Below are 91,550 nucleotides of genomic sequence, written 5' to 3'. Positions count from 1 at the left end.
CTAACTACTCCCAAGCCAAGCTCAATGCAGTGGCAAGGAAACTAAATGAACGCCCTAGAAAAACACTAAACTATCAAACACCGGCAGAACGTTTTGCTCAATCTGTTGCGTTGACCGGTTGAATCCAAGGTCCAAATGGGAAGGCTTGAGTAAGTTGATGGCGATTCCATTTCAGCCAGATGAGCCCACCTATAACTCCCAGCAATGAAGAAATAAGCAGGATTTTTGCTAACGCCCCGAAGCCGAACCACGCTCCTAGGGCTGCCAATAATTTAGCATCCCCCATTCCAATCCCATTGCGGTGTGAGAATAATCGATAACCGCTGTTTAAGCTCCATAAAATTGCATAGCCCAAAAAGGCCCCAATGATTGCGTCAACGGGATATGCAAGGCGAAGTTCGGATACGCAGTTTAATAGGATGCCTGAAAACATTAGGGGAATCGTGATTGAATTGGGAAGTAGAAAACTCCGCCAATCAATGTAGGCCAGATAAATCAAGGTCAGAACAAGTGCGGTTTTAAGTGCGACATTGAATATGTTGGGATCTATCAAACAATCTGTCCTAAATTGAAGATGGGTAAATACAAGATGATGACTAAGCTGCCAATAATCGCACCAACCATTAAAATCAACAAGGGCTCCAGGCTCTGGCTAAGAGTATTTAGCCGACTGCTAAGTTGAAAGCCGAGCGTATTGGCGCGGTGACTCAGCATTTGCGCTAGGGATCCACTTTCGGCGCTAATTTGTAGAAGCGTCATTGTCTCGATGTCTAGAAGTACGGAGTGTGGGTCTGCGCGTTTGAGCGCTTCGCCTAGTGGCCATCCACGCGTGAGGTGCTTGAAAATTTCAGCACTAAAGTCATGGCTTACCCAGTGATTCGAAGACTGAGCTGTCACTCTGAGAGCATCTGGCAGCGGCAATCCTGCTTGTAATAGGTGCCCTAAAGTTCGACACCAGTGACTTAAGGTTGCTAATCTATATAGGTTTCCAAAAAATGGAATACCAAGAATGATGCGATCACAGTAACGCTGAAGGAGTATTGACTTTAGCCATGTGCATATAAAACAGAATGCGCAAAGTGTGAGTGTCAGCACTAACTGTAGAAAATATTGTTGCAATAAAGTAGAGAGTGATATGAGTATTCTGGTGGGGGCTGGTAATTCTGCTTGGAAGTTCTCAAATACTTCTTTGAATACGGGAACTACCCATACCATCATAACCAGTACCAAAAGAAAAGAAGTGACTAGTGTCATTGCAGGGTAAATGAGAGCTTGCTGAATTTTTCTACGTAATTCAATTTGAGCCTCTAGCTGGGTCGAGATCGTAAGCAATGCCAGTTTCAGATCGCCCGATCGTTCGCTGACTCGAATCAGGTTGGAGAACTCAGAAGAAAATTTTCCGTTTTGGGCATTTAAGCAATGAGAGAAGCTATTCCCTTTTTGTAAAAGTTTTCGAATGTCCTCTAGCCACCCCTGCCAGGATCTAGGAGTAGATTGAATCAGAAGTTGAATAGCATTCAGAAGTGGTAGCCCAGCATTGAGTAGTGCCAGCATTTGTTGAGCAAAATGCAGCTGCTCCGATTTGCTAAGGCTTGGATTGAGAAAGCGAGTTTTCAAATCCAAGAGCCCACCTCAGAATCTAATGAGGCTTGATCGATAATCCCAGCCTCTACTGCCCGCATGCCCGCAGAGTAAATATTTAAGTAGGGGGTCGATGATCCAAGTTGCTTGCTGTCTAATACTTCATGGACTCCATACCTGCCAAAGTATCCAGAGCCTCTGCAGCAACTACATTCCGGGTTCTTGGAATAAGCGCCACATTTCCTACAAATTTTACGTACTAATCTTTGCGAGCTTACGCAATGAAGGCAGGATTGAATGAGCTCTTGATCTACTCCCAGAGTTTTCAGTCTGTTTAATGCGCCAAGTGCGTTTCGGGTATGCAGGGTGCTAAGGACTAGATGGCCTGTTTGAGCTGCTTGAATAGCCAATTGAGCGCTGGATGAATCTCGTATCTCACCAATCATGATGACATCTGGGTCTTGTCGGAGTAATGCTCGAATGATGGTGGGGAAATCAAGCCCCGCACGCGGATGATATGCAACTTGATTAGTACCCGGTAGCTGGATTTCAATCGGGTCCTCCACTGTGCAAATATTTCTCTGCACCTGATTGAGTGCGCTTAAGCAGCTATAGAGGGTGCGCGTCTTTCCGCTTCCGGTCGGACCTGTCACCAGAATTAATCCACTCGTTTGTTTGATTGAGTGTTGAAAGATATTGAGTTGCTCTGGCAGTAGGCCAATCTGTTCAAGAGAAAGTTGGTCAAGCTGACTTGGTAATATACGAACCACTGCCTTTTCACCATGAAGTGTTGGCAAAATGGATACTCGGCAATCGGTATTTGGCTTACTAAAATCGAGCCCAATAGATAGTCGACCATCTTGCGGAAGTCTTTTTTCAGCAATATCTAAGCGCGCTAATATTTTGATACGGGTCAATAAGCGCTCATGTAATTCAATCGGGTATTGATTTTGTAGAGTCAGATGCCCATCTACCCGAACACGCACTACAGTTTCTTGAGGTCTTGCCTCAATATGAATATCCGTTGCCCTGGAATTTAATGCATGAACAGAAATTTCATGCCAGGTTCGAATAATATGAGAATCATGGAGCGTCTCGATCAATCTTGATTCAGTTGTGTTTGAGGCTTGTAAAGTTTGACCGTTTTAACGCCATGCTCATCAAATTGCACAATCTCCATAATGACGCCAGCAATACGAACGCTAACGTCATGATCTGGAATTGCCTCTAATTTTTCAAGGATGAGTCCATTCAGAGTGCGCGGCCCATCAAGCGGCAGATCTAAATTGAGGAGGCGATTCAGGTCTCGCAATGAGGCTGCGCCATTCGCGAGATAAGTGCCATCTGGAAGCCAGCGAGGATCATTTGAAAGATTAGAAAATGAAGTAGTGAATTCCCCGATTAATTCTTCAACAATATCTTCAAAAGTCACTAGGCCTAAAACCTCTCCATATTCATTTACTACCAAGCTTAAGCGCTGTTGGTTGTCTTGAAAGAATTGCATTTGCTGCAATACAGGAGTGCCGCTTGGAATGAAGTAAGGCTCATTTAATAGGGATCTAAAGTCGTGATGATGAAGTTCAGTATTTCCTAAGAGGGATAAGGCTTTTTTCACAGAAAGAATTCCAGTAATACGATCAGAGTCACCATCACAAACAGGTAATTTATTGTGATAACAAGTTTCCAGTTGCTGAACAACTTCATCGATTGGCCTAGATAGATCTAAAACTTCAATTTTTGAACGCGGTGTCATGACATCGTCAACCAAGATATTTTCTAAATTAAATAGGTTGAGCAAAATATTGCGATGATGTGCAGAGACAAATCGATTGGATTCCAGAACAAGACTGCGCAACTCCTCTTTGCTCATCACTCGGTTTTCGGTGGATGTTTGTAATCCAGAAAATTTCATTAATCCGGATACTAGATTATTGATAAACCAAAGTAATGGTTTGAGAAGATAGGTAAGCGGCAGGATGATCCAACCAACATTGCTCGCAATTTTTTCAGGAAAGGCTGCGCCAATAACTTTTGGAGTAATTTCGCTAAAGATGATAATCAGCAAGGCAACAACTAATGTGGCAATCGATAGCACTAGTCCGCTATCTCCAAAGAGATGCAAGGCAATGCCTGTGACTAAGATGGGCAGAATGGTATTAATGAGATTGTTAGAGATGAGTAAGACTGAGAGTAGCGAGTCAATTCGCTTTAGTAGCCTTTCGGCAAGTGCGGCCCCAGCGTTGCCACCATTTGCCATGGCGCGCAAACGATGGCGATTTGAGGACAGCATACTTGTCTCGGCCATCGAAAAGAAGCCGGAGAGTGCCAGTAAAAATAGGACTAAAGCGACCTGCCCAAGAAAGGGCCAATCATCAAAAAAAGTGTCCATTCATTCAGTCCGCAAAAAAATTAGGAGGAATCAATATAGCAAAGTGTCATTTCACTAGCTATAGCTAAAGTGGAGGTACCCACGCATATATTCAGATATTTATGTCAGAATCTTCAGCATGACATCCTCAAAATCCAAAGAGACGGCAATTTCTAGAGAGTATTGCGTGATATCTGCCCCTTTTGGGTGCCTGGGTATACAAACCGAGTTGGTAGAGGGTAGTTTGATGATCTCAAAAATTGATTATTTATCCCCCAATACTCCTTTGCAGCCACCGAGTAACCAGCTGGCAAAAATATTTACAAAGCAGTGTGAGCAATACTTTAAAGACCCTACGGCGCGTTTTGATGTTCCTTTAAAGCCGGCGGGTACAGTGCATCAGCAGCGGGTATGGGGTGTGACGGAGAAGATTGAGGTGGGGAATACAAAAACTTACGGGGATCTAGCAAAAGCAATTAAGAGTGGGGCGCGTGCCGTAGGTAGCGCATGTGGCGCAAATCCCTATCCTTTGATTACACCATGCCATAGGGTGGTTTCTGCTCAAGGAGTCGGTGGATTTATGAAAGAAAATAATCCCGGTCTATATCGTCAGATCAAAATCTGGCTACTAAAGCATGAGGGTGCGCTCTAGTAATTTTGTGCTGAAAGTTTTCTCAGTTGTGTTGAGGCGAGATGAAAGAATGATTTCATCAGCAGATCATTACTTGCGGCAATCTTTGTAAAGCCATAGAAAATCCAGACTGTATTTCTAGATAGCTTGACTTCAGTGGTGTGGTTAAATTCTTTTCGAGTGGCAATCTTCTCGAGCGTCATTACTGCAAGCCCAAATGCTAAGAAACAAAAGCGTCTTATACCATTTTCAGCCTTTGGAATAAGGGCGATGTAAGCAAGTGCATCTAGGAGCTTTTGATAGGCAATTGCTAAAAGATTTTCTTGAGTCAGGTTACTTGGTTTCCAAGACACGCCGCGCGCATGGTCTTCAGGCGAGTCTTTAAGAATGTTCGTCATCTGCAAGGCTTGGCCAAAAGCTACCGCTAATTTTTCATGACCCTGTATCTGTTTCGCAAACTCAGCCGAGTAATTACAAAAAATAGTAGTGAGCAGTTCCCCAACCACCCCAGCCACCACATAGCAATACTCTTCGAATTCAACCAAGTCTTTGAGACCATTTTTTGTTTGTTTGCCGTGGAAACGGGTCATGCCTTCCGACATGATGCAAATGCAGCGACTAATAGCGGCTTGGTCTTCACTGGGAAATGTATGGAGAATACGAAGGACGGTCGGGGTATTTGTGATGAGATCAAGCTCGTCAATATTGGGATAATTTTTTAGCGCATCAAGGCATGGCACCACAAATAGTTCTACGGGAATTGAGCCAAGAACGGCATCTAAAAATAACCTGGACAGAGACTGTTTTTTGGATGGAGAGAGTTCTGCTGCATCTTCAATCGTATCTACGATTCGGCAGAGCAAGTAAGTGTTACCTACAACTGCCTCGATTTGAGGGGGCAGGAGGGGGATTGTGAGCGCGAACGTACGCGAAACAGAACTCAAAATAGCCTTTTGGTAGGCTAGATCTGCGCTGAGGTCTGGTAATGGGGAATTCACCCATGAATTATGTCAGACCATTCCACTCAAATTACGCCCCTCACTTAATGACATAAGTGACAAGGCCATATAATTTGTGCAAATTCCTTCTGGAGATATTGGGCGATGTTGATTTGGTTTGTCATCATCTATTGGGTGGTATCTGTAGGTATCGGCCTTTGGGCTGCGCTACGGGTTAAAAATACGGCTGATTTTGCTGCGGCTGGTCATAGCCTGCCCCTGCCCATTGTGACTGCTACGGTATTTGCTACCTGGTTTGGTTCTGAAACGGTTTTGGGTATCCCAGCGACCTTCTTAAAAGAAGGGCTTGGCGGGATTGTGTCAGATCCTTTTGGATCCTCCATGTGTCTTATATTGGTAGGCCTGTTTTTTGCGCGCCATCTCTACAACCGCCGGATGCTGACCATCGGTGATTTCTTTAGAGAAAAATATGGTCGTACCGTTGAAGTTTTGGTGACGCTATGTATTGTAGTTTCCTATCTGGGTTGGGTAGCAGCGCAGATTAAAGCTCTGGGACTCGTCTTTAATGTCGTATCTGAAGGCAGCATTTCTCAGACTGGTGGCATGTTGATTGGCGCAGGTAGTGTGTTGATTTACACCTTGTTTGGCGGTATGTGGTCTGTTGCTATTACCGACTTTATTCAGATGATCATTATTGTGCTGGGTATGCTCTACATCGGCGGTGAAATGACGTTGCAAACTGGTGGGGTAGGGGTTGTGCTGGAGCATGCCGCTGCCGCTGGACAATTTTCTAATTTTTGGCCAGATATGAATCTAGCCTCTATCCTAGGCTTTATAGCTGCTCTATGCACCATGATGTTGGGATCCATTCCGCAGCAAGATGTTTTTCAGCGCATCACATCATCTAAAAACGTCAACATTGCAGTACAAGCTGCGCTTCTGGGCGGCGTGTTGTATTTCATTTTCGCTTTTGTTCCTCTATACCTTGCTTACTCGGCAACAATCATCAGTCCAGACTTGGTAAAGCAATATTTGAATACCGATCCGCAAATGATTTTGCCGAAGTTGATTTTGAATCATGCCCCTATCATTGCTCAGGTGATGTTTTTTGGAGCCTTGCTTTCTGCAATTAAGAGTTGTGCAAGTGCGACCTTGCTCGCTCCCTCCGTCACTTTTGCCGAGAATATTGTGAGAGGCTTTTTTAAGCATTTAACAGATCGGGCTTTATTAAAGGTCATGAGAATTACCGTGCTGTGTTTTGCAGTAGTGGTAACTTTTTTTGCGATTAACTCCCATCTATCCATTTTTAAGATGGTGGAGAACGCCTACAAGGTCACTTTGGTAGCGGCTTTTGTGCCGCTTGCATTTGGAGTGTATTGGTCTAAAGCCAACTCTTTAGGGGGCCTATTGGCGGTTGTTGGCGGTCTCACGGTTTGGATTAGTTGCGAGGTTTTGGCCCCCAATGCAATCCTTCCGCCGCAGTTGGCAGGTTTAATGGCAAGCATCACAGGCATGCTACTTGGCGGACTTGTCCCAAGGGCTCAATTAAGGGCGCCTTGAGCGAGGATTGAGATAAGATTTGCCTAAATTTTAGGCAAAATATTTTGTTGCACCGCAAAATAATCTCCTCTAATATGACGCTAATTCAGAATTTTTTATCTTTGTGGAGTTTTTATGAAAATCTGTGTGATCGGTGGAGGGGGCGCCATTGGCGGTTATCTTGCTGTCATGTTGGCACGAGCCGGCAATGAGGTAACGGTAGTAGCGCGGGGCGCCACTTTATCAGCTATCAAAGAGCGCGGCCTCGCATTAATTATGGATGACCAGCCTGAGCCTTTAGTCGCGCAGGTAAAAGCGGTTGAAAAAATAAGAGATGCCGAAACTCCGGATGTTGTCATTTTGGCCGTAAAGGCCCATCAGGTTGAGCCGATCATTGATGATCTTGCGGCAATTATGGGTCCTGAGACTATCCTGATTCCAATGCAAAACGGAATTCCTTGGTGGTATTTCCAGAAGTTGGGTGGCCAGTATCAAGATCATGCTGTTGAGACGGTTGATGCTGGTGGTGTCGCAAAACAAAAAATTAACCCCAACAACATTATTGGTTGTGTAGTTTATCCCGCCACCTTTACACAAGCTCCAGGCGTGATTCGTCACGTAGAAGGCAATCGCTTTCCATTGGGCGAGTTGGATGGCAAGCAGAGTGAGCGCGTTCAGAAGATGTCTGAAATGATGGCTGCTGCGGGATTTAAGTCTCCAGTCTTGGATGATATTCGTTCGGAAATCTGGTTGAAGTTATGGGGCAATATGACATTTAACCCGATCAGCTCTCTAACCCACGGTACTTTGGAGGGTATTTGCCAGTATCCATTGACCAAAGAGTTGGCACGCAACATGATGGCTGAAGCACAAACGATTGCTGAAAAGTTGGGTGTGACATTCCGTGTGGATATTGAGCGTCGTATTGCTGGCGCTGAAAAAGTGGGCAAACATAAAACATCGATGCTGCAAGACTTGGAAGCGGGTCGTAGTTTAGAGATTGATGCTTTGCTAGGTTCAGTAATTGAGTTAGGAAAAATTACTGAAACCCCAACGCCGTGCCTCAATACAGTTTTTGCATTGACTAAATATCTTGATGAGAACGTTCAAGCTTCTAAAGGAAGCTTGGCATTGCCATCTGTGTCGGGTTATTAAAAGAAGTATAAAAACTTTTTAGAGCCATCGGCATTAAAAACCCTCGCCACTAATATGGTGAGGGTTTTTTATTTTGAGATGGTCGTTAATTTACTCGAAGCGATTGTCTAAACGTCCAACACCTTCAATGATGATGCTGATACTACTACCTGGCTTCATGGAGCCAACTCCGACGGAGGTTCCGCAGGCGATAATGTCGCCAGGCAGCAATGGCAAGTCCTGAGAGATCAGACTGACTAATTTTGCTGGGGGGAAGATCATATCGGCGACGGGGTAGTTTTGACGCTCCTGATCATTCAATATAGTTTTGATTATGAGTTTGCTTGGATCAACATCGGTGGTGATGTAGGGGCCAAATACACCAAAGGTATTAAAGCTTTTGGAGCGAGTCCATTGCGCATAGCCTGGATCGCGATTGAGTATTTCAATAGCAGTGACATCATTAATGCAGGTGTAACCAAAAATTGCTTTTGCTGCTTCTGCTTCACTTAACTCGTGACAAGGCTTGCCAATCACAATCCCTAGCTCCCCTTCATAGACGACCTTTCCGGAATATGACTTTGGAGTGCGAATGGTTTGATTTGCGGCCAAGAAAGAATTATTTCCTTTGAGAAAGTACAAAGGTTCTGTTGGTACAGCATGTTCTAGCTTAGTAACCAGTGCGTGAAAATTATCGACCATTGCAACCATCTTGGATGGAATGCAGGGAATGTCAATAGTGACATCGGCTAGTTTTAAGGTTTCCCCAGTTGCTTGGGGATTGTTAAAAATATCGCCCGAATAGATGGCAATTTGATCGCCTTGTACTTGACCTAAGCCTGTTTTGCCTTGGTGTTGAAATCTGAGCCATTGAGTCATAATGAATTTTCCTAATAGTAAATTTTTAATAAGCAATATCTTACAGGGAAGCCTGAATGACTCCGAACCCAGAATTAATCTTTGCGCCTGAATACGATCAACCGGTTCGTTACATTGAAAGAACGCGTAATTACTACTTGGGCTTAGGGTATGAGACGCCCTATGTTTGGGCGCACTACATTGACGTCCCCTTTTTGCCCTTACAAAAGCCTTTAGCAAAATCTATTCTGGGTTTAGTGACTACCGCTGTGCCATTTGATTCAAGCAAGGGTCTGCAGGGTGCTGGAGCGCCATACAACGCTGCTGCAAAATTTTATAAGCCTTATGAGAAATCAGTTGAGGGCGATATTGATTTGCGGATTGCTCATGTTGGCATCGATCGACGCAATGCAAATATGGAAGATAGTAATTGTTGGTTTCCAATTAGTGCGGCTAAACGTGCTGTTGCCAATGGACGCATTCAATCCTTGTCGAAAAATTTCTATGGCCTGCCAACAAATCGTAGTCAACGCCATACTCTTGAGGTTGATGCGCCTTTAATTCTAGAAAAGATACGTGCGGACAATGTGGATGTTGCCGTGTTAATTCCAAACTGCCCAATTTGTCATCAAAGTCAAAGCTTGCTGGCACGTTATTTGGAGGAGCATGGTATTTCTACAGTGGTGATGGGGTCTGCGAAAGATATTGTTGAGTACTGTGGGGTACCTCGTTTTCTATTCAGTGATTTTCCCTTAGGAAATGCTGCAGCTTTACCCAATAATTTGGAATCGCAAGATATTAATTTTGAAATGGCTTTGCGCGTTTTGGAAAGTGCACCCACTCCTCGCACAACAGTTCAGTCCCCCCTGTTGTGGTCCAATGACCCAGCTTGGAAACTGGACTATGCGAACTTAGAAAAGTTGTCGGCAGATGAAATTGCGCGTTTGCGAGAGGAGGCGGAAGTTGCTCGCATTACGGCACGTGAACTCAGGATGAAGAGTGTAGGTGCTAAGCCCGTCTAGAGAGTGAGTATTGACAAAGTGCGTGGAGCGCTTCAGTGGCATCATTTTTCGGGAAGTCTTGAATACATTCAATAGCAAGATGTACTTCCCGCTTTGCTGCTGCATGGGTGTAATCTAGCGCCCCGGAGTTTTGTACAGCGCTGAGAATTTGTGCAAAAACATCATCTGGTAAATCTTGATTTTGCTCAATGGCGGCGCGTACTAGTAGACGCTCTTCAGTATTGCCATTCTCAAGGAGATGAATTAGTGGAAGAGTGGGTTTGCCCTCTCTTAAGTCATCCCCAGCATTTTTCCCCATTTGAGCGGCATCGGCTGTGTAATCAAGAAGATCATCCATCAATTGAAATGCGGTTCCAATATGACGGCCAAAAGCTGCGGCTTGTTTTTGCTGCTCACTATTAGCCTTGGCAAGAATTGCACCAAGCTGGGCTGAGGCTTCAAATAAGCGGGCGGTTTTGTAGCGAATGACTTGAAGATAGCTTTCTTCATCCACTTCAGGATCATTCATATTAAGTAGCTGCAAAACCTCGCCCTCAGCAATCGTATTAGTTGCGTCCGAGAGGATTTCCATGACTTGCAAATTACCAGGTCCAACCATCATCTGGAATGCTCTGGAGTACAGGAAGTCCCCAACGAGCACGCTAGCAGCATTTCCAAAAGCAGCATTTGCGGTTTCTCTTCCCCTTCTGAGGGTAGATTCATCAACAACATCATCATGAAGGAGGGTTGCGGTGTGAATGAACTCGACCACAGCAGCCAGCTCGAGTGTATGAGGGATATTTTTGCCATCGGCCAGGGCTTTGCTTATAAGGAGCAAAAGGGCGGGTCTGACCCGTTTTCCACCGGCCTGGATGATGTAGGACGATATTTGGTCAATTAAGGTGACTTTTGAGGCTAGTTTTAGACGAATAACCTCATCTAATGCCTTGAAATCTAAGGAAATTGGGGCCAAAATTTGGCTTAACTCATTGGTTTTGACAGTGCTCGTCATGCAAGATATAATAATGGGCTTAGCTCATCCAGGGTGGATTAGCTTAAATGTAGATATTAATTGAGGTTTCAAACCATGTACGCGGTCATAAAAACCGGTGGCAAACAGTATAAAGTTGCTGCAGGCGAAAAATTGAAAATAGAACAGATACCAGCGGAAATCGGCAGCGAAATCACTCTTGACCAAGTCTTAGCCGTAGGCGAAGGCGCTTCACTGAAGTTGGGTGATCCATTGGTTAATGGTGCAGCTGTGATGGCCACTGTCGTCTCCCAGGGACGTCACGATAAAGTGACAATCTTTAAGATGCGCCGTCGCAAGCATTATCAAAAGCACCAAGGCCATCGTCAGAATTACACAGAAATTCTGATTAACACGATTAAAGCCTAATTTAGGCTAACGGCTAAATAGCAGGAGAAAGATATGGCACAGAAAAAAGGCGGCGGCTCGACACGAAATGGCCGCGACTCAGAATCGAAACGTCTAGGCGTTAAGGTATTTGGCGGCGAGCAAATCAACGCTGGCAGCATCATCATTCGTCAACGTGGCACACGAGTACATCCAGGTGCAAACGTTGGTATTGGTAAAGATCACACTTTGTTCGCCTTAGTTGACGGACAAGTGGAGTTTGGCGTTAAGGGTGCTTTGAAGAAGGCCCAGGTTTCAGTCCTCCCGCGTTCATAAGGCGCCTGACTGAGAAACGTTTGATTCAGATTTATTCCGAATTTAACTCTTAGGAACAGGCCTCGCACTAGCGAGGCCTTTTTTATTCATGAAATTTATAGACGAAGCTCGTATTGAAGTCATAGCTGGCCAAGGCGGTGCCGGGAGTGCCTCTATGCGCCGCGAAAAGTTTATTGAGTTTGGCGGACCTGATGGCGGTGACGGCGGTAAAGGTGGGAGTGTTTGGGCCACTGCGGATCGCAATATCAACACGCTGATTGACTATCGCTATGCCAAAACACATACTGCGAAAAATGGTGAGCCTGGGCGCGGAGCTGATTGTTATGGTCGCGCTGGCGACGATATTGAATTACGTATGCCGGTTGGCACCATTATTTCCGATTATGAAACCGGTGAACCTATTGCTGACTTAACGACCCATGGCGAACGGCTTTGCCTGGCGCAAGGTGGCGTTGGTGGTTGGGGAAATATTCACTTTAAGAGCAGTACTAATAGGGCGCCTCGTCAAAAAACGAATGGCAAGCCCGGCGAGCGTCGCAAACTAAAGTTAGAGCTCAAGGTCCTAGCCGATGTCGGTTTGCTGGGCATGCCTAATGCAGGCAAGTCCACGTTGATTACTGCGGTATCTAATGCGCGCCCCAAGATCGCAGACTATCCATTTACTACTTTGCATCCGAATTTGGGTGTGGTTCGTGTTGGTAGCGAGCGCAGTTTTGTCATTGCAGATATTCCCGGTTTAATCGAGGGCGCCGCTGAGGGTGCTGGGCTGGGTCATCGCTTCTTGCGACATTTACAGCGAACAGGGGTACTGTTGCATTTAGTGGATATTGCGCCATTTGATGAGAATGTTGATCCTGTTGCGGATGCAAATGCCATCGTTAACGAGTTGCGTAAATATGATGAAGCCTTGGTTGAGAAGCCCCGTTGGTTGGTTCTCAATAAAGTAGACATGATCCCAGAAGAGGATCGTAAAAAGGTTGTAGCTGACTTTATTAAAAAGTTTAAGTGGAAGGGTCCTGTATTTGAGATCTCTGCTTTGACGGGCATGGGTTGCGATAAGCTTTGCTATGCCTTGCAAGATTATTTGGATTCCGTTCGTAAAGATCGAGATGATGCTGATGAGCGAGCAGCAGATCCTCGTTATCAAGATCAAGTATTACCAGAAGATAAAGCCCCAGATTAAAAACTGTCATTTGATATGAATACTCAGAAAGCAAAACGCATTGTTGTCAAAGTAGGATCTAGTCTTGTTACCAACAATGGCGCTGGTTTGGATCATGCTGCGATCGCTTTGTGGGCTGAGCAAATGGCTGCTTTATTAGGCGCTGGCCATCAAGTATTAATGGTGAGCTCTGGGGCAATCGCAGAAGGTATGCAACGTCTCGGTTGGACTAAGCGTCCACAAGAAATTCATCAGTTACAAGCTGCTGCTGCAGTAGGACAAATGGGCTTGGTGCAGGTTTATGAAAGCTGTTTTGCGCGCTTTAATTTGCGCAGTGCACAGGTTTTATTAACCAATGCGGATTTGGCAAACGCAGAGCGCAATGCGAATGCGAAAGCAACACTAGATACTTTGTTGAAGTTAGGCGTTGTCCCCATCATCAATGAGAATGACACGGTAGTTACTGATGAAATTAAGTTTGGTGATAACGACAGTCTAGCTGCATTGGTGACGAATTTAATTCATGCGGATTTATTAGTTATTTTGACTGATCAAGGTGGTTTATTTACTGCAGATCCTCGTCAGGACACTTCTGCCACTTTATTAAGTGATGCGCTAGCGGGCGATCCACTTTTGGAGAAAATGGCAGGCGGAGCGGCAAGCGAATTGAGCAAGGGCGGTATGCTCACTAAAGTTTTAGCTGCGAAGGTTGCGGCTAAAACGGGTGCTGCCACCGTGATTGCTTCAGGCCGCGAACCAAATGTACTTATCCGTCTTATGGATGGCGAAAAAATCGGCACTCGTCTCGCTGCTAGTTAGAGAATTTCTCCGAAGGAGTTGCTCGGTTTAGCGCCGCCAGTAAAGCCATTCGGATTTAGAGACTTCAAAATAGCGGTAATATTTTTTTCTTGCGAATTAATGTTACAGAATGCCCCAGAGGCTAATGAATCTTGGTAGCGATTAACAACTTTAGATTGAATTTTATTCCAACTGCCTAATGGATTTTCTTTCCAAGTTCCATTATCAAATGTGCCATATAGGCGCCACTGATTTGAGTCACAACGAATACCTTCATATTGGATTTGCTGGCTACCACTCGGGCTAGTGATGATGACGATATAACGTGTAATTCCATCCGCCCCAATTAAGATCGAATCTGTATCTATTGAAAATTTAAACACAGTTCCCTGTGAGACATAGAAGGGGATAGTGGCAGCTTTATTGGGTGGATTCAAAGGCATTGCGGTCGAACCTTCCTTAAACACCATGGGCGCAAATGGGTCTACCCCACTTTCCAGCGGATCTCCAGCGCAGGCTAGCAATGAAAGACCACATGCAAGGGCGATCGAATACAGCGAAATACGGCGGTTCAAATGCTCAGTCATGGTTTGTCCGTGGGTTTTGCTTCTTGGGGTTGATCTTCGTCGTTGGCATAAAAGGCCTGCATCAGATCAAGGGGGGTTCCCCACGTCAGCTGTTGCATGCGAATGCCGCGGGTGAGATATCTCGCTAGCTCAGAAAGGGCTAGCTGATAGACCTCGCGTTTGAAATCAATCACTGCATCTAATTGAATCCAGAACGGAACCCAGCGCCAAGCATCGAATTCAGGGTGTTCTGAGGCTCGTAAGTGGATATCGCTATCTAGACCTACTAGACGCAATAAAAACCAAATTTGTTTTTGTCCGCGATAACTGGCTCTGTGAGATTTAGTGGCATGCTGACGGCGCAAGAATTCCTCAGGGACGTCATAACGAAGCCAATCCCTAGTTCGCCCAATAATTTGGACATGTTCTGGCAGCAAGCCAACTTCCTCGTGCAATTCGCGGTACATGGCCTGTTCAGGGCTTTCACCATGCTGAATCCCGCCCTGCGGGAACTGCCACGAATGCTGCCCAACGCGTTTTCCCCAGAAAACCTCGTTGTGGCTATTCAGGAGGACTATGCCGACATTGGGTCGATACCCTTCACGGTCAAGCATGATCGTGCCTCAAATCCTTTAAAATCAATGATTTGATTATATCCATACATGAAAGCCTCACAATCATTTCTCGCTACGTTAAAAGAAGCCCCCTCTGATGCTGAGGTGATATCGCACAAACTCATGGTGCGCGCCGGTTTAATACGCAAGCTTAGTGCAGGGGTTTACAACTATCTGCCACTGGGTTTGAAGGTCATTCGCAAAGTAGAAAATATTATTCGCGAGGAGATGAACCGTGCTGGCGCAATTGAGCTGCTTATGCCGATGATTCAGCCTGCGGAGTTGTGGCAGGAGACCGGACGCTGGGAAAAGATGGGGCCAGAATTGTTGCGTATTAAAGATCGCCATGATCGCGATTTTTTAATTCAGCCCACGTCTGAAGAGGTGATTACTGATCTTGCAAGAAATGAAATCAAAAGCTATAAACAGCTGCCAGTAAATTTTTATCAAATTCAAACCAAGTTCCGCGACGAGCGTCGTCCACGTTTTGGCATTATGCGTGGGCGTGAATTCAGCATGAAAGATGCCTATTCATTTGATCGTGATACTGAGGGCCTAAAGAAGTCTTATCAAACAATGTTTGATGCCTACACCCGCATCTTTAAGCGTATGGGTTTGGAGTTCCGTGCGGTAACGGCAGACAACGGTGCTATTGGTGGATCAGGAAGTCAAGAGTTTCATGTCATCGCAGATACTGGTGAGGATGCGATTGTATATTGTCCAAACTCTGATTACGCCGCCAATCTGGAGGCTGCCGAGTCACTTTCTTTAATTGCGGAACGTGCTGCTGCTACGCAGGCAATGGCTAAGGCTCCAACTCCTGATAAAACAAATTGCGCGGATGTGGCTAAGTTCCTGAGCTTGCCCCTTGAGAAAACCGTGAAGTCTTTATTGTTTGCGGCTGATCAAGAAGATGGGCCGGCAAAATTATTTATGCTGTTGGTTCGCGGTGATCATGAGCTCAATGAAATCAAGGCGAGCAAGATCCCTGGAATGGCTGAGTCTCGTTTTGCTACTGAGGCGGAGATTAAGCAAGCTTGTAATGCGCCTGCAGGTTATTTAGGTCCGGTTGGTGTGAATGCCAATGTCACAGTAGTTGCCGATCGAACGGTTGCGAATATGTCGGACTTTGTCTGCGGTGCGAATGAGTCTGGCCATCATTTGACTGGTGTGAATTGGGGTCGAGATTTGCCCGAGCCATTGGTGATGGATTTGCGTAATGCGGTTATAGGTGATGCTTCTCCTGACGGAAAAGGTGTTGTAGACATCTGTCGTGGCATTGAAGTGGGCCACGTATTTCAATTGGGTACGCGTTACTCTGAGGCGATGGGTTGCACATACCTCGATCAACAAGGTAAAGCGCAACCGATGGTGATGGGTTGTTATGGTATCGGTGTGACTCGATTGCTAGGAGCCGCTATTGAGCAGGGTAACGATGAGCGCGGCATTATTTGGCCTATTTCCATGGCTCCATTTGAGGTAGTGATTTGTCCAATGGGTTACGAGAAGTCGGAGGCAGTGAAAGCAGCCTGTGATCAGCTCCATGAAGAGTTATTGTCTGCAGGTATTGATGTTATTTTGGATGACCGTAATGAACGCCCGGGCGCGATGTTTGCTGATTGGGAGTTGATTGGGGTGCCATTCCGCGTAGTGATTGGTGACCGTGGTCTGGCAGATTCTCAAGTTGAATTTAAGGGTCGCACTGACTCCGAGTCACAAAATATTCTACTGTCAGAAATTAAAGCAAAAGTGATTGCTGCAGTAGAGGCTGCTAAGAAATTAATTTCTTAAATTCACTACTCCTAATCAGTCTCTGTAGGTTGAAGTAATTATTTTTTAAAGAGTCCGCCAAGTCCTTTGGCGGCTCCTTTTGCTGCCATGGATGCCATGGTGCGAGCCATCTTGCCGCCTTTAAATTGTTTCATCATTGTTTGCATTTGCTCAAACTGGGCAAGTAGGCGATTCACTTCTTGAACTTCAACGCCAGCGCCAGCGGCAATGCGTCGCTTCCGAGTGGCTTTGAGTATTTCAGGTTTTGCACGCTCTTGCGGTGTCATGCTATCAATAATGCCGCGCATGCGCTTCGTTTGTTTATCTGCGGCACTGAGATTGGTTTTGGAAGCTGCTTGCGCCATATGGCTGGGCAATTTATCCATGAGGCTAGCCATACCACCCATTTGTTGCATCTGAGCCAACTGATCCCTAAAGTCTCCGAGATCAAATCCCCCTTTAGAGATTTTCTGCGCTAATTTTTCTGCTTTTGCGACATCTACGTTTTGCTGGGCTTGCTCTACGAGGGCAAGGATATCGCCCATACCTAAAATTCGATTGGCCATACGCTCTGCATCGAATGCCTCAAGGCCATCCATTTTTTCAGCAATACCAATAAATTTCAGTGGTACTCCGGTGACTTGACGAACAGAGAGTGCGGCACCACCTCGTGAGTCACCATCTAATTTGGTGAGGATCACGCCCGTTAGTGGTAGGGCTTCGTGGAAGGCTTTAGCTGTGTTGACGGCATCTTGTCCTAGCATCGCATCAACGACAAATAGAGTTTCAATCGGTTTGAGGTTCTCGTGCAAGGTTTTAATTTCTTGCATAAGTGCTTCATCAATACCAAGGCGTCCCGCCGTATCAACCAATAAAATATCAAAGTAGTGACGGCGCGCCCAATCAAGTGCCGCTGCAGCGATTTCACTTGGCTTTTGATTGATGTTGCTAGGGAAAAATTCTGCGCCTACTTGCTTGGTGACAGTTTCCAGCTGCTCAATAGCCGCTGGACGGTAAATGTCGCAAGAAACGGTAAGAACCTTTTTTTTCTTTTTTTCCTGAAGAAATTTGGCCAACTTTCCTACAGAGGTAGTTTTACCAGCACCCTGTAGGCCCGCCATCAAAATGACTGCGGGTGGCTGGGTAGCTAAATTGAGCTCACCACTTTGATTAGTATCACCGCGCATCACTTGAGCAAGTTCGCGCTGGACAACTCCAACCAGCGCTTGGCCAGGACTTAAGCTGCCAACCACTTCCTCGCCAAGGGCTTTAAATTTAATTTGCTCGAGCAGGGATTTAACTACTGGTAGGGCAACGTCAGCTTCTAGCAAGGCCAGACGGATCTCCCGCAGCATCTCCGCAGTATTACTTTCAGTGAGGCGAGCTTGCCCTCGCATTGTTTTCACAACACGTGATAGGCGGTCGGTGAGATTCTCAAGCATTTATCGATTAGACTTTCTAGATGGATATTTTAGGTTACTCAGGCTTCGGATGGCTTCCATCCACACTTTATTTGCTTCTTTTGATCTTTTTAAGCTCAAGACCGAAGGAAAAAGTCGAGTCTGCTACATTTTCTGGCCTCATTCAGACGGCAATTTTTCTTATTTTGGTGATTCATGGAGTTCAGCTCCATGATTCTGTCTTTACGCCACAAGGCTTCGTGTTTGGGTTTGCTCAGGACCTTTCATTGATAGCTTGGGTGGGCCTGGCTTTTTATTGGTTTCAATCTTGGTTTTTGCCGATTGCTAGCTTGCGTTGGCTTGTTTTATTCTTCGCGCTGATTTGTTCTGCATTGCCAACTTTGTTTTCTGGTACGCTGATTTCTCCAACGGCAGTCTCCGACCCTTGGTTCAAGGGGCATTTTATTGTTGCGACTATTTCTGTGGGGTTGTTGAGTCTGGCGGCGATGCATGCGATGTTAATGAGCGTCCAAGACCGAGCCTTGCATCGTCAGTTAGCCATTCTTCCTAATAGCCGTATTGCCCATTGGCTTGAGGACCTGCCCCCATTGATGACAATGGAAAGCCTATTGTTTAATTTGCTGTACGTCGGCTTTGCGTTATTAAGTTTGACGGTATTTTCGGGACTACTGTTCTCACAGACCTTGTTTGGTAAACCCTTTGTCTTTGATCATAAGACTATCTTTGCCTTAATCTCCTGGTTTTTATTTGCTGGGCTGATCGTTGCTCGCTGGCGTGTCGGTCTTCGCGGACGCGTAGCTGTGCGCTGGGTGCTAAGTGCCTACACTGCTTTGTTATTGGCTTATGTGGGCAGCCGCTTTGTTTTAGAAGTAATTTTGCAGCGAGTGTGACGTCTTGATTAAGTGGCTCTTATTGTTTGCTGGAGCAGCCTTTTTTTATCTGTGGTTAAAGGGTAAGAAACGGGTAAAGCTCGATGCAGAGCGGGCTCCAAAAGAAAAGCAAACCCAGATTCTCGAACCAGAGGTGATGGTGCAATGCCAACATTGCTCGGTGCATTTGCCACAGTCCGAGGCAATTGCTAAAGAAAACCGGTTTTATTGTTCCGAACAACATCTTCAGACGCTAGACCCAAATGGTTGGTTGGGCTCTGCTGTATGGCGAATTTCGCCCAACCAAGACAGTCGAGCAGAGGGTCAAATGCCTGATCTATTGGTGATTCATCACATCAGCCTACCGCCTGGTGACTTTGTAAATCGTCATTGCACCCAATACATCGTAGATTTTTTCCAAAATAAGCTTGATCCATCTTCCCACCCTTATTTTGAAGAGATTGCCGATCAAAAGGTTTCTAGCCATTTTTTGATTTCTCGCAACGGCGATGTATATCAGTTTGTTTCTACCCAAAATAAAGCCTGGCACGCTGGCTTATCCACTTTTCAGGGAAGGGAAAAGTGCAATGATTTTTCTATTGGCATTGAATTAGAGGGTGATAGTGAGCATCCTTTTGAGGAAATTCAGTATCAGGTGCTAGCGAAATTAAGCACCCAACTACAAGCGGTTTATTCAGATCTTCACTTTGCTGGTCACAGTGACATTGCTCCTGGAAGAAAAACAGATCCAGGGATTCAGTTTGATTGGCAAAAGCTACAGTCCAAAAGCAACATTCCTGCTGAGAAATTCCCCTTCGGCTTGCACTCCCGTTAGGGTGAGAAATTAGTATGTGAGCATACGCTCACTTTCTTCCCCTTTAGTTGAAAAGGGCTAAAAAATCCGCACCAAAATAGCCCCTAAATTACTGGAAAACCTAGGAAAAATACTTATAAATATTCATCAGAAATGTCTTACTAATTTCCGAATATTTCCCTATACTTAGTACCAAATGCACTTCGAGACACTAGATGTAGTGTTTGAATATAGCAATACCCCATTGTTTTTTAACGATTTTTTGTCCAAATAACTATATATAAGCAGGAAAAAATATGACATATGCCAACCCTCAGACAGCAGGACAGACTGCCGGCACAAATAACCCAGGAATGAATCCCTCCGAAGCCATGAATCAAACCCCTTCTGCCGGCTTTGTTGCTGGTGGAGTTGGCGGTAATCAAGCTACCCAATTATCTGATTACAAAATTATTCGTCGCAATGGGTCGGTGGTGGCATTTGAGCCATCCAAAATCGCGATTGCGGTAACAAAAGCATTTTTGGCGGTTAATGGCGGTCAAGGCGCTGCTTCTGCACGTGTGCGTGAGCAAGTTGAGCAATTAACTCACTCAGTTGTTCGCGCATTGTTACGTAGCCGTCCAAATGGCGGTACTTTCCACATTGAAGATATTCAAGACCAGGTTGAGCTGGCCTTAATGCGCAGCGGTGAGCATAACGTTGCTCGTGCTTATGTTCTTTATCGTGAAAAGCGTAACCAAGAGCGCGCCACACAACAGGGGATTGCGCAAGAAACTCAAGAGGCTACTCAAACTGGTGAATCTGGTCTCAAGGTGACTGATAACGGTGTGGAGAAGTGGCTAGATATGGCTGCACTACGCACCATCATTGAAGCTGCTTGCGAGGGTTTGGGTACGCATATCGATGCAACTCCGATCATCACTGAAACCATCAAGAATTTGTACGATGGTGTTCCGATGGCGCAAGTGTATGACTCAGCAATCTTGGCATCACGCACATTGATTGAAAAAGATCCTGCGTATAGCCAAGTTACTGCGCGTATTCTGATGCATGTGATTCGTAAAGAAATTTTGGGTCGCGAAGTATTGCAAGGTGACATGCAGGCGGAGTACAGCACTTATTTCGCCAAGTACATCAATGAGGGTATTTCTGCAGAATTGTTGGATCCACGCATGCGTGAATTCGATCTTCCGCGCTTAGCCGCAGCTTTGAATGCAAGCCGTGATTTGCAGTTTAACTATCTTGGTTTGCAAACTTTGTATGACCGTTATTTCTTGCACATTGAGGATCGTCGCATTGAGATGCCGCAAGCATTCTTCATGCGCGTTGCTATGGGCTTGTCTTTAAATGAGTTGGATCGTGAGCGTCGTGCTATCGAGTTCTATGAAATTCTTTCTACATTTGATTTCATGTCCAGTACACCAACCTTGTTTAACTCCGCGACAACACGTCCTCAGTTATCAAGCTGCTACTTAACAACAGTGGATGATGATCTGGATGGCATCTACGAAGCCTTGAAAGAGAATGCGCTCTTATCTAAGTTTGCTGGCGGCTTGGGTAATGACTGGACAAACGTGCGCGCCTTGGGAAGTCATATCAAAGGTACTAACGGTAAATCACAAGGTGTAGTGCCTTTCTTGAAGGTCGTGAACGATACAGCAGTTGCCGTGAACCAAGGTGGTAAGCGTAAAGGTGCAGTTTGTGCCTATCTTGAAACATGGCACTTAGATATTGAAGAGTTCCTCGAGTTGCGTAAGAACACTGGTGATGATCGCCGCCGCACGCATGACATGAATACCTCTAACTGGATTCCTGATTTGTTTATGAAGCGTGTCATGGAGGGTGGCGAATGGACATTATTCTCCCCATCCAATACGCCTGATTTGCATGACAAATACGGCAAGGCTTTTGAAGAGGCGTATGTTGCCTATGAGAAGAAGGCTGATGCAGGTGAGTTGAAACCATTCCGTCGTATTCCTGCGCAACAACTGTGGCGCAAGATGTTGGGTATGTTGTTTGAAACTGGTCACCCATGGATTACCTTCAAAGATCCTTGCAACATCCGTAGTCCACAGCAACATATTGGCGTTGTTCACTCATCTAACCTGTGTACTGAGATTACCCTCAATACTAATGAGAGCGAGATTGCAGTATGTAACTTAGGTTCCGTCAATTTAACCGCGCATATGACTACCGATGCTTCTGGCAAGATGATTTTGGATCACGAAAAGCTCCAAAGAACCATTCGTACTGCAATGCGTATGTTGGATAACGTGATTGACATTAATTACTATGCTGTTGCTAAAGCGCGTAATTCGAACTTGAAGCATCGTCCAGTAGGTATGGGCATTATGGGCTTCCAGGATTGCTTACACATGCAGCGTATCCCATATGCAAGTGAAGAGGCTGTGAAGTTTGCCGATTCTTCTATGGAAGCAGTTTGCTACTACGCATACCAAGCTTCAAATGAGCTGGCTGAAGAGCGTGGCGTGTACAGCACATACAAAGGCTCATTGTGGGATCGCGGCATTCTCCCGCAGGATTCAGTAGCAATGTTGGCTGCAGAGCGTGGTGGTTATGTGGAGGTTGATAATTCCTCTACTATGGATTGGAGTGGTCTGCGCGCCCGTATCAAGCAGCACGGCATGCGCAATTCCAATTGCGTCGCGATTGCTCCAACTGCAACGATTTCAAACATTATTGGTGTTTCAGCTTGTATCGAGCCTACCTTCCAGAACTTATTCGTGAAATCTAATCTCTCTGGTGAGTTCACAGTAGTGAATGAGTATTTGGTTCGCGATTTGAAGGATCGCGGTCTATGGGATGAGGTCATGATTGCCGATTTGAAATACTTTGATGGCACTTTGTCCAAAATTGATCGCGTTCCACAAGATTTGCGTGATTTGTATGCCACCGCATTTGAAGTTGAGCCAAGTTGGTTGGTGGAAGCCGCTTCACGTCGCCAGAAGTGGATTGACCAAGCGCAGTCCCTCAACATCTACATGGCTGGAGCATCTGGTAAGAAGTTGGATGACACGTATAAGTTGGCATGGTTGCGTGGTTTGAAGACAACCTATTACCTCCGCACCATGGCTGCAACCCACGTAGAGAAATCTACTGTAGCTAGCGGCCAGTTGAATTCAGTTTCAAGTGGTGGCGGTGTTAACGGCACTGATGCAGCTGCCGCTGCAGCGCAAGAAGCAGATGGCCCAGTTTGCACAATGCGTCCTGGTGATGCTGGCTTTGAAGAATGTGAAGCATGTCAGTAAGCCATTTGCTTGCTGACTAATAGAAGAGAAGAATTTAGGAGAGAGTTATGTTGAATTGGGAAGAAGAAGTTGCTCCAGCACTAGCGAAAGCTGGTCTTGCACCCCAACCAGTGGCGGTTGAACCACAGCGCCCGCAACCAGATCAAGTGGCGATTGCGCCGCAAGTTGCTGCACCTGCACAAGAGGCACCCGTTTCATCGACAGGCAGTGAAGCGCGTCGTGTCAATGTGGCCGATAAGCGTGTGATTAATGCAAAAACTGACGTAAATCAGTTAGTACCATTTAAATACAAGTGGGCTTGGGAGAAATATTTAGCAGGTTGCGCAAATCATTGGATGCCACAAGAGATCAATATGAATCGCGATATCGCGCTTTGGAAAGATCCAAATGGCTTAACGGAAGATGAGCGTCGTATTATTAAACGCAATCTGGGCTTCTTCACTACAGCCGATTCTTTGGCGGCAAATAATATCGTTTTGGGTACATATCGCCAAATTACAGCTCCAGAGTGCCGTCAATATCTATTACGTCAGGCTTTTGAAGAAGCGATTCATACCCATGCATACCAATATATTGTCGAATCTTTGGGTTTAGATCAGGGTGAGATCTTCAATGCGTATCACGAGATTGAATCAATTCGCGCCAAAGATGAGTTCCTTATTCCATTTATTGACGTTCTAACTGATCCAACATTTAAGACTGGTACTTTAGAAAACGATCAAAAATTACTTCGTTCACTCATTGTTTTTGCTTGCGTGATGGAAGGTTTGTTCTTTTATGTTGGTTTTACGCAAATACTTGCAATGGGTCGTCAAAACAAAATGACGGGTGCTGCTGAGCAGTATCAATACATCCTTCGTGACGAGTCGATGCACTGTAATTTTGGTATCGATTTAATTAATCAAATCAAGCTGGAGAACCCGCAGTTATGGACTTCTGCGTTCAAAGATGAGATTAAATCTATCTTCGAAAAAGCGGTTGAATTAGAGTACCGTTATGCCGAAGATACGATGCCTCGTGGAGTGCTCGGATTGAACGCGCCCATGTTCAAAGGTTACCTAAGATACATCTGTAATCGCAGATGTTTGCAAATAGGACTTGACGCGATGTTCCCAAATGAAGAGAATCCATTCCCATGGATGTCAGAAATGATTGATCTGAAAAAAGAACGAAACTTTTTTGAGACACGCGTTATTGAGTATCAAACCGGTGGTGCGCTAAGTTGGGAGTAGTTATTAGTTAACAGCGCACAGCCGGCTAAATAGGAGATTAGACGGTTGGACAGTTTTAAAAGTCAGCAAAACCAGACTCAAATCCGAAAACCCTTGTCCAAGGGCGTCTGGGCTATTCTCTCTGTTTTTTCCAGCAAATTTAAGAAGCCGTTGCCCTTTGGGGCCACGGCTTTTTTTCCAGGATTCATTAGCGTGCAGCACTTAGCATCAAGCCGCGCGCCGATGAATGGCTCGCTCGTCGTATCCAAACGGTTGCAAAATCAGGCGGAAATGAATGGTCGGGTCTTCTTAATCGGTAGTTTGTACTAATCCTCACGTGAAGGAGCATTACTATGGCAATCGCCAAGAAAAAAGTTGCTGCAAAGAAACCAGCTGCAAAGAAAAAAGTAGCTGCTAAGAAGCCTGCTGCTAAAAAAGCTGCTGCTAAGAAGCCTGCTGCTAAAAAAGTAGCTAAGAAGCGTCCTGCTGCTAAAAAAGCTGCTGCTAAGAAGCCTGCTGCTAAAAAAGTAGCTAAGAAGCGTCCTGCTGCTAAAAAAGCTGCTGCTAAAAAGCGTCCAGCTGCAAAAAAAAAGTAAGTAAGCCTGCTGCGAAGAAAGCGGGCAAAGCTGTAAAAAAGCCCGTGGCTAAAAAAGCTGCCGCTTCAACTACGTTGAATCCAGCCGCTGCTTGGCCCTTCCCAACTGGCACACGTCCTTAAGCTCTGCTTATAGACGGGTGAAGTTCAAAGGGATCTCTCACGAGATCCCTTTTTTATTGCCTATCTCTCAAATGGATTGTTTTTAGAGCGCAAACCCAAAAGCGGATTTAAATTGGGTGGCAATCTCTTCTTTGCTGATTTGATGATTTTGTGGTCCCTGATGGGTGATTTTGATCGAACCCATCAAGCTGGCGAGACGACCGGTAGTTTCCCAATCCATGCCGTTTTCAAGTCCAAACAGTAATCCACCGCGGAATGCATCACCGCAACCGGTTGGATCAACTACTTTTGCCGCTGGGACGGGCGGAATTGCGATGCATTTACCTTCAAAGTAGATATCTGCGCCCTCAGCTCCCTTGGTGACGATTAAGGCCTTCACTCTTTCAGCTACTTTTGCCAAGCTTAGGCCCGTTCTTTGGGAAAGCATTTCGCCTTCATAGTCATTGACGGCTAAATAACTGGCCATTTCAACGAGCTCCAATAATTCGGAACCATTAAACATGGGTAAGCCTTGGCCTGGATCAAACACAAATGGAATACCTGCTTGCGCTAGTTGATGGCAATGTTCCCACATACCTTGGCGGCCATCTGGCGCAACAATTCCAAACTTTGCGGCGCCTTTTCCATTCTTGCTACGCTCTGCTATTACTGCAGATACTTGGTTGAGGTGAGATTCACCCATTGCTCCAGGGTGAAAGGCAGTAATTTGATTATTTGCTTGATCGGTTGTGATCATGGCTTGAGCTGTGAATGCTTGCTCAATTTGGCGAATATGCGTTGCATCAATCTTGAGTTCTTGAAGTCGGTTGAAGTAAGGTGCTGCATCGCCGCCTACAGTAGCCATGATGATGGGGTCGCCACCAAGCAAGCTAAGGTTATAAGCAATATTCCCGGCGCAGCCACCAAATTCGCGGCGCATCGTTGGAACCAGGAAGGCGACATTCAAAATATGAATTTGCTCGGGCAGAATCTGATCGGCAAATTTGCCCTCAAAGTTCATGATGGTGTCGTAAGCGATAGAGCCGCAGATCAAACTGGCCATAAATTGTGACTTTCTAATAAAAAAATGAAATGAAGTTGCTAATGAAGTGTTTTTTAGGGATAAAAAATTCTGACACGGTAGCCTGCAGCATTTTGCGGGAGTAAAAGCTTGAGTTCCGATTGAAATATTTCACCTGAGGGTGCGCCTTGGCGTAAAAAATCAGGATTGGCCTCTTTCCAGATATTTGGTAACCACTCATCAGGGGCAAGTTGAATGATTTTGATCTCAGATTCGTCGGTATCTGTGAGGGAAATTTCTAAATTTGGGAATAAAACGGGAATTGCTAGGCGATTTTGTATTTCAACTTGCAGCGTTGATTGATTTGAAGCGTTTTTAAGGGCCTCTCGCGCGTTTTCAGGTGCAAGAGTGACCGCAGTTATTTTCCACGCGGAAAAATCGCTTACAGGGCGATTGATGCACCCTAGTGCGTGACAAAGTTTTTCATCTAGTTTCTGCAAAAGTGCAAAAGCAGTTGTTGCCATTGAATGAGAACTGCCATCAACACGTGTGGCAAGCATTGGTAATAGAGAGTTTCTGGATAGATGCTCACCAAAAATAAGGAGCACTAAGAAAAATAGACTCAGGAGAATGAATTTAAGACTTTTTTTTTGAGCCGGCACAGGGGAGTTTGTGCTTTTAGTTGCTTTCTGATCTTGATCTCTATCGATCGTTAAGGTGCCATGCAGACATACCCAGCCTTCACTCTCTTTCCAAACGGAGAGCTTGAGCCATTGGCTATAGGTTTCGATTACCTCTTCAGCTTGTCGTGCGAGCACTCCAGACAGCACAATTTTTCCACCAGGGCGCATCTTATTGACCAGGGCGGGTGCAAGCACTTGCAGTGGGTTGGCCAAAATATTTGCCATCACGATGTCGTATTTAGTTTCTGCTGCAAGTTCTGGCGCATTCTCATTGGGCAATACAAAACGAATCACTGTGTGATTGATTTCGGCATTGCTCCGCGCTGCAACCATCGCTTGGGGATCAATATCAGTTCCAACTACGGGATTGCAGCCTAATTTCGCAGCAGCAATAGCCAAAATTCCAGATCCGCAACCGTAATCAAGTAGGCTTTGATTTTGTAGTTGGGTATTTTGTTCCAGCCAAAGCAAGCAAAGGTGGGTAGTTGGGTGGCTACCGGTACCAAAGGCAAGCCCAGGATCTACTGCCAAACAAATAGCATTGGGATCAGTCGGCGCTTCATGCCATGACGGTACTACCCAAATACGTTCACCAATTTGAATTGGTGCAAATTGACTTTGGGTTAAGCGCACCCAATCTTGCTCTTCAACAATCTTCTCTTGAGGCTTGGGGAGATGAAATCCAAGTTCTTTGAGGCTAGTCAGTAGCTCTGAAACAAAATTCTCGGCATCAGAGTCGTCAACTTCAGGGTTGAAAAGCGCGGTAACAGCGGAGCGATCCCAAGCTTGCACCTCTGGAGAGAGGCCTGGTTCACCATAGAGCGGGTTCTCATCGTAACCACCAGCGGCATCGTCTTCTACTGTGACTGAAAGGGCGCCCACCTCCAACAACGCATCACCTAGGGGCTCTGCGATTTCAGCAGGTACCGTGAAAACGAGTTCACGATAGGACATGCGTGCTCAGTATCTGCATTAATGGATCGGAGTCTTAGGGTTTGCCGCGACTTGCAGCTTGCTCTTCAAGACGATGCTCTAGGTAATGAATGCTGGTGCCGCCTTCAATGAAGTTGGGATCAAGCATGAGTTCGCGATGTAGCGGAACATTGGTAGTAATTCCATCAATCACCATCTCAGAGAGTGCAATTTGCATGCGGCGAATCGCTTGCTCTCGGGTATTGCCATAAGAAATCAACTTGCCAATCATGGAGTCATAGTTAGATGGAACCATGTAGCCGCTATAAGCATGCGAGTCGACTCGAATGCCAGGTCCTCCCGGCATATGGAATGAACCAATACGACCTGGGCTTGGCGTGAACTTAAAAGGGTCTTCCGCATTGAGGCGACACTCAATAGCGTGGCCACGGAAAACGATATCTTTTTGGCGGTAGCTCAACTTCAAGCCAGCTGCGATACGAATTTGTTCTTGCACAATATCGACGCCAGTAATCATTTCTGTCACTGGATGCTCAACTTGAACTCGGGTATTCATCTCAATAAAGAAGAATTCACCATCCTCATAAAGGAATTCAAAGGTACCAGCGCCACGATAGCCAATTTTTCTGCAGGCTTCAGCGCAACGCTCACCAATTTTGGCAATTAAACGACGATCAATGCCTGGTGCTGGAGCTTCTTCAATTACTTTTTGGTGGCGACGCTGCATGGAGCAATCGCGCTCACCGAGCCAAATGGCATTACCATGAGTGTCTGCCAAGATTTGAATTTCTACATGGCGAGGCTTCTCTAAAAACTTCTCCATATAGACTTCTGGGTTACCAAAAGCGCGACCGGCTTCTTCTTTGGTCATGTTGACAGCATTCAGGAGGGCGGCTTCAGTATGTACGACACGCATTCCTCGTCCACCACCACCTCCGGCGGCTTTAATAATGACTGGATAGCCAACCCGTTTTGCAGTAGCAATAATTTCTTTAGGATTATCTGGCAGAGCGCCTTCAGATCCTGGAACGCAGGGTACGCCAGCCTTGATCATGGCGCGCTTGGCCGAAACCTTGTCGCCCATGAGGCGGATAGACGCGGCAGTTGGACCAATAAAAGCAAAGCCAGACTTTTCTACACGTTCTGCAAAGTCAGCATTCTCAGAGAGAAAACCATAGCCTGGGTGAATCGCCTCAGCATCAGTGACTTCAGCCGCAGAAATAATAGCGGGCATATTGAGATAGCTCAATGGCGATGGCGCAGGCCCAATACAGACAGCCTCGTCTGCGAGCTTGACGTACTTCGCTTCCTTATCTGCTGTGGAGTACACCACTACAGTTTTAATTCCCAACTCGCGACATGCGCGTTGGATGCGGAGAGCAATTTCTCCGCGATTGGCAATCAGAATCTTATCGAACATGTCGGCTCTGAGTTAAGTGGTAACGGTGGAGTGGAGTGGTACTAGCAAAATTGATTAAAGATCAATTAAGCGATGATGAAAAGTGGCTGATCAAATTCAACGCCTTGACCGTTTTCACAGAGAATTTGCTTAATGACACCATCTTTTTCAGATTCAATCTCATTGAGAAGCTTCATGGCTTCAATAATGCACAGTGTCTGACCTACTTTTACAGTGTCACCAACATTGACGAAGTTAGGAGACTCTGGGTTTGGTGCGCGATAAAAAGTGCCTACCATTGGTGAGCGCGCCACAAATCCACTTTCGGCCGGCGCTTCCTCGGTTGCTGGAGCGGTTGCTACTGGTGCAGCATTTACCGCAGGGGCTGCTTGCGCTGGTGCTGGGGCGGCGGCATACACTACCTGCCCAGCGGGCGCAGATGAACCTGCATTCACAATGCGAACACGGTCTTCACCTTCATTCACCTCTAATTCAGAGATGCCTGATTCGGAAACTAGGTCGATGAGTGTTTTGAGTTTTCTGAGATCCATGGAAAGTGTCCCTTTCTAGTAATTCTTAATTAATTATTTATTTATGCAAGCGAGCAATTGCCGCTTGTAGAGCTAATTCATAGCCAATTGCACCTAATCCGCAAATCACTCCAGTCGCAATGTCTGATAGGTAGGAATGCTTGCGGAATTCTTCACGTTGATGAATATTGGATAGGTGAATTTCAGTGAATGGAATGGCAACTCCCGCCAGGGCATCACGAAGAGCGACGCTAGTATGAGTAAAAGCACCCGGATTGATGATGATGAAATCCACCCCATCTTGTTTTGCCTTCTGAATGCGGTCAATAAGCTCACCCTCATGATTGCTTTGGAAAGTAGATAGATCAACCGATTGGGCCTTGGCGATTGCGCCAAGTTTTGTATGAATATCTTCTAGGGTAGTTTTGCCGTAAACCTCTGGTTCACGAGTCCCTAGTAGATTGAGGTTTGGGCCTTGAATTACGAGAATTGAAGTATTTTTCGACATAGATCGATATTTTTAGAGGCAGTTAGGTTTAAATAGGTAAATAAAGCTTTTTCTCTAAAACTGCTTACTTCATGAAATAAATTCTTCACCAAGCACGAGAGAAGTATACCTCTAGAAGTTTTTGGAGAGGCCGGAAATAGAGATCAAATTGCCCAAATTTGATGCTTTTAACAGCAAATACGTAAAAATACAGCCTAAAAATGGGTTATTTATGGGGTGCCAGAAAATTTTTATTGCACATAAAATCTCTTATAAAGCTGCTTTAATCGCTTTTCTAAGCTCATCTTCGCTTATCTTCCCTAATTTACTGCTAGTAGACTTTCCTCTTGCATCAATGATGATGGTGTAGGGCAATGCTCCCTGGGTGTTCCCCATTTGCTTTGAGAGACTGCTGCCCTCAAGTCCACCAATGACGATTGGGTAGGAAACGGGGGTATTTTCGAGAAATTGGCGAATATTAGAGGGTGAATCGATGCCAATGCCAACAAATAGCACATTTTGTGCAGAGAATTCTTGTTGTAATTTATCTAAAGTAGGCATTTCTTCAACACAAGGAGGGCACCAGGAGGCCCAAAAGTTCACAACGAGGACTTTTCCACGCCAAGCCTCGGCATTGACTGATTTTCCATCGGGTGTTTTCCAGTCATTTGAAAAAAAAGCTTTAATCGCGGGATCGTTTGCAAGGCCAGTTCTGTAGATCCACTGTGATGTGAGGATGCCTAATATCAGGGCTACTACGCTAATTCCAGAGATATAAATCCACTGTCTTCGATTCATTGCAGCTCCTTAGCTAAAATTCCCCAATGCATATTCATATCTTGGGCATTTGCGGTACTTTCATGGGCGGCATTGCCGCAATCGCTCGGCAGGCCGGACATCGCGTTACTGGCTGTGATGCCAACGTTTATCCACCAATGAGTACTCAACTTGAGGCGCAAGGCATCAAACTCATTGAGGGATTCTCGCCAGATCAATTATTACAGTTTGAGACGATGCCTGATTTATTTGTGATCGGTAATGTGGTTTCAAGAGGCAATCCTTTAATGGAGGCCATTCTTAATCAAGGCTTGTCTTATATTTCTGGTCCGCAATGGTTAGGTGAGCAAGTCTTATACGGTCGACATGTTCTGGCGGTGGCTGGCACTCACGGAAAGACAACCACTTCAGCCATGCTGACTTGGATTCTGGAATTTAATGGATACAAGCCGGGCTATCTGATTGGTGGCGTGCCACTCAATTTCACGGTATCCGCACGTTTGGGTGAGGGGCAGTATTTTGTGATCGAGGCTGATGAATACGACACTGCGTTCTTTGATAAGCGCAGTAAGTTTGTTCACTATCGACCACGTACAGCCTTGCTAAACAATCTAGAGTTTGATCACGCCGATATTTTTGCGGATTTGGCTGCAATCGAAACTCAGTTTCATCATCTCGTGCGTACCGTTCCAGGCGATGGCCTATTGGTTGTAAATGGTGAAGAGAGCGCATTGGAGCGAGTGATTGCGTGCGGTGCATGGGCGCCCGTTGAGACATTTGGTCACGATGCAAAAAATGCTTGGTCTCTCATTTCTCAAGCGGGTGATGGTTTTACTGTTCTGAAGGATGGCCATGAGGTAGCGACAGTCGAGTGGGCATTCGATTCGGGAGTGATGGGTCGACACAATCAACTTAATGCATTGGCGGCGATTGCTTGTGCAAATCACATCGGTATTTCTCCGGTCGATGCGGCACGCGCTTTAGCGGAATTTAAAAATGTGAAGCGGCGCTTAGAAACGATTGGTTTTGCCAATGGCATCACGGTTTATGATGATTTTGCGCATCACCCAACTGCTATTACTACTACGGTAGATGGCTTGCGACGTCGCATTGGAAAAGCGCGTATCTTGGCGGTGCTTGAGCCACGTTCGAATACGATGAAGTTGGGTGTGATGAAAGCGCAACTCCCTGGCAGCTTAGAGGCGGCAGATCAGATCTTTGCCTATGGGGCTAGTGCTGGCAAGGAATCCTTAGGCTGGGATTTAAGCGAGGTTTTGTTACCGCTTAATGCAAAACAAAAAGATCGTGCTATGGCTTTTGATGATTTAAATACGCTGGTAAAGGCGGTTGCTCAGGAAGCAAAACCAGGCGACCATATTTTAGTGATGAGTAATGGCGGGTTTGGTGGCGTTCATCAGAAGATATTGACGGCAATTCAAGACAGGGCAAAGTGATTACATGAGATTAAAAGATAAGGTAGCCATCATTACTGGCGCGGCAAAAGGCATTGGTTTTGCAACAGCGAAACGTTTTGCACAGGAGGGCGCAAAAGTCATGATTGCCGACATCAATCCTGCCGCAGTCAAAGCTGCGGTTGAGCTTATCCCGGGCTCTGAATCCTATGTGATGAATGTCACTGATCGCGCGAGCATTGAAGCGGCAGTTGATCAAATCATACAACGTCATGGGCGAATTGATATCTTGATTAACAATGCGGGGATCACCCAAGATGCGCGCTTAATCAAAATGACAGAAGCGCAGTTTGATAGTGTCATCGACGTCAATCTCAAAGGTGTTTTTAATTGCACTCAGCTAGTTGTCCCTCATATGTTAGAGGCAGGTAAGGGTTCGGTGGTTAATGCCTCAAGTGTTGTTGGGATTTATGGAAACTTTGGCCAAACCAATTATTCCGCTACCAAGTTTGGCGTGATTGGTTTCACAAAAACTTGGGCGCGTGAATTAGGTGCAAAAGGGATTCGTGTGAATGCAGTTTGCCCAGGATTTATCGCTACTGAGATGGTCAAAGCGATGCCTGAAAATATTTTGCAAGATATCGAAAAGCGTAGCTGGCTAGGTCGCTTGGGTACGCCCGAAGAGATGGCTAATGTGTACTTATTCTTAGCTAGCGATGAAGCGAGTTATGTGAATGGCGTTGCACTTGAGGCCAGCGGCGGGATCTCTCTCTAAGAATGCATCTTTTATATGAAGAGGGTGGTGACATCAAGGTTGCCACGGTCCAGTCTGCCTCAGGCTCTGGAGATACTGAGTCATGGCAAGCGACTAGCTTATCCGGCAAGAAGATCAAGTTAAAGGCTAAAGAGGTTTGGTTGCGCTTTGAAAAGCCAGAGCCACAAGCTTTAATGGACGAAGCGAGCGCCTTATCGAAGGAAATCGATCTGCAATTCTTATGGGACTGTGCCCCTGATGAAGAATTTGGTTTGATTGATGTTGCTCATGAGTATTTTGGTGATCAGGTGACGATTGCCCAGCAGACGGCATTGGCCATTGCCTTGCAGGGCGCACCAGTATTTTTTCGTCGCAAAGGGCGTGGACGTTTTCAACGTGCACCACTAGAGCAGTTACAAGCTGGGCTTGCCGCATTAGAGCGCAAGCAAAAAGAACTAGAGCAACAAGCCATCTGGCAACAAGAGTTAGTGGCAGGAAGGTTTCCAGAAGTCTTACAGTCACAAGCAAATCAGTTGTTATTTTCCCCAGATAAAAATACATCGGCTTATAAAGCTTTAATTGCGGCTTGCACGCAGTCAGGGGAATCGTCTGCGCAATTAATGATTCGTTGTGGAGCAATTGATTCGCCATTGGATTACCACCAGGGAATGTTTTTAAAGTCGCATTTCCCCCGCGGATCAGCTCACCAAGATGGTTTGGCGGTAGAGCAGGCGGTGTTAGATGCCGCCATTTCAGAATTACCTTTGGCTAAGGTGCTTGCATTCTCCATTGATGATTCTGGGACAACAGAAATTGATGATGCCTTATCCGTCACGACCCTTGAAGACGGTGGGTATCGCATCGGTATTCATATTGCAGCTCCTGGTTTAGCGATAGAAAAAGATGATGCTTTAGATCGCGTTGCTCGAGAGCGTATGTCAACGGTATATTTTCCTGGCGACAAGATTACGATGTTGCCAGATGCTGTCATTCAGCAATTCTCTTTAGATGAGGGTGCGGCTCGTCCCGCTTTATCTATTTATGTTGACATCGATGACTTGGGAAATATCAATAAGGACTCTCTGCAATTGCGTGCAGAGCTCGTTCCTATGAGTGCCAATCTTCGTTTAGAGCACTTAGAAGATAAAGTTACAGAAGAAAGTCTAGTCAACGAGCTTTCTGACTTCGCCTTTCATCGAGAGTTGGGTATCTTGTGGATGGCTGCTAAGCGATTGCATGCGAGCCGCCAGGAGCAGCGGGTTGCTAATGGACTCCGTGCAGAGCAGCTAGGAGTAATCGACCCTAATGCTTTGGCGAGAGATTTTCATTTTCAAATTCAAGAGCTTGATGGTGTAGAACGTGTTGAGATTACACCTCGTCAACGAGGCTCTATTTTGGATACGATCGTTGCTGAATGGATGATTTACTGCAACAGCGCATCCGGGCGATTGCTAGCGGACCATGGTTTGCCAGGCCTTTTCCGGACCCAAAAAGGTTGGGGGCCGCTACGTACGCGTATGCAAACTACCCCGGGGCCTCATGAAGGCTTAGGTCTAGATTACTACGCTTGGTGTACGTCTCCGCTGCGTCGCTATTCTGATTTGGTAAATCAATGGCAGTTAATTGCCCTAGCTAAGCATGGCATCACCGCAAAGATGGTTGCACCATTTCCGCCACGCGATGCTAGCCTAATGGGAATTGCTGCTGACTTTGAGGCTTGCTACCAAGCGTATGGCGAGTATCAAGATCGACTTGAAAAATATTGGTGTCTACGTTGGATTTCACAAGATACATTACCAAAGCAGGTATTCGTTAGACATCTTAAAGAGGGAAGCTCCAGAGTCGAGCCTATTCCTTTGCATTTACCCGTGCCAGAGTTGGCTACTCATCCGCGCATGACGCGTGCTCAAGTGAGTATCTCGGATGTCGATCTTTTGCAATTAAGTGCCGCGGTAAGAGTGCTTCAGATAGAAACCCCGGAAGTGATTGAGAGTGATGGAACTCCCACCTAAACTGGTTCGGTCTCAAGAATATTTGCGGAAGACTTGGCGACGCTACCCGTTTCGTTTCGCTTTATGCGTTTCGATTATGGTGCACCTGATTTTTTTATCTTTTCGCTGGGGGCTTGGAGAGATTCAGAGTCGACGTTTAAATACACCTCTAAGTGTGGTGTTGGTTAACTCAAGTAATCCGGTGGCGCCTAAACAAGCCAATAAATTAGCGCAAGCTGACTTGCATGGCGGCGGCACCAGTGTTCATCAAGATGCAACAGCAATACATCGAGCAAGATTAGGTGTGGATGCCCGCATTGAATTGCTTGAGAAGCAACAAAAGCAAATGTTAGCGAAGTTGGATGCTGAGCGCGCTCTTGCCGGAGGTCGGAAGAGTGGTGATGATCAAAAGGTGACTCAGCAATTAAATTCTTTGGAGGCCGAGTTAGCTAAACGACTGCAAATTAATGGACGAGAGCCCCGTCGCAAAGTATTGACTGGCGCTAGTACTAAGGCGGTTGCCTTTGCGCAATATTACGATGCTATGCGCCAAAAAATTGAAGCTTATGGAAGCGCTTTCTTCCCTCGCGTCAATGGCAGGCCTTTGTATGGAAGTCTGGTGATTGTAGTGAGTGTTGACGCTCAAGGCCGCATTGCCAATAATGCACAGGGGAAAGATGGCCTGAGTATTGGACGTAGTTCTGGGAACCCAGAGTTGGATAGGCAGGCTTTAGCGATTGTTCGAGCATCCGCTCCCTTTGGTCCATTTCCGGTAGAGATGGCCAAGCAAATTGATATTCTGGACTGGATTTCTACTTTTGAATTCGCAAGAGAGGGTTCAGATCGTCTGGAATTAAGACGTTAATCTGATTTAATAACGACGAGTCAATTTGGCTTATCCTGTACTGAATATGAATACTCCGCAATCCCTCAATCTTCATACTGATCCTGCTGATTTTGCAGGGATCGATGTCTATGCGGTTGCTGGAAACCCGATTAATCACAGTAAATCTCCCTTAATTCATGCGCAGTTTGCGGCGCAGGCTCAACAAAAAATGCACTATGGCCGCTTACAGCCAGAACTCGGTGAGTTTAAGAATGTAGTTAAAAACTTTTTTGCCGCGGGTGGAAAGGGCATGAATGTCACCGTTCCATTTAAGTTGGATGCGCAGGAACTGGCTGATGTCTTAACTCCACGCGCTCAATTGGCGGGTGCAGTAAACACATTGCGCATTGAGGGCGGGAAAATCTTTGGTGACAATACCGATGGAGCAGGCTTGGTGCGTGATTTATTGGCGCAAGGAATCGCCCTCCATGGGGCGCGTATATTGCTTTTGGGTGCAGGTGGCGCAGCCCGCGGTGTGATTGGACCCTTATTGGAGCACGCCCCCAAGTGCTTGGTGATAGCCAATCGATCGAGCGCAAAAGCTGATGAATTAGTGGGACTCTTTGCTGGACTTGCTGCTGCTAATCAGGTTACGCTGGAGTCCCGCGCAATGGCTCAGCTAGAGGATTCTGTAATCACTTCACATGCTTTTGATTTGGTCATCAATGCAACTGCCGCGGGTCTAGGTGATGAATCGCCAATCAGTAATTTAGCAGCGGATAAGATATTTACACCCAAATCGTTTGCTTATGAAATGGTCTACGGTAAACCCACTGCATTTATGCAGCAGGCCCTATATCGAGGTGCTCGTGTAAGCGACGGTTTGGGGATGTTGGTAGAGCAAGCTGCGGATGCGTTTTTAATCTGGCGCGGTACAGAGTTAAGTCAATCAATTGATCCGCGCGCCGTATTGGCGGAACTTCGTAGCGCCTAGTTCAAAAGCGAACTTCGATGCGCTGGCTTCGATATTTTCTGAAATGTTTGTTAGGTGGTTTCATCGCCATGCAAATTTATTTCATTATTCAGGTGGGTATTTGGGCAGTTGTTAATCCAGGAAGCACTTCGTTTCAGCGGGCGGAACGCTGGCGTCTTTGCGGTTTGAATTGGTCTTGCCCAATTCAGTCAACCTGGGTTCCTTATGAAAAAATTTCTGTCAATGTGAAGCGCGCTGTTTTAGTCAGCGAAGACGATATCTTCTTTCAGCACCAGGGGGTGCGCTTAGAAGATATGCGCAAGGCCTGGGAAAAGAATCAGCGCCAACAGTCTGGCTCACCAAAATCGAATACCGCCTTGCGCGGCGGCTCCACAATTACCCAGCAGTTGGCTAAGAATCTATTTTTGTCCTCAGAGCAAAACTACTTTCGTAAGGGGCAGGAACTCATCATTACAGCTTTACTCGAGACAATGCTCTCCAAGGAGCGTCTTTATGAAATCTATTTGAACTCGGTGGAGTGGGGCGAGGGAATCTTTGGTATTGGTGCTGCATCTGAGCACTATTACGGCATTAAGCCAGCACTTCTGAGTCGTGAGCAGGCTGCAGCATTAGCTTCTGCCTTACCTGCGCCAAAGTGTTTTGATAAAGCCCAGTACTGCCGCAAGGCTAATATTCATTTCCCTACTCGCCAAGACTTCATTCTAGAAAATATGGATCGGGTGGCTTTGGTGCCAACTCTGAAACCAAAGGCCCGTTAATTCTGTAAAACACTGTTATTTACTGGCCGCAGTCCTTAACACATCTCTAGTGTTGATAGCCACTTTTCTAGCAGCCTGCGCAAAATCATTGCCTGCGCTTGCATATAAGATGGCTCTGGAGGAGTTGATCATCATTCCGGTACCCGGATGATTGGGAATGTTGCCTGCTTTTACGGTGGCATCAATATCACCCCCTTGAGCTCCGATGCCGGGAATGAGTAAAGGCATACTGCCAACAATCGAGCGTACCTTAGCAATCTCTTCTGGGAAGGTGGCACCTACTACCAGGCTGAGCTGTCCGGATGCATTCCATTGTTGCGCAGCCAACTTTGCGACATGAAGATAGAGCGGTTCACCATTTGGCGATACTTGAAGAAACTGTAGATCGGAGCCACCAGGGTTTGAGGTGCGGCATAAAACAATTACCCCTTTGCCAGCATGCTTAAGGTAAGGCTCGATAGTGTCAAAGCCCATATAGGGGTTGACGGTAACTGCATCCGCTCCATAGCGCTCAAAAGCCTCGAGGGCGTAGTGGTCGGCGGTACTGCCAATATCCCCGCGCTTAGAGTCAAGGATGACGGGGATATGGGGGTATTGATTTTTAAGGTAGCGGGTGAGCTTTTCCAGTTGAGCCTCAGCCCTTTGGGATGCGAAATAGGCAAATTGAGGCTTGAAGGAACAGACTAGATCTGCGGTCGCATCAGCAATTTCTCGGCAAAACTCAAAAATACCGTCCGGCTTGCCTTGAAAGGCTTCGGGTAGGCGCTTAGGGTCTGGGTCAAAGCCCACACACAACATACTGCCTTGGGAAGCCCATGCAGACTGGAGTTGCTGGGTAAAGGTATTTGAGCTGGAGTTCATTGGATTTGGGCTTATTTTCGTGAAACTGTCATGTTCTATAGGATAAACTAGCGCACATTCCTTAGGAGTTCACCATGATCAACTTGTTCGTCCTGCAAAATGGCCGCCTCTCTCAAGAGCAAGTGGAAGATCGCAATGAATTGTTGCAATACTCAAATCCAATCTGGATCGATGTAGTAGATCCAGAGGAGGAAGAGCTCGTCTGGATTAAAGAGGCCTTCGGTGTGCTTCTACCTGAATTAGATGATTTGGGTGACCTTGAGGCGTCTGCGCGTTATTTCGAGGCTGATGATGGCCATCTTCATATCCGTACCGATTTCTTGTTAGATGAAGAAGAGACCTCGCGTAACGTGCGAGTCGCTTTTGTGATGACCAAGCAGGTCTTATTCTCGATTCATGATGAGGATTTACCAGTCTTTCGCTTAGTACGTTTACGTGCGCGTTTGCGTCCAGGTTCAGTAAGCAATGCAAAGGATGTTTTGTTAGATCTTTATTCAACCGATGCTGAGTATTCCGCTGATGCGTTAGAAGAGGTTTATGAGAATCTCGAGCAGGCTGGTAAGCGAGTACTTCAAGACGACATTACTGATAATGATGCGGAAGAAGTGCTTGAGACTATCGCTAAGGAAGAGGATACAAACGGACGTATTCGTCGCAATGTAATGGATACACGCCGTGCATTGTCATTCCTAATGCGCAGCAAATTATTGTCTGATGAGCAGCAAGAAGAGGCTCGTCAGATTTTGCGGGATATTGATTCATTAGAAAACCATACCGCGTTCTTATTCGACAAGATCAACTTCTTAATGGATGCGACAGTGGGTTTTATTAACTTGAACCAAAGTAAGATTATTAAGATCTTCTCGGTGGTATCGGTTGCCTTAATGCCACCGACCTTATTGGCAAGCGTTTGGGGTATGAACTTCCGCTACATGCCTGAACTAGAGGAGACTTGGGGTTATCCAGTTGCCATCCTCTCGATGGTGATTTCAGCGATGATTCCGTTGTGGTACTTCCGTCACAAAGGTTGGTTGAGCTCGCGTTAACAGTTGCGCTTTGAGTGCTAAGCGTTTCTCGGTTTCAGTAGCTCCAAAAATTGAGAGAGTGCGTAATCGCGCGCTTGCTCGCGAACAGTTTGGCGATCCCCTTTAAAGTGCTTCGTTATGGTGAGGATTTCGCTAATATGCTCTTGACCACGTTCTTTAATCACCCAAGCAAAGCAAACGGTACCGACAGGTTTTTCTGCAGAGCCACCGCTGGGTCCTGCAATCCCAGTGATCGAGATTGCGGTATCCACTTTGGCATTGTTGAGAGCTCCTAATGCCATGGCTCTAGCCACTTCCTCACTCACCGCTCCAAATGATTGGATCGTTTCTATAGGGACATCTAAGCATTTCGTTTTAGCTTCATTGCTGTACGTAATGTAGCCACGTTCAAACCAATCACTGGAGCCAGCTAGATCGGTCAGGCTGGCGCATACCAAGCCACCTGTGCAAGACTCAGCCAGTGCGACTTTCCAGCCTCGACCGAGTAAGACATTAGCGATTGCTTTTGCATGCTCGTGTTGCGGATCAATATTATTTTTCATGAGAAATATTGGAGCCCAGTTTGTACGAGTGTCATTGTTAGAAGAGTAAAGAATGCAGCAGCAAAATCATCGGCAATGATCCCAAATCCTCGCCACAGAATTTCTGCAAGACTTGAGCGGGACGAGTGATGATTGCCTTCCGTATTTTTGAAGTAGCGATCAATCATCCCGATAGGCCCTGGTTTAGCAGCATCAAAGAAGCGGAAAAGTGCAAATGCAATTATTTGCATCCAGATATTGGTCGGCATGATCAGGCTCATCACTAGCCAGAAGGCCATGATTTCATCCCAAACAATTCCGCCAAAATCTTTTTTACCCAATTCTTCGCTGACCTGTCCACAGATCCAGCAGCCCAGCAACACTCCGCCTCCAATGACCCAAAGCAGTTCTTGGTTGCTTAAAAAATATTCGGCTATGAGATATGCCGCCCATGCCCAGAGCGTGCCTACTGTGCCAGGAGCGATTGGGGCAAGACCGCTACCAAAGCCAAATGCAATTACCCGACTTGGAGAGCTAAATACCCATTTGAAATTGGGCTTTACTGTGGACGCTTGTTGTTTGGGATTGTTCATGCGAAATGGTCAAAAGATTGGAGAAGCGCATCCGTTTCTGACTTTCCCAGTTGCAAGCCGTTGCTACCCATGAGTTTGATGTTTGGCAGGGTATTTTGCATTTGCAGTACTTTTCCAATACGGGTGAGGGAGATGTTTAGTTCAGTGGCAATGTTTTCAATCATCTCTCGCTTACCTATTGGTGCTGTAAAGCACAATTCATAATCATCTCCACCGCAGGCAGCATATTGATTTTGCAGTAGAGCACTTTGTTTTAAAAGTGTTGGCGATTTGGGAATATCGTTGAGGAAGACTTCGGCATCTCTGTTGGATTGTTTGAGGATATGCTTTAAGTCACCCAATAGCCCATCGGATATATCTAGTGCTGAGCTGGCAATCTCTCTCAAGGCGATGCCTAATTCAATTCTAGGTGTGGGTTGGTGCAGGCGCGCCTCAATCATTTGAAGATCACCCGAAGGTAATTTAATTTCATGACGCAGTGCAGCAAGCGCAAGTCTGGCATCACCGACATTTCCTGAAATCCAAATATCGTCATTCTCCAATGCCCCTGATCTTCGAATGGCTTTTCCATTGGGTACGCTACCAAACGCTGTAATACAAATATTTAAGGGGCCCGCGGTAGTGTCTCCACCGATGAGGGGGCAGTTGTAGTGATTTGCAATCGCAAATAAGCCATTACTGAACGCCTCAAGCCATGCCGCATTTGCTTGGGGTAGCGAGAGGGCCAGAGTAAAGCCGAGGGGCTTGGCGCCCATTGCTGCAAGGTCTGAGAGGTTAACGGCCAAGGCTTTCCAGCCGAGCCACAAGGGATTTGCGCCGACAAAAAAATGTCTTCCCTCAACCAGCATATCGCTCGTGATTGCAATTTCTTCGTTTGGAGCGGTTTTTAATAGAGCGCAATCATCGCCAATTCCCAGGGCAATGGAGTGAGGGTCTTTGGTAAGCATGGATTCCGACTGCGTTTTAAAAAAACGTTGAATTAAGTCGAATTCACCTAAGCGCTGAGATTGAGAATACATACCCTATTTTATGGCTCTTGGAAGTCTTACATCCGAGAGGAATAGAATTGGAGGCTTGAATACGTCTTATTAATGAGTGAACTGATGAGCAAACCAACTTCTAGCAGCAAAGAACAGCAAATAGCGGATTTAAGAGCGGCCGCTCTCCACTATCACGAGTTTCCAGTTCCAGGAAAAATCGAAATTGCTCCCACCAAACAGCTAACCAATCAGCGAGACCTAGCTTTAGCTTATACGCCTGGTGTAGCAGCGGCATGTGAAGAGATCGCGAAAGATCCCGCGAATGCATTCCGCTACACCGCGCGCGGTAATTTAGTGGGCGTGATTACTAACGGTACCGCGGTACTGGGCTTGGGAAATATTGGGCCATTGGCTAGTAAGCCAGTGATGGAAGGAAAGGCTGTTCTATTTAAGAAGTTTGCTGGTATCGATGTTTTTGATATTGAAGTCAATGAAAACGATCCAGATAAGTTGGTTGAAATTATCGCAGCGCTCGAGCCCACTTTTGGCGGCATCAACTTAGAAGATATTAAGGCGCCAGATTGCTTTGTAGTCGAGCGCAAGTTGCAGGCGCGAATGAAGATTCCAGTCTTTCATGATGACCAGCATGGAACTGCGATTGTAGTTGCCGCTGCTATCTTGAATGGTTTAAAAGTGGTTGGCAAAGATGTGGGCAATGTGAAGTTGGTGACATCAGGTGCTGGCGCTGCTGCATTGGCCTGTTTGGATTTATTAGTTGATCTTGGTATTCCACGTAAAAATATTTGGGTAACAGATTTGGCCGGTGTGGCTTATAAGGGCCGTAAAGAATTGATGGATCCAGAGAAGGAGCCATTCTGCCAAGAAACCGACTTACGCACTTTGGACCAAGTGATTGAGGGCGCTGATATTTTCTTAGGTCTTTCCGCTGGTGGCGTTCTAAAGCAAGATATGGTCAAGAGGATGGCGGATAAGCCATTGATTTATGCCTTAGCAAATCCAACGCCAGAGATTCTGCCTGAGGAAGTAAAAGAAGTTCGTCCCGACGCTGTCATGGCCACTGGTCGTACTGATTATCCAAACCAAGTAAACAATGTGTTGTGCTTTCCATTCATCTTCCGTGGCGCGTTAGACGTAGGTGCCACTACGATTACTCGAGGCATGGAAGTTGCTGCTGTTAAGGCTGTTGCTGAACTGGCTCAAGCTGAACAAAGCGAAGTAGTGACCTCGGTTTATGGCATTGAGAACCTCTCCTTTGGTCCAGAGTATTTAATTCCAAAACCATTTGATCCGCGTTTAATTACTGTGATCGCGCCTGCGGTAGCTCAAGCAGCAATGGATGATGGCGTAGCGCAACGTCCAATTAAGGACTTTGATGCTTATCGTAACCAGTTACAACAATTTGTCTATCACTCCGGTACTTTGATGAAGCCATTGTTTAGCATTGCTAAACGTGTGCCCGCAGCTCAGAAGCGGATTGTATTTGCTGAGGGTGAAGATGAGCGCGTATTGCGCGCTGTACAAATTATTATTGACGAGCATCTGGCTACTCCAATTCTGATTGGTCGCCCAGCAGTCATCGAGCATCGCATAGGTAAATTTGGTTTACGCATCAAAGCAGGCGAAGATTTTGAAATTGTGAATCCGGAAAATGATTCTCGTTACCGTGATTTCTGGCAAAGCTACTTAGCATTGACTGAGCGCAAGGGTGTTACAGAATCCTTTGCCAAACTAGAAATGCGTCGTCGTAATAGCTTGATTGGTTCAGTCATGATTAGTAAGGGCATGGCTGATGGCATGATTTGCGGAACGGTTGGAAATTCTGCAACCCATCTGAAATATATCGATGAAGTAGTCGGTCGAGAGCCTGGTGCCAATGTTTATGGCGCCATGTCTGGTTTGATCTTGCCAGGCCGCCAAGTATTTTTGGTTGATACCCATGTGAACATTGATCCAACCGCTGAGCAGTTGACTGAACTGACCTTAATGGCTGCAAGCGAAATGCGCAAATTAGGCCTAGCTCCAAAGGTGGCGCTCTTGTCGCATTCAAATTTTGGGTCGAGTAGCGCACCTTCAGCAGTCAAAATGCGTGAAGTGTTGGCTTTGATTCAAAAAGCGGATCCTACGCTTGAGGTTGACGGCGAGATGCATGGTGACAGCGCTTTAGATGCAACTATTCGAGCTGGCGCTGTGACATCTTCACCATTGAAGGGTGATGCAAATTTATTGGTCTTGCCAAATATCGATGCAGCGAATATTTCTTATAACCTGCTTAAGACTGCAGCAGGTAACGGAATTGCAATTGGGCCGCTACTGTTAGGTGTTGCTAAACCGATTCACATTCTGACTCCAGCAGCAACGGTTCGCCGGATTGTGAATGTCACCACTTTGGCAGTGGTAGAGGCCGCCAGTAATGCTAGAGGCATCGCTTAATCGGTAAATGAGTGCTTTTATTTATGTTAGTTAGCAATAACTAACATAAATAATTACTATACAAATCAATAGTTTAGACAAAAAGTACTCTAATTGGGCTTGATTTGATGGCGTGTTAAGGGTAACCTAGCACCCATCATGAATAATCGCTCTGAAAACAGCACTACCGGATTCGAAGAACACAGTCGCGCTGAAAGTTGGGATAGTAATGATCGACTTGAAACTGAGTCATCTGCAGCCAACATCTATGCCGAGGGTGGTTTATCTCGCTTACAAACCTATGCAGCAAATCAAGTTTCGGGAAAAAAAGTGACAGCTTCTTGGCGTGCCGCTTTGGCCGTTCGCGATGCCGGACCGCCGGCAATGTTGCGCAGTGTGCGCCCTAATATCGTCCAATCAATTCGCGCTTTCCGCACTCCTGATTTGCAGGAAGCGGCGACAGAGCTTGGTCAGCACTTCATTTATGCCAATTGCTCTAATGCAATGACTAAAGGTGAGGTTTTAGAGGCGATTGCGATTGCATACACCTTTACAAAGCAACAGGCTAAGAATTTTGATCCTTTATTAGATGCCTTAACTACAACTGTAGATAAATCTGGCCCACAGCCTGGTTTTGTTGTGGTCTTAGAAGGCTTGCCTTGTACTCAAAAGTTTGACAAAGAGGCTCGCGAAACGCTTTTAGATGTTTTCCGAGATGCAGTGGACTTTTGGTCAGAGCGTCGCACGCCATACCGCGTGTTTTACTCCTTTGCATAAGTAGCGAACTTAGCAGGAAGCATGTCGGTAAAAAGCGCCTCAATTAGAGGCGCTTTTGTATTTCTGGATCCCAAATACTATGGACGGCGGTAATTGCTACGACTCCGGCCGTCTCAGTGCGCAAGACTCGATCTCCTAAAGAGACGATTTGGTAGCCCGCCGCTTCTGCCATTGCTTCTTCTTCGGGCGAGTGGCCTCCCTCTGGTCCAATCATCAAAATCACATCTTGTGGCGGAGTATTGATCAAGATGGAATATAGACTTTTGTCGGTATCAGGGCTTAAAAGTAGCTTAAGTTCCGCTTTTTGCTGCTTTTGTAGGTATTTATCAAAAACCTGTATTGGTTCTACTGTTGCAAGGACAGTTCTGTCACATTGCTCGCAGGCTGCTTGAACAATCGCCTCCCAATGAGAAACGCGTTTCTGAGCCCTCTCTAGATCGTTAGGGCGGGTTAATTTAATAACTGAACGTTCGCATTGTAGGGGTGCAATGACCTGTGCACCGGTCTCAATAGCCTTTTCAACAATCCAGTCCATCTTGTCGCCACCAGCGAGTCCTTGGGCTAAGGTAATCGTATAGGGGCTCTCTCGGTGGGTATCAGGGCGAATATTACTCAATTGGGCCTCACCAGTCTTATTGCTCAGGGATAAGAGCTTTGCTTGTGCAATCTGCCCTTTTCCGTCGAAGATGGGGAAGAGGTCACCGACCTGAATCCGGCGTACTCGTAAATGGTGGACGAGCTCAGGGGGGAGGGTATTTGGCTTTTCGGTTTCCCACGGGCCGGGAAGATAAAATTGGGGCATTACTGAAATATAGCTAATTTATTTTCCTCGAGACCAAAATTACGATGTCAAATCTTCAAATTCGCATGGCTAACGCCATTCGCGCCCTATCCATGGATGCAGTTCAACAAGCCAATTCCGGTCACCCTGGAATGCCAATGGGTATGGCAGATATTGCAGTCGGTCTTTGGAATGAGCATTTGCAGCACAACCCAACTGATCCGCATTGGATCAATCGCGACCGCTTTGTTTTGTCTAACGGTCACGGATCGATGTTGTTGTATTCCTTATTGCATTTAACGGGCTATGACTTGCCGATTGGCGAGTTGAAAAATTTCCGACAATTACATAGCAAAACACCAGGGCACCCTGAGTATGGAATTACTGCAGGTGTGGAAACAACCACCGGCCCTTTGGGTCAAGGTATTTCAAATGCAGTAGGTATGGCACTTGCTGAAAAATTATTGGCAGAAGAATTTAATCGTCCTGGCCATCAAATTGTCGACCACTACACCTATGTATTTTTAGGTGATGGTTGTTTGATGGAAGGCATCAGTCATGAGGTGTGTTCATTAGCAGGCACACTCAAGCTCAATAAATTAATCGCCTTGTGGGATGACAATGGCATCTCAATTGATGGCAAAGTTGTTTCTTGGTTTAATGAAGACACACCGAAGCGTTTTGAAGCTTATGGCTGGAATGTCATCCGTGATGTGGATGGCCACGATGCCGAGGCGGTATCAAGTGCGATTGCAAAAGCGAAGAAGAGTGATAAGCCAAGTTTAATTTGCTGTAAAACTGCAATTGGTCAAGGCTCTCCTAATATGGCGGGTAGCGATAAGGTGCATGGCTCACCATTGGGCGCAGCGGAAATTGCTGCAACTCGTGTGGCGTTGAACTGGCCCTACGCTCCTTTTGAAATCCCCAAGGACATTTATGAGGCTTGGGACTTTAAGAAGCGCGGTCAAGCTGCCGAACATGAGTGGAATAAAGAATTCCAGGCGTACAAAAATAAATATCCAGAACTTGCTTCTGAATTGCAGCGTCGTATGCAAGGAGATTTGTCGAAAGATTTTTCATCAACGCTCGACACCTATCTCAAGACTTGTCAGTCTAAAGCGGAAACTATTGCGACTCGTAAAGCAAGTCAAAATGCAATCGAAGCACTCGCTCCTGCATTGCCAGAGTTTATGGGCGGTTCTGCTGACTTAACGGGTTCGAACTTAACCAATTGGTCTGCATGCAAACCTGTGCGTGCTGATCAATGGGGTAATCACATTAATTACGGTGTGCGTGAGTTTGGTATGAGTGCCATCATGAATGGCATTGCTTTGCATGGTGGATACATTCCATTTGGCGGCACTTTCTTAACCTTCTCTGATTACAGCCGCAATGCATTGCGTATGGCTGCGTTGATGAAGTTACGTAGCATTTTTGTCTTTACACATGACTCGATTGGCTTGGGAGAGGATGGCCCTACTCATCAATCTGTTGAGCACGTAGCAAGCTTGCGCCTCATCCCCAATTTAATGGTCTGGCGTCCTTGCGACACTACAGAGAGTGCGGTTGCGTGGGGTGCGGCAGTGGAGCGCAAGCAGGGGCCAAGTGCACTCATCTTTAGTCGTCAGAATTGTCCATTTGTTTCGCGTAATAGTCAGCAGATTAAAGACATTGCTCGCGGTGGCTATGTATTGCGTGATCCAAAGAAAGCAAAAATAGATGCAGTGATTATTGCCACTGGTTCAGAAATTGCCTTGGCATTGCAAACAGCCGAGCGCTTGGAAGTTGAAGGTTTGGGTGTTCGCGTCGTATCAATGCCATCTACTACGGTATTTGATCAACAAGATGTAGCATATAAAACAAAAGTATTGCCTGCCAATATTCCTCGCGTTGCTGTTGAAGCGGGCGTCAGTGATTTCTGGTGGAAGTATGGCTGTGCAGCTGTGCATGGTGTTGATACCTTTGGTGAGTCAGCACCAGCGCCGCAGTTATATGAGTATTTTGGTTTAACGGTGGATCAAATTGCCAAGACAGTAAAGCAATGCATCGCCAAGAAATAAATTCAATATTAGCAAGGGGAATGGAATGACAATTCGTGTCGCAATTAATGGTTATGGTCGTATTGGACGTATGGTGTTACGTGCTTTATACGAAGATCAAGTCAATGGCAAACCAAGACGAGATATCAAAATCGTCGCAATTAATGCCATGGGTGATATCGATATCAACGCCCACCTCACGCAATATGATTCTGCGCATGGTCGCTTCCCTGCTGAAGTCAAAGTAGATGGTGATTGCATGGTAGTGAATGGCGATCGCATTAAGATGTTCTCTACACGTAATCCTTTGGAGACTCCTTGGGGAGAGCTGGGTGTTGATTTAGTTTTAGAGTGTTCAGGCAAGTTCACCTCTAAAGAAAAAGCGATGGTGCATATTTCTCAGGGTGCGAAAAAGGTCTTGATCTCGGCTCCTGGTGAGAAAGATGTGGATGCGACGATTGTTTACGGTGTTAATCAACAGGTGCTTAAGCCTAGCGACATCGTGGTTTCTAATGCTAGCTGTACAACGAACTGTTTAGCGCCACTAGTTAAACCTTTGTTGGAGAAGATTGGCATTGAGTCTGGCTTGATGACAACCATTCATGCTTTTACTAATGATCAAGTATTAACTGACGTGTATCACAAAGATATGCGCCGTGCGCGCTCTGCTGTGACCAGTATGATTCCTACTAAGACTGGCGCTGCAAAAGCAGTTGGTTTGGTATTGCCCGCATTGGCTGGGCGCTTTGATGGTTTTGCAATGCGCGTTCCAGTGATTAACGTTTCTGTGGTGGATTTAACTTTTGCCGCTAGTCGTGCGACTAGTGTGGATGAAGTGAATTCCATCCTCAAAGCAGCTAGCGAGGGAGAGTTGAAGGGTATTTTGGGTTTCAATACCTTGCCTTTGGTTTCGATCGACTTTAATCATGATCCTCGTCCAAGTATTTATGATGCTTCCCAGACGCGCGTTTCAGCAGATGGCAAGCTTGTGAAGGTATTGGCCTGGTATGACAACGAGTGGGGCTACTCAGTCCAGATGCTCAATGCTGCCGAAGCACTAATGGCCGTTAAGTAGGACTTGTAAAGCAGGGGGCAGGATTTTTTTGATTAAATATCGCTAAATTACTGCTTTTTATGCAAAAAAGACCTCAATTGAGGTCTTTTTTCATTATCTTCACTAAAAATCAGGATTTTTTATTACGACAATTCTTCTTTTGGCAGTGGCCGTACATCGCCAAAGAATGCTCCTGGAGCGCAAAACCCAGGTTTTTAGCGATATCCCGCTGCCGCTTTTCGATTGCCTCATCAACAAATTCCTCAACATGCCCGCAATCTAGGCAAACGAGGTGGTCATGGTGTTGACCCTCATTAAGTTCGTAAATAGCCCGGCTATCCCCTTTGCTGGACTCAAAATGGCTACGCAATAACAGCCCTGCTTGCTCAAACTGGGTCAGCACTCGATAAACCGTTGCTAAACCAATTTCCTTGTCGTCTTTGGCTAGCGCCATAAAGACATCTTCTGCGCTGAAGTGGGTACCACCATTTTGATGAAAAAAGTCCAATATTTTCATGCGGGGACCAGTGGCTTTTAGGCCAATATCGCGTAAATCTGCAGGAGTGGGGTTTTGGTTCATATTCATGGGTTTGCGAGCTAAAATCAATGTCTTAATGATACGGCCTGCCATGCAAAATTGCCTCCAACTTTTTATGAGTTATTTCCATTCCATTTTTGGGGTTTTTCGTCATGTCCGCGTAGGTCTGGTGATTGCTTCGGTCGGGGGGCTCATGGTGGTCACCGGATGCACAAGCGCAGTAGATGAAACTCAGCGCGCGTGGATGAATAAGGTTTTTCAACCTTATGTGCCAGATGTGGTGCAGGGCAACTTTATTTCAAGCGAGCAGTACGCCAAATTACAAGTTGGACAAAGTCGTGAGCAGGTTCGTCAGATCTTAGGAACGCCACTATTGGCTAGTTACTTCCACGCCAATCGCTGGGACTACGTGTTTGAATTTAAGCGTGCAGGTCGACCCATCGGTAAAGAGCGTCGTGTGACGGTATTTTTCGAGGGCGATAAGTTGGTGAAGTTCCAAGGTGATGCTTTGCCAACCGAAATTGAGCTAGTAGCTGAAATTGATGGCTATGCCAAATCAAAGAGATCTTTTTGGGATGTTATGACTGGGTCGAATAAGCCGCCTGTAACGCCACCTCTTCAACAGCCCGAGTTATTAGTGCCTAGCCCAACAGATAATTTACCGGTTGGTGCATCCGCTCCAACTAGCGGAGCTGTCAGCACAAAATAAAAGGCATTGCCATTGATCGTGATGTGGCGATGATGTTTTTTAGGGTTTAAGAAATTCTCAATTTTTAAATAAGAAGTGATGAGTCAAATGATGAAAATCGCAATTGCCGGTGCAACCGGGCGTATGGGAAAAATGCTAATCGAGGCTGTCCTAAATAGTCCAGATACTCAATTGGTGGGTGCGCTAGAGCATAGTGCTTGCCCTCAGTTAGGCGAAGATGCCGGCGCATTCTTGGGTAAAAAAACTGGCGTTGTAATTACTGCTGATATTGCCAAGGTTTTGAGCGAAGCGGAATTTCTGATTGACTTTACGCGTCCAGAAGGCACGATGACCCATTTGGCGGCGGCACAAAAGACTGGTAGCAAAATGATCATTGGTACCACCGGTCTTAGCGCTGATCAAATTGATGGTCTTAAAAAGGCATCTACCAATTTAGCAATTGTTTTTGCTCCCAATATGAGCGTGGGCGTCAATGCAACTTTCAAGTTGTTAGAGATTGCTGCCAAAATGCTCAACGAAGGCTATGACATCGAAATTATTGAAGCCCATCATCGTCATAAGGTTGATGCACCTTCGGGTACGGCACTGAGAATGGGCGAAGTGATTGCTGACGCTCTTGGTGAAAAATTGGATGATGTCGCTGTATATGCTCGTGAAGGCCATACCGGCGAGCGTAAGGCGGGCTCCATTGGTTTTGCAACGATTCGTGGTGGGGATATTGTTGGTGACCACACCGTCTTATTCGCCGGTGAGGGCGAGCGCATTGAGATCAGCCATAAATCATCTAGCCGTCAGTCTTATGCCCAAGGAGCTTTGCGTGCAGCACGCTTCTTGAAAAACCAGAATTCTGGTTTATACGACATGCAAGATGTTCTTGGTTTACGCAAATAATTAACTAGTACAAATAGAAGAAAAGAGTTGTATTGAATGAGTAAGGATTACGACCACCGCAGTATTGAGGCGGCAGCGCGAGCTGATTGGGAGAGTGCGCAAGCTTATCGGGTAAGTGAGAACGCATTAGATGCATCGGGCAAACCTAGGCCAAAATATTACGCATGTTCTATGTTGCCTTATCCATCTGGAAAGTTGCATATGGGTCACGTGCGCAACTACACCATTAACGATGTGATGGCTCGGCAGTTACGTATGCAAGGCTATAACGTATTGATGCCAATGGGTTGGGATGCGTTTGGAATGCCGGCTGAGAATGCGGCTATTCAGAATAAAGTGCCACCAGCTCAATGGACCTACGACAACATTGCTTATATGAAAAAGCAAATGGCGGCGATGGGTCTAGCAATTGATTGGTCACGTGAAGTGGCAACCTGTAGCCCTGATTACTATCGTTGGAATCAATGGCTTTTCTTGAAGATGCTTGAAAAAGGTATTGCCTATCGCAAGACCCAAGTCGTCAATTGGGATCCAATTGACCAAACAGTCTTGGCAAATGAGCAGGTGATTGATGGGCGCGGTTGGCGCTCAGGCGCATTGGTTGAGAAGCGTGAAATTCCTGGTTACTACTTCAATATCACCGCGTATGCGGAGCAACTACTTTCTGGTTTGGATGGTTTGGGTTGGCCAGAGCGCGTCAAGACCATGCAGCAAAACTGGATTGGTAAAAGTCGTGGTGTGCGTTTCGCTTTTAAGCATGACATTAAAGATGTGCATGGTAATTTCATACAAGATGGTCAGTTATATGTTTTCACAACGCGTGCTGACACCATCATGGGCGTTACCTTTTGCGCTGTTGCTGCTGAGCATCCCTTAGCGGCACAGGCTGCGTTGAATAATCCGACTCTAGCAGCATTTATTGAGAAATGTAAAACGGGCAGTGTGATCGAGGCAGATCTAGCTACTCAGGAAAAAGAGGGCATGTTCACAGGTTTATATGTGACGCACCCGCTGACTAATGAGCCTGTGCCGGTATGGGTGGGTAACTATGTGTTGATGTCATACGGCGATGGCGCTGTGATGGGTGTGCCAGCACATGATGAGCGCGATTTTGCTTTTGCCCTCAAATACGATTTACCAATTAAGCAAGTGATTGCTTTGCGCTCACCTTCATCAATGTTCAACACGAGTCATTGGCAAGAATGGTATGCGCAAAAAGATGATGTGATATGTCTGAATAGCGGAAAGTATGATGGCATGTCTCACGAGGAGGCTGTTAATACTGTAGCTGCCGACTTGGAGAAAATGGGTATTGGCGAAATTAAAACGACTTATCGTTTGCGTGACTGGGGAATTTCTCGTCAACGTTATTGGGGTACGCCGATTCCGATTATTCACTGTGGAGATGAGCACAACTCAGGCTGTGGTGCAGTACCAGTTCCTGAGGCGGATTTGCCAGTGGTTTTGCCGGAAGATTGTGTGCCAGATGGTAGTGGCAATCCATTAAATAAGCGCTCTGATTTCTTAAATGTAAAGTGTCCAAAATGCGGCAAGCCTGCGCGTCGCGAAACCGACACCATGGATACCTTTGTAGATTCATCTTGGTATTTCATGCGCTATACCGGTTCAGATGCGAAGACGATGGTTGATGAGCGCAATGAGTACTGGATGCCGATGGATCAGTACATAGGCGGTATCGAGCATGCGATTTTGCATTTACTCTATGCGCGTTTCTGGACTAAGGTCATGCGCGATCTCAATCTCATCTCTTTTGATGAACCATTCCAAAATCTACTGACCCAAGGAATGGTTCTGAATGAAACGTATTACTCTGAAGAACCCTCCGGCAAAAAAACTTGGTTAAATCCTTTGGATATCGAGCTCGATCTAGATGAAAAAGGTCGGCCCCAAGGCGCCAAGATAAAGGGTGATACATCAGGTACACCGGTCATCATTGGTGGTGTGGAGAAGATGTCTAAGAGCAAGAACAATGGCGTTGATCCTCAAGCGCTGATTGATCAATACGGTGCTGATACTGCGCGCCTCTTTGTCATTTTTGCTGCCCCACCAGAGCAACAGCTTGAGTGGTCTGGTGCTGGTGTTGATGGCGCTTCTCGTTTCTTGCGTCGTGTGTGGATGTATTCAAGTAGTCAGGCTGATGCTATTCGTGTCGCTGACGAGGCATTGCCAGGGGATTTGAATGAAGCTGAAAAAGAATTGCGTCGTGAAGTGCATTCGATTTTGAAGCAGGCAAACTTTGACTACCAGCGTCGTCAGTACAACACAGTCGTATCTGCCGCAATGAAGATGCTCAATGTCTTGGAGCCCGTTAAGTTGGGTGGTGACACTGCAGTGCGACCAGCGGTATTACGCGAGTGTCTCAGTATTTTAGTGAGGGTTTTGTATCCGGTAGTTCCGCATCTGACTCATGCACTTTGGAAGGAAATGGGTTACGAGAAGGTCTTTGGATCCCTCTTGGATACTCCTTGGCCAGCAGTGGATGAGACTGCATTAGTGCAAACGGAATTAACCATCATGCTCCAAATTAACGGTAAGTTACGCGGCGAGGTTCGGGTGCCTGCAGATGCTAGCAAAGAGCAGATCGAGGCCTTGGCCTTGCAAAGTGAACCTGCGGTAAAAGCATTAAATGGGGGAGCGCCCAAAAAAGTGATTGTCGTTCCAGGTCGCTTGATTAATATTGTTGCTTAAATTACCTGACTACTTAAAAAGAAACTAAAGACATGAGCGTAAATTCCCTTCGACGTGCCATGCTTGGTTTGTTTGCTTTAGCCCCTATTGGCGGCTTGGTCGCTTGCGGATATCGTCTGCGTGGAATGGTGGATTTACCATTTAAGGTGATTACGATCACCGGCGTTCCTTCGCCTCCTTTGCGCACTGATTTGCAGACAGCAATTTTGACGGGTACTGATGCGAAGGTGGCGATTAATCCAAAAGAAGCTGATCTTATTTTAGATATTACGAGCGATCTTAATGGCCGCGAGATCCTTGCTTATAACGCTAAGGGTCAGGTATCCGCATATCGCTTGAATATGCGAGTTGGTTTTAGGGCCTACGATAATACTGGCGTCGATATAGTTCCTGAGGCTGAAATTTATATGACCCGAGATATGGATTTCTCGGTATCTACAGTTCTGGCAACAGATGTACAAATGCAGCAATTTCTATCATTAATGCGTAGAGATTTAGCTGTACAGATTTTGCGTCGGGTAGCCGCTTCGGCACGGGCCCCGCAGGTAAAAAGTTTTTAAGGGATTACGGTACGCGCATGGTTAAGAGCGATGCACTACAGACCCATTTGAAGTCTTGTAGCTCTGCGGCTTCGTTAAAGCCCCTCTATATTTTTAGTGGCGATGAGCCTCTGTTAATGATGGAAGCGATGGATCAGTTGCGTGCTATTGCCAAGAAATTGGGCTACACCGAGCGTGAGGTGCTCTTGCAAGAGCGCGGTTTTGATTGGAGTGCGCTACTCAATGCTGGACAAACTATGTCTTTATTTGGGGATAGGCGTTGGGTTGAATTACGAATTCCTACGGGTAAGCCAGGTCGCGATGGCGCTGAGGCCCTAAAACAATTCGCGGCTCAAATTGAGTCTCAAGCGATTAATTCCGATGGCCCCGATACGATTGTTTGCATCATCTTGCCTAAGTTAGATGGCAAGACAAAAACTTCAGCGTGGTTTACTGCCCTAGATCAGGCCGGAATGGCGATTCAATTAGATTCTTTGGATCGGACGCAATTACCACACTGGATTGCGGGACGTCTTAAGAAGCAGGGTCAAGAGGTGGAGGCAGGTCCTGAAGGTCAGCGTGCTTTGAGCTTTATTGCAGAGCAGGTGGAGGGAAACCTGATCGCGGCGCATCAAGAGATTCAAAAGTTGGGTTTACTGTATCCACAGGGAGTGCTAACGGAGGAACAAATCCGATCGGCAATTTTGAAAGTTGCTCGTTATAACGTATTTGAGTTAACGGAAGCGATGTTAGCCGGTGATGTATCGCGATTAAATCGCATGCTAGATGGCTTGAAGGGTGAGGGTGAGCCGCTCGTTTTGATTTTGTGGAGTGTTACAGAAGAGCTGCGGATACTGTCGAAATTGAAAGCTGCCAGTGATGCTGGCGAGCCGGTGCAGCAGTTAATGCGTGCCAATCGCATTTGGGGAAACAAAGAGCGCCTCTATCCACTAGCCTTAAGACGAGTACAGCCTTTGAGATTGCGTAGAGCTATGCAACTTGCTGCCGGATTGGATCGTCAAGTGAAGGGGTTGCATGTTGCGGATCTACCTGCTGACCCTTGGGATGGATTGCGTTTAGTGGGTAATTTGTTGCGCTAGGCGACCGAAGATATTGAAATTGATTAAATAGCGAATTGAACTATGAGTAATGAAAATAAAGCAAATAAGGCTATTGTGCAGATGATGCAAGGGATTGGTGAGCGTGCTCGCCATGCCTCACGCGCTATGGCGCGTGCATCGAGCGAGCAAAAAAATACCGCATTGACCCATATTGCAAAATTGATTCGACAAAAGGCCGATGAGATTCAAAGAGTGAATCAGCTCGATGTCGCCCGTGCGCAAGCGAATGGTCAAGACGCGGCATTCATTGATCGCTTGACGATGACACCAAAAACCATAGAGTCGATGGCTCTGGGTTTGGAGCAGATCGTCTCCTTAGACGATCCTATTGGAAAAATTAGCGCGTTGAAAAAGCAATCCTCTGGTATTGAATTAGGGCAAATGCGGGTACCCTTGGGCGTTATTGGAATCATTTATGAGTCCCGTCCCAATGTTACGATTGATGCTGCTGCTCTCTGTTTGAAGTCTGGCAATGCCGTCATTTTGCGTGGCGGTTCTGAGGCGATCGACTCTAATACCTTATTAGCGCAGTTAATCCAAGAGGGCTTAGATGCTGCTAATTTGCCGATGGACGCCGTACAGGTTGTCACAACAACCGATCGAAGTGCCGTCGGTGAAATGATCACCATGACTGAATATATTGATGTGATAGTGCCGCGCGGCGGCAAGAGTTTGATTGCGCGCTTGATGGCAGAGGCTCGCGTTCCTATGATTAAGCATCTTGATGGCATTTGCCATACCTATATTGATGCAGATGCTGATATCGCAATGGCAATTAAGGTCTGTGATAACGCGAAGACTCAGCGCTATGCGCCCTGTAATGCGATGGAGACTTTATTAGTCAATCAAGCCATTGCCCCTCAGGTGTTACCAGCTCTATGCAAAATTTATCAAGACAAAGGTGTTGAATTGCGGGTTGATCCGATCACTCGTAAAACGCTAGAAGACGCAGGGTTCAAGAATTTAGTGAATGCCACTGAAGAAGATTGGCAAACAGAATATTTAGCACCAATTTTGTCGATTAAGACAGTTGCAGATATTGATGAGGCAATGAATCATATTGAGCAATACGGTAGTAAACATACCGATGCCATCATTACCAATAATCAGTCTCAGGCGAATCGCTTCTTGCGTGAAGTAGACAGTGCAAGCGTAATGGTCAATGCCAGCACACGTTTTGCTGATGGCTTTGAATACGGTCTTGGTGCAGAGATTGGAATTTCTAATGACAAACTACATGCTCGTGGACCAGTTGGGCTTGATGGTTTGACCTCACTGAAATACATTGTCATGGGTCATGGCGAAATCCGTACTTAATGCGGATTGAATTAGCACTCATTTATAGAATGGAATTAAATTATGGGTAACGCCTATTTATGGACTAAGACACTACATATTGTCTTGATTGCCTCATGGTTTGCAGGCCTGTTTTATCTCCCACGCATTTTTGTTAATTTGGCAGACGAGAAGAATCCCGAAGTCTATGCTCGTCTTTTGGGGATGGCTAATCGACTCTTTCGTTTTATGACAATTTTGGCAGTGCCGGCAGTCTTGTTAGGATTAACGCTTTGGTTGCACTTCAAGATCGGCGCTGGCGAAGTGTGGATGCACGCTAAAGTTTTTTTAGTCCTTTTAGTTATAGGCTATCACCACGCCTGCTTAAGCCTGCTAAAAAAGTTTCGTCTTGGAACTAATACCCGTTCAGGCGTTTGGTATCGCTGGTTTAATGAAGTGCCCGTTATTTTATTGCTGGTCGTTACTGCTTTAGTAGTAATTAAGCCTTAATGCATCCCTATTGTTTACCCTTTATAGATTGTTAGTCCCATGAGATTTTTTGTTGTTTGTCCAGGCGGACTAGAGGTGCCCTTGGCCCAAGAGTTGGCAGCTATTACAGCTCGCCCTGACTCTAAGGCTCTAGGTGCTTGGGTGATTGATCCAACTCCAACAAGCCCTACTGGAGGCGTTGGTCTTGCCGCGCCGATTTCTGCGGCAATGGCATTGAATTTGCATTCACGCATTGCTAGCCGTGTCTTATTGCAGATGGCGCAGGCGCCATATCGTCAGGAAGAGGATTTATATAAATTGGCGAGTGGCTTAGCATGGGAAGACTGGTTTTCCTCAAAACAAACTTTACGCGTGGATGTGACCGCACATCGCTCACCTTTAAAGAGTTTGAATTTTGCGACTCTGAAAATTAAAGATGCAATTGTTGATCGTTTGCGTGATGTGACTGGCGATCGTCCCAGTATTGATACAGCCTTCCCCGATGTGCGAGTTCAGGCGCATCTTACGGCAACCCAAGTCACGATTTATCTTGATACCTCTGGTGAGGCTTTATTTAAGCGTGGTTGGCGTGATGAAAAGGGTGACGCCCCACTCAAAGAGAATCTGGCGGCTGGTATTTTGTCAATGACAGGTTGGAAGCCAACGCAAACGCTATTTGATCCGATGTGTGGTAGTGGAACTTTTTTGATTGAGGCGGCGCAAATAGCTTTAGGGATTCCGCCGGGCGCGATTCGTGCGGGAATGTATGGCGATGATGCTAAACCATCACGTCTTGCTTATCGTCCCCTAGTAACTTCAGCCCATGGGTTTGGATTTCAGAGGCTCAAGCCATTTAATGAAGCTGCCGAGCAAAAGCGCTGGACTGCTTTAAAAGAAGCGGCCCACATTGAAATGATGGCAAAGCGCCAGCAGTTTCCTGATGCGCAGTCCTTGGGAATAAGTGGTGGCGATATTAACGAGAGATTGGTGGCGATGTTCAAGGGCAATTGGCAGCGTGCCCAGTTGCCTGGTTTGCCCGTAGCCCGTCAAATTGATGCATTAGCTAGTAAGCCTCCCGAAAATGCTAAAGATGGGGTGATGTTGTTAAACCCGCCATATGGTGAGCGTCTAGTGATTAAGGGTGGTCGCGGTAGGGATAAAGAAGTGAGTGGGGATGGATATGACGAGGCGCTAGAGCCCGAAGATCGTTTTGCGCAGAACCTAGAAACTGGCCGTCAAAGCGCCAAGCGTTCTAGTCGCGAATCATTAAAAAAGCTCCAAGCGCAAGAGGAACAGGATCCTCAGTTCGTTGAATTTTTGCGTCAGTTTGGCCAACGTTTAAAAGATGCTTTTGGTGGCTGGAATGTATTTGTTTTGACGGCAGATATGGCGTTGCCAGGCCAGTTACGTATTAAAGAATCAAAACGCACTCCATTATTTAATGGGCCATTGGAATGTAGGCTATTTAAGTTTGAGATGCATCAAAAAAGAGTTGGTACGCCAGATCTAAAATAAAACTGAATTTAGTAAGAATGATTAAGGAAGACGGAAATGGAATTCAAAACCTATATGTGTTTAATTTGTGGCTGGGTCTACGATGAAGCCGCTGGATTGCCTGAAGAGGGCATTGCACCAGGCACCTTATGGAAAGATGTGCCCATGAACTGGACGTGTCCTGAGTGTGGGGCGCGTAAAGAAGATTTTGAAATGATGGCGATTTAATCATCTACTTCTATCATTCTATTTAGCAACATTAAAGTCATTACCGAAAGCAGGAAGAGTATCTTGGGACAAAACGACATCTTATTTGAGCGGGCGCAAAAGACAATTCCTGGGGGTGTGAATTCTCCAGTGCGTGCCTTTCGCCAGGTTGGTGGCACACCCCGTTTTGTCACAAAAGCCAAGGGGCCATTTTTCTGGGATGCAGACGATAAGCGCTATATCGATTTAATTATGTCCTGGGGCCCAATGATTGTGGGTCACGCGCATCCAGAAGTTGTTGAGGCGGTTAAAAAGGCGGCTGAAACCAGCTTTAGTTATGGCGCACCCACTGAAGGTGAGATTGAGTTAGCTGAGCGTATTTGCCAGCTCATACCGAGCATCGAGCAGGTTCGCATGGTATCGAGCGGTACAGAGGCAACTATGAGCGCTTTGCGCCTCGCGCGTGGTTACACGGGTCGCGATCTCATCATTAAATTTGAAGGTTGTTATCACGGTCATGCCGATAGTCTTTTGGTCAAGGCGGGCTCAGGTCTCTTGACCTTTGCCGATTCGACTCAGAATGCACCCTCTTCTGGCGGCGTTCCTTATGACTTGGTGAAGCACACTTTAGTTTTGCCATACAACGATGTTGCTGCGCTTGAGGAGGTCTTTAAGAAGCAGGGTAATCAGATTGCCGCTGTAATCTTGGAGCCTATCGCTGGGAATATGAACTTGATTAAGCCGTCCAAAGCATTTCTCACGGCAATGCGTAGCCTCACCACTCAATATGGCAGTGTCTTGATTTACGACGAAGTCATGACAGGGTTTAGGGTGGCGCTAGGTGGTGCCCAGTCTTTGCAGGGAATTACTCCTGACCTTACTTGTCTTGGAAAGGTCATGGGCGGCGGTATGCCTATGGCGGCTTTTGGCGGCAAGAAGGAAATCATGTCCAAATTGGCGCCCTTGGGTAATGTTTACCAAGCAGGCACTTTATCAGGCAACCCCGTGGCTGTTGCTGCAGGGCTCAAGACCTTGGAGATCGTTTCTCGTGAAGGTTTTTATGAGTGTTTAACGGGTCAAACAGAGAAGCTCATGGCAGGTTTAAAGCAGGCGGCAGATGAAGCTCATATTCCATTTGCAGTCGATAGTGTTGGCGGTATGTTTGGTTTCTACTTTGCCAATCAGGTACCCACCTCTTTTGAAGAGGTGACCAAAACCAACATTGATGCATTTAAGACATTCTTCCACCTGATGCTAGATCAAGGCATTTATCTTGCACCTTCTGCTTATGAGGCTGGTTTTACTTCGATTGCCCATGACAATGCCATTCTTGATGAAATTATTGCTGCGGCAAAGATCGCGTTTAAGAAGCTATAAATTTTTAAAGTGTGGATGGTTGGCTACATCTTAAGTGGGTGTTCATAGCCATCCACTTGGATAATCTCTAGATTTTTGCTGGCTTTTCCAGAATCAGGGATTTCCATTGCAGTTAATTTTCCGCCCCATACGCATCCCGTATCTAGGCTGATCACATTTTGATCTCGTAAGAGTCCTAAGGTCGACCAGTGACCAAAGTAGATAAGCGTGTCTTGAGTTTTTCGCTTAGGAGCTTTAAACCAAGGGATGTATCCCTTTGGGCCACTCTCGAAACCTTCCTTACTATCAAACTCCATCGTTCCAGACGGCGTACAAAAGCGAATGCGAGTCAGGGCGTTGGTGATGACGCGTAAACGCTCATAGCCTTTTAGCGAGTGACTCCACTTGTTCGGTGTATTGCCATACATATTTCCTAAAAAATCTTTATAGGATTTTTTGCGTAGCGCTCTTTCCACTTCCTGGGCACATTCAATGGTTTGCTGAAGATCCCATTGGGGTAGTACGCCTGCATGGACGGTTAATATTTTCCCATTGCTTAATGCCATTGGTCTATGACGCAACCAGTCGATCAATTCCGCTCTATCTGGAGCCTTCAAAATCGATTGAATGGTATCTAAGTTTTTAGGCTTGCGTATCCCGGCATCGACCGCGAGTAGATGCAAATCGTGATTACCTAAGATGCACTCAATACGTTGGTCTTCTTGAAGTTGTTTGAGGTATCGCAAAGTGCCCAAAGAGTCAGGGCCTCGATTAACGAGATCGCCCAAGAAAATCATCTTTGATTTTTTCGGAATTTTTTTGACGAGGTTCTTCAGGGATGGCGCGCATCCCTGAATATCCCCTACTGCGTAGATCTTGCTCATACCCTATCTTAAAGCGGAATGCATGACATCTATGTATTTAAATCTTAGGATCTTCGGGGCTGATTTTTTTGACTACGCTATAGCGAACCAAAGTTTTCTTGCGAGCCTCATCGTGGTTGATGATGGGGAGAGGGTAGTCCCTGCCCAGCAGCACTCCGGCGGCCTCGAGTTCAATATGCCCAGCCTCCCAGGGGGCATGGATGGATTTCTTGGACAGCTTTTCTAGTTGCGGTAAGTAGCGACGGATAAATTTCCCCTCGGGGTCAAACTTCTGAGATTGAGTGACGGGATTAAAAATCCTGAAATAAGGTTGTGCATCGCAGCCAGAGGAGGAAGCCCATTGCCAACCTCCATTATTGGAAGACAACTCAAAATCATTTAGATGTTTTGCAAAGTAAGTTTCGCCCCAACGCCAATCGATTCCGAGGTCTTTGGTCAAAAAGCTAGCAACAACCATGCGTAAGCGATTATGCATATAGCCACTTTGATTCAACTGATGCATCGCCGCGTCTACTAGGGGATAACCTGTTTTCCCTTCGCACCAAGCCTTAAATAATTTTTGAGCATGGGCGCCACTCTCCCATTCAATATTGTCATAGTCCGGCTTAAAGGATGCTCCGCTTGCCAGTCGAGGGTGATTGGCAAGAATCATGAAATAAAAATCTCGCCAAATGAGTTCACTAAGCCAGATAGTGGCACCCATACTGCCTGCAAGCATGCGGCGATGTGCTTCGCGCACTAAGCCACGAATGGATAGCATGCCAAAGCGAAGATGGGTCGAGAGATAGCTGACACCCTTGATGGCGGGAAAGTCTCTACCGATTTGGTAGTTATCAATGCGATGTAGAAAATCTTCTAGAAAGTGTTGCCCCCCCTCTGAGCCTGGCGGTAGGTAGGTTTCAATACCGGTGGGCGTAAATCCCATAGATTCTAGGCTGGGGAATGTTGTCTGTAATGCTTGGGGAATTTGGGCATATTGCCCTCTTTTTGCAGAGCAATCGTATGCTGCGATATCACTTTCTTTTAAGCTCTTTAACCAGTTATTTTTGTATGGGGTAAAGATAGAAAATACGGTGTTTGAGTTGGTCAGTATTTCTTTTTTCTCAAAAATGACCTGGTCTTTGAAGGTCTCAAATCCGATGTTGAGTTGATTAAGTGATGCCTCAACGGACGCATCACGCTCAATAGCCGATGGTTCATAGTCATGGTTAGTCAAAACAGTGTCTACGCCGAGCGCTTGAGCTATCTTTGGGATGCACTGAGTTGGTTTACCCACCTGAACAATGAGGCCGCCTCCTTGATGGCGTAATTCTTGGTCGATCTGCTGGAGACCTTGCCAAATAAAATCTACTCGGCGATCGTGTTTGAGTCCATTCTCATCGAGATCTTCTGTGCGCAAAGGCGCTAGGATATCTTCATCAAAGATAAAGGTAAGCCAAACTTGATCATGCTGAGTAAGTGCATGGTGTAGTGCTGCATTGTCATAAAGACGGAGATCGCGACGGAGCCAAACTAGTGCTTTTTTCATAAGCTCTATATTAGGGCTTATTGCCGTATTACGCTGATCTTGCGGTTAACATTTGGTTTGTAAATAGCCCACTGGAATTTATGGATACCCTCTTTTTTATCTTGTCAAAAATCGGACAGTTTTGTATTGAACCCTTAAATTGGGTCATTGTCTTTGTGGTGTTAAGCCTTTTGTTCCTTGGGCTCAGAAAGCCCCATCTGTGTAAGCGATTTTTATTGCTAGCTTTGGCAGATCTATTGTTGCTTGGCTGGTTGCCAAGCTCAGAGGTATTTCTAAGGGCTTTGGAGAATGCGGCTCCCAAGGCCAATTTGAGTCAAGTTTCAAAAGATGGCGTGAGTGGAATCATTATCTTGGGCGGAGCTATTGAGGGCGGTGAAATCGCAATGGATCGTGGCGAGATTTCGATTTACTCATCTGCAGAGCGTGTTACCAAAGCTTTTGAGTTAATTCGCCAGTATCCAGAGCTACCATTTATTTTCAGCGGGTTTTCTGGTCGCCTCTCACCTCAGGGAATGTCTGAGGCAGACGCTTTCAAGCAGTTGATTGCTGAGCAGGGTTTATCGAGCCAAAACGCCCATTACGAGAATCAATCTCGTAATACCTATGAAAACATCCTTTATATGAAGCCGATGATTTTGGAGTTAGAGCGCAGCGAGGTGAGTGGCCCTGATGCATCACCAAAGCCATGGCTTCTCATTACGTCGGCCAGCCACATGTACCGGTCTTTGAAAATCTTTCAAAAACAGGGTATTCATGTGATCCCAGTTCCAGTGGACTATCAAACGGCGCACCAGTTGCGCTGGAGTCGATTTGACTTGGAGGATGGTACTCAAAACTGGAATAGGCTCATGCACGAGGTAGTGGGTCTATTGGCATACTGGATTACCGGAAAGATATGACAATTATTCGGTAAAATAAACCCACATGAGTACGGCTAAAAAAGCCCCTGTGGGTCAATCTGCATTACCCACCCAAAGCTCCCCGGTATCTTCTGAGGGGTCAGCGATTTCGTATTCCGCTAATCATCTCGCAAATCAATTTTTGATAGCGATGCCAGGTATGGTCGACCCTAATTTTGCCGGTTCAGTGATTTACTTGTTTGAACATACTGAGCGCGGCGCAATGGGTTTAGTGGTGAATCGCCCCACTGAAGTCGACTTGGCAACCTTGTTCGACAAGATTGAGCTCAAACTAGAAATTGCTCCCTTACTACACCAGCCGGTGTATTTTGGGGGTCCAGTCCAAATTGAGCGGGGATTTGTACTGCATGAGCCCATTACAGACAAGGCTTACAGCTCCTCGTTGGTGGTTCCTGGCGGTCTAACCATGACGACCTCTAAGGATGTCCTTGAGGCCGTTGCGAATGGCGCAGGCCCTCAGAAATTTCTCATGACTTTAGGATATGCAGGTTGGGGTGCCGGTCAGTTGGAAGAGGAAATTACCCATAACGGCTGGATCAATGTTCCCTTGTCTCGTGAGCAGATGATGGAGATTGTTTTTGATACCCCCTCAAGCCAACGCTATGAGCTGACTATGAGTCATTTGGGGTTTGATCCCTCCCATCTATCTGGAGAAGCTGGGCATGCCTAAAGAAGAAAAGGCTGCTGCAGTACAAACGGTCATGGCATTTGACTACGGAACGAGACGTATTGGTGTGGCTGTTGGCAATACCCTAACGAAAGTAGGGCAGCCTTTGAGGGCAATTTCAGAGTCATCTGAGGATGCCCGTTTTAAGGCGCTTGCGGCGCTACTGCAAGAATGGCAGCCCAATCAATTGGTTGTCGGTTTGCCCTGCCATCCCGATGGTGCTGAGCATGCAATGACCCTTAAGGCGCGCCGTTTTGGAAATCAACTCCATGGGCGCTTTCAGTTGCCAGTAGATTGGGTGGATGAGCGCTATACCTCGGTAGTTTTAGAGGGCGATCCCAACATGCGAGACAATTTGGATGCCGAGTCTGCGGCGCTAATTTTGGAGCAGTACTTTCTTGAGAAGAATGGAATGAGTTGAGATGAATGCAGAGCAGTCCTACCTAAAATTGCTAGAGGCCATTAAAAAGCGTAAAGACGCAAATGAAGCTTTTGAATTAGCAGGCCTGGCGATGGGCGGTGCTTGGATTGCAGAGCGTTTAGCGAAAGACCTACAGCTCCCTCAATATGGTGTGATTAATGTGGCGTTTCATCGAGATGATTATGCTGAAAAGGGCATGACTGCGCTACGAACAGCCAGCACAATGCCGACTAATCTTCCTTTTGAAGTTAATGGCGCAAATATTATTTTGATCGACGATGTTTTGTTAACGGGCCGAACTGTTCGTGCCGCCTTAAATGAGTTATTTGATTTTGGAAGACCGGCGCGAGTAGAGCTAATGGTGTTGGCTGATCGTGAAAATCGGGAGTTGCCTATTGCTGCAAATGTTGTTGGTGAGCGAGTGAGCATTCCAGATCATAAAATTTTAGTATTGGAAAAAGATGGTGCTGGCAAGTTCAGCTTCCAATTAGAGGAGCGTACAGCATGAGTGAAGTAAAGAATTCAGCGGGTAACTTAGTGAATGCCCCGGTCAATCAATTTAATGCTGCTGGTGAGCTCACACATTTACTGACTTTAGAGGGTTTGCCAAAAGAACAGATTTTGCATATTTTGGATACTGCAAAGCAGTTTGTGAGCGTGACAGACCCTGCTAGAGAAGTAAAAAAAGTGCCACTATTACGTGGTAAGAGCGTCTTTAATTTGTTCTTTGAAAACTCTACGCGCACGCGTACCACTTTTGAAATCGCAGCAAAGCGTTTATCGGCTGACGTCATTAATCTAGATATCTCAACCTCATCAACTGCCAAGGGTGAGAGTCTCTTAGATACGATTGATAACTTAGTTGCAATGCAGGCAGATATTTTTGTGGTTCGACACAGTGTCTCGAGAGCGCCGATTGAAATTGCCCAACATGTTCCAGCCCATGTCCATGTCGTAAACGCTGGGGATGGCAGTCATCAGCATCCCACCCAAGGCCTATTGGATATGTACACCATGCGTCATTTTAAGAAGGATTTTTCAGGTCTTAAAGTCGCGATTGTTGGTGACATTGTGCATAGCCGTGTTGCCAAATCCAATATTTGCGCTTTGAGAACTCTGGGCTGCACAGACATTCGTGCAATTGGCCCTGAAAGCCTCCTACCAAGTGATTTAGATATGCTGGGGGTGAAGGTATTTCACAGTATGGAAGAGGGCCTCAAGGGCGTGGATGTGGTCATGACCTTGCGGATTCAAAAAGAGCGCATGGAAGTAGGGCAGGTTCCCGAGGGTGATGCTTTCTTTAAGCAATACGGCTTAACGCCAACACGCTTGGCGCTGGCGAAGTCTGATGCCATAGTGATGCATCCAGGTCCGATGAATCGTGGTGTGGAAATTGATTCAGCAGTGGCAGACGGCCCTCAATCGGTCATTCTCAATCAGGTCACTTTCGGTATTGCGGTACGCATGGCAGTCATGTCGATAGTGGCTGGTAATTGATTGCGAATGTGCTGATGCAAAAAAAGAATTGGTTGATTCTGTCGCATGGATTCAATATGGATGGGAGGGCATCAAGTCTGACCATCACCGATAAGATCCCTTATTTGCTAGAGGCCGGTGTTAAGCCAATGGTTTTTAGTGCTATTACTGGAATCAAAGATCAGCGCTTCCCACACCGGCAATTTTTGGCCTGGGGGCCTGCTGCCTTTCGGTTTGATTTTCGCCACTGGATTGCCAATCAATACGGCAGAGGTTTGTTCTACAAAGTATCGACGGGCTTAGTTTCCATATTGCTTGCGCCATTGATTGCTTTAGAGAAGTTGACTCTTGGTTACTCCAGTCAGTGGTCTTGGGCAATGCCTGCATTTGTGCATGGTTTGCGTTTGATTCGCGCGGGTAAGGTCGATGTGATCTATTCCACTGGCGGTGCGTGGTCTGCACACTTGGCGGGCCTATGGCTAAAGAAAAAAACAGGTTTGCCTTGGATTGTGGAGATTCACGATCCTTTAGTGATTCGTAAGGATCCAAATGATCAGGGTTTTGAGAGGCCTCAAAATCGAGATGCTCGATTTCGGCAATATTTAGAAAAGCAGATTTGTCGCTATGCTGATTTAGCTTGGTGGTTCACAGATGGCGCTTTGCACTATGCAAAGGTGCGTAATCCTAATCTCAACACGCCTAATAATGCTCACGGTTTTGTATTAACTCCCGGCGCAGAACCCCCTGGTGGTTTAAGTGCCAATCGAACTCATCAATACACTGAGCAACTCAATCTCTGCCATTTTGGATCTTTAGCTAATGACCGCTCACTATCAACCATTCTGAATGCCTTAATTTCTCTCTTGGAAAAATTCCCTGAGGCTAGACAATCTATTCGGGTACATGCCTATGGTGCCCCATTAGATCCACTCACGGTGGAAGCCCTAAAAAACCTAAAGCTTGATGATGTATTGTTGGCACATGGTCGCCTTGAAAAAGATCTCGCTACTGGTAAGTCTGGCAGGGAAAGGGTGGTGGAAAGAATGCAAGCAGCTGATGTGCTGATTTTGTTGCATGGGAATGATGAGTGGTGTGCTGAGTACATCCCCTCTAAGCTCTATGACTACCTTTGGACCGGAAGGCCAATTTGGGGGATTACCCATCGTAACCCGCAGCTCGATCAGATGCTGCTCGACCGAGGTGCTTATTTAAGTCCGCAGAGCGATCCGCAGGCCGTTGCAATGGCTTTAGAAAGAATCTGGCTAGATTGGCAAAAGCGGCAATTAATCGAGCCAAAGTGGTTACCAGTGGGCGTTGATCAGGCGGTTGATCAGATGCTTTCCGAGGCTAAAGAAAAAATACAGGCTTAATCTTTTTAGATAGGTTAAAAAATAATGTTGAATTTTGTTTTGTATTGCTGCACCTTTCGCAAAGATTTATTGCGAACCGTGAAATTGGCGCAAAGTATTCGTGCGCATAATAAAAGCAATATTCCATTCTATATTTCTGTGCCAACTCAAGATGTTGAGCTATTTGAAGAGTGTCTAAAGGATTTTGACGTCAAGGTTTTTGATGAAAAAGATATTTTTGCTACCAATCCAAAATTAGATATTCAAAAGCTGTATCAGATTCGAGGTGGATTAAGGCAGCAAGTCATTAAATCTGAATTCTGGCGTCTTGGGATTTCAAAAAATTATTTGGTGCTCGATTCCGATTGTGTGTTTATTCGTGATTTCGATGAAAGTGATTTCATTTTCAAGGATGACATTCCGTATTCCGTTATTCATGAAGGGCGCGATGTATTGCAGGCAACAGAGCGTTTTGGTCCCAAAAGAATTCGCCAACATTTTTTAGCAGATCGTGAACCCATCAAAGCTGCGTTAGGTCGCACGGGGGTTACTTATGATTATGGCTATGCCCCGTTTTTGTGGAGTGCCAAAGTTTGGGAATCTCTTGATGTTCATTATTTAACGCCTAATGGCATGAGCTTCTTAGATGCCGTATTACTTTGTGGCTCGGAATTTACCTGGTATGGCGAGTCTTTGATTCATTTTCGCGCGATCCCTATATATCCCCGCGAGCAATTATTTAAGCACTACCACTATGAACATCAGTTGTGGGCCGATCAGGTACTAGGTTATAAAGAGAAATTGCTCGCCCATGACTATTTGGGCGTAGTGTATCAATCCAATTGGGAGAGTTGGGGAGATTTTGGCCCTTCAAACAAAAGCATGGCGTCTAGGGTCTGGAGAACAATTAAGCGAGCCCTCAAGAAGGCACAATTTAAGATCTCTCTTCTGGCGGGCTTTATCTAGCCCACAAGCTAGAACTCAAAATAATGCTCGAGCTCTCTAATGTCACTTTACTTTGCGTTGAAACGCGAGATCCTCAATTAGCACATTGGGCTATTGATCGGTGCTTAAGAGAGACAACTTTTAAGAATGTGGTGCTCATTACGGATTTGAGTCGCGTTTCGGGTCAGCGCTCTGAAATTGAATACGTTCAAGCACCCCCAATTTCCACTACCAAAGACTATTCGGATTTCTTGTTAACTGGAATAGATCATTATGTGAAGGATTCCCATGTATTGATTATTCAGTGGGATAGTTTTATCACCCATCCAGAGCTTTGGAGATCGGAATTTTTAGATTATGACTATATTGGTCCGGTGTGGCCTCATCACCCGAAGACGCCGGTTGGTAATGGTGGATTTTCTCTTCGATCAGTCAAGCTTTTACAGGCGATTAAGCGCCCAGAATTTATTAAGCGGCATCCGGAAGATTTTTGTATTTGTGTAGACAACAAAGATTTTCTCGAAACTGAATGTCATATCAAGATTGCGCCTATGAAGATTGCTGAACAGTTTGCTGTTGAGCGTTCCGAGTGGCATGATGCATTTGGGTTTCATGGTTTCTTTAATTTCGGAAGGGTGCTCAGCAATGATGAGCTTCTCAAATTTTTAACCATGCTTCCAGATTCCTATTTAAAAGGGGTTGATGCATTTGATCTAGTGGATTATCTCCTGGCGAATCAGCAATATCAGCTTGCAACATTGATTGGTGCGCGTATTCAATTTACCTGGAAGCTCAGAAAAAGATATCTCGCCCTGAAGATCAAAGCGCTGGTGGGTAGATGATTGCCTTAAAGCGGCTCTAAATCGTTTTAAAATGGCTCTAAACTTAATAACTATTGGCTAATCATGATTTTAGTAACTGGTGGCGCTGGCTTTATTGGTGGCAATTTTGTTCTTGACTGGCTAAGAGAGCCTGCAAATGAAGGCATTATCAATTTGGATAAGTTGACCTATGCCGGTAATTTAGCAACCCTTGAGTCTTTGAAGAATGACCCGCGTCATATTTTTGTTCATGGCGATATTGGCGATAAAGAATTGGTCACTAAATTGCTCAAGGAGTACCAACCCCGAGCGATCGTCAATTTCGCAGCCGAGAGCCATGTTGATCGATCGATTCATGGCCCAGCAGAATTTGTAAACACCAATATTGTGGGCACCTTTAACCTTCTCGAGTGCGCGCGCGAGTACTGGAATGGTTTAGACGAGTCGGCTAAAGGGGTATTTCGTTTTCATCATGTATCTACCGATGAGGTGTATGGGTCATTATCAGTAACGGACCCTGCATTTACTGAGACCAATCCCTATGAGCCCAATAGCCCATACTCGGCCTCTAAAGCAGCCTCTGATCACTTAGTGCGGGCTTGGTTTCATACCTACGGTTTCCCAGTAGTGACGACCAATTGCTCCAATAACTATGGCCCCTATCACTTTCCTGAGAAATTAATTCCGCTAGTCATTCTTAATGCGCTCAATAGCAAGTCCTTGCCCATTTACGGTGATGGACAGCAAATTCGCGATTGGCTTTATGTAGGCGACCATTGCTCGGCTATTCGTGAAGTTTTGGCGAGAGGTCAGTTGGGTGAGACCTACAACATTGGCGGTTGGAATGAAAAAGCGAATATCGATGTGGTCAAAACGATTTGTGCAATTTTGGATGAATTAAGGCCGCGTTCTGACGGTAAGTCCTATGTTGAGCAAATTACCTATGTCAAAGATCGCCCAGGACACGATCGTCGCTATGCGATTGATGCCAGCAAGATTGAGCGTGAATTAGGGTGGCGTCCTGCGGAAACATTTGAGAGCGGTATTCGTAAAACAGTTCAGTGGTATTTGGATAATCCAGTATGGGTGGAGGGCGTGGTCAGCGGCTCTTATCGCGATTGGTTGCAAAAGCAATACAGCTAAGTAAAGCAATCAGCCCATGAAAATCTTAGTATTTGGAAAAGATGGCCAGCTAGGGAAGGCCTTGCGGGCGCAATTGCATTCTGATGCCCCGCTTTCTGGATTGGAAATTCAATATATCGGTCGCGCAGAATGTGATCTTGCTGATGGGCAGGCACTCACTGCCTTATTAAATCAATTTGAACCCAATGTGATTATTAATGCCTCAGCGTACACGGCTGTTGATAAGGCTGAGACTGAAAAAGAATTGGCCTACGCGGTCAATTCAAGAGCTCCTGAGTTAATGGCTCAATATGCTGCCAGCCATGGTTCTACTTTTGTCCACTATTCAACAGACTACGTCTTTGATGGGGAAAAGTATGGTTTTTATCTCGAGGACGATATCCGCAATCCTTTGGCAATTTATGGGAAGAGCAAGGCTGCTGGTGAAGAAGCGATTGCTCGAGTATTTGCTAACGCTGCCAAGAGCACCGCTAATCGTTTAGGGCAATATGCAATTTTTAGGACGAGTTGGGTATATGGCGAGGGTGCTAATTTCATTCGCACTATTTTGCGTCTAGCAAAAGATCGTGAAGCGCTACGAGTGATTCATGATCAGTTTGGTGTGCCCACTAGTGCGCAGTGGTTGGCGCAAATCAGTATGGGCTTGGTGATGAGCAAGAAGGCAGAGTGCATACAGTTTCCTTCGGGTATCTATCATGCCGTCCCGGCCGGTGAGACAACTTGGCACGGTTTGGCAGTCTTAGCAGTACGGTCTGCCTTAGATGCGGGCATTAGCCTAAAAGCTAGTCCCGAGAGAATCGAGCCCATTCCCGCGAGTGAATATCCCTTGCCAGCCCCTAGGCCGATGAATTCTCGAATGTCGACCGATAAATTGCGTCAAATCTTTGAGGGTCGAGGCGATATGTCAAAATTGCAGCTATTAAATCAGCCTTGGGATGTTGCTGTTCGGGCGTATGTCCGTCACTTGGCTCAAGCTGGACTTATTTAGAAAGTACGCAATGGCGATCAATCGCATGAATCGTAAAGGCATTATTTTGGCAGGGGGTTCTGGAACCCGTTTGTACCCAGTAACCCAAGCGGTATCTAAGCAGCTGATGCCGGTCTATGACAAGCCAATGGTGTATTACCCATTGACCACTCTAATGCTTGCTGGCATTCGGGATATTTTGCTGATTTCTACTCCACATGACACCCCACGTTTTGCCGAATTATTGGGGGATGGATCTCAGTGGGGTTTAAATATTGAGTATTGCGTGCAGCCCTCGCCAGATGGCTTGGCGCAGGCGTTTACTTTGGGCAAGCATTTCGTTGGCAATCATCCGAGTGCGCTTGTACTGGGTGACAACATTTTTTATGGTCATGAGTTAGTAGATCAGCTCAATAGCGCTAATGATCGTCATAGCGGTGCAACTGTATTTGCTTACCATGTCACTGATCCCGAGCGCTATGGTGTAGTGGAGTTCGATCAGGATTACAAGGCACTCTCGATTGAAGAAAAGCCCCTTAAGCCACGAAGTAGCTATGCGGTGACCGGTCTTTATTTCTATGACAATCAAGTGTGTGATATCGCCTCATCGATTAAGCCTAGCGCGCGTGGCGAGTTAGAAATCACAGATGTGAATCGTGTGTATTTAGAAAAGAATGAACTCAATGTAGAAATCATGGGTCGCGGTTTTGCGTGGCTAGATACTGGAACTCACGACTCACTCTTAGATGCTGCAGGTTTTATTGCGACCCTTCAAAAGCGTCAAGGCCTGATGGTAGCTTGTCCAGAGGAGATTGCTTATCGTCAAGGTTGGATTAGCGCAGAAGATGTGCAAAAGGTAGCTTCCCAACTGAGTAAGAATAGTTATGGTCAGTACTTAAACCGTATCTTGAATGAACTCAATACCTCGGCTCAACCTGTAGCGCTTTCTCATAAGAAGATGATTGGATGAGCACAAGTACTAAGCTTCAAGTAACGCCAACAGCGATTCATGATGTTTTGGTGATTGAGCCTAAAGTCTTTGGTGATGAGCGCGGTTGGTTTACTGAATCATTTAATGCGCAAGATTTTGCAGTTGCTACAGGTTTATCGGTCAACTTTGTTCAAGATAACCATTCCTTTTCTCGTCAATGGACTTTACGTGGCTTGCATTATCAGTTGGAGCATACACAAGGTAAATTAGTGCGTGTGGTGGCGGGAAGTGTTTTCGATGTAGCAGTAGATATTCGTCAGAATTCACCAACCTATGGAAAGTGGGTGGGTATCGAGTTAAGCGCTCAGAACCATCGGCAGTTGTGGATTCCGGCCGGTCTAGCGCATGGCTTTCTAGTGCTTTCTGAGACTGCGGAATTCCTCTATAAAACTACTGATTACTATCACCCTCAGAGTGAAGCTTGCCTGGCTTGGAATGATCCTACTATTGGTATTGAATGGCCATTACCTCAAGGCATAGCGCCCAATATGAATGCCAAGGACTCTGCCGGTCTAGCGTGGGATGCTGCGCCCAAGTTTTAAGCTGCCCTGCAAAAGATACGATAATGCTCGCATGAGCGCTTCCCCAAAAATCCTGTTAGTAAAGCTATCCTCCCTCGGGGATGTTTTGCATAACTTGCCGATTGTGTGGGATTTGCGTGCGCGTTTGCCAGATGCGCAAATTGATTGGGTGGTGGAAGAGGGTTATGTTCATTTATTAGAGCCATTGCTCTCTCATAATAATTTCCGGGGGATTGATCGCATCATTCCTTTTGGCTTGCGTCGTTGGAAGAAAAATCTATTGCGCTTGTCTACTTGGAAAGAGTGGTTTGCTTTCCGCAAAGCACTTCAAGAAACTACTTACGATGTCTGTATCGAAACACAAGGCTTAATCAAGTCTGCCATTGTCTGTGCCTTGGCTAAAAAGAGCGCTCATGCAGTTGTTGCTGGCCTTGCAAACGCTACAGAGTTCTCAGGATATGAGCCTTTGGCCAGAAGCTTTTATAGCCAGTCGGTACAAGTCCCAAAACAATGTCATGCAGTCGATCGATCCCGTTGGGTGATGTGCTCTGCCTTAGATTGGCCATTATTGGCACGCACTAATAATCCCCAGTTCTATCCAGCATCATTTGTTGAAGGGATTCCTCGGGTGCCGCTTGCTGGCTTAAAGAGTCCTTATGTGCTCTTCTTTCATTCGACTGCGAGAGAGGCTAAGCGCTGGGCCAATGATGATTGGATCGCGCTCGGAAAAGAATTGGCAGTGCGGGGTTATCAGGTAGTGCTTCCTTGGGGCAGTGCCAAAGAGAAGGAAGTGAGCCGGTCTTTAGCAGCGAAAATTCCGAATGCCTTTGTGCCGCCAGCTTTTTCGATCGAGCAAGCTTTTTCATTTATTTCTGGTGCAGCGCTCACGGTCGGAGTCGATACGGGTCTTACCCATTTGGCAGCCGTGCTTGATAAACCTACTGTAGAAATCTACTGCGATTCACCCCGCTGGAAAACAGAGGGTTATTGGTCAGAACGGATTGCTAATGTCGGTGATATTCAAAATCCACCTAGTATGGAGGTGGTTCTTGATAGCGCTATAAAACTACTCGCGTAAATTTCTAGCGCAACAGCGTATTGATAGCGATCAGATCTTCATCTGATAAAGCTGCAGCATGCGCCTTCAATTTGATCGCATTCAGAATAGTGTTGTATCGCGCCTGCTGAAGTTGTGAGCGAGTGCTAATCAGAGTATCTAAGGCAATCAATACATCGATATTGATCAAAGTGCCCACTTGAAATCCGAGCTTGCTAGATTCTAATGCTGAGCTTGATGAACGCTCAGCAGCCTCATAGGCTTTCACGCTGGCTAGACCGCCATAAAATCCGGTAAAGGCCGCGCGCGTGTTCTGGGCAGCGGTGCGACGGGCGTTATCGTAGTTTGCTTTGGCTACATCCAATAAAGCAGCATTCTGACGAATGACTGAGGAAGCATATCCACCAGATACCAGTGGAATATTCATTTGTAAGGCAATCGTATTGTTATAGATATTCGTTTGCGCTGGCGTCAAGCTATTAGCGGTTCCATTCGATGTGTTGTAACCAGCAGTACCCACAAAATTCACGGTAGGGTAGTTCAGTGCTTGAGATGCTCTATAGGAGCTTTCTGCTAAATTGACGGAGAGCTGACCTGCCAAAACACTGAAGTTGGCGGTCTCTGCTTGCAAGATCCAGTCATCTAAGGTTTGGCCTTTGGGCAGCTGTGGGTTAACTCCCTCAGCGATCGGGATCCCTTTGCCATCCTTATTATTGGATCGAGGATCTTTCAGAACCCCATCAATTTTTGCTTCTTTAGTCAGTGGCTTTAATGCACCAATTGGACGACCAGTTAATTGCTCAAGTACTCCGCGCTTCACTACGAGATCGGCTTGGGCAGCAATTTCTTGTGAGCTTGCTAGATCGTATGCCGCCTGTGCGGTGTTGATATCTACTACTGTTGCAAGTCCAGCATCAAACTTTGCTTGAGCAATCTCGAGTTGCTGTTTGATTAAGCTCTTCTTATTGCGATAGAGCTCGACATTATCTTGGCTGGTTAAAGCATCAAAATAGGCTTGGGACACCCTGATGATGAGGTCTTGTTGCGCGAGATAAAAGCGCATATCCGCAATTTTGGTATTTAAGTCACCCTGTTTAAATGCTTCTAGGGCAGCCATATTAAATACGGGTTGAGTCAAGGTGACGGTATAGTTTTTTTGGTCGTATACACGTGAACCCGTTAAGGCATTTGCAGGTGCATTACCGGCAGTGTGCTGGAAGTAGCGTGTACCACCAGGCACGGCAGTGGCTTGAGGAAGCAAAAGAGATAGACCTTGCCAAAACAGTTCTTTGCTTGCTTGGTAGTTAAAGCGGGCAGCGTTTAAGACGGGATCACTAAATGCAGCTTCTTGATATAAACGAATTAAGTCTGTTGCCTGTCCTGATCGAGCTGCGCCATTCGGGGTGACATAAGAGGGAACTTCGCTAATGGGGATAGCTTGCTTCGGGGCAGCCACCATTTGGGGTGGTGCATCCAGCCCCACTAAAGATTGGGCACTCATGGGTGTCGGTAATGCAGGCTTTATCCCAGTAGGGCTCTGTGCAAATACGCTGGATGAGTTCGAGACCAGTCCAAGCGCTTGACCCAGGATTAAACCAAGGGCGCTGAGTTGGGTAAGACGAAAGCGGGGTGAAGTCATCTCAATCAGGTACTTTTTAATGTGCCATGAAGTTTAAGGCTTATTGATGCAAATTTCTTAATTTGCCCTTTATTTTGCCAAATCCTTAGGCACAGGCTATCTATCTATAAAATTGCGGCTATGGATCTAATTTTGCTGGGTAAAGCGGTAATACTGGGGGTAGTGGAGGGTTTGACAGAATTTTTGCCAATCTCCAGTACTGGGCACCTGATTTTGGTGGGGGATTTGCTCGATTTTAATGATGAACGAGGTAAGGCCTTTGAAGTCATTATTCAGTTTGGGGCAATCTTAGCGGTTTGTTGGGAGTTTCGTGAAAAGCTTTGGAAGGTGGCTTCCACTGTTCGGACAAGTTCAATTTCTCGCCGGTTTGCCATCAATGTATTGATTGCTTCGGTGCCTGCCATGGCTCTCGCTTTGATTTTTGGCAAGCATATCAAGGCGGTGTTGTTTTCCCCCATTCCGGTTGCTAGTGCATTTATTGTGGGCGCATTGATTATTTTCTGGGCAGAACGTCGACAACAGAAAATCCTATTAGCAAAAGATCACATTCAATCAATCGATGACCTGAGTTACATGGATGCATTAAAGGTGGGGCTGGCTCAATGCGCAGCCTTAATACCAGGAACATCCCGTTCTGGAGCAACGATTATTGGCGGAATGCTGTTTGGCTTGCCACGTGCTGTTGCTACTGAGTTTTCTTTCTTTTTGGCAATCCCAGTGATTGGTGGTGCCACCGCTTATGAATTACTCAAACTATGGAAGCACCCTGTTTCTTTATCGGGTGACTTTACTTGGGCGATTGCACTGGGTTTTATCTCCGCTTTTATCTCCGCTTTTATTTGTGTCCGCTGGTTGATACATTATGTTGCAGGCCATAATTTCATCCCATTTGCTTGGTATCGGATCATTTTTGGTTTGTTGGTTTTGGTGAGCGCTTATAGTGGCTTAGTGGCTTGGTCTCATTAAGCATCAACACACATTACGGAAATTTATATGGATGTATCAATAGACGCGATTACGAACAATATTCAACTTGCTCTAGCGCCAGTATTTTTATTAACGGCTGTTGCGACACTGATTAATGCGATCTCTGCACGTTTAGCGCGTTCGGTAGATCGTATGCGCGCCATTCAGTACAAGATTCAAGAGGGCTTAGTCACGGATGTCGCTGTGATCGCGCATTTGACGATTGAGGCGAATGAAGCGAAGACCCGTGGACGTCTTTGTACCGCCGCCATTTTCTTTGATGTATTGAGTGGAGTATTTATTTCTTTAACCGTACTGGAATTATTTTTCTTCCAGGCTGGTGCGATACGTTCCTTGCAGGGCACATATGTCATTTGGACCTTTGTGCTTGGTTTGGTCTCATTTATGACCTCGCTGTCCATCGTATTGGCTGAAGTGGTATATGCCTATCGCTCAGCTGGCTGGAACACCCCTATCTCCAAATAATTTACTTTTATAAAGAGTTCTTATGAACAAAATCCTCATCACTGGTGGCGCTGGTTTCTTGGGCTCCCACCTTACCGAGAAATTGCTTAAAGAGGGTAATGATGTCTTGGTGGTGGATAACTACTTTACGGGTTCCAAAGCTAATCTGGAGCATCTTCTGCCTAATCCCAAATTAGAGCTGATGCGTCATGATGTGACTTTCCCGCTCTATGTAGAAACCAATCAAATCTATAACTTGGCTTGCCCGGCATCTCCTGTGCATTATCAATATGATCCTGTGCAAACCACTAAAACGAGCGTGCATGGTGCCATCAATATGCTGGGTTTGGCTAAGCGTACGCGCGCAAGAATCTTGCAGGCATCGACTAGCGAAGTGTATGGTGGTCCCGAAGTGCACCCCCAACCAGAGGAGTACTGGGGAAGAGTTAATCCTATTGGGATTCGCTCTTGCTATGACGAAGGTAAGCGCTGCGCAGAAACCCTCTTTTTTGACTACAACCGTCAGCACAACCTAGATATCAAAGTGGTGCGTATTTTTAATACCTACGGTCCACGTATGCATCCTAACGATGGTCGAGTAGTGAGTAACTTCATTGTTCAGGCACTCAAAGGGCAAGACATCACCATTTATGGCGATGGTCAGCAAACCCGTAGCTTTTGCTATGTGGACGACTTAATTGACGCCATGGTCAAAATGATGAACTCTGAGGAGGGCTTCACGGGACCGGTCAATATTGGTAATCCTGGTGAGTTCACCATGCTGCAATTAGCCGAGACAATCCTCAAACTCTCAGGAAGCAAATCTAAGATCGTCTATCAGCCATTGCCATCCGATGACCCCAAACAGCGTCAGCCAAACATAGAGCTTGCTAAAGCAAAACTCGGCTGGCAGCCTAAAGTACAACTTGAGGATGGCCTGAAAGAGACGATTGCGTATTTTAGAGGTGTGATTAATTAGAATCATCCACTAAGTATTCCCTCTAGACGACATCACTATCTTGCAAGTTAATTTAAAAAAAATTAGCAAACTCATTTTTAAGAAAAAATGGAGTGCAGCCAATCAACTTCTCGAAGAGGTGGCTGAGCCGCTAAAAATTTTTCTTCAAGAGTCTGAATTTCAACCGCCGTTTACGGGGGTTGAGTGGGTTTTACAGAGCAAAGAATCATGTGGATTTGTTTTTAATCAACAGATTTCCGTACAGCAGTATCAATTTGCCTTAACTAGATTAATATTGTTATTGCCATTGATTAAGGCATTTCATGTCTCGGAATATTTTCGTGCAGGTAGCGTGTTGATTAATTTGGGAGATTTAGCCCAAGCGCCTGGTTTAGCGCTTTGTTCAAATCGAAGCGATTCCATCCTCATACCCGATACAGATTTTTGGGGTGCGCATGGATACGAAGATACTCGATTAGATTTTATGGTTAATTCTCCGCCTTGGAATATGCGCTCACCTATTGCCTTCTGGCGTGGAAATACTACGGGCATGAGGGTGGGTGATTCATGGCGAGGTTTGCCAAGACTCCAGTTGTGTGAGTTGGCTAATCAAACTGGCAACCGCTATCTATTTGATGTTGGCGTAAGCTCCTTTGCGCAAGTATCCAAACAAGATGCAAGGGAGATTAGGGGGATGGGTTACGAGAAAGGTTTTGTGCCAATTACCTCTAGCAACCGGTATAAATATCTCATCGATATTGATGGTAATACAAATGCTTGGTCAGCCCTCTTTCAAAAGTTGCTTTCTGGATCGGCTGTATTAAAGGTGGCCTCTCCAGGTCATTATAGGCAGTGGTATTACGATCAATTAATCCCCTGGGTAAATTTTGTTCCCGTTAAATCAGATATGTCTGATTTGGTTGAAAAGATTCACTGGTTGCGAGACCATGATGATGAGGCTAAGGAAATTGGCGTAAATGGAGCAAAATTAGCATATCAATTAACTTATGAACGGGAGCTTGAGAAAGCGCTTGTTAATATCAATAAGGCTTTGAATTAAATTGACACCAGTAGACTCCAATTCCAAGGCTGCGCCTCATTTTGATCGCATTCGTTCCTTTGTTTTGCGGGCCGGTAGAACAACTGCTGGTCAGCAGCGCGCGCTCGATGAGCTAGGCCCGCAGTTTCTGATTCCTTTTCAGGATCATGAGCTCAACTTATCTGCGGCTTTTGGTGGCTCATCGCATCCTAAGATTTTAGAGATTGGTTTTGGCATGGGTGAGACTACTGCCAAGATTGCTGCCTTGCGCTCTGAAGATGATTTCTTAGCAATTGAAGTGCATCCTCCCGGTGTAGGTGCTTTACTTAAACTCATTGGTGAAAATGATCTTCGTAATTTGCGTTTGATTCGTCATGATGCGGTTGAGGTGCTTGAGAAGATGATTCCTCCTGATTCCTTAGACGGCATCCATATTTACTTTGCAGACCCTTGGCATAAAAAACGTCACCATAAGCGTAGACTGATTCAGGCTGATTTTGTGAAGCTGCTAGTATCGCGTTTAAAGCCAGGCGCCTACTTACATTTGGCAACGGATTGGCATAACTATGCTGAACAAATGCTCTTGGTGTTAAATGCTGAAGCAGCATTGGTGAACACCTCAACTCATTTGGCGAAGATTGAAACCTTTTCTATTGCAGACGTGGCAAAGGAAGGGGATTCTAGTAAGGAATTTAAGCCTACTGCCCAGCAGTTAAGTGCCGAGCATCCTGCTTATGTGGAAAGGCCAGATTACCGCCCGATCACCAAGTTCGAGAATCGCGGCCTTAAATTGGGTCACGGAGTTTGGGACTTGGTTTACAAGAAAAAGTAACTTAACTGCCGAACACTTTCAGGATTTAATTTAATTAGCCTGAATCTCTGTGCTGCGTAATTTTTGAGCCAATAGATCCAATACGCCGTTAACGTATTTATGACCATCTGTCCCGCCAAAGGTTTTAGCAAGCTCTACTGCCTCATTGATAGCAACTTTATAAGGTACTGCTAGGTCAACAGCTAGCTCATAGGTGCCGATCAATAGTGCGGCATGCTCCACTGGAGAGAGCTCATTAATAGGGCGATCTAAGGCTGGAGTAATAAGCCCCTCTAATTCATCGGTGCGCTCAAGAACGCCGGAAAAGATACCCTGAAACAGATCGAGCTGGCAACGACGAAATCCAGGGTCCTCAGCGAGTTGCTTGGCAATTGTAGCTGCGTTGGGCAGGCTACCTGCGCGACGCATGACTAAGCTTTGATAGACGCCTTGGAGAGCGTACTCACGGGCGCGACGTCGCGGAGTCAGTGAGCGCTTTGGGGCGGCATTGACTGGAGTATTTCCAGTGGATGAAGGCGTTGTAGAGTTTTTAGTCATGTGATCTTAATGATATTGCCGATTACTCTTGTGGGGTATTGATTTCAAAATCAATATCGGGAGTGAGGGCGAGAGCAAGGTTGGCCATTTCAACTACGGCTTTAGCGCAGTCAGCGCCTTTGACTTGAACGCGTACTTGCGCTTGCTCATCGGTATCGCAAGTGAGTACACCGTTTGCAATCGGTAGACCTGACTCAATCGAGATGCGGGTGATGCCGGCAGCGGATTCATTGGAGACGAGTTCAAAGTGATAGGTCTCTCCACGAATAACGGCGCCTAATGCAACCAAACCATCAAACTCGCCAGTTTGTGCAAGCTTTTGCAGTGCGAAGGGAATCTCTAGCGCTCCTGGTACGGTCACGAGTTTGATATCAGATTGCGCTACACCAAGCTTAATTAATTCTTCAATACAAGCGGTTGTAAGGGCGACACAGTGCTCTTCATTGAAGCGGGCTTGCACAATGCCAACACGCAGGTCTTGGCCATTTAAATCAGCGGCTAGAACGCCAACGGCTTGTTCAGTATTTGATGTGTTCATAAAGTTTTGGTATTTCGATTAATTGGGTTCGAAGGGGGTATAGCCAGTGACTTCGAGCTTGTAACCCGATAGACTTGGTACCGGACTCGGGTTGGCTAGCAAACGCATTTTTCCAACGCCAATATCTTTCAAAATTTGGGCGCCGATTCCGTAACTCCGGAAATCTGTTTTGCGCGCTAATGGCACTGACGAAGATACCTCTTGCGAGCCATTGAGCTTCTGAAACTGCGCTAGCCAGTCACTGTCGTTGGGGGCTGCAATCCCGGAAGCATTGAGCAGAACAGCCACACCACTAGGGGCAGAAGCCAGCTTTTGTAATGCTTGCGCCAAAGGCCAAGAGTGGGTGCTGACATGGGCATCTAGAAAGTCCAGTACCGTCACAGGCTCATGGACGCGTACGAGAGTTTCTGCAGCTTCTGAAGGCTTCCCGTGAATCAGCGCAATATGAATGCAGGAGCTTGGAGTGTCTCGATAAATAATGCCTTGAAATTTACCCCAAGGCGTATCAAACTCACGCTCACCTTCGCGCACCACAATACTCTCGTGTTGGCTGCGGTATTGGATCAGATCGGCAATGCTGCCAATCTTGAGTTGATGTGTTTTGGCGAACTCGAGCAAGTCTGGGAGACGCGCCATACTGCCATCGTCTTTCATGATTTCACAAATGACTGATGTTGGGGAGCATCCGGCCATCGCCGCTAAGTCACAGCCGGCTTCAGTGTGGCCAGAGCGGATGAGCACCCCACCTGGTTGAGCCATGAGTGGAAAAATATGCCCAGGTTGAACGAGGTCATTCGGTTTAGCTTTGGGTGCCACTGCCGTTTTAATGGTGTGAGCACGATCAGCTGCAGAAATTCCAGTGGTAACACCACTCGCAGCTTCAATCGATACCGTGAAATTGGTGCCCATTGAGGTGCCATTGTCTCTAACCATCAATGGGAGATTAAGTTGTTGGCAACGCTCACGGGTGAGGGTGAGACAAATGAGTCCACGACCATATTTGGCCATGAAATTGACTGCTTCAGGAGTGATGTGATCAGCGGCGAGTACGAGATCGCCTTCATTCTCACGATCTTCTTCATCAACCAGAATAACCATCTTGCCGGCTTTGAGCTCGGCAACGATTTCCTCTGTAGTGGCGAGATTATTTTGCATAGCCCTCTATTTTAAGCTGAGCGGGGGTTTTTAGGGCTACGGGCTCAGGACTACGCGCTTATTAAGTCAATATCAAGCTTTTCTGACGGGAGATGTCGATCTAGGACGTTTTTTTGCACACTGGATCTCAAGAAAATATCTTATGCCCCATTTCAGCCCTATATCCACCAGAGCCCCCAGTCTGGAAGTGCGTGCAAATGGATTTATTTTGCTTGAAGTCTTAATTCTGATGAGTTTGATCGCGAGTAGCTGGATTGCTTTGGGTCAAGCCTATCAAACATTGGGTCTACGTTTTATGCGGGAGCAGGAAAAGCGTATTCATATTAAACAGGAATTAGACCAACATGAAATCGCTCAATCTGTATTTGCCAAACAAAATGATCCAAGTCCAAAGAGCTCGCTAAATGAGTCTACTCGAGTGTCTCGTCGGCATGGCCATGTCCCTGATTCTGGTCGCACCATTGTTAAAAAATAGTGGTGAGCTCATTGCTAAACAAATGGAATACGAGAAGGTACAGCTCTTGACTCAAGATGCGGATCGGGCCTTGGAGTTAATCGGCAGATCCATTCGGATGGCAGGCTATCGTCGCGCGGAATCCTTTCAACATCCCACTCGGAATCAGGTTCGTCAGCGTGAATTGATTCAGATTCATAAAAGTGTGGGCTATCAACGCTCAGATTCCTTGATGGTTCAGCATGAGCTGTCTCAAGGAATTGATTTTGATTGCATCGGTAATGTACTGTCAGGCGATCGCACTAGAAATCATTTGGCACATCAAGGATTTGTGGTGGAGCGTCAAGCCATGGCGCCAAAAGGGATACGTGTCAACGGCGGATCCTTGATTTGCCAATCATTAGACCGTCAGGGTCGATTGCAAAATACAACCCTCATGAATGGCGTGCATCGACTATTGATTGAGCGGCAAGGGAGCAGTGCCCATCAGGTCTTCAAGGTAATTTTAGAAATGACCGATGGGGGTCTGATTCATCGTCAGTTTGAGCGTACTTTTTTTGCCCGCAATCTCTGATGATCATTGCCTGGGTCTTATCGCTTTTGGTCTTATTCTCTTCCTTGGTGGCCTGCTTAGAACGCTTGAGTGCAATTGAAATCATTGGCACAAATTCTGTGGTGGAGTCTGGCAAAAGATTCATCGCATCTGAAAAGGCGCTCTTACAGTGTGAGCAACACTTATCTCAAATTGCTCTACTTGAAAATTCTGCTTGTCATATTCGGTCAGTAGGTAAACATCTTTGGTTGATCTCTAGTATTGAAAAGCCCCATTTAGAAATTTTGGTTCATTTGGATGAAAATACTAATCAGGTCAGTCGTTTGAATTGGCGTCAACAATTTGAGTGATCGATTGCTTAAATACTGGAGTCAGGAGCAGGGCGCCAGCTTGCTTGAGCTCATGGCAGTAGTGTTATTAGTTGCCATGATGGCAGTCTTCACCATGCCGCTATTGCATCATCAAATCGCCGTTCGTGAAATCGACACTATTGCTAGACGATTTGTCGCTCATGCCCAATTTGCCAGGGGCCAAGCATTGACGTTGGGAGAAAGCGTGCAAATTGTCCCCGTGCATGGAAATCTTTGGGAAGAGGGCTGGCTGGTAAAAAGCGTTTGCAAGCCATCCTTACAAAAGCATTTTTGTACCGAGCGCCATTGGTTTTCTCAAGGAGCAATAGATCCAATTTACTTTAAGGGTGGTGGAAAGCAGTTTATTGACCCCCATTCCTCTAGGCGGGGCATTACCTTTAATGCGGCCGGCGCCGCTAAATCGGGTCAAGGTGGTTTTGTGGCAAATCGCTTGATATTGGGACATGATCAAGATCCCAGTCTGGAGCGGCAGATGATCTTGAGTAGTGGTGGTCGATGGCGCATTTGCGACCCCAGCAAGGATTCAAGGGGATGTAGGTAAATTTGGCGGACTTGCCCACAATCGGTTTTAATAGACCCATGTACAGCGCAGTCGACCACCAGTTCATGAGCCAGGCTTTGGCCGAAGCTCAAAAATCTCTCTATTTATCCAACCCCAACCCTAGGGTGGGTTGCGTCATTGTCAAACAAGATCAAGTCATTGGCGTTGGTCATACGCAGAAGGTGGGCGGCCCTCATGCCGAAGTGCAGGCTTTGGCCAATGTAAAGGCCCAAGGTTTTGATCCACGCGGATCCACGGTGTATGTCACGCTTGAGCCGTGTAATCACACTGGCAGAACACCGCCCTGTGTAGATGCCTTGATTGCCGCTCAGCCTGCAAAGGTTATTGTGGCCATGTCAGATCCCAACCCCTTAGTGGGCGGCAAAGGCTTGGAGCGATTAAAGGCAGCGGGTATTGATGTTCGTTGTGGTCTATTGGAGCAAGAAGCTCACGCTTTAAATCGAGGCTTTATCTCACGCATGACTAGAGGCTTGCCCTGGGTGCGAATGAAAATCGCCGCCAGCTTAGACGGTAAAACAGCGTTGCCAAATGGGCAAAGTCAGTGGATTACCAATGCACTATCGAGAGCTGATGGGCATCATTGGCGTGCGCAGGCCTGTGCGATTTTGACTGGTGTTGGAACGGTAAAAGAGGATGACCCTACCTTAAATGTGAGGGATGTCGAGACTGAGCGTCAGCCCTGGAAAGTGATTGTTGATTCCAAATTAGAAACACCGCTCAATGCAAAGGTCTTAGATGCTGCAGAGTCTGGTGTGATCTTGATATGCGCTTCACTAGATTTACCTCAGGCTCAAGAAAAGGCAAAAGCATTACAAGCGCAGGGGGTTGAGGTAATTGCCATGGCTAATGCGCATGGCAAGGTAGATTTACCGAAGCTATTTGCATATTTAGCGCAAGAACGTCATATGAATGAAATTCATATTGAAGCGGGCTTTAAATTAAATGGCTCTCTATTGCGAGAAGATTGTGTAGACGAGTTGTTGCTTTACTATGCCCCATTCTTCATGGGTGAGGGGATGGGTATGGCTAATACGTCGCCACTGTCAGAGCTCAAGCAACGACAAGATTGGCAAATCATAGATCAGTGTGCATTTGGTTCTGATCTGCGTTTACGCCTGCTCAAGCCTTAAACAATTTTTTATTGAACTAATACAAACTAAAGTCAGATTATGTTTACTGGAATCATTACAGCTGTTGGTCAAATTCAGAGTGCTCAAGCAAAAGGTGATGGCTTGCATTTAGTTGTTCAAGTTCCCGCTGCGTACCTTGATGACGTCGCTTTGGGTGACAGTATTGCCATTCAGGGTGCTTGCATGACTGCAACAGAATTAACGGATAGCACCTTTGCGCTGGATATCTCCCGCGAGTCTCTGAATAAGACCGTAGGTTTGGATAAGGTCGGTCCCGTCAATCTAGAAAAAGCCTTGCGCCTTAATGATCGTCTCGGCGGTCATTTAGTCAGCGGCCATGTGGACGGTGTTGGTAAGGTTGCTAAATTCGCTGCTGTTGCCCAAGATCCTTACGGTTCATGGCTATTGCAGATTGAGGCTCCAAAAGAGCTCGCACCATTTTTGGCTTACAAGGGATCGATAGTTGTTAATGGCGTTTCTCTTACGGTAAACAAAACGCAAGATACACAAGATACCTGCTTGGTAGATATCAACATCATTCCCCATACACTGGAGAACACGACATTAGGCAAGTTGATACAGGGTGATGCGGTTAATCTCGAAGTGGATTTAATCGCGCGTTATGTTGCGCGGATGCTAGAAACCCAGAAGTAATCTAGGTTAAATCGTTACTTTTTTTGGTAGCGCGTTGGATCGCTTAAATGCGCTTGTTCAAACCCAACTTGCCTTAAACGACAAGACTCGCATTCACCACAAGCTTCGCCCAAATCATTGGCTTGATAGCAGGAAACGGTTTGGGAGTAATCTACTCCTAGAGTCGTTCCAAGCTGAATGATTTCCGCTTTGCTCATGCTAATGATGGGCGCGTGAACACGAAAGCGATTGTCATTATGAATAGCTTCTACACCAGCTTTGGTGGCGAGATTGGCCATGGTCTCAAATGAGGCCACATACTCTGGACGACAATCGGGATAGCCGGAGTAATCGACCGCATTAGCGCCATAAAAAATATCGAGACCCCCCAGAGATTCTGCCCAGCCTAGTGCGAGAGACAACAAGATCGTGTTTCGCGCGGGCACATAGGTGATAGGGATTTCTTGATCTTTACCTGGGGTAATCGGCACTGCGATTGTGGAGTCAGTCAAAGCCGAGCCGCCAAAGCGAGTCAGATCTAAATTTACTATTTCGTGACGGATTACACCCATCTTCTTGGCAATATGTTTTGCTGCTGCTAATTCAGAAGAATGTCGTTGCCCATAACTTACTGACAACACATATGGGGAATAACCTAGGTCTTTTGCCAAGGCGAGAATCGTGCTGGAGTCCAACCCACCAGAAAACAGAATGACCGCGGGTGCGCCAGGTTTGCGGGGGGCGAGATTCTGAAACGCGGCAGATAAGGAAGACATGACGCGTTGAGCTTACTTGATTGCAGCGTTGAGTTGCTGAGCGTCTTTAGCCGATTCAGTATCTGGATACTTGCTGATAATTTCTGCGAAGGTTTTTTTAGCTGCCGCCTTATTACCACTTTCTAATTGTGCATTACCGAGTGTCAGCATTGCTGATGGAATGCGTGGATGACTTGAGTAGCGTTTAATTAGACTTTGTAATTGAGCAATGGCGCCGCTGTAGTCCTTGTTAGCGTACTTACTATTACCGCTCCAGAAAAGCGCAAGTGGCAAATAAGGGCTTTTAGGATAGCGATTTGCAAAGGCTGAGAATCCCTCGTCGGCTTTCTTAAGATTGCCGGCCTGGAAAGCCTTGAGAGCGTCATCGTAGGCTTTTTTCTCATTGGGCTGCACTGTGCCAGTAACGCCTTCAATCGTGGCGGTGCGGGGCTCAAAATTACCAAGGCGTGTATCGAGATCTTGGTAGTAGGTCTTTTGGCTGCTGCTGATATCTTCGCCTTGCTTCTCTAAGTTCTCGACCTTGCCGCGTAACTCCGCATTTTCTGCTTTGAGTTTCTCAATCTGGTTTTGTAAATCCATTTGCGTAGTCGCCAATGATTTACGTAAATCTAAAATTGCCTTACGCGCATCATCGTCAGCAAAGAGTGCCCAAGCATTATTCGATAGGCAAAGAGTCGCGGCGCTTAAACAAAACGCTCGTAAGAGCGTTTGTTTAAAAGAGGTGGATGGCTTAGGTAGCTTATGCATGCCTATTGCTGATTAGTTTGTGATGTAAACGATATCAGCGCGGCGATTCTCGGCCCAGGCGGCTTCGTTATCACCCTCTGCTTTTGGTTTCTCTTTACCAAAGCTGACTGCTTCCATTTGGTCATCAGAAACACCCATCAAATTGAGTGACTTGCGAACCGCATCAGAACGGCGCTGGCCTAAAGCCAAGTTGTATTCAGCTGTACCGCGATCATCGGTATTGCCTTGAATAATGATCTTTTGCTTCGGGTTCGCCTTCAAGAAGCTTGCATGGGCAGACAATTGTTGTTGGTATTTTGTCTGAACAGTGTATTCATTGAAACCAAAGTAGACGCTACGCTGAAAGAGTGGACTCTTAGGATCATTCCATGGCTGAGAACCAAAGTTTCCGCTATCACCGCCATTCGCGCCATTGACATCATCTAATTTAACGCTAGAACATGCCGCTAAAAATATTGTGCTTAGGCCTACAAGAGCGAGGGTGGCAGTACGGCGTGCGATAGAGATTTTCATAATCAGTCCTTTTCCTACAAATGAGGTAACTAAATAAGCTAATAGCCAATATTATGCCCCTAAGAACGTAATATTGGCTACCTGAGCAGAAAGCGCTAACCTCGCCTGACTTAGTGTCGCTGACTCTTAGTCCATAAATGGACCCCAGGATGGCTGGCGCACATCAGATCCTGGGATGCTTAATACCTGTTTAGAGTTGCCATCTACCGAGACCGCTGCCAAGACTCGCTTACCACCTAGCTTGGTGGAATAGAGAACGTAGCGGCCGTTTGCGGCAAAAGACGGGGATTCATCGCTGCTGCCATCTGTGAGCGCTTGCGAGTCGCCGGTAGCAAGGTTGAGGATATAAAGGCGGAAGGCGCCACCAATATTAGCGATATAGGCCAAATATTTACCGTCTGGTGAAATCCTGGGTGAAGTCACAAAGCCCTGTTTGAAGGTAATGCGCTTTGCCCCTTCTACCTGTTCACCTTCAGCGCTCATGCGATAGATTTGTGGATTACCGCCGCGATCACTGGTGAAATAGATATAGCGACCATCAGCAGAGTATTGAGGCTCAGTATCGATGGTGGAGCCGCGAGTCAGTCTGTGTAAGCCCGTGCCATCCGCATTGATGCCATAAATCTGCGTGTTCCCATCTTTGGAGAGGGATACTGCGAGTTTCTTGCCATCTGGCGACCATGCTGGCGCGCTATTGTTTCCCTTTTGGTTGGAGAGGGAAATCCGGCGGCCAGTAGCGAGTTCATGGACATAGATCACTGGCTTGCGATCCTCAAATGAAACATAGGCCACTTTTTTGCCATCAGGAGACCATGATGGAGAAATAATTGGCTCACCGCTGTTCATGGCATTGCGAATATTTTGACCATCGGCATCTGAGATAACCAGGCGATAGCGCTTACCTTCTTTGATAACGTAGGAAAGGCGTGTCGAGAAGATGCCACGTTCGCCTAATAGCTTGAAGATGATGTCATCCGCAATTTTGTGTGCGGCTGCGCGTAAGTTATCAGCGCTAGAGTTGAGATTAAGACCACCCAAGCTTTGTGATTTGCGCACATCAAACAATTTGTAACGAATCTCAAACTGGGATGCGCCTGTTTGTACTACTGAGCCCACTACTAAAGCGTCTGCTCCACGCGCCGCCCAAGATTTGTAGTTTGGAGTGCCCTCATCACTTTCACTGGCGTTACCATTCTCGGTATTTTTAAAGTAGCCACTGCGTGCCAAGTCCTGACGAATAATTTCCGTCACGCTCGTGGGTAACTTGTTTTCATCTTTAAAGCGCATCACTGCGATGGGGTAGAGCGACTGACCAACACCAGTAATCTCAATATTCATTTGCGCCATTGCGGGTGTGATGACACTCGCGCATAACACTGTAAAAATAGTCGCGCTTATGGATGCGATTTTGCGGATGAATTGCAACATGCTTTAGTCCTTAGGTTTAAAGGTCAGCTTTACTTCTCTTTGAGGAATTTTGCCATTGTCATCTTTTGGCAGGCTTTCTGCGCGAGTGAGTGCGAGCAATACTGCGCGATCCCAGCCCGTATTGCCGCTAGAGCTTACAAGATCCGTGCTCAAGATTGCACCATCAGGTGCCAGATTGACTTTAACAACCGCCGCAGGATTGCCGCTTACGGATTCTGGATTAAATACGATAAGCGGCTTCACTTTTTTAATAACCTTATCAGTCCAGCCGGGAGGGGCATTACCACCAGCGCCGACACCACTTCCACTGGTGCCACCGCTACCACCTTCAGCACCAGCGGCCGCGCGAAGACGGGCCAATTGATCAGCGCGCACTTTTTCAGCGGCAGCATTCGCTTTAGTGTCTGCTGGAGTAGCTGCTTTAGGAGTCTCTACTTTTTTGGCTGGCTCTGTCTTTTTGGGCTTCTCTTTTTCCTTCTCCTTTGGTGGAGTCGGTTTGGTTTGCTTAGGAGTTTCTTTCACCACTTCTTTTTTAGGAGGCTCTTTTTCAACTGGCTTTTTCTTGATTGCGATGTCAGCCGCTTCTTCTTTCATCTCGGTTTTGACTTCCGGGGCAGCAGGCGTTTCCACTTGTTGACTGGCATCCCATAACTCGACCTCTACTCCTGAAGGTGTTGAGTTATTCCAGCTGATACCAATCATCAGAAATGCCAGCAAACCTAAGTGCGCAGCCAGAGAAAAACTAAAAGCACGTTTAGTACTTTCGTTTTTTGTCAAACGACCTCTTGTGAAGTGCGATTGAAAAGTTTGCGCGCTATTCATGTATCAAAGACAGGGGGCTTATTGACTCTTTACCGCAAGACCAACGCGCTTGACACCGTTTTCTTTTAACTTGGACATCACATCCATGACTACTTCATATTTAATGGATTTGTCAGCAGCAAGAACTACAGGTTGATCTGCAGACTTTTCTGCTTGTGATCGCGCAAAGGCGCCAAGTTCAAACTTGTTCAGGGTTTGAACGGGATCACCATCTTTGCGAACAATGACATTCTCATTGGCATCAATTGTTAAGAACACTGGTGGCAGGGATTGAACCTTGGCGCCACCAACAGTAGGGAGGTTCACCACCCCAGGATTGACCATAGGGGCTGTGACCATGAAGATCACGAGCAAGACCAACATCACGTCGATGTAGGGCACCACATTAATGTCGGACATCGCCCGACGCTTTGAAGATTTTCGCAGTGAGCCAGCCATGCTTATTTACCTGCAGTCTGACGTTGCAAGATATTAGTGAACTCTTCGATAAAGGATTCAAAGCGGATGGAAAGGCGATCCACATCAGTAGCCGCGCGGTTGTAAGCGACTACTGCTGGAATGGCGGCAAACAGACCAATGGCAGTGGCAACCAGGGCTTCAGCAATACCAGGGGCTACCGCTGCGAGCGTGGCATTTTGTACGTTTGCCAAGCCCCGGAAGGCATGCATGATTCCCCAAACCGTGCCAAAAAGGCCGATGTATGGAGAAACTGAGCCTACAGAGGCTAAGAACGGTAAATTTGCCTCGAGCATGTCCATTTCACGCTGGTAGGTCGCTTTCATGGCGCGGCGGGCGGCATCGATTTCACGAACCTTCATAAACTCCTGCATCCCGGCCTCAAAGATATGCTCCAGAACCGCATCGCTACGGGTATTGCGCTGAGCAGCCTCTAAGAGGGTGCCGAGGTCTCCGCCAGACCAAAAATCGCGCTCAAAACGCTCTGTATCGCGTCTAACACCCCGCAGGATGGCGGTTTTCTTGAAAATAATGGTCCAAGAGGCCACGGACATCCCCAGTAATAACAACATTACTAACTGGACTAATAGGCTGGCATTGAGGACTAGGGAGAGGAATGAGAGGTCTTGTGTAGGTGTCATGGTGGATTTTGTATGATGTAGGTTGATTTTACTAAGTTAATTCACTTAGTAATCCAACTTCTTCAGGATTATTACTATGTTTGACCGTCAAAATACTTTAGCCAAAACCGACCCAGAATTGTGGGCAGCGATTCAGAATGAAAATAAGCGTCAAGAAGACCATATTGAGCTGATCGCCTCTGAGAACTACACCTCCCCAGCAGTGATGCAGGCCCAAGGTTCCCAGTTGACCAATAAGTACGCTGAAGGTTATCCAGGTAAGCGCTATTACGGTGGATGTGAGTTTGTGGACGTAGCTGAACAATTAGCCATTGATCGTGTCAAGGCCCTTTTTGGTGCTGAAGCAGCAAACGTACAGCCTCATTGTGGCGCCTCCGCTAACCAGGCGGTCTTCCTAGCCTTCTTAAAGCCTGGCGATACTTTTATGGGTATGAGCTTGGCAGAAGGTGGTCACTTGACCCACGGCATGGCATTGAATATGAGCGGCAAGTGGTTTAATCCAATCGCTTATGGCCTAGATAAAAATGAAGAGATTGATTATGAGCAAATGGAGCGTTTGGCTCGTGAGCACAAACCTAAATTAATCATCGCTGGCGCATCTGCTTATTCCAAGAAGATTGATTTCGAACGCATTGGTAAATTAGCGAAAGAAGTGGGCGCGATTTTTATGGTGGATATGGCTCACTATGCAGGTTTAGTAGCTGCTGGCGTATAT

The 91,550-nt window shown here is 46.2% G+C and carries 93 protein-coding genes and 4 pseudogenes (1 of these 97 only partly in view); 61 read left to right on the top strand and 36 right to left on the bottom strand.

What is annotated here, in order from left to right; all coding sequences use genetic code 11:
• Window positions 1–122 (top strand): annotated as a pseudogene (locus AOB49_RS11990) (IS30 family transposase); the annotation flags it as partial.
• Here the strand turns inward: AOB49_RS11990 and AOB49_RS03720 are convergent.
• The 4 genes from AOB49_RS03720 to AOB49_RS03705 are packed head-to-tail and all read right to left on the bottom strand — an operon-like array spanning window position 98 to window position 3,970.
• Window positions 98–553 carry a prepilin peptidase gene (locus AOB49_RS03720; protein WP_062308071.1) on the bottom strand — a complete coding sequence of 152 codons (456 nt, stop codon included), beginning with the start codon at window positions 551–553 and terminating at the stop codon, window positions 98–100. The pseudogene AOB49_RS11990 and the gene AOB49_RS03720 sit on opposite strands and share 25 nt — an antisense overlap.
• On the bottom strand, window positions 550–1,623 hold the full coding sequence (locus tag AOB49_RS03715) for a type II secretion system F family protein (protein ID WP_245640603.1): 1,074 nt from the start codon (window positions 1,621–1,623) through the stop codon (window positions 550–552). The genes AOB49_RS03720 and AOB49_RS03715 overlap by 4 nt, the downstream gene beginning before the upstream one ends.
• A complete protein-coding gene (locus tag AOB49_RS03710; RefSeq protein ID WP_062308068.1) occupies window positions 1,614–2,684 on the bottom strand; it encodes a GspE/PulE family protein in 1,071 nt (356 codons plus the stop codon). Before AOB49_RS03710 ends, AOB49_RS03715 begins: the two co-directional genes overlap by 10 nt.
• Window positions 2,681–3,970 carry an HlyC/CorC family transporter gene (locus tag AOB49_RS03705; RefSeq protein ID WP_062308066.1) on the bottom strand — a complete coding sequence of 430 codons (1,290 nt, stop codon included), beginning with the start codon at window positions 3,968–3,970 and terminating at the stop codon, window positions 2,681–2,683. The genes AOB49_RS03710 and AOB49_RS03705 overlap by 4 nt, the downstream gene beginning before the upstream one ends.
• Before the next feature lie 118 nt (window positions 3,971–4,088).
• Here AOB49_RS03705 and AOB49_RS03700 point away from each other — a divergent pair, with 118 nt between their 5' ends.
• The gene (locus tag AOB49_RS03700; protein WP_062308063.1) at window positions 4,089–4,601 is read left to right on the top strand and encodes a methylated-DNA--[protein]-cysteine S-methyltransferase; all 513 of its coding nucleotides are present in this window, start codon (window positions 4,089–4,091) and stop codon (window positions 4,599–4,601) included.
• On the opposite strand, the gene AOB49_RS03695 is transcribed toward AOB49_RS03700, so the two are convergent.
• The gene (locus AOB49_RS03695; RefSeq protein ID WP_062308061.1) at window positions 4,598–5,578 is read right to left on the bottom strand and encodes a squalene/phytoene synthase family protein; all 981 of its coding nucleotides are present in this window, start codon (window positions 5,576–5,578) and stop codon (window positions 4,598–4,600) included. The genes AOB49_RS03700 and AOB49_RS03695 overlap by 4 nt on opposite strands.
• Before the next feature lie 105 nt (window positions 5,579–5,683).
• Between AOB49_RS03695 and AOB49_RS03690 the strand changes: the two genes are divergently transcribed.
• The gene (locus tag AOB49_RS03690; protein WP_062308058.1) at window positions 5,684–7,099 is read left to right on the top strand and encodes a sodium:solute symporter family protein; all 1,416 of its coding nucleotides are present in this window, start codon (window positions 5,684–5,686) and stop codon (window positions 7,097–7,099) included.
• Between the two features lie 114 nt (window positions 7,100–7,213).
• Window positions 7,214–8,233: a 2-dehydropantoate 2-reductase gene (locus AOB49_RS03685; RefSeq protein ID WP_062308056.1), complete on the top strand. Its 1,020-nt coding sequence runs from the start codon at window positions 7,214–7,216 to the stop codon at window positions 8,231–8,233.
• A 90-nt stretch (window positions 8,234–8,323) separates the two neighbouring features.
• On the opposite strand, the gene AOB49_RS03680 is transcribed toward AOB49_RS03685, so the two are convergent.
• Window positions 8,324–9,091, bottom strand: coding sequence for a fumarylacetoacetate hydrolase family protein (locus AOB49_RS03680; RefSeq protein ID WP_062308053.1), 768 nt, complete (start codon window positions 9,089–9,091; stop codon window positions 8,324–8,326).
• A 56-nt stretch (window positions 9,092–9,147) separates the two neighbouring features.
• Here AOB49_RS03680 and AOB49_RS03675 point away from each other — a divergent pair, with 56 nt between their 5' ends.
• Complete coding sequence (locus tag AOB49_RS03675) at window positions 9,148–10,092, top strand: glycine reductase (RefSeq protein ID WP_062308051.1); 945 nt, start codon at window positions 9,148–9,150, stop codon at window positions 10,090–10,092.
• Here AOB49_RS03675 and AOB49_RS03670 read toward each other — a convergent pair.
• Window positions 10,079–11,083, bottom strand: a complete 1,005-nt coding sequence (locus tag AOB49_RS03670; protein ID WP_062308048.1) for a polyprenyl synthetase family protein — start codon at window positions 11,081–11,083, stop codon at window positions 10,079–10,081. The two genes, AOB49_RS03675 and AOB49_RS03670, sit on opposite strands and share 14 nt — an antisense overlap.
• 75 nt (window positions 11,084–11,158) lie before the next feature.
• On the opposite strand from AOB49_RS03670, the gene rplU reads away from it, so the two are divergent.
• The 4 genes and pseudogenes from rplU to proB form a co-directional block, all read left to right on the top strand.
• Entirely contained in the window at window positions 11,159–11,470 is a 312-nt protein-coding gene (gene rplU / locus AOB49_RS03665; RefSeq protein WP_041484800.1) for a 50S ribosomal protein L21, read from the top strand.
• Between the two features lie 33 nt (window positions 11,471–11,503).
• The gene (gene rpmA / locus AOB49_RS03660; protein ID WP_062308046.1) at window positions 11,504–11,764 is read left to right on the top strand and encodes a 50S ribosomal protein L27; all 261 of its coding nucleotides are present in this window, start codon (window positions 11,504–11,506) and stop codon (window positions 11,762–11,764) included.
• Between the two features lie 88 nt (window positions 11,765–11,852).
• A complete protein-coding gene (gene cgtA / locus AOB49_RS03655; protein WP_062308043.1) occupies window positions 11,853–12,947 on the top strand; it encodes an Obg family GTPase CgtA in 1,095 nt (364 codons plus the stop codon).
• 15 nt (window positions 12,948–12,962) lie between these two features.
• A pseudogene (gene proB / locus AOB49_RS03650) lies at window positions 12,963–13,739 on the top strand (glutamate 5-kinase); the annotation flags it as partial.
• A gap of 2 nt (window positions 13,740–13,741) precedes the next feature.
• Here the strand turns inward: proB and AOB49_RS03645 are convergent.
• On the bottom strand, window positions 13,742–14,311 hold the full coding sequence (locus AOB49_RS03645; RefSeq protein ID WP_062308038.1) for a CNP1-like family protein: 570 nt from the start codon (window positions 14,309–14,311) through the stop codon (window positions 13,742–13,744).
• The gene (locus AOB49_RS03640; RefSeq protein ID WP_062308036.1) at window positions 14,308–14,904 is read right to left on the bottom strand and encodes an RNA pyrophosphohydrolase; all 597 of its coding nucleotides are present in this window, start codon (window positions 14,902–14,904) and stop codon (window positions 14,308–14,310) included. The genes AOB49_RS03645 and AOB49_RS03640 overlap by 4 nt, the downstream gene beginning before the upstream one ends.
• A 48-nt stretch (window positions 14,905–14,952) precedes the next feature.
• Here AOB49_RS03640 and AOB49_RS03635 point away from each other — a divergent pair, with 48 nt between their 5' ends.
• On the top strand, window positions 14,953–16,695 hold the full coding sequence (locus AOB49_RS03635; protein ID WP_062308033.1) for a proline--tRNA ligase: 1,743 nt from the start codon (window positions 14,953–14,955) through the stop codon (window positions 16,693–16,695).
• Between the two features lie 38 nt (window positions 16,696–16,733).
• Here the strand turns inward: AOB49_RS03635 and ffh are convergent, their stop codons facing one another.
• Window positions 16,734–18,116, bottom strand: a complete 1,383-nt coding sequence (ffh, locus tag AOB49_RS03630; RefSeq protein ID WP_062308030.1) for a signal recognition particle protein — start codon at window positions 18,114–18,116, stop codon at window positions 16,734–16,736.
• 20 nt (window positions 18,117–18,136) lie between these two features.
• On the opposite strand from ffh, the gene AOB49_RS03625 reads away from it, so the two are divergent.
• The 5 genes and pseudogenes from AOB49_RS03625 to AOB49_RS03600 form a co-directional block, all read left to right on the top strand.
• Complete coding sequence (locus AOB49_RS03625) at window positions 18,137–18,985, top strand: cytochrome C assembly family protein (RefSeq protein WP_062308027.1); 849 nt, start codon at window positions 18,137–18,139, stop codon at window positions 18,983–18,985.
• 4 nt (window positions 18,986–18,989) lie between these two features.
• A complete protein-coding gene (gene ampD, locus AOB49_RS03620; protein ID WP_245640602.1) occupies window positions 18,990–19,799 on the top strand; it encodes a 1,6-anhydro-N-acetylmuramyl-L-alanine amidase AmpD in 810 nt (269 codons plus the stop codon).
• A 275-nt stretch (window positions 19,800–20,074) separates the two neighbouring features.
• Window positions 20,075–23,047, top strand: coding sequence for a ribonucleoside-diphosphate reductase subunit alpha (locus tag AOB49_RS03615; RefSeq protein ID WP_062308025.1), 2,973 nt, complete (start codon window positions 20,075–20,077; stop codon window positions 23,045–23,047).
• Window positions 23,048–23,094: 47 nt separating this feature from the next.
• The gene (locus AOB49_RS03610) at window positions 23,095–24,279 is read left to right on the top strand and encodes a ribonucleotide-diphosphate reductase subunit beta (RefSeq protein WP_062308022.1); all 1,185 of its coding nucleotides are present in this window, start codon (window positions 23,095–23,097) and stop codon (window positions 24,277–24,279) included.
• A gap of 341 nt (window positions 24,280–24,620) precedes the next feature.
• Window positions 24,621–24,976: pseudogene (locus AOB49_RS03600) on the top strand (histone); the annotation flags it as partial.
• A gap of 82 nt (window positions 24,977–25,058) precedes the next feature.
• Here AOB49_RS03600 and AOB49_RS03595 read toward each other — a convergent pair.
• The 7 genes and pseudogenes from AOB49_RS03595 to AOB49_RS03570 form a co-directional block, all read right to left on the bottom strand.
• The gene (locus AOB49_RS03595; RefSeq protein WP_062308017.1) at window positions 25,059–26,018 is read right to left on the bottom strand and encodes a carbohydrate kinase family protein; all 960 of its coding nucleotides are present in this window, start codon (window positions 26,016–26,018) and stop codon (window positions 25,059–25,061) included.
• Window positions 26,019–26,071: 53 nt separating this feature from the next.
• Window positions 26,072–26,500, bottom strand: a complete 429-nt coding sequence (locus tag AOB49_RS12265; RefSeq protein WP_245640606.1) for a DUF3426 domain-containing protein — start codon at window positions 26,498–26,500, stop codon at window positions 26,072–26,074.
• A gap of 192 nt (window positions 26,501–26,692) precedes the next feature.
• Window positions 26,693–27,613: pseudogene (gene prmA, locus AOB49_RS12260) on the bottom strand (50S ribosomal protein L11 methyltransferase); the annotation flags it as partial.
• 34 nt (window positions 27,614–27,647) lie between these two features.
• Window positions 27,648–29,012, bottom strand: coding sequence for an acetyl-CoA carboxylase biotin carboxylase subunit (gene accC, locus AOB49_RS03585; RefSeq protein WP_062308011.1), 1,365 nt, complete (start codon window positions 29,010–29,012; stop codon window positions 27,648–27,650).
• A 65-nt stretch (window positions 29,013–29,077) separates the two neighbouring features.
• Window positions 29,078–29,542 carry an acetyl-CoA carboxylase biotin carboxyl carrier protein gene (gene accB, locus AOB49_RS03580; protein ID WP_062308009.1) on the bottom strand — a complete coding sequence of 155 codons (465 nt, stop codon included), beginning with the start codon at window positions 29,540–29,542 and terminating at the stop codon, window positions 29,078–29,080.
• 37 nt (window positions 29,543–29,579) lie between these two features.
• Window positions 29,580–30,029: a type II 3-dehydroquinate dehydratase gene (gene aroQ, locus AOB49_RS03575; protein WP_062308006.1), complete on the bottom strand. Its 450-nt coding sequence runs from the start codon at window positions 30,027–30,029 to the stop codon at window positions 29,580–29,582.
• Window positions 30,030–30,278: 249 nt separating this feature from the next.
• On the bottom strand, window positions 30,279–30,806 hold the full coding sequence (locus AOB49_RS03570) for a TlpA family protein disulfide reductase (protein ID WP_062308004.1): 528 nt from the start codon (window positions 30,804–30,806) through the stop codon (window positions 30,279–30,281).
• 26 nt (window positions 30,807–30,832) lie between these two features.
• On the opposite strand from AOB49_RS03570, the gene mpl reads away from it, so the two are divergent.
• From mpl to mtgA, 6 genes are all read left to right on the top strand, one after another.
• Window positions 30,833–32,239 carry a UDP-N-acetylmuramate:L-alanyl-gamma-D-glutamyl-meso-diaminopimelate ligase gene (mpl, locus tag AOB49_RS03565; RefSeq protein ID WP_062308002.1) on the top strand — a complete coding sequence of 469 codons (1,407 nt, stop codon included), beginning with the start codon at window positions 30,833–30,835 and terminating at the stop codon, window positions 32,237–32,239.
• 4 nt (window positions 32,240–32,243) lie between these two features.
• Window positions 32,244–32,972: a 3-oxoacyl-ACP reductase FabG gene (gene fabG / locus AOB49_RS03560; RefSeq protein WP_062307999.1), complete on the top strand. Its 729-nt coding sequence runs from the start codon at window positions 32,244–32,246 to the stop codon at window positions 32,970–32,972.
• 2 nt (window positions 32,973–32,974) lie between these two features.
• Complete coding sequence (locus AOB49_RS03555; RefSeq protein ID WP_062307997.1) at window positions 32,975–34,963, top strand: ribonuclease catalytic domain-containing protein; 1,989 nt, start codon at window positions 32,975–32,977, stop codon at window positions 34,961–34,963.
• Window positions 34,964–35,039: 76 nt separating this feature from the next.
• Entirely contained in the window at window positions 35,040–35,807 is a 768-nt protein-coding gene (locus tag AOB49_RS03550; protein ID WP_245640601.1) for an energy transducer TonB family protein, read from the top strand.
• A 46-nt stretch (window positions 35,808–35,853) separates the two neighbouring features.
• A complete protein-coding gene (gene aroE, locus AOB49_RS03545; protein ID WP_062307992.1) occupies window positions 35,854–36,762 on the top strand; it encodes a shikimate dehydrogenase in 909 nt (302 codons plus the stop codon).
• A 17-nt stretch (window positions 36,763–36,779) separates the two neighbouring features.
• Window positions 36,780–37,520 (top strand): monofunctional biosynthetic peptidoglycan transglycosylase, encoded by a 741-nt coding sequence (gene mtgA / locus AOB49_RS03540; protein WP_062307991.1) that lies wholly within the window; start codon window positions 36,780–36,782, stop codon window positions 37,518–37,520.
• A 15-nt stretch (window positions 37,521–37,535) separates the two neighbouring features.
• Here mtgA and pyrF read toward each other — a convergent pair whose 3' ends face one another.
• Entirely contained in the window at window positions 37,536–38,381 is an 846-nt protein-coding gene (pyrF, locus tag AOB49_RS03535; protein WP_062307989.1) for an orotidine-5'-phosphate decarboxylase, read from the bottom strand.
• Between the two features lie 74 nt (window positions 38,382–38,455).
• On the opposite strand from pyrF, the gene corA reads away from it, so the two are divergent.
• Window positions 38,456–39,427 carry a magnesium/cobalt transporter CorA gene (corA, locus tag AOB49_RS03530; RefSeq protein ID WP_062307988.1) on the top strand — a complete coding sequence of 324 codons (972 nt, stop codon included), beginning with the start codon at window positions 38,456–38,458 and terminating at the stop codon, window positions 39,425–39,427.
• A 17-nt stretch (window positions 39,428–39,444) separates the two neighbouring features.
• On the opposite strand, the gene AOB49_RS03525 is transcribed toward corA, so the two are convergent.
• From AOB49_RS03525 to thiL, 3 genes are read right to left on the bottom strand one after another with little or no spacing between them, the layout of a single operon-like run.
• Window positions 39,445–39,969, bottom strand: coding sequence for a CinA family protein (locus AOB49_RS03525; RefSeq protein WP_062307987.1), 525 nt, complete (start codon window positions 39,967–39,969; stop codon window positions 39,445–39,447).
• On the bottom strand, window positions 39,966–40,541 hold the full coding sequence (locus AOB49_RS03520) for a phosphatidylglycerophosphatase A family protein (protein ID WP_062307985.1): 576 nt from the start codon (window positions 40,539–40,541) through the stop codon (window positions 39,966–39,968). Before AOB49_RS03520 ends, AOB49_RS03525 begins: the two co-directional genes overlap by 4 nt.
• Window positions 40,538–41,560, bottom strand: coding sequence for a thiamine-phosphate kinase (thiL, locus tag AOB49_RS03515; RefSeq protein ID WP_062307984.1), 1,023 nt, complete (start codon window positions 41,558–41,560; stop codon window positions 40,538–40,540). Before thiL ends, AOB49_RS03520 begins: the two co-directional genes overlap by 4 nt.
• 84 nt (window positions 41,561–41,644) lie before the next feature.
• On the opposite strand from thiL, the gene AOB49_RS03510 reads away from it, so the two are divergent.
• Together AOB49_RS03510 and AOB49_RS03505 are read left to right on the top strand one after the other, a co-directional pair.
• The gene (locus AOB49_RS03510) at window positions 41,645–43,972 is read left to right on the top strand and encodes an NADP-dependent malic enzyme (RefSeq protein ID WP_156471323.1); all 2,328 of its coding nucleotides are present in this window, start codon (window positions 41,645–41,647) and stop codon (window positions 43,970–43,972) included.
• A 138-nt stretch (window positions 43,973–44,110) separates the two neighbouring features.
• Entirely contained in the window at window positions 44,111–44,728 is a 618-nt protein-coding gene (locus tag AOB49_RS03505) for a barstar family protein (RefSeq protein WP_062307980.1), read from the top strand.
• 43 nt (window positions 44,729–44,771) lie between these two features.
• On the opposite strand, the gene AOB49_RS03500 is transcribed toward AOB49_RS03505, so the two are convergent.
• Entirely contained in the window at window positions 44,772–45,530 is a 759-nt protein-coding gene (locus tag AOB49_RS03500) for a 16S rRNA (uracil(1498)-N(3))-methyltransferase (protein ID WP_062307978.1), read from the bottom strand.
• A 44-nt stretch (window positions 45,531–45,574) separates the two neighbouring features.
• Between AOB49_RS03500 and tkt the strand changes: the two genes are divergently transcribed.
• Both tkt and gap read left to right on the top strand, forming a co-directional pair.
• The gene (gene tkt / locus AOB49_RS03495; RefSeq protein WP_245640600.1) at window positions 45,575–47,569 is read left to right on the top strand and encodes a transketolase; all 1,995 of its coding nucleotides are present in this window, start codon (window positions 45,575–45,577) and stop codon (window positions 47,567–47,569) included.
• 25 nt (window positions 47,570–47,594) lie between these two features.
• Window positions 47,595–48,623 (top strand): type I glyceraldehyde-3-phosphate dehydrogenase, encoded by a 1,029-nt coding sequence (gene gap, locus AOB49_RS03490; RefSeq protein ID WP_062307977.1) that lies wholly within the window; start codon window positions 47,595–47,597, stop codon window positions 48,621–48,623.
• A gap of 109 nt (window positions 48,624–48,732) precedes the next feature.
• On the opposite strand, the gene fur is transcribed toward gap, so the two are convergent.
• A complete protein-coding gene (gene fur, locus AOB49_RS03485; protein ID WP_082784046.1) occupies window positions 48,733–49,188 on the bottom strand; it encodes a ferric iron uptake transcriptional regulator in 456 nt (151 codons plus the stop codon).
• Window positions 49,189–49,255: 67 nt separating this feature from the next.
• On the opposite strand from fur, the gene AOB49_RS03480 reads away from it, so the two are divergent.
• The 10 genes from AOB49_RS03480 to hemL all read left to right on the top strand — a co-directional run bounded on the left by AOB49_RS03480 (window position 49,256) and on the right by hemL (window position 59,951).
• Window positions 49,256–49,849: an outer membrane protein assembly factor BamE gene (locus AOB49_RS03480; protein WP_245640599.1), complete on the top strand. Its 594-nt coding sequence runs from the start codon at window positions 49,256–49,258 to the stop codon at window positions 49,847–49,849.
• 90 nt (window positions 49,850–49,939) lie between these two features.
• Window positions 49,940–50,740 carry a 4-hydroxy-tetrahydrodipicolinate reductase gene (gene dapB / locus AOB49_RS03475; protein WP_062308146.1) on the top strand — a complete coding sequence of 267 codons (801 nt, stop codon included), beginning with the start codon at window positions 49,940–49,942 and terminating at the stop codon, window positions 50,738–50,740.
• 36 nt (window positions 50,741–50,776) lie between these two features.
• Complete coding sequence (leuS, locus tag AOB49_RS03470; RefSeq protein ID WP_062307974.1) at window positions 50,777–53,449, top strand: leucine--tRNA ligase; 2,673 nt, start codon at window positions 50,777–50,779, stop codon at window positions 53,447–53,449.
• A 32-nt stretch (window positions 53,450–53,481) separates the two neighbouring features.
• The gene (locus AOB49_RS03465; protein ID WP_062307972.1) at window positions 53,482–54,009 is read left to right on the top strand and encodes an LPS-assembly lipoprotein LptE; all 528 of its coding nucleotides are present in this window, start codon (window positions 53,482–53,484) and stop codon (window positions 54,007–54,009) included.
• 17 nt (window positions 54,010–54,026) lie between these two features.
• Window positions 54,027–55,088, top strand: coding sequence for a DNA polymerase III subunit delta (gene holA, locus AOB49_RS03460; RefSeq protein ID WP_062307969.1), 1,062 nt, complete (start codon window positions 54,027–54,029; stop codon window positions 55,086–55,088).
• Window positions 55,089–55,130: 42 nt separating this feature from the next.
• Window positions 55,131–56,426, top strand: a complete 1,296-nt coding sequence (locus AOB49_RS03455; RefSeq protein ID WP_062307967.1) for a glutamate-5-semialdehyde dehydrogenase — start codon at window positions 55,131–55,133, stop codon at window positions 56,424–56,426.
• A gap of 42 nt (window positions 56,427–56,468) precedes the next feature.
• Window positions 56,469–56,894: a CopD family protein gene (locus AOB49_RS03450; protein ID WP_062307964.1), complete on the top strand. Its 426-nt coding sequence runs from the start codon at window positions 56,469–56,471 to the stop codon at window positions 56,892–56,894.
• Window positions 56,895–56,933: 39 nt separating this feature from the next.
• Window positions 56,934–58,388 carry a THUMP domain-containing class I SAM-dependent RNA methyltransferase gene (locus tag AOB49_RS03445; protein ID WP_062307962.1) on the top strand — a complete coding sequence of 485 codons (1,455 nt, stop codon included), beginning with the start codon at window positions 56,934–56,936 and terminating at the stop codon, window positions 58,386–58,388.
• Between the two features lie 36 nt (window positions 58,389–58,424).
• Window positions 58,425–58,595 (top strand): rubredoxin, encoded by a 171-nt coding sequence (locus AOB49_RS03440; RefSeq protein WP_011902084.1) that lies wholly within the window; start codon window positions 58,425–58,427, stop codon window positions 58,593–58,595.
• A gap of 63 nt (window positions 58,596–58,658) precedes the next feature.
• Window positions 58,659–59,951 carry a glutamate-1-semialdehyde 2,1-aminomutase gene (gene hemL / locus AOB49_RS03435; protein ID WP_062307959.1) on the top strand — a complete coding sequence of 431 codons (1,293 nt, stop codon included), beginning with the start codon at window positions 58,659–58,661 and terminating at the stop codon, window positions 59,949–59,951.
• A gap of 23 nt (window positions 59,952–59,974) precedes the next feature.
• Here the strand turns inward: hemL and AOB49_RS03430 are convergent, their stop codons facing one another.
• Both AOB49_RS03430 and AOB49_RS03425 read right to left on the bottom strand, forming a co-directional pair.
• A complete protein-coding gene (locus AOB49_RS03430) occupies window positions 59,975–60,814 on the bottom strand; it encodes a symmetrical bis(5'-nucleosyl)-tetraphosphatase (RefSeq protein ID WP_062307957.1) in 840 nt (279 codons plus the stop codon).
• Between the two features lie 37 nt (window positions 60,815–60,851).
• Window positions 60,852–62,342 (bottom strand): cryptochrome/photolyase family protein, encoded by a 1,491-nt coding sequence (locus AOB49_RS03425; protein ID WP_062307955.1) that lies wholly within the window; start codon window positions 62,340–62,342, stop codon window positions 60,852–60,854.
• A gap of 80 nt (window positions 62,343–62,422) precedes the next feature.
• On the opposite strand from AOB49_RS03425, the gene AOB49_RS03420 reads away from it, so the two are divergent.
• The 13 genes from AOB49_RS03420 (at window position 62,423) to waaC (ending at window position 73,641) form a co-directional block, all read left to right on the top strand.
• Entirely contained in the window at window positions 62,423–63,241 is an 819-nt protein-coding gene (locus tag AOB49_RS03420; RefSeq protein ID WP_062307952.1) for a YdcF family protein, read from the top strand.
• Between the two features lie 106 nt (window positions 63,242–63,347).
• Window positions 63,348–63,932, top strand: a complete 585-nt coding sequence (locus AOB49_RS03415) for a YqgE/AlgH family protein (protein WP_062308144.1) — start codon at window positions 63,348–63,350, stop codon at window positions 63,930–63,932.
• Window positions 63,919–64,350: a Holliday junction resolvase RuvX gene (gene ruvX / locus AOB49_RS03410; protein ID WP_407070227.1), complete on the top strand. Its 432-nt coding sequence runs from the start codon at window positions 63,919–63,921 to the stop codon at window positions 64,348–64,350. The genes AOB49_RS03415 and ruvX overlap by 14 nt, the downstream gene beginning before the upstream one ends.
• A gap of 1 nt (window position 64,351) precedes the next feature.
• Window positions 64,352–64,858 carry a bifunctional pyr operon transcriptional regulator/uracil phosphoribosyltransferase PyrR gene (gene pyrR / locus AOB49_RS03405; protein ID WP_062307948.1) on the top strand — a complete coding sequence of 169 codons (507 nt, stop codon included), beginning with the start codon at window positions 64,352–64,354 and terminating at the stop codon, window positions 64,856–64,858.
• A complete protein-coding gene (locus tag AOB49_RS03400; protein ID WP_245640598.1) occupies window positions 64,855–65,847 on the top strand; it encodes an aspartate carbamoyltransferase catalytic subunit in 993 nt (330 codons plus the stop codon). Before pyrR ends, AOB49_RS03400 begins: the two co-directional genes overlap by 4 nt.
• Window positions 65,848–65,861: 14 nt before the next feature.
• The gene (locus tag AOB49_RS03395; protein WP_062308140.1) at window positions 65,862–67,196 is read left to right on the top strand and encodes a glycosyltransferase; all 1,335 of its coding nucleotides are present in this window, start codon (window positions 65,862–65,864) and stop codon (window positions 67,194–67,196) included.
• Window positions 67,197–67,220: 24 nt separating this feature from the next.
• Window positions 67,221–68,141, top strand: coding sequence for a DUF6492 family protein (locus AOB49_RS03390; RefSeq protein WP_062307945.1), 921 nt, complete (start codon window positions 67,221–67,223; stop codon window positions 68,139–68,141).
• A 23-nt stretch (window positions 68,142–68,164) separates the two neighbouring features.
• Complete coding sequence (locus AOB49_RS03385; RefSeq protein WP_062307942.1) at window positions 68,165–68,962, top strand: DUF5672 family protein; 798 nt, start codon at window positions 68,165–68,167, stop codon at window positions 68,960–68,962.
• 63 nt (window positions 68,963–69,025) lie between these two features.
• Complete coding sequence (gene rfbB / locus AOB49_RS03380; protein WP_062307940.1) at window positions 69,026–70,084, top strand: dTDP-glucose 4,6-dehydratase; 1,059 nt, start codon at window positions 69,026–69,028, stop codon at window positions 70,082–70,084.
• Window positions 70,085–70,100: 16 nt separating this feature from the next.
• Window positions 70,101–71,072: a dTDP-4-dehydrorhamnose reductase gene (gene rfbD, locus AOB49_RS03375; RefSeq protein ID WP_062307937.1), complete on the top strand. Its 972-nt coding sequence runs from the start codon at window positions 70,101–70,103 to the stop codon at window positions 71,070–71,072.
• 25 nt (window positions 71,073–71,097) lie between these two features.
• The gene (rfbA, locus tag AOB49_RS03370; RefSeq protein ID WP_062308137.1) at window positions 71,098–72,021 is read left to right on the top strand and encodes a glucose-1-phosphate thymidylyltransferase RfbA; all 924 of its coding nucleotides are present in this window, start codon (window positions 71,098–71,100) and stop codon (window positions 72,019–72,021) included.
• Window positions 72,018–72,584: a dTDP-4-dehydrorhamnose 3,5-epimerase gene (rfbC, locus tag AOB49_RS03365; protein WP_062307935.1), complete on the top strand. Its 567-nt coding sequence runs from the start codon at window positions 72,018–72,020 to the stop codon at window positions 72,582–72,584. The genes rfbA and rfbC overlap by 4 nt, the downstream gene beginning before the upstream one ends.
• A gap of 31 nt (window positions 72,585–72,615) precedes the next feature.
• Window positions 72,616–73,641, top strand: a complete 1,026-nt coding sequence (gene waaC / locus AOB49_RS03360; protein ID WP_062308134.1) for a lipopolysaccharide heptosyltransferase I — start codon at window positions 72,616–72,618, stop codon at window positions 73,639–73,641.
• A 4-nt stretch (window positions 73,642–73,645) separates the two neighbouring features.
• Here waaC and AOB49_RS03355 read toward each other — a convergent pair whose 3' ends face one another.
• The gene (locus AOB49_RS03355; RefSeq protein ID WP_062307933.1) at window positions 73,646–75,259 is read right to left on the bottom strand and encodes a TolC family protein; all 1,614 of its coding nucleotides are present in this window, start codon (window positions 75,257–75,259) and stop codon (window positions 73,646–73,648) included.
• A 120-nt stretch (window positions 75,260–75,379) separates the two neighbouring features.
• On the opposite strand from AOB49_RS03355, the gene AOB49_RS03350 reads away from it, so the two are divergent.
• From AOB49_RS03350 to trmB, 5 genes are read left to right on the top strand one after another with little or no spacing between them, the layout of a single operon-like run.
• A complete protein-coding gene (locus AOB49_RS03350; protein ID WP_062307931.1) occupies window positions 75,380–76,225 on the top strand; it encodes an undecaprenyl-diphosphate phosphatase in 846 nt (281 codons plus the stop codon).
• A gap of 27 nt (window positions 76,226–76,252) precedes the next feature.
• Complete coding sequence (locus tag AOB49_RS03345) at window positions 76,253–76,711, top strand: DUF2721 domain-containing protein (protein WP_062307928.1); 459 nt, start codon at window positions 76,253–76,255, stop codon at window positions 76,709–76,711.
• Window positions 76,712–76,733: 22 nt separating this feature from the next.
• Window positions 76,734–77,669 (top strand): UDP-glucuronic acid decarboxylase family protein, encoded by a 936-nt coding sequence (locus AOB49_RS03340; RefSeq protein ID WP_062307926.1) that lies wholly within the window; start codon window positions 76,734–76,736, stop codon window positions 77,667–77,669.
• Between the two features lie 40 nt (window positions 77,670–77,709).
• Window positions 77,710–78,708, top strand: a complete 999-nt coding sequence (locus AOB49_RS03335; RefSeq protein WP_062307923.1) for a glycosyl transferase family 90 — start codon at window positions 77,710–77,712, stop codon at window positions 78,706–78,708.
• Window position 78,709: 1 nt separating this feature from the next.
• Window positions 78,710–79,519, top strand: a complete 810-nt coding sequence (gene trmB, locus AOB49_RS03330) for a tRNA (guanosine(46)-N7)-methyltransferase TrmB (RefSeq protein ID WP_062307921.1) — start codon at window positions 78,710–78,712, stop codon at window positions 79,517–79,519.
• 30 nt (window positions 79,520–79,549) lie between these two features.
• Here trmB and nusB read toward each other — a convergent pair whose 3' ends face one another.
• Genes nusB through ribBA form a run of 3 tightly spaced genes read right to left on the bottom strand, consistent with a single transcriptional unit; the run spans window position 79,550 to window position 81,749 of the window.
• Window positions 79,550–80,056, bottom strand: coding sequence for a transcription antitermination factor NusB (gene nusB / locus AOB49_RS03325; protein WP_062307917.1), 507 nt, complete (start codon window positions 80,054–80,056; stop codon window positions 79,550–79,552).
• Between the two features lie 22 nt (window positions 80,057–80,078).
• The gene (ribH, locus tag AOB49_RS03320) at window positions 80,079–80,594 is read right to left on the bottom strand and encodes a 6,7-dimethyl-8-ribityllumazine synthase (RefSeq protein ID WP_062307914.1); all 516 of its coding nucleotides are present in this window, start codon (window positions 80,592–80,594) and stop codon (window positions 80,079–80,081) included.
• Between the two features lie 18 nt (window positions 80,595–80,612).
• Window positions 80,613–81,749: a bifunctional 3,4-dihydroxy-2-butanone-4-phosphate synthase/GTP cyclohydrolase II gene (gene ribBA, locus AOB49_RS03315; RefSeq protein WP_062307911.1), complete on the bottom strand. Its 1,137-nt coding sequence runs from the start codon at window positions 81,747–81,749 to the stop codon at window positions 80,613–80,615.
• A gap of 142 nt (window positions 81,750–81,891) precedes the next feature.
• On the opposite strand from ribBA, the gene AOB49_RS11985 reads away from it, so the two are divergent.
• The 6 genes from AOB49_RS11985 to AOB49_RS03290 are packed head-to-tail and all read left to right on the top strand — an operon-like array spanning window position 81,892 to window position 85,473.
• Window positions 81,892–82,224 (top strand): type II secretion system protein, encoded by a 333-nt coding sequence (locus tag AOB49_RS11985; protein ID WP_156471320.1) that lies wholly within the window; start codon window positions 81,892–81,894, stop codon window positions 82,222–82,224.
• Window positions 82,154–82,777: a PilW family protein gene (locus AOB49_RS03310; RefSeq protein WP_062307908.1), complete on the top strand. Its 624-nt coding sequence runs from the start codon at window positions 82,154–82,156 to the stop codon at window positions 82,775–82,777. The genes AOB49_RS11985 and AOB49_RS03310 overlap by 71 nt, the downstream gene beginning before the upstream one ends.
• Complete coding sequence (locus tag AOB49_RS03305) at window positions 82,777–83,106, top strand: hypothetical protein (RefSeq protein WP_062307904.1); 330 nt, start codon at window positions 82,777–82,779, stop codon at window positions 83,104–83,106. The genes AOB49_RS03310 and AOB49_RS03305 overlap by 1 nt, the downstream gene beginning before the upstream one ends.
• Window positions 83,099–83,668: a GspH/FimT family pseudopilin gene (locus AOB49_RS03300; protein ID WP_245640597.1), complete on the top strand. Its 570-nt coding sequence runs from the start codon at window positions 83,099–83,101 to the stop codon at window positions 83,666–83,668. The genes AOB49_RS03305 and AOB49_RS03300 overlap by 8 nt, the downstream gene beginning before the upstream one ends.
• A 38-nt stretch (window positions 83,669–83,706) precedes the next feature.
• The gene (gene ribD, locus AOB49_RS03295) at window positions 83,707–84,819 is read left to right on the top strand and encodes a bifunctional diaminohydroxyphosphoribosylaminopyrimidine deaminase/5-amino-6-(5-phosphoribosylamino)uracil reductase RibD (RefSeq protein WP_062307901.1); all 1,113 of its coding nucleotides are present in this window, start codon (window positions 83,707–83,709) and stop codon (window positions 84,817–84,819) included.
• 39 nt (window positions 84,820–84,858) lie between these two features.
• Window positions 84,859–85,473 (top strand): riboflavin synthase, encoded by a 615-nt coding sequence (locus AOB49_RS03290; protein ID WP_062307898.1) that lies wholly within the window; start codon window positions 84,859–84,861, stop codon window positions 85,471–85,473.
• Window positions 85,474–85,487: 14 nt separating this feature from the next.
• Here the strand turns inward: AOB49_RS03290 and queC are convergent, their stop codons facing one another.
• The 7 genes from queC to tolQ all read right to left on the bottom strand — a co-directional run bounded on the left by queC (window position 85,488) and on the right by tolQ (window position 90,835).
• Window positions 85,488–86,228 (bottom strand): 7-cyano-7-deazaguanine synthase QueC, encoded by a 741-nt coding sequence (gene queC, locus AOB49_RS03285; RefSeq protein ID WP_062307895.1) that lies wholly within the window; start codon window positions 86,226–86,228, stop codon window positions 85,488–85,490.
• 12 nt (window positions 86,229–86,240) lie between these two features.
• A complete protein-coding gene (ybgF, locus tag AOB49_RS03280; RefSeq protein WP_062307891.1) occupies window positions 86,241–86,975 on the bottom strand; it encodes a tol-pal system protein YbgF in 735 nt (244 codons plus the stop codon).
• Between the two features lie 12 nt (window positions 86,976–86,987).
• Entirely contained in the window at window positions 86,988–87,488 is a 501-nt protein-coding gene (pal, locus tag AOB49_RS03275) for a peptidoglycan-associated lipoprotein Pal (protein ID WP_062307889.1), read from the bottom strand.
• 126 nt (window positions 87,489–87,614) lie between these two features.
• Window positions 87,615–88,916, bottom strand: a complete 1,302-nt coding sequence (gene tolB, locus AOB49_RS03270; protein ID WP_062307886.1) for a Tol-Pal system beta propeller repeat protein TolB — start codon at window positions 88,914–88,916, stop codon at window positions 87,615–87,617.
• 3 nt (window positions 88,917–88,919) lie between these two features.
• Complete coding sequence (locus AOB49_RS03265; protein WP_245640596.1) at window positions 88,920–89,693, bottom strand: cell envelope integrity protein TolA; 774 nt, start codon at window positions 89,691–89,693, stop codon at window positions 88,920–88,922.
• A 63-nt stretch (window positions 89,694–89,756) separates the two neighbouring features.
• On the bottom strand, window positions 89,757–90,176 hold the full coding sequence (gene tolR / locus AOB49_RS03260) for a protein TolR (RefSeq protein ID WP_062307883.1): 420 nt from the start codon (window positions 90,174–90,176) through the stop codon (window positions 89,757–89,759).
• Between the two features lie 2 nt (window positions 90,177–90,178).
• Complete coding sequence (gene tolQ / locus AOB49_RS03255; protein ID WP_062307879.1) at window positions 90,179–90,835, bottom strand: protein TolQ; 657 nt, start codon at window positions 90,833–90,835, stop codon at window positions 90,179–90,181.
• Between the two features lie 76 nt (window positions 90,836–90,911).
• On the opposite strand from tolQ, the gene glyA reads away from it, so the two are divergent.
• Window positions 90,912–91,550, top strand: partial view of a serine hydroxymethyltransferase gene (glyA, locus tag AOB49_RS03250; protein ID WP_062307876.1) — the 5' portion only. It continues 606 nt past the right edge of the window; 639 of the gene's 1,245 nt are visible here — the first part of the coding sequence; it begins with the start codon at window positions 90,912–90,914; its stop codon lies off the right edge, out of view.

Source organism: Polynucleobacter sinensis (genome assembly GCF_001595985.1).
GTDB classification, from domain to species: Bacteria; Pseudomonadota; Gammaproteobacteria; order Burkholderiales; family Burkholderiaceae; genus Polynucleobacter; species Polynucleobacter sinensis.
The sequence above is the reverse complement of the archived record's forward strand: the minus strand, read 5'-3'. Positions and strand labels throughout refer to the sequence as shown.

Bases quoted from the DNA above. Each gene is read 5' to 3' on its own strand.
- AOB49_RS03705 (WP_062308066.1), bottom strand. From the start codon at position 3,970: ATGGACACTTTTTTTGATGATTGGCCCTTTCTTGGGCAGGTCGCTTTA.
- AOB49_RS03700 (WP_062308063.1), top strand. From the start codon at position 4,089: ATGACATCCTCAAAATCCAAAGAGACGGCAATTTCTAGAGAGTATTGC.
- AOB49_RS03690 (WP_062308058.1), top strand. From the start codon at position 5,684: ATGTTGATTTGGTTTGTCATCATCTATTGGGTGGTATCTGTAGGTATC.
- AOB49_RS03685 (WP_062308056.1), top strand. From the start codon at position 7,214: ATGAAAATCTGTGTGATCGGTGGAGGGGGCGCCATTGGCGGTTATCTT.
- AOB49_RS03680 (WP_062308053.1), bottom strand. From the start codon at position 9,091: ATGACTCAATGGCTCAGATTTCAACACCAAGGCAAAACAGGCTTAGGT.
- AOB49_RS03675 (WP_062308051.1), top strand. From the start codon at position 9,148: ATGACTCCGAACCCAGAATTAATCTTTGCGCCTGAATACGATCAACCG.
- AOB49_RS03670 (WP_062308048.1), bottom strand. From the start codon at position 11,083: ATGACGAGCACTGTCAAAACCAATGAGTTAAGCCAAATTTTGGCCCCA.
- rplU (WP_041484800.1), top strand. From the start codon at position 11,159: ATGTACGCGGTCATAAAAACCGGTGGCAAACAGTATAAAGTTGCTGCA.
- rpmA (WP_062308046.1), top strand. From the start codon at position 11,504: ATGGCACAGAAAAAAGGCGGCGGCTCGACACGAAATGGCCGCGACTCA.
- cgtA (WP_062308043.1), top strand. From the start codon at position 11,853: ATGAAATTTATAGACGAAGCTCGTATTGAAGTCATAGCTGGCCAAGGC.
- AOB49_RS03645 (WP_062308038.1), bottom strand. From the start codon at position 14,311: ATGACTGAGCATTTGAACCGCCGTATTTCGCTGTATTCGATCGCCCTT.
- AOB49_RS03640 (WP_062308036.1), bottom strand. From the start codon at position 14,904: ATGCTTGACCGTGAAGGGTATCGACCCAATGTCGGCATAGTCCTCCTG.
- AOB49_RS03635 (WP_062308033.1), top strand. From the start codon at position 14,953: ATGAAAGCCTCACAATCATTTCTCGCTACGTTAAAAGAAGCCCCCTCT.
- ffh (WP_062308030.1), bottom strand. From the start codon at position 18,116: ATGCTTGAGAATCTCACCGACCGCCTATCACGTGTTGTGAAAACAATG.
- AOB49_RS03625 (WP_062308027.1), top strand. From the start codon at position 18,137: ATGGATATTTTAGGTTACTCAGGCTTCGGATGGCTTCCATCCACACTT.
- AOB49_RS03615 (WP_062308025.1), top strand. From the start codon at position 20,075: ATGACATATGCCAACCCTCAGACAGCAGGACAGACTGCCGGCACAAAT.
- AOB49_RS03610 (WP_062308022.1), top strand. From the start codon at position 23,095: ATGTTGAATTGGGAAGAAGAAGTTGCTCCAGCACTAGCGAAAGCTGGT.
- AOB49_RS03595 (WP_062308017.1), bottom strand. From the start codon at position 26,018: ATGGCCAGTTTGATCTGCGGCTCTATCGCTTACGACACCATCATGAAC.
- AOB49_RS12265 (WP_245640606.1), bottom strand. From the start codon at position 26,500: ATGGCAACAACTGCTTTTGCACTTTTGCAGAAACTAGATGAAAAACTT.
- accC (WP_062308011.1), bottom strand. From the start codon at position 29,012: ATGTTCGATAAGATTCTGATTGCCAATCGCGGAGAAATTGCTCTCCGC.
- accB (WP_062308009.1), bottom strand. From the start codon at position 29,542: ATGGATCTCAGAAAACTCAAAACACTCATCGACCTAGTTTCCGAATCA.
- aroQ (WP_062308006.1), bottom strand. From the start codon at position 30,029: ATGTCGAAAAATACTTCAATTCTCGTAATTCAAGGCCCAAACCTCAAT.
- AOB49_RS03570 (WP_062308004.1), bottom strand. From the start codon at position 30,806: ATGAATCGAAGACAGTGGATTTATATCTCTGGAATTAGCGTAGTAGCC.
- mpl (WP_062308002.1), top strand. From the start codon at position 30,833: ATGCATATTCATATCTTGGGCATTTGCGGTACTTTCATGGGCGGCATT.
- fabG (WP_062307999.1), top strand. From the start codon at position 32,244: ATGAGATTAAAAGATAAGGTAGCCATCATTACTGGCGCGGCAAAAGGC.
- AOB49_RS03555 (WP_062307997.1), top strand. From the start codon at position 32,975: ATGCATCTTTTATATGAAGAGGGTGGTGACATCAAGGTTGCCACGGTC.
- AOB49_RS03550 (WP_245640601.1), top strand. From the start codon at position 35,040: ATGGTGCACCTGATTTTTTTATCTTTTCGCTGGGGGCTTGGAGAGATT.
- aroE (WP_062307992.1), top strand. From the start codon at position 35,854: ATGAATACTCCGCAATCCCTCAATCTTCATACTGATCCTGCTGATTTT.
- mtgA (WP_062307991.1), top strand. From the start codon at position 36,780: ATGCGCTGGCTTCGATATTTTCTGAAATGTTTGTTAGGTGGTTTCATC.
- pyrF (WP_062307989.1), bottom strand. From the start codon at position 38,381: ATGAACTCCAGCTCAAATACCTTTACCCAGCAACTCCAGTCTGCATGG.
- corA (WP_062307988.1), top strand. From the start codon at position 38,456: ATGATCAACTTGTTCGTCCTGCAAAATGGCCGCCTCTCTCAAGAGCAA.
- AOB49_RS03525 (WP_062307987.1), bottom strand. From the start codon at position 39,969: ATGAAAAATAATATTGATCCGCAACACGAGCATGCAAAAGCAATCGCT.
- AOB49_RS03520 (WP_062307985.1), bottom strand. From the start codon at position 40,541: ATGAACAATCCCAAACAACAAGCGTCCACAGTAAAGCCCAATTTCAAA.
- thiL (WP_062307984.1), bottom strand. From the start codon at position 41,560: ATGTATTCTCAATCTCAGCGCTTAGGTGAATTCGACTTAATTCAACGT.
- AOB49_RS03510 (WP_156471323.1), top strand. From the start codon at position 41,645: ATGAGCAAACCAACTTCTAGCAGCAAAGAACAGCAAATAGCGGATTTA.
- AOB49_RS03505 (WP_062307980.1), top strand. From the start codon at position 44,111: ATGAATAATCGCTCTGAAAACAGCACTACCGGATTCGAAGAACACAGT.
- AOB49_RS03500 (WP_062307978.1), bottom strand. From the start codon at position 45,530: ATGCCCCAATTTTATCTTCCCGGCCCGTGGGAAACCGAAAAGCCAAAT.
- tkt (WP_245640600.1), top strand. From the start codon at position 45,575: ATGTCAAATCTTCAAATTCGCATGGCTAACGCCATTCGCGCCCTATCC.
- gap (WP_062307977.1), top strand. From the start codon at position 47,595: ATGACAATTCGTGTCGCAATTAATGGTTATGGTCGTATTGGACGTATG.
- fur (WP_082784046.1), bottom strand. From the start codon at position 49,188: ATGAATATGAACCAAAACCCCACTCCTGCAGATTTACGCGATATTGGC.
- AOB49_RS03480 (WP_245640599.1), top strand. From the start codon at position 49,256: ATGAGTTATTTCCATTCCATTTTTGGGGTTTTTCGTCATGTCCGCGTA.
- dapB (WP_062308146.1), top strand. From the start codon at position 49,940: ATGAAAATCGCAATTGCCGGTGCAACCGGGCGTATGGGAAAAATGCTA.
- leuS (WP_062307974.1), top strand. From the start codon at position 50,777: ATGAGTAAGGATTACGACCACCGCAGTATTGAGGCGGCAGCGCGAGCT.
- AOB49_RS03465 (WP_062307972.1), top strand. From the start codon at position 53,482: ATGAGCGTAAATTCCCTTCGACGTGCCATGCTTGGTTTGTTTGCTTTA.
- holA (WP_062307969.1), top strand. From the start codon at position 54,027: ATGGTTAAGAGCGATGCACTACAGACCCATTTGAAGTCTTGTAGCTCT.
- AOB49_RS03455 (WP_062307967.1), top strand. From the start codon at position 55,131: ATGAGTAATGAAAATAAAGCAAATAAGGCTATTGTGCAGATGATGCAA.
- AOB49_RS03450 (WP_062307964.1), top strand. From the start codon at position 56,469: ATGGGTAACGCCTATTTATGGACTAAGACACTACATATTGTCTTGATT.
- AOB49_RS03445 (WP_062307962.1), top strand. From the start codon at position 56,934: ATGAGATTTTTTGTTGTTTGTCCAGGCGGACTAGAGGTGCCCTTGGCC.
- AOB49_RS03440 (WP_011902084.1), top strand. From the start codon at position 58,425: ATGGAATTCAAAACCTATATGTGTTTAATTTGTGGCTGGGTCTACGAT.
- AOB49_RS03430 (WP_062307957.1), bottom strand. From the start codon at position 60,814: ATGAGCAAGATCTACGCAGTAGGGGATATTCAGGGATGCGCGCCATCC.
- AOB49_RS03425 (WP_062307955.1), bottom strand. From the start codon at position 62,342: ATGAAAAAAGCACTAGTTTGGCTCCGTCGCGATCTCCGTCTTTATGAC.
- AOB49_RS03420 (WP_062307952.1), top strand. From the start codon at position 62,423: ATGGATACCCTCTTTTTTATCTTGTCAAAAATCGGACAGTTTTGTATT.
- pyrR (WP_062307948.1), top strand. From the start codon at position 64,352: ATGAATGCAGAGCAGTCCTACCTAAAATTGCTAGAGGCCATTAAAAAG.
- AOB49_RS03400 (WP_245640598.1), top strand. From the start codon at position 64,855: ATGAGTGAAGTAAAGAATTCAGCGGGTAACTTAGTGAATGCCCCGGTC.
- AOB49_RS03395 (WP_062308140.1), top strand. From the start codon at position 65,862: ATGCAAAAAAAGAATTGGTTGATTCTGTCGCATGGATTCAATATGGAT.
- AOB49_RS03390 (WP_062307945.1), top strand. From the start codon at position 67,221: ATGTTGAATTTTGTTTTGTATTGCTGCACCTTTCGCAAAGATTTATTG.
- AOB49_RS03385 (WP_062307942.1), top strand. From the start codon at position 68,165: ATGCTCGAGCTCTCTAATGTCACTTTACTTTGCGTTGAAACGCGAGAT.
- rfbB (WP_062307940.1), top strand. From the start codon at position 69,026: ATGATTTTAGTAACTGGTGGCGCTGGCTTTATTGGTGGCAATTTTGTT.
- rfbD (WP_062307937.1), top strand. From the start codon at position 70,101: ATGAAAATCTTAGTATTTGGAAAAGATGGCCAGCTAGGGAAGGCCTTG.
- rfbA (WP_062308137.1), top strand. From the start codon at position 71,098: ATGAATCGTAAAGGCATTATTTTGGCAGGGGGTTCTGGAACCCGTTTG.
- rfbC (WP_062307935.1), top strand. From the start codon at position 72,018: ATGAGCACAAGTACTAAGCTTCAAGTAACGCCAACAGCGATTCATGAT.
- waaC (WP_062308134.1), top strand. From the start codon at position 72,616: ATGAGCGCTTCCCCAAAAATCCTGTTAGTAAAGCTATCCTCCCTCGGG.
- AOB49_RS03355 (WP_062307933.1), bottom strand. From the start codon at position 75,259: ATGACTTCACCCCGCTTTCGTCTTACCCAACTCAGCGCCCTTGGTTTA.
- AOB49_RS03350 (WP_062307931.1), top strand. From the start codon at position 75,380: ATGGATCTAATTTTGCTGGGTAAAGCGGTAATACTGGGGGTAGTGGAG.
- AOB49_RS03345 (WP_062307928.1), top strand. From the start codon at position 76,253: ATGGATGTATCAATAGACGCGATTACGAACAATATTCAACTTGCTCTA.
- AOB49_RS03340 (WP_062307926.1), top strand. From the start codon at position 76,734: ATGAACAAAATCCTCATCACTGGTGGCGCTGGTTTCTTGGGCTCCCAC.
- nusB (WP_062307917.1), bottom strand. From the start codon at position 80,056: ATGACTAAAAACTCTACAACGCCTTCATCCACTGGAAATACTCCAGTC.
- ribH (WP_062307914.1), bottom strand. From the start codon at position 80,594: ATGAACACATCAAATACTGAACAAGCCGTTGGCGTTCTAGCCGCTGAT.
- ribBA (WP_062307911.1), bottom strand. From the start codon at position 81,749: ATGCAAAATAATCTCGCCACTACAGAGGAAATCGTTGCCGAGCTCAAA.
- AOB49_RS11985 (WP_156471320.1), top strand. From the start codon at position 81,892: ATGCCCCATTTCAGCCCTATATCCACCAGAGCCCCCAGTCTGGAAGTG.
- AOB49_RS03310 (WP_062307908.1), top strand. From the start codon at position 82,154: ATGAGTCTACTCGAGTGTCTCGTCGGCATGGCCATGTCCCTGATTCTG.
- AOB49_RS03305 (WP_062307904.1), top strand. From the start codon at position 82,777: ATGATCATTGCCTGGGTCTTATCGCTTTTGGTCTTATTCTCTTCCTTG.
- ribD (WP_062307901.1), top strand. From the start codon at position 83,707: ATGTACAGCGCAGTCGACCACCAGTTCATGAGCCAGGCTTTGGCCGAA.
- AOB49_RS03290 (WP_062307898.1), top strand. From the start codon at position 84,859: ATGTTTACTGGAATCATTACAGCTGTTGGTCAAATTCAGAGTGCTCAA.
- queC (WP_062307895.1), bottom strand. From the start codon at position 86,228: ATGTCTTCCTTATCTGCCGCGTTTCAGAATCTCGCCCCCCGCAAACCT.
- ybgF (WP_062307891.1), bottom strand. From the start codon at position 86,975: ATGCATAAGCTACCTAAGCCATCCACCTCTTTTAAACAAACGCTCTTA.
- pal (WP_062307889.1), bottom strand. From the start codon at position 87,488: ATGAAAATCTCTATCGCACGCCGTACTGCCACCCTCGCTCTTGTAGGC.
- tolB (WP_062307886.1), bottom strand. From the start codon at position 88,916: ATGTTGCAATTCATCCGCAAAATCGCATCCATAAGCGCGACTATTTTT.
- tolR (WP_062307883.1), bottom strand. From the start codon at position 90,176: ATGGCTGGCTCACTGCGAAAATCTTCAAAGCGTCGGGCGATGTCCGAC.
- tolQ (WP_062307879.1), bottom strand. From the start codon at position 90,835: ATGACACCTACACAAGACCTCTCATTCCTCTCCCTAGTCCTCAATGCC.